The sequence below is a fragment of the Streptacidiphilus jiangxiensis genome, from assembly GCF_900109465.1.
GTDB lineage: Bacteria > Actinomycetota > Actinomycetes > Streptomycetales > Streptomycetaceae > Streptacidiphilus > Streptacidiphilus jiangxiensis.
On sequence record NZ_FOAZ01000010.1, the window covers coordinates 228,822 to 336,668 of the forward strand.

General features: G+C 72.0%; 87 protein-coding genes, 1 tRNA gene, 2 rRNA genes, 1 other RNA gene and 2 pseudogenes. 19 read left to right on the plus strand and 74 right to left on the minus strand.

Annotation, left to right across the window (positions count from 1 at the left end):
• The first annotated feature begins 106 nt into the window (after window positions 1-106).
• The gene (locus BMY61_RS20730) at window positions 107-1,357 is read left to right on the plus strand and encodes a PTS transporter subunit EIIC (protein ID WP_042459147.1); all 1,251 of its coding nucleotides are present in this window, start codon (window positions 107-109) and stop codon (window positions 1,355-1,357) included.
• A 226-nt stretch (window positions 1,358-1,583) separates the two neighbouring features.
• Window positions 1,584-2,837: a PTS transporter subunit EIIC gene (locus BMY61_RS20735; protein ID WP_042459149.1), complete on the plus strand. Its 1,254-nt coding sequence runs from the start codon at window positions 1,584-1,586 to the stop codon at window positions 2,835-2,837.
• Between the two features lie 5 nt (window positions 2,838-2,842).
• Here the strand turns inward: BMY61_RS20735 and BMY61_RS20740 are convergent, their stop codons facing one another.
• The 8 genes from BMY61_RS20740 to clpS all read right to left on the minus strand — a co-directional run bounded on the left by BMY61_RS20740 (window position 2,843) and on the right by clpS (window position 7,175).
• Window positions 2,843-3,589, minus strand: a complete 747-nt coding sequence (locus BMY61_RS20740) for an MBL fold metallo-hydrolase (RefSeq protein WP_042459152.1) — start codon at window positions 3,587-3,589, stop codon at window positions 2,843-2,845.
• Between the two features lie 151 nt (window positions 3,590-3,740).
• Complete coding sequence (locus BMY61_RS20745; RefSeq protein ID WP_042459155.1) at window positions 3,741-3,929, minus strand: MarR family transcriptional regulator; 189 nt, start codon at window positions 3,927-3,929, stop codon at window positions 3,741-3,743.
• 206 nt (window positions 3,930-4,135) lie between these two features.
• Window positions 4,136-5,104, minus strand: coding sequence for a PLP-dependent cysteine synthase family protein (locus BMY61_RS20750; RefSeq protein ID WP_042459158.1), 969 nt, complete (start codon window positions 5,102-5,104; stop codon window positions 4,136-4,138).
• A gap of 1 nt (window position 5,105) precedes the next feature.
• Complete coding sequence (locus BMY61_RS20755) at window positions 5,106-5,384, minus strand: MoaD/ThiS family protein (RefSeq protein ID WP_042459161.1); 279 nt, start codon at window positions 5,382-5,384, stop codon at window positions 5,106-5,108.
• A gap of 111 nt (window positions 5,385-5,495) precedes the next feature.
• Window positions 5,496-5,600: a putative leader peptide gene (locus BMY61_RS48625; protein ID WP_342342530.1), complete on the minus strand. Its 105-nt coding sequence runs from the start codon at window positions 5,598-5,600 to the stop codon at window positions 5,496-5,498.
• 128 nt (window positions 5,601-5,728) lie between these two features.
• Window positions 5,729-6,151 carry a M67 family metallopeptidase gene (locus BMY61_RS20760; RefSeq protein ID WP_042459164.1) on the minus strand — a complete coding sequence of 141 codons (423 nt, stop codon included), beginning with the start codon at window positions 6,149-6,151 and terminating at the stop codon, window positions 5,729-5,731.
• 96 nt (window positions 6,152-6,247) lie between these two features.
• The gene (locus tag BMY61_RS20765) at window positions 6,248-6,814 is read right to left on the minus strand and encodes a DUF2017 domain-containing protein (RefSeq protein ID WP_042459167.1); all 567 of its coding nucleotides are present in this window, start codon (window positions 6,812-6,814) and stop codon (window positions 6,248-6,250) included.
• A 10-nt stretch (window positions 6,815-6,824) separates the two neighbouring features.
• Window positions 6,825-7,175: an ATP-dependent Clp protease adapter ClpS gene (gene clpS / locus BMY61_RS20770; protein WP_042459202.1), complete on the minus strand. Its 351-nt coding sequence runs from the start codon at window positions 7,173-7,175 to the stop codon at window positions 6,825-6,827.
• 112 nt (window positions 7,176-7,287) lie between these two features.
• On the opposite strand from clpS, the gene BMY61_RS20775 reads away from it, so the two are divergent.
• From BMY61_RS20775 to BMY61_RS20785, 3 genes are all read left to right on the plus strand, one after another.
• On the plus strand, window positions 7,288-8,601 hold the full coding sequence (locus BMY61_RS20775) for a nicotinate phosphoribosyltransferase (RefSeq protein ID WP_174514577.1): 1,314 nt from the start codon (window positions 7,288-7,290) through the stop codon (window positions 8,599-8,601).
• A gap of 135 nt (window positions 8,602-8,736) precedes the next feature.
• Complete coding sequence (locus BMY61_RS20780) at window positions 8,737-9,330, plus strand: isochorismatase family protein (protein WP_042459174.1); 594 nt, start codon at window positions 8,737-8,739, stop codon at window positions 9,328-9,330.
• A 280-nt stretch (window positions 9,331-9,610) separates the two neighbouring features.
• Window positions 9,611-9,868 carry a hypothetical protein gene (locus tag BMY61_RS20785; RefSeq protein ID WP_052439468.1) on the plus strand — a complete coding sequence of 86 codons (258 nt, stop codon included), beginning with the start codon at window positions 9,611-9,613 and terminating at the stop codon, window positions 9,866-9,868.
• Between the two features lie 95 nt (window positions 9,869-9,963).
• Here BMY61_RS20785 and BMY61_RS20790 read toward each other — a convergent pair whose 3' ends face one another.
• Window positions 9,964-10,494: an RDD family protein gene (locus tag BMY61_RS20790; protein ID WP_052439469.1), complete on the minus strand. Its 531-nt coding sequence runs from the start codon at window positions 10,492-10,494 to the stop codon at window positions 9,964-9,966.
• A gap of 71 nt (window positions 10,495-10,565) precedes the next feature.
• Entirely contained in the window at window positions 10,566-12,260 is a 1,695-nt protein-coding gene (locus tag BMY61_RS20795; RefSeq protein ID WP_075004001.1) for an RDD family protein, read from the minus strand.
• A 253-nt stretch (window positions 12,261-12,513) separates the two neighbouring features.
• Between BMY61_RS20795 and BMY61_RS20800 the strand changes: the two genes are divergently transcribed.
• Complete coding sequence (locus BMY61_RS20800) at window positions 12,514-13,002, plus strand: SsgA family sporulation/cell division regulator (RefSeq protein ID WP_082015606.1); 489 nt, start codon at window positions 12,514-12,516, stop codon at window positions 13,000-13,002.
• Window positions 13,003-13,029: 27 nt separating this feature from the next.
• On the opposite strand, the gene BMY61_RS20805 is transcribed toward BMY61_RS20800, so the two are convergent.
• The 4 genes from BMY61_RS20805 to BMY61_RS20820 all read right to left on the minus strand — a co-directional run bounded on the left by BMY61_RS20805 (window position 13,030) and on the right by BMY61_RS20820 (window position 18,385).
• On the minus strand, window positions 13,030-14,349 hold the full coding sequence (locus BMY61_RS20805) for a glycosyltransferase 87 family protein (RefSeq protein ID WP_052439454.1): 1,320 nt from the start codon (window positions 14,347-14,349) through the stop codon (window positions 13,030-13,032).
• A 133-nt stretch (window positions 14,350-14,482) separates the two neighbouring features.
• Window positions 14,483-15,976: a glycoside hydrolase family 18 protein gene (locus BMY61_RS20810; RefSeq protein WP_042458824.1), complete on the minus strand. Its 1,494-nt coding sequence runs from the start codon at window positions 15,974-15,976 to the stop codon at window positions 14,483-14,485.
• Between the two features lie 353 nt (window positions 15,977-16,329).
• Window positions 16,330-17,697 carry a sensor histidine kinase gene (locus tag BMY61_RS20815; protein ID WP_042458827.1) on the minus strand — a complete coding sequence of 456 codons (1,368 nt, stop codon included), beginning with the start codon at window positions 17,695-17,697 and terminating at the stop codon, window positions 16,330-16,332.
• A gap of 1 nt (window position 17,698) precedes the next feature.
• The gene (locus tag BMY61_RS20820) at window positions 17,699-18,385 is read right to left on the minus strand and encodes a response regulator transcription factor (RefSeq protein ID WP_075004002.1); all 687 of its coding nucleotides are present in this window, start codon (window positions 18,383-18,385) and stop codon (window positions 17,699-17,701) included.
• Between the two features lie 74 nt (window positions 18,386-18,459).
• Here BMY61_RS20820 and BMY61_RS20825 point away from each other — a divergent pair, with 74 nt between their 5' ends.
• Window positions 18,460-18,981 (plus strand): hypothetical protein, encoded by a 522-nt coding sequence (locus tag BMY61_RS20825; protein WP_042458833.1) that lies wholly within the window; start codon window positions 18,460-18,462, stop codon window positions 18,979-18,981.
• 16 nt (window positions 18,982-18,997) lie between these two features.
• Here BMY61_RS20825 and BMY61_RS20830 read toward each other — a convergent pair whose 3' ends face one another.
• The 4 genes from BMY61_RS20830 to BMY61_RS20845 all read right to left on the minus strand — a co-directional run bounded on the left by BMY61_RS20830 (window position 18,998) and on the right by BMY61_RS20845 (window position 23,437).
• Window positions 18,998-20,362, minus strand: coding sequence for an FAD-binding oxidoreductase (locus tag BMY61_RS20830; protein ID WP_042458836.1), 1,365 nt, complete (start codon window positions 20,360-20,362; stop codon window positions 18,998-19,000).
• A gap of 30 nt (window positions 20,363-20,392) precedes the next feature.
• Entirely contained in the window at window positions 20,393-21,736 is a 1,344-nt protein-coding gene (locus BMY61_RS20835) for a M1 family metallopeptidase (RefSeq protein ID WP_082015612.1), read from the minus strand.
• 151 nt (window positions 21,737-21,887) lie between these two features.
• Window positions 21,888-22,784 (minus strand): hypothetical protein, encoded by an 897-nt coding sequence (locus BMY61_RS20840; RefSeq protein ID WP_042458839.1) that lies wholly within the window; start codon window positions 22,782-22,784, stop codon window positions 21,888-21,890.
• A 74-nt stretch (window positions 22,785-22,858) separates the two neighbouring features.
• Window positions 22,859-23,437: an RNA polymerase sigma factor gene (locus BMY61_RS20845; protein ID WP_042458842.1), complete on the minus strand. Its 579-nt coding sequence runs from the start codon at window positions 23,435-23,437 to the stop codon at window positions 22,859-22,861.
• A gap of 175 nt (window positions 23,438-23,612) precedes the next feature.
• Here BMY61_RS20845 and BMY61_RS20850 point away from each other — a divergent pair, with 175 nt between their 5' ends.
• Entirely contained in the window at window positions 23,613-24,758 is a 1,146-nt protein-coding gene (locus BMY61_RS20850) for a beta propeller repeat protein (protein WP_075004003.1), read from the plus strand.
• 132 nt (window positions 24,759-24,890) lie between these two features.
• Here BMY61_RS20850 and hppD read toward each other — a convergent pair whose 3' ends face one another.
• The 4 genes from hppD to BMY61_RS20870 form a co-directional block, all read right to left on the minus strand.
• Window positions 24,891-26,003 (minus strand): 4-hydroxyphenylpyruvate dioxygenase, encoded by a 1,113-nt coding sequence (hppD, locus tag BMY61_RS20855; RefSeq protein WP_042458847.1) that lies wholly within the window; start codon window positions 26,001-26,003, stop codon window positions 24,891-24,893.
• A 146-nt stretch (window positions 26,004-26,149) separates the two neighbouring features.
• A complete protein-coding gene (locus BMY61_RS20860) occupies window positions 26,150-26,968 on the minus strand; it encodes a S16 family serine protease (RefSeq protein ID WP_042458850.1) in 819 nt (272 codons plus the stop codon).
• Window positions 26,969-27,070: 102 nt separating this feature from the next.
• Complete coding sequence (locus tag BMY61_RS20865) at window positions 27,071-27,724, minus strand: IclR family transcriptional regulator (protein WP_042458854.1); 654 nt, start codon at window positions 27,722-27,724, stop codon at window positions 27,071-27,073.
• Window positions 27,725-27,935: 211 nt separating this feature from the next.
• Window positions 27,936-28,607, minus strand: a complete 672-nt coding sequence (locus BMY61_RS20870) for a response regulator transcription factor (protein ID WP_236656634.1) — start codon at window positions 28,605-28,607, stop codon at window positions 27,936-27,938.
• Window positions 28,608-28,940: 333 nt separating this feature from the next.
• On the opposite strand from BMY61_RS20870, the gene BMY61_RS20875 reads away from it, so the two are divergent.
• Complete coding sequence (locus tag BMY61_RS20875; RefSeq protein ID WP_052439457.1) at window positions 28,941-29,366, plus strand: SsgA family sporulation/cell division regulator; 426 nt, start codon at window positions 28,941-28,943, stop codon at window positions 29,364-29,366.
• 108 nt (window positions 29,367-29,474) lie between these two features.
• On the opposite strand, the gene BMY61_RS20880 is transcribed toward BMY61_RS20875, so the two are convergent.
• From BMY61_RS20880 to BMY61_RS20890, 3 genes are all read right to left on the minus strand, one after another.
• The gene (locus tag BMY61_RS20880) at window positions 29,475-30,800 is read right to left on the minus strand and encodes a sensor histidine kinase (protein ID WP_143094458.1); all 1,326 of its coding nucleotides are present in this window, start codon (window positions 30,798-30,800) and stop codon (window positions 29,475-29,477) included.
• A gap of 76 nt (window positions 30,801-30,876) precedes the next feature.
• Window positions 30,877-32,676, minus strand: a complete 1,800-nt coding sequence (locus BMY61_RS20885) for a DEAD/DEAH box helicase (RefSeq protein WP_042458862.1) — start codon at window positions 32,674-32,676, stop codon at window positions 30,877-30,879.
• 302 nt (window positions 32,677-32,978) lie between these two features.
• Complete coding sequence (locus tag BMY61_RS20890) at window positions 32,979-34,361, minus strand: MFS transporter (RefSeq protein WP_042458865.1); 1,383 nt, start codon at window positions 34,359-34,361, stop codon at window positions 32,979-32,981.
• 156 nt (window positions 34,362-34,517) lie between these two features.
• On the opposite strand from BMY61_RS20890, the gene BMY61_RS20895 reads away from it, so the two are divergent.
• A tRNA-Cys gene (locus BMY61_RS20895) sits at window positions 34,518-34,592 on the plus strand.
• Here BMY61_RS20895 and BMY61_RS20900 read toward each other — a convergent pair.
• From BMY61_RS20900 to BMY61_RS20930, 7 genes and pseudogenes are all read right to left on the minus strand, one after another.
• Window positions 34,561-35,457, minus strand: coding sequence for a hypothetical protein (locus BMY61_RS20900; protein ID WP_075004004.1), 897 nt, complete (start codon window positions 35,455-35,457; stop codon window positions 34,561-34,563). The two genes, BMY61_RS20895 and BMY61_RS20900, sit on opposite strands and share 32 nt — an antisense overlap.
• Before the next feature lie 228 nt (window positions 35,458-35,685).
• Window positions 35,686-37,980, minus strand: a complete 2,295-nt coding sequence (locus tag BMY61_RS20905; RefSeq protein WP_042458946.1) for a xanthine dehydrogenase family protein molybdopterin-binding subunit — start codon at window positions 37,978-37,980, stop codon at window positions 35,686-35,688.
• A 1,460-nt stretch (window positions 37,981-39,440) separates the two neighbouring features.
• Window positions 39,441-39,935, minus strand: a pseudogene (locus BMY61_RS45105) ((2Fe-2S)-binding protein); the annotation flags it as partial.
• A 35-nt stretch (window positions 39,936-39,970) separates the two neighbouring features.
• Window positions 39,971-40,807, minus strand: coding sequence for an FAD binding domain-containing protein (locus tag BMY61_RS20915; RefSeq protein WP_174514574.1), 837 nt, complete (start codon window positions 40,805-40,807; stop codon window positions 39,971-39,973).
• A gap of 176 nt (window positions 40,808-40,983) precedes the next feature.
• Window positions 40,984-42,582 carry a beta-N-acetylhexosaminidase gene (locus BMY61_RS20920; protein WP_042458871.1) on the minus strand — a complete coding sequence of 533 codons (1,599 nt, stop codon included), beginning with the start codon at window positions 42,580-42,582 and terminating at the stop codon, window positions 40,984-40,986.
• Between the two features lie 79 nt (window positions 42,583-42,661).
• Window positions 42,662-42,952, minus strand: a complete 291-nt coding sequence (locus tag BMY61_RS20925) for a DUF3039 domain-containing protein (protein ID WP_042458875.1) — start codon at window positions 42,950-42,952, stop codon at window positions 42,662-42,664.
• A gap of 94 nt (window positions 42,953-43,046) precedes the next feature.
• Window positions 43,047-43,625: a YqgE/AlgH family protein gene (locus tag BMY61_RS20930; protein WP_042458878.1), complete on the minus strand. Its 579-nt coding sequence runs from the start codon at window positions 43,623-43,625 to the stop codon at window positions 43,047-43,049.
• Between the two features lie 241 nt (window positions 43,626-43,866).
• Here BMY61_RS20930 and murA point away from each other — a divergent pair, with 241 nt between their 5' ends.
• Window positions 43,867-45,186, plus strand: a complete 1,320-nt coding sequence (gene murA / locus BMY61_RS20935; protein ID WP_042458882.1) for a UDP-N-acetylglucosamine 1-carboxyvinyltransferase — start codon at window positions 43,867-43,869, stop codon at window positions 45,184-45,186.
• A 123-nt stretch (window positions 45,187-45,309) separates the two neighbouring features.
• Here the strand turns inward: murA and BMY61_RS20940 are convergent, their stop codons facing one another.
• The 6 genes from BMY61_RS20940 to BMY61_RS20965 all read right to left on the minus strand — a co-directional run bounded on the left by BMY61_RS20940 (window position 45,310) and on the right by BMY61_RS20965 (window position 52,896).
• Window positions 45,310-46,068, minus strand: coding sequence for a GNAT family N-acetyltransferase (locus BMY61_RS20940; protein WP_042458885.1), 759 nt, complete (start codon window positions 46,066-46,068; stop codon window positions 45,310-45,312).
• A gap of 103 nt (window positions 46,069-46,171) precedes the next feature.
• Window positions 46,172-46,453 carry an HU family DNA-binding protein gene (locus BMY61_RS20945; protein WP_042458888.1) on the minus strand — a complete coding sequence of 94 codons (282 nt, stop codon included), beginning with the start codon at window positions 46,451-46,453 and terminating at the stop codon, window positions 46,172-46,174.
• Window positions 46,454-46,826: 373 nt separating this feature from the next.
• Window positions 46,827-48,278 (minus strand): NAD-dependent malic enzyme, encoded by a 1,452-nt coding sequence (locus tag BMY61_RS20950; protein WP_042458891.1) that lies wholly within the window; start codon window positions 48,276-48,278, stop codon window positions 46,827-46,829.
• Between the two features lie 352 nt (window positions 48,279-48,630).
• Window positions 48,631-50,892 (minus strand): HelD family protein, encoded by a 2,262-nt coding sequence (locus BMY61_RS20955; protein ID WP_042458956.1) that lies wholly within the window; start codon window positions 50,890-50,892, stop codon window positions 48,631-48,633.
• 149 nt (window positions 50,893-51,041) lie between these two features.
• Window positions 51,042-52,166, minus strand: coding sequence for a winged helix DNA-binding domain-containing protein (locus BMY61_RS20960; protein WP_042458893.1), 1,125 nt, complete (start codon window positions 52,164-52,166; stop codon window positions 51,042-51,044).
• A gap of 124 nt (window positions 52,167-52,290) precedes the next feature.
• On the minus strand, window positions 52,291-52,896 hold the full coding sequence (locus tag BMY61_RS20965) for a PadR family transcriptional regulator (RefSeq protein ID WP_042458899.1): 606 nt from the start codon (window positions 52,894-52,896) through the stop codon (window positions 52,291-52,293).
• A gap of 64 nt (window positions 52,897-52,960) precedes the next feature.
• Between BMY61_RS20965 and BMY61_RS20970 the strand changes: the two genes are divergently transcribed.
• On the plus strand, window positions 52,961-54,163 hold the full coding sequence (locus BMY61_RS20970; protein ID WP_042458902.1) for an FAD-dependent oxidoreductase: 1,203 nt from the start codon (window positions 52,961-52,963) through the stop codon (window positions 54,161-54,163).
• Window positions 54,164-54,233: 70 nt separating this feature from the next.
• Entirely contained in the window at window positions 54,234-54,782 is a 549-nt protein-coding gene (locus tag BMY61_RS20975; protein ID WP_042458907.1) for a flavoprotein, read from the plus strand.
• Window positions 54,783-54,831: 49 nt separating this feature from the next.
• Here the strand turns inward: BMY61_RS20975 and ssrA are convergent.
• From ssrA to ftsE, 5 genes are all read right to left on the minus strand, one after another.
• Window positions 54,832-55,200, minus strand: a transfer-messenger RNA (tmRNA) gene (gene ssrA, locus BMY61_RS20980).
• Window positions 55,201-55,313: 113 nt separating this feature from the next.
• Window positions 55,314-55,799 carry an SsrA-binding protein SmpB gene (gene smpB / locus BMY61_RS20985; RefSeq protein ID WP_042458911.1) on the minus strand — a complete coding sequence of 162 codons (486 nt, stop codon included), beginning with the start codon at window positions 55,797-55,799 and terminating at the stop codon, window positions 55,314-55,316.
• Between the two features lie 77 nt (window positions 55,800-55,876).
• A complete protein-coding gene (locus tag BMY61_RS20990) occupies window positions 55,877-56,995 on the minus strand; it encodes a S41 family peptidase (RefSeq protein WP_042458915.1) in 1,119 nt (372 codons plus the stop codon).
• A gap of 136 nt (window positions 56,996-57,131) precedes the next feature.
• On the minus strand, window positions 57,132-58,052 hold the full coding sequence (gene ftsX, locus BMY61_RS20995) for a permease-like cell division protein FtsX (protein WP_042458919.1): 921 nt from the start codon (window positions 58,050-58,052) through the stop codon (window positions 57,132-57,134).
• A gap of 14 nt (window positions 58,053-58,066) precedes the next feature.
• Window positions 58,067-58,756, minus strand: a complete 690-nt coding sequence (gene ftsE, locus BMY61_RS21000) for a cell division ATP-binding protein FtsE (protein ID WP_042458922.1) — start codon at window positions 58,754-58,756, stop codon at window positions 58,067-58,069.
• Window positions 58,757-58,975: 219 nt separating this feature from the next.
• On the opposite strand from ftsE, the gene BMY61_RS21005 reads away from it, so the two are divergent.
• Window positions 58,976-59,170, plus strand: coding sequence for a hypothetical protein (locus tag BMY61_RS21005; RefSeq protein ID WP_042458925.1), 195 nt, complete (start codon window positions 58,976-58,978; stop codon window positions 59,168-59,170).
• A gap of 66 nt (window positions 59,171-59,236) precedes the next feature.
• On the opposite strand, the gene BMY61_RS21010 is transcribed toward BMY61_RS21005, so the two are convergent.
• The 5 genes and pseudogenes from BMY61_RS21010 to BMY61_RS21025 form a co-directional block, all read right to left on the minus strand.
• Window positions 59,237-59,806 (minus strand): LPXTG cell wall anchor domain-containing protein, encoded by a 570-nt coding sequence (locus BMY61_RS21010; protein ID WP_042458928.1) that lies wholly within the window; start codon window positions 59,804-59,806, stop codon window positions 59,237-59,239.
• Between the two features lie 110 nt (window positions 59,807-59,916).
• Window positions 59,917-61,026: a peptide chain release factor 2 gene (gene prfB, locus BMY61_RS21015; protein ID WP_042458931.1), complete on the minus strand. Its 1,110-nt coding sequence runs from the start codon at window positions 61,024-61,026 to the stop codon at window positions 59,917-59,919.
• 66 nt (window positions 61,027-61,092) lie between these two features.
• Complete coding sequence (locus BMY61_RS48945) at window positions 61,093-62,079, minus strand: DUF8189 domain-containing protein (RefSeq protein ID WP_483316198.1); 987 nt, start codon at window positions 62,077-62,079, stop codon at window positions 61,093-61,095.
• A pseudogene (locus BMY61_RS48440) lies at window positions 62,053-63,315 on the minus strand (serine/threonine-protein kinase); the annotation flags it as partial. The gene BMY61_RS48945 and the pseudogene BMY61_RS48440, both read right to left, overlap by 27 nt.
• A gap of 160 nt (window positions 63,316-63,475) precedes the next feature.
• Window positions 63,476-65,485, minus strand: coding sequence for a serine/threonine-protein kinase (locus tag BMY61_RS21025; RefSeq protein ID WP_042461490.1), 2,010 nt, complete (start codon window positions 65,483-65,485; stop codon window positions 63,476-63,478).
• Window positions 65,486-65,701: 216 nt separating this feature from the next.
• Between BMY61_RS21025 and BMY61_RS21030 the strand changes: the two genes are divergently transcribed.
• Window positions 65,702-68,890, plus strand: coding sequence for an FHA domain-containing protein (locus tag BMY61_RS21030; RefSeq protein ID WP_244904217.1), 3,189 nt, complete (start codon window positions 65,702-65,704; stop codon window positions 68,888-68,890).
• Window positions 68,891-68,929: 39 nt separating this feature from the next.
• Here BMY61_RS21030 and BMY61_RS21035 read toward each other — a convergent pair whose 3' ends face one another.
• From BMY61_RS21035 to BMY61_RS21065, 7 genes are all read right to left on the minus strand, one after another.
• Window positions 68,930-69,787 (minus strand): hypothetical protein, encoded by an 858-nt coding sequence (locus BMY61_RS21035; RefSeq protein WP_042459857.1) that lies wholly within the window; start codon window positions 69,785-69,787, stop codon window positions 68,930-68,932.
• Between the two features lie 36 nt (window positions 69,788-69,823).
• The gene (locus tag BMY61_RS21040) at window positions 69,824-71,068 is read right to left on the minus strand and encodes a DUF2029 domain-containing protein (protein WP_052439505.1); all 1,245 of its coding nucleotides are present in this window, start codon (window positions 71,066-71,068) and stop codon (window positions 69,824-69,826) included.
• A gap of 191 nt (window positions 71,069-71,259) precedes the next feature.
• Window positions 71,260-72,351 carry an ABC transporter substrate-binding protein gene (locus BMY61_RS21045; protein ID WP_042459875.1) on the minus strand — a complete coding sequence of 364 codons (1,092 nt, stop codon included), beginning with the start codon at window positions 72,349-72,351 and terminating at the stop codon, window positions 71,260-71,262.
• Between the two features lie 48 nt (window positions 72,352-72,399).
• Complete coding sequence (locus BMY61_RS21050; protein WP_042459853.1) at window positions 72,400-73,293, minus strand: ABC transporter permease; 894 nt, start codon at window positions 73,291-73,293, stop codon at window positions 72,400-72,402.
• Window positions 73,290-74,126: an ABC transporter ATP-binding protein gene (locus tag BMY61_RS21055; RefSeq protein ID WP_042459850.1), complete on the minus strand. Its 837-nt coding sequence runs from the start codon at window positions 74,124-74,126 to the stop codon at window positions 73,290-73,292. The genes BMY61_RS21050 and BMY61_RS21055 overlap by 4 nt, the downstream gene beginning before the upstream one ends.
• 157 nt (window positions 74,127-74,283) lie before the next feature.
• The gene (locus BMY61_RS21060; protein ID WP_042459847.1) at window positions 74,284-74,961 is read right to left on the minus strand and encodes an ABC transporter ATP-binding protein; all 678 of its coding nucleotides are present in this window, start codon (window positions 74,959-74,961) and stop codon (window positions 74,284-74,286) included.
• The gene (locus BMY61_RS21065) at window positions 74,958-76,070 is read right to left on the minus strand and encodes an ABC transporter permease (RefSeq protein ID WP_042459844.1); all 1,113 of its coding nucleotides are present in this window, start codon (window positions 76,068-76,070) and stop codon (window positions 74,958-74,960) included. The genes BMY61_RS21060 and BMY61_RS21065 overlap by 4 nt, the downstream gene beginning before the upstream one ends.
• Before the next feature lie 104 nt (window positions 76,071-76,174).
• Here BMY61_RS21065 and BMY61_RS21070 point away from each other — a divergent pair, with 104 nt between their 5' ends.
• On the plus strand, window positions 76,175-76,762 hold the full coding sequence (locus tag BMY61_RS21070; protein WP_042459841.1) for a TetR/AcrR family transcriptional regulator: 588 nt from the start codon (window positions 76,175-76,177) through the stop codon (window positions 76,760-76,762).
• Here the strand turns inward: BMY61_RS21070 and BMY61_RS21075 are convergent, their stop codons facing one another.
• From BMY61_RS21075 to BMY61_RS21105, 7 genes are all read right to left on the minus strand, one after another.
• A complete protein-coding gene (locus BMY61_RS21075; RefSeq protein ID WP_042459838.1) occupies window positions 76,763-77,677 on the minus strand; it encodes a carbohydrate ABC transporter permease in 915 nt (304 codons plus the stop codon).
• On the minus strand, window positions 77,677-78,651 hold the full coding sequence (locus tag BMY61_RS21080) for a carbohydrate ABC transporter permease (RefSeq protein ID WP_042459834.1): 975 nt from the start codon (window positions 78,649-78,651) through the stop codon (window positions 77,677-77,679). Before BMY61_RS21080 ends, BMY61_RS21075 begins: the two co-directional genes overlap by 1 nt.
• Window positions 78,652-78,781: 130 nt before the next feature.
• Window positions 78,782-80,149, minus strand: a complete 1,368-nt coding sequence (locus BMY61_RS21085) for an ABC transporter substrate-binding protein (protein WP_042459831.1) — start codon at window positions 80,147-80,149, stop codon at window positions 78,782-78,784.
• Between the two features lie 205 nt (window positions 80,150-80,354).
• Window positions 80,355-85,241, minus strand: a complete 4,887-nt coding sequence (locus BMY61_RS21090; RefSeq protein WP_042459829.1) for an NAD-glutamate dehydrogenase — start codon at window positions 85,239-85,241, stop codon at window positions 80,355-80,357.
• A gap of 278 nt (window positions 85,242-85,519) precedes the next feature.
• Window positions 85,520-87,082, minus strand: a complete 1,563-nt coding sequence (locus BMY61_RS21095) for an aldehyde dehydrogenase family protein (protein WP_042459826.1) — start codon at window positions 87,080-87,082, stop codon at window positions 85,520-85,522.
• Window positions 87,083-87,089: 7 nt separating this feature from the next.
• A complete protein-coding gene (locus BMY61_RS21100) occupies window positions 87,090-87,743 on the minus strand; it encodes an HAD family hydrolase (protein WP_042459824.1) in 654 nt (217 codons plus the stop codon).
• Between the two features lie 30 nt (window positions 87,744-87,773).
• Window positions 87,774-88,289 (minus strand): DUF6912 family protein, encoded by a 516-nt coding sequence (locus tag BMY61_RS21105; RefSeq protein WP_042459821.1) that lies wholly within the window; start codon window positions 88,287-88,289, stop codon window positions 87,774-87,776.
• Between the two features lie 221 nt (window positions 88,290-88,510).
• Here BMY61_RS21105 and BMY61_RS21110 point away from each other — a divergent pair, with 221 nt between their 5' ends.
• Window positions 88,511-88,915, plus strand: a complete 405-nt coding sequence (locus BMY61_RS21110) for an Rv3235 family protein (protein WP_042459818.1) — start codon at window positions 88,511-88,513, stop codon at window positions 88,913-88,915.
• 141 nt (window positions 88,916-89,056) lie between these two features.
• Here the strand turns inward: BMY61_RS21110 and secA are convergent, their stop codons facing one another.
• The 5 genes from secA to BMY61_RS21135 all read right to left on the minus strand — a co-directional run bounded on the left by secA (window position 89,057) and on the right by BMY61_RS21135 (window position 98,636).
• Complete coding sequence (secA, locus tag BMY61_RS21115) at window positions 89,057-91,792, minus strand: preprotein translocase subunit SecA (RefSeq protein ID WP_042459816.1); 2,736 nt, start codon at window positions 91,790-91,792, stop codon at window positions 89,057-89,059.
• Window positions 91,793-92,017: 225 nt separating this feature from the next.
• Window positions 92,018-92,899: an endo alpha-1,4 polygalactosaminidase gene (locus tag BMY61_RS21120; protein WP_236656655.1), complete on the minus strand. Its 882-nt coding sequence runs from the start codon at window positions 92,897-92,899 to the stop codon at window positions 92,018-92,020.
• Between the two features lie 265 nt (window positions 92,900-93,164).
• Complete coding sequence (locus tag BMY61_RS21125) at window positions 93,165-94,613, minus strand: hypothetical protein (RefSeq protein WP_052439503.1); 1,449 nt, start codon at window positions 94,611-94,613, stop codon at window positions 93,165-93,167.
• On the minus strand, window positions 94,610-96,325 hold the full coding sequence (pelF, locus tag BMY61_RS21130) for a GT4 family glycosyltransferase PelF (protein ID WP_063773404.1): 1,716 nt from the start codon (window positions 96,323-96,325) through the stop codon (window positions 94,610-94,612). The genes BMY61_RS21125 and pelF overlap by 4 nt, the downstream gene beginning before the upstream one ends.
• A 91-nt stretch (window positions 96,326-96,416) precedes the next feature.
• A complete protein-coding gene (locus BMY61_RS21135) occupies window positions 96,417-98,636 on the minus strand; it encodes a hypothetical protein (RefSeq protein WP_042459813.1) in 2,220 nt (739 codons plus the stop codon).
• Between the two features lie 255 nt (window positions 98,637-98,891).
• On the opposite strand from BMY61_RS21135, the gene BMY61_RS21140 reads away from it, so the two are divergent.
• Window positions 98,892-100,115 (plus strand): winged helix-turn-helix domain-containing protein, encoded by a 1,224-nt coding sequence (locus BMY61_RS21140; RefSeq protein ID WP_042459810.1) that lies wholly within the window; start codon window positions 98,892-98,894, stop codon window positions 100,113-100,115.
• Between the two features lie 6 nt (window positions 100,116-100,121).
• Here BMY61_RS21140 and BMY61_RS21145 read toward each other — a convergent pair whose 3' ends face one another.
• The gene (locus BMY61_RS21145) at window positions 100,122-100,790 is read right to left on the minus strand and encodes a response regulator (protein ID WP_236656654.1); all 669 of its coding nucleotides are present in this window, start codon (window positions 100,788-100,790) and stop codon (window positions 100,122-100,124) included.
• A 145-nt stretch (window positions 100,791-100,935) separates the two neighbouring features.
• Window positions 100,936-101,559 (minus strand): ribosome hibernation-promoting factor, HPF/YfiA family, encoded by a 624-nt coding sequence (gene hpf / locus BMY61_RS21150; protein ID WP_370117263.1) that lies wholly within the window; start codon window positions 101,557-101,559, stop codon window positions 100,936-100,938.
• A gap of 386 nt (window positions 101,560-101,945) precedes the next feature.
• On the opposite strand from hpf, the gene BMY61_RS21155 reads away from it, so the two are divergent.
• Entirely contained in the window at window positions 101,946-102,647 is a 702-nt protein-coding gene (locus tag BMY61_RS21155) for a ComF family protein (protein WP_082015650.1), read from the plus strand.
• A gap of 70 nt (window positions 102,648-102,717) precedes the next feature.
• On the opposite strand, the gene BMY61_RS21160 is transcribed toward BMY61_RS21155, so the two are convergent.
• The 5 genes from BMY61_RS21160 to BMY61_RS21180 form a co-directional block, all read right to left on the minus strand.
• Window positions 102,718-104,586, minus strand: coding sequence for an LpqB family beta-propeller domain-containing protein (locus BMY61_RS21160; protein ID WP_042459802.1), 1,869 nt, complete (start codon window positions 104,584-104,586; stop codon window positions 102,718-102,720).
• Window positions 104,573-106,717, minus strand: a complete 2,145-nt coding sequence (gene mtrB, locus BMY61_RS21165) for an MtrAB system histidine kinase MtrB (protein ID WP_052439502.1) — start codon at window positions 106,715-106,717, stop codon at window positions 104,573-104,575. The genes BMY61_RS21160 and mtrB overlap by 14 nt, the downstream gene beginning before the upstream one ends.
• 1 nt (window position 106,718) lies before the next feature.
• Complete coding sequence (mtrA, locus tag BMY61_RS21170) at window positions 106,719-107,396, minus strand: MtrAB system response regulator MtrA (protein ID WP_042389953.1); 678 nt, start codon at window positions 107,394-107,396, stop codon at window positions 106,719-106,721.
• A 123-nt stretch (window positions 107,397-107,519) separates the two neighbouring features.
• Window positions 107,520-107,636: ribosomal RNA gene (gene rrf, locus BMY61_RS21175) — 5S ribosomal RNA — on the minus strand.
• 60 nt (window positions 107,637-107,696) lie between these two features.
• A 23S ribosomal RNA gene (locus BMY61_RS21180) occupies window positions 107,697-107,847 on the minus strand; the annotation flags it as partial.

The following is a 107,847-nucleotide window of genomic DNA, read 5'->3' on the forward strand; positions in this document are numbered from 1 at the left end:
GGGCACGCCTCACACCTAAATGGTCTACACCACTTGCCGGCACGGACCAAACGCGGGGGGAGGAGTCCCGACTCAGCGCCCATGAGGGAGAGGGAGAAGAGTCGAGATGAGTTCGGCGCAGGCTGTCGCAGGCCCCACCGCCTGGCAGACGTTCTACAGCGGTTTGCAGAAGATGGGCCGCAGCCTCCAGCTGCCGGTGGCAGTCCTCCCGGCGGCCGGACTCCTGAACGGCCTGGGGCAACCGGACGTCCTCGGCGCCACCGGGCTCGGCTGGGACAACGTCGCCAAGGTCTTCACCGCCGCCGGCGGTGCGCTGCTGGGTGCCTACATCGGTCTGCCACTGCTGTTCTGCATCGGCGTCTCGATCGGCATGGCCAAGAAGGCAGACGGCTCCACGGCCCTGGCGGCCGTCGCCGGCTTCCTGGTCTACCGCGGCGTGCTCGACGCCTTCCCAACCAAGGACGGCCTGGCCAACCATCTCCCCTATCCCGGCCAGAACCCGGGCGTCCTGGGCGGCATCCTGCTCGGGCTGCTCACCGGCTGGATCTGGCAGCGGTTCCACCGCACCAAGCTGCCGGACTGGCTCGGCTTCTTCAACGGCCGCCGCCTGGTCCCCATCATCATGTCCGGGGTGGGCCTGGTCCTGGCCATCATCTTCGTCAACCTCTGGCCGCCGATCGGCGACGCGCTCAACAGCTTCAGCAACTGGCTGACCCACCTGGGCTGGCTCGGCTCGGGCATCTTCGGCGTCGCCAACCGCCTGCTGCTGGTGATCGGAATGCACCAGCTGATCAACACCTACGTGTGGTTCCAGTACGGCACCTACCACGCGCCCGACGGCCGGACCGTGCAGGGCGACATCCCCCGCTTCCTGGCGGGCGATCCGCACGCGGGCATCTTCACCACCGGCTTCTTCCCGATCATGATGTTCGCCCTCCCCGCCGCCGCCCTGGCCATCGCGCACTGCGCGAAACCGAGTCGGCGCAAGGAGGTCACCGGCATGATGATCTCGCTCGGCCTCACCTCCCTGATTACCGGCGTCACCGAACCGATCGAGTTCTCCTTCGCCTACCTCGCGCCGGTGCTGTACGGCATCCACGCGCTGCTGACCGGCGTCTCGATGGCGGTGACCTGGGCGCTCGGGGTCCACGACGGCTTCAGTTTCTCGGCCGGACTCATCGACTACGCGCTCAACTGGAGTCTGGCCACCAAACCCTGGCTCATCCTGCCGGTGGGGGCCGTCTTCGCCGTCGTCTACTACGCGCTGTTCCGCTACGTGATCATCCGCTTCGACATCAAGACCCCGGGGCGCGAGGACGACGCGGACGAACTGGAGGCGGCGAACACCAAGGAGTGACCTGCACACTCCCCCGTTGACCACAAGGGCCCTTGGGACTGCCGTCCCGAGGGCCCTTTCCTCTTGCCCTGCGCCCGCACCGATGCCCCAGACCGGAATGATCAGTTCCGAAACATCACAACTCCGACACAGGGGCTGGCGCTCCGGTAAAGCCGTGCTAAGAATGGTCTACACCACGTGGTCTAAACCACTGTGATGTAGACCATTACTTCGTTTAGGGAACACCATGAGCGCAACCACCGCCGTCCCGGTGGCCCCCGCAAAGAAGCGGGGCTCGGGCTTCTTCGCCGGACTTCAGAAGGTGGGCCGCAGTCTCCAGCTGCCCGTGGCCGTGCTGCCGGCCGCCGGTCTGCTGATGAGCCTCGGCAACCTGATCGGCACCTACGGCCACGGTGCGTTCTGGACCAAGACCTCGGCCGTGCTGCTCGGCGCCGGCGGCGGCATCCTGGATGCGAAGATCGGCCTGCCGCTGCTGTTCTGCATCGGTGTCGCGATCGGCTTCGCCAAGAAGGCGGACGGTTCGACCGCGCTCGCCGCGGTGGCGGGCTTCCTGGTCTACCACAGCACCCTCGCCGCCTTCCCGGTCAGCGGCTCGGTCACCGCCGCCAACCCGGCGGGCACCCCGCAGAACCCGGGCGTGCTCGGCGGCATCCTGATCGGCCTGATCACCGCCGTCGTGTGGCAGCGCTACCACCGCACCAAGCTGGTGGACTGGCTCGGCTTCTTCAACGGCCGCCGCCTCGTCCCGATCCTGATGGCCTTCATCGGCACGGTGCTCGGCATCGTCTTCGGGCTCGCCTGGCAGCCGGTCGGCGACGCGCTCAACAGCTTCAGCAGCTGGCTGATCGGCCTCGGTGCGGTCGGCGCCGGAGTGTTCGGTGTGGCCAACCGCCTGCTGGTGCCGATCGGCATGCACCAGTTCGTGAACACCTTCGTCTGGTTCCAGGCCGGCTCCTACACCCACGACGGCTCGACCTACCAGGGCGACCTGACCCGGTTCATGCACGGCGACCCGACGGCCGGTCAGTTCATGAGTGGCTTCTTCCCGATCATGATGTTCGGTCTGCCCGCCGCTGCCCTCGCCATCGCCCACTGTGCCCGCCCCGAGCGTCGCAAGGCCGTGATGGGCATGATGATCTCCGTCGCGCTCACCTCGTTCGTGACCGGCGTGACGGAGCCCATCGAGTTCGCGTTCATGTTCCTCGCCCCGGTGCTCTACGTGATCCACGCACTGCTGACCGGTCTGTCGATGGCCATCACCTGGGCGCTCGGCGTCCACGCCGGCTTCAACTTCTCCGGCGGCCTGATCGACTACGTGGCCAACTACCACATGGGCCAGAAGCCCTGGCTCATCCTGCCGATCGGCCTCTGCTTCGCGGTCGTCTACTACGTGGTGTTCCGCTTCGCCATCACGAAGTTCAACATCAAGACCCCTGGTCGTGAGGACGACGACGAGCTCGAGGACCTGACGAAGGCGTAACGCCGTCAGATCTCGTACACCGCGCCCGGTCGAGCCAGCTCGACCGGGCCGTCGTACGTCTCGGCGGCGTCGGCGGCGTTGTGCTCCGGGTCCGTCCACGGAGGGATGTGGGTGAGCACGAGCCGGCGCACGCCGGCCGTCGTCGCCAGCTCGCCGGCCTGGCGGCCGTTGAGGTGGACGTCGACGAACTCCTCCTTGCCGTGCGTGTACGCGGCCTCGGCGAGCAGCAGGTCGGTGCCCCGGGCGAGGTCGACCAACTGCCCGCAGGGCCCGGTGTCGCCGGTGTAGACGAAGGAGCGGTCGCCGTGCGCGACCCGGAAGCCGTAGGCCTCGACCGGGTGGGCCACCTGCGCCGCGGTGATCGTGAACGGGCCGAGCTCGAAGGAGCCCTCGGTCAGGGTGCGGAAGTCGAAGACGCCCTTCATGCCCGGGTCCTCGTCCATGTCGTAGGCACGGGCGAGGCGGGCGGCGGTGCCGGTGGGGCCGAAGACCGGGATCGGGTCCGGGCAGCCCTCGACGCGGTAGTTGCGGGCGACGTAGTAGGCGCACAGGTCGATGCAGTGGTCCGGGTGCAGGTGGCTCAGCACCACCGCGTCCACGTCGTACAGGCCGGTGTACCGCTGGAGCGCGCCGAGGGCGCCGTTGCCCAGGTCGAACACGACCGTGAAGCCGTCCGCCTCGACCAGGTAGCAGGAGCAGGCCGACTCCGCCGAGGGAAAGCTTCCGGAGCTTCCGACCACCGTCAGTTTCATGCCGCGCCCTCCGCATGCTCACACCCACGGCTCCGTTGCCGTGAGGTCGTGAGGTCGTGAGCTACGAGGGTACGGCTGGGGCGGGCCGCTGCATCCGCCCGCCGGGCCGGTTGTGTTCGGAATCACCAGGAAGAGGGCTCCTGGTCCGCGCTCATTGGCGGTTGTGCGGGCGCCGTCGCACCCACGCTCGGATCGTGTCCGGGTACCAGCGCGGCTGTCCGAACGAGGTCACCACGTCCGGCGCCGGGAGGATCCCCTGTCGACGGTACGACTTGACCGTCTCCGGCTGCACACCGATGTGCGCGGCGATCTCCCGGTAGGACCACAGGTCGGAGCTCATGCGGGGCCTCCTCCGTAGGGCGCGGAACTACGGCTGGACTGCGTGGAATCCAGCGTTTTCCGGCCCAACGAGAGGAAGCTCCCGGCATTGGGGGCTGTGGGCGTTCTGTGACGGTTTCAGGGCAGGAAACGGATAAAGAATCCCGCCCCGTCACAGTCTTGGTAGAGGGACGCCTCTGCGCTCGTCTGCGCTCGGGCCCCGCCCTGTCAGGCCCAGAGCTGGCCCTGGAGGGCCTCGACGGCCTGCTCCGTCGTCTCCGCCGTGTAGATGCCGGTGGACAGGTACTTCCACCCGCCGTCCGCCACGACGAACACGATGTCCGCCCGCTCGCCCGCCTTGGCCGCCTTGCGGCCGATGCCGACCGCCGCGTGCACGCTGCAGCCGGTGGAGATGCCCGCGAAGATGCCCTCCAGCTGGAGCAGCTCACGCGTGCGGCGCACCGCGTCGGCACTGCCGACGCTGAAGCGGGTGGTCAGCACCTCGGCGTCGTACAGCTCGGGGACGAAGCCCTCGTCGAGGTTGCGCAGCCCGTAGATCAGGTCGTCGTAGCGCGGCTCGGCCGCGACGATCTGCACGCCGGGGACCTTCTCCCGCAGGAAGCGGCCGACGCCCATCAGGGTGCCCGTGGTGCCCAGCCCGGCGACGAAGTGCGTGACGCTCGGCAGGTCCGTGAGGATCTCCGGGCCGGTGCCGGCGTAGTGTGCGCCGGCGTTGTCGGGGTTGCCGTACTGGTAGAGCATCACCCAGTCGGGGTGCTCCGCCGCCAGCTCCTTGGCGACGCGGACGGCGGTGTTCGAGCCGCCGGCCGCCGGGGAGGAGATGACCTCCGCGCCCCACATGCGCAGCAGCTCGCGCCGCTCCTCGCTGGTGTTCTCGGGCATGACGCAGACCATGCGGTAGCCCTTGAGCTTCGCGGCCATGGCCAGCGAGATGCCGGTGTTGCCGCTGGTGGGCTCCAGGATGGTGCAGCCCGGGGTGAGCCGGCCGGCGGCCTCCGCCTGCTCGATCATGTGCAGGGCGGGGCGGTCCTTGACCGAGCCGGTGGGGTTGCGGTCCTCCAGCTTGGCCCACAGACGTACGAGACCCGCCTCGTTGCCCGGCACCGTCGCACTGAGGCGCGGCAGACCGACGAGGGGGGTGTTGCCGACGGCGTCGAGGGGGGTGTCGTACTTCATCTCAGCGCGCGCCGCCGGCGACGGCGGGCAGGATGGTGACGCTGTCGCCCGCGGCGACCTCGGTGTTGATGCCGGCGAGGAAGCGGACGTCCTCGTCGTTCAGGTAGACGTTGACGAAGCGGCGCAGCTCGCCGCTGTCGACGAGGCGCTCGCGCAGGCCCGGGTGGCGGGCGTCGAGGTCGCTGAAGAGGGCGTCCAGGGTGTCGCCGCTGCCCTCGACGGCCTTGGCGCCGTCGGTGTAGGTGCGGAGGATGGTCGGGATGCGGACCTCGATGGCCATGGCGGGGCTCCAGGGGTGGTCTCGGTGGGAGAGGACGCGCGCCGAGCGCGCGCATTCGTGCGGGCGTCGGGTTCGCTGCCGAACGGGACGGACGACGCTGCGGGGCAGGGCTCAGGCGGCGCGACAGATGGCGCTGGCGAGACGGCACAGGTCGACGTGCAGCCGGGCGACGAGGCGGATGCCGGGCGCGTGAGGGCTCATGTCGACGGAACGCATGCAGGCATCGTATAGATTCCCGACCCCGGAAAGGGATCCCCATCCCGCCAGGCGGACGTTTTCGTCCCACATCCCGATATGCCGGAGGGCCCGGCGGCCTGCGCCGGGCCCTCCGCGCCGCCCGCCGTTCAGCCGTCGACGACCTGGACGTCTTCCTCTGTGATCACGCCGTCCACAATGCGGAACGAACGGAACTGGAACGGGCCCTCGTCAGTGCCGCACTCCGCGGTGGAGACCAGCACGTAGTGCGCGTTCGGCTCGGACGCGTAGGAGACGTCCGTCCGGGAGGGGTACGCCTCGGTCGCGGTGTGCGAGTGGTAGACCACGACGGGCTCCTCGTCGCGGTCGTCCATCTCGCGGTAGAGCTTCAGCAGGTCACCCGAGTCGAACTCGTAGAACGTGGGCGAGCGCGCGGCGTTGAGCATGGGGATGAACCGCTCCGGCCGCCCGGTGCCGGCGGGCCCGGCGACGACCCCACAGGCCTCGTCGGGGTGATCGGCGCGGGCGTGGGCGACGATCGCGTCGTGCAGTGCGCGGGTGATGGTCAGCATGGCCTAAAGGATAGGCAGGCGGGCTGTTGCACCATCCAGGGGCGCGAGGAACTGCGCCGCGCCCCTGGACAGTGCAACCACGCCCGGGAGCCGGGGCTACATCATCGTCTCGATCAACGTCTCCTGCAGGCCCCCCAGCCACAGGTAGGCCATGACCAGCGGCTTGCGCTCGTCCTCGTCCGGCAGGGAGTACAGGTCCTCGTCGTCCTCGGACACCCCGAGGCGGGTGCCGAGCGTGAGACGGAGGTCGTTCAGTGCGCCGAGCGCGCGCCTGCAGCCCTCCTCGTCCAGGGTGAGCCGGAGGTCGCCGCGGCGGGTGTCCTCCGCCGCGTCGATCGCGCGGATCAGCGCGAACGCGTCCTCGCGCTTGCGGGCGCGCAGGTCGTTCTCGGTGAAGCGGCGGAACTCCGCCGAGTGCTCGGCGGCGTCGGGGCCCTCGGCGTACGCGTCGGGGAAGAGACGGGCCAGGGCCGGATCCGCCGGCGCCTTGCTGGGCCCCTCGGCGAAGAGCGCGGCGAGCGGGTCCTCGGGGGTGTCCCCGCCGGGCCCCGGGCCGATCAGTTCGAGCATCTGCACCATGAGGTTGCGCAGGATGGACGCCTCGACGGGGTCGAGGGTGAGCTGCGCGCCGCCACCGCGGGCGCGCTTGAACAGACCGGTCATCGATCGCCCGTCACTTGTCGTGCTGCAGCGTGGCCCACAGCCCGTAACCGTGCATCGCCTGGACGTCGCGCTCCATCTCCTCGCGGGTGCCGCTGGAGACCGTCGCGCGGCCCTTGTGGTGCACGTCGAGCATCAGTTGACGGGCCTTCTCCTTGGGGTAGCCGAAGTACGCCTGGAAGACGTAGACGACGTAGGACATCAAGTTAACAGGGTCGTTGTGGACGATCGTCACCCAGGGAATGTCGGGATCGGGCACCGCGAAGGGCGCCGACTCCGACTCGGTGCGCTCGATCTCCACCGGCGCGACACTCACGGCTGACACTCCTCGTCGACGACCACTGCTGCACTCCCATCCTTCCATCCGGGCGATCCACAAGCGATCCGGGGCCTTCCGGGTGATCCGCCCTGTCCTCCGAGTGATCTGCAGCACGAGAAATCGTCAAACTGACGAGATGGGGGCTACGATGCTGCGCATGGATGCTGCAACGGCGTCGACCGCCCTGCTCACCGACCGCTACGAGCTCACCATGCTGCAGGCCGCCCTGCGCAGCGGTGCGGCGCAGCGGCACTCCGTCTTCGAGGTGTTCACCCGCCGCCTGCCGGACGGCCGGCGCTACGGGGTGACCGCCGGGATCGGGCGGGTGCTGGACGCGGTCGAGAACTTCCGCTTCACCCCCGCACAGCTGTCCTGGCTGGCCGACCAGCAGGTCGTGGACGCCGAGACGCTGGCCTGGCTCGCCGACTACCGCTTCCGCGGTGACATCCGCGGCTACGGCGAGGGCGAGTGCTACTTCCCCGGTTCGCCGATCCTCGTCGTCGAGGGCAGCTTCGCCGAGGCGGTGATCCTGGAGACGGCGATCCTGTCGATCCTCAACCACGACTCCGCGATCGCCGCGGCGGCCTCCCGAATGGCCGCGGCCGCCGGGGACCGGCCGATGATCGAGATGGGCGCGCGGCGCACCCACGAGCGCGCCGCCGTCTCCGCGGCCCGCGCCGCCTACGTCGCGGGCTTCGGCGCCACCTCCGACCTGCAGGCCGGTTTCGAGTACGGCATCCCGACCACCGGGACGGCCGCGCACGCGTTCACCCTGCTGCACGACAGCGAGCGGGACGCGTTCACCGCGCAGATCGACTCGATGGGCCGCGGCACCACGCTGCTGGTGGACACCTACGACCTGACCGAGGCCGTCCGCACCGCCATCGAGGTGGCCGGGACGGATCTCGGGGCGGTCCGGATCGACTCCGGCGACCTGCTGATGCTGGCCCACCGGGTCCGCCGCCAGCTGGACGAGCTCGGCGCGGTGAAGACCCGGATCGTGGTCACCTCCGACCTGGACGAGTACGCGATCGCCGCGCTGGCCGCCGCGCCGGTCGACGCCTACGGCGTGGGCACCTCGCTGGTCACCGGCAGCGGGCAGCCGACCTGCTCGATGGTCTACAAGCTGGTCGCGCGCGCCGCCTCGGCGGACCCGGACGCGCCGCTGGTGCCGGTCGCCAAGCGCTCGGCCGGCGCCAAGGCCAGCCGCGGCGGTGCCAAGTGGGCCGCGCGCCGGCTCGACGGCGACGGCGTGGCCGAGGCGGAGGTCGTCGGCACCGGCCCGGTGCCTCCGGAGCTGCGGGAGAGCCTGCTCCACCGCGAGCTGGTCCGCGGCGGCGAGATCGTCGGCCGCGAGCCGCTGAGCGCCGCACGCGAGCGCCACCTCCGCTCGCGCAACCAACTTCCGCTTTCGGCAACGCAGTTGTCGAAGGGCGAGCCGGTCATCACAACCGAGTACACCGGCGGCTGAACCGGAGGCCGGGCGGGAAGAGGGGCGCGCGAGGGTTGACACGCGGAGATTGCGCCGCAACCACCCCTCGCGCAATCCCCCGCCCCTCCCTACGCTGCTGCCAACAGGACGCACCCGCCGAGGAGAATCACCGCCATGCGCCGCGCACTGATCATCGTGGATGTGCAGAACGACTTCTGCGAGGGCGGCAGCCTGCCGGTCGCCGGAGGCGCCGAGGTGGCCGCCGCGATCACCGACCTGGTCGCCGAGAGCACCGGCGGCTACGACCACGTCGTCGCCACCCGTGACCACCACATCGACCCGGGCGCGCACTTCTCCGAGCACCCCGACTTCCGCGCCAGCTGGCCGGCCCACTGCGTCGCCGGCACCGAGGGCGTCGGCTTCCACCCCAACTTCGCGCCCAGCGTCACCTCCGGCGCGGTCGAGGCCGTCTTCGACAAGGGCGCGCACGCCGCCGCGTACAGCGGCTTCGAGGGCTTCGACGAGAACGGCGTGGGTCTCGGCGACTGGCTGCGGGTCCACCAGGTGAGCGAGGTCGACGTGGTCGGCATCGCCACCGACCACTGCGTGCGCGCCACCGCGCTGGACGCGGCGCGCGAGGGCTTCACCACCCGGGTCCTGCTCGATCTGACGGCGGGCGTGGCCAAGGCCACGACGGAGACCGCCCTGCTCGAACTCAAGGCCGCGGGTGTGGCGTTGACCGGAACGCCGGTCGTCCTGCCGGGCTGAGCCCCAGTGGGGGGAGTTCGACGCAACCGGGCCGCAAGGCGGACCCATGAGGGTCCGTGTCAAGATGCGTGAGCCCGTGCGCCCCCCTGTGCTCCCTTACTCAGGTGAGGGTCGGCTTACCGGCACATGCACCGGGTATCTGCCGTACGAGAGCACGAACCGCCTTGCCGCATCACCCAGTTCGCCCCAGCAAGCGAGTCCCCCGCTCGAACTCTCCCCCGGCGGGCCCCGATCGATCCGTGGCTGGCCCGCAGTCCCGAAGCGAAGGACGGAAACAGCCATGCCACGTCTGACGGTCTCCCAGCTGGCTCTCGGCACGCTCGCCGTTGTCGGCGCCACGGTCGCCCTGCTCGCCCTCTCCGGCACGCAGAGCACTCCGGTCATCCTGCTGCTGGCCCTGCTGGCGCTCGGCGTCGGCGTGCTGGCCGCGGTCCGGCGGGCCAGGCCGCGGCGCGGCTCTGTGGCGTCCCGCGTGGTGGCCCAGGGGCAGGCCCCCGCGGCGGAGGCCATCCCCGAGCCGGAGCGCGTCCCGCGCTGAGCGGCGGCGCCGGCCTCGGACGAACGCCTGAAAGGTGCGGCGCCCCCTGCCCGGGGCGCCGCACCTTTCATGATCACATCCCTGCCCCGGCGACCTCAACGGGCCTCCACGACCACCGTCTTGGCCGCCTTGTCGTGCAGCGCCTGCCGGTAGGGCTGGTCCCAGGTGACCCAGACGCCGTCCACGACCCACCACAGGCACCCGCAGACGATCGCCCCGGGCAGGCCCCACACCGCCGCGCGGGTCCACCCCGGCGACGAGTCCGGGGCGGAGCCGTTCGCGAGCATCGCCACCCGCAGGCCCATCACCTTCTTGCCGAGGGTCTGCCCGTTGGACCGGGTCAGCATCAGGCCCTCGTAGACGAACGCGACCAGCATCGCCGCGAGCGAGCCGACGAAGCTGATCAGCCGGCTGTCGTGCCGGTCGGCGGCCCAGGCGATCAGTGTGATCGGGACGGTGATCAGGATCACGATGACGATGTCCATGGTCCGCGCCGTCAGCCGCCGCCCCAGCGGTGCGAGCGGCGGCATGCCGCCGATCACCTCGGTCGGCCCGCCACCGGGCTGGGTGCCGTAGGGCGGGTGATAGTACGGCCCGCCACCGTCCGGGGGTTCAGACGTCGTCATAGGCAGCAGTGAACCACCCAAGCCGGACATTTTGTCGGATCTTGGGGTGTTTCTTGCGGTGCGTCACCGAGTCAGCGTTTGACGACGTAGGTACCGCCCAGCCTGTCGTGCCAGCTCTGACGGAGCTTCCGATCCGCGGCGCAGGGCACCAGTTCGAGAATGCCCAGGAGCAGGAAGACCAGCGTCTGGCAGAGCGCGGTCCGCAGGAACGTGCGGCCGAGACGCGGGCGCGCCTTGGTGCGGGCGTCCAGGACGCTCAGTCCGAAGATCGCCTTGCCGAGGGTGCGGCCCCAGACCGCGACCGGGATCGTCTCGTACACCACTCCCACCACGAGCAGCGCGGCCAGCAGCAGGCCGGCGTCGGCCAGCACCGTCCCGTCGACCAGCCACACCGTCTGCGGCAGACCGCTGGCGCGGGCGGCGTCCACCTTCGCCTGCAGGTGCAACGTCACCCGCTGCACCAGCACCACGCCCAACACCCCGACGACGGCGTAGGTGACGAGCGTGTCCACGAGCCGCGCCCCGATCCGCGGACCCAACAACGCCGGCCGCACCGCCTTCGGCCGCCGCTGCCCCACCCCGGACGCAGCCCGCCCCGCCCGGGCGCTCCCCTGCCGCTCCGCGGCGGGCTGGGCCTTCTTCGCCTGCGACACCTCCCCCGCGGCCCCGGCCACCGGCGCGACGCGGGGCCGAAGCCCCGATCCAGTCCGCTCGCCGACCGGCTCGGCCGCCCTCGCCGCGGACGCGGCGGGCGCGGCGGGCGCGGCAGCGTGCGAGGCCGGCTCCTGCCTCGGCTCGGCAGCGCGTCGCGGCGGCCACTCCAGCGGCGGCCCCATCTCCGGGACGCCCGCCCGCGCAGCGGGGCCGGCACCGCCCTCGGGAGCCGGGGCCTCCGAACCGATGACGCGCTGCGACGCGTACGCGTCCGACCCCGCCGGCCCCGGGCGCGCGGGCGGCTGCGCAGCACCGTCCTCGCGCAGCGCCGACGCGGCATCACGCCGGGGCGGCCACTCCAGCGGCGGCCCCATCTCCGGCACACCGGCCCGCTCACCGGGCCCCTGCACATCCCCCGGAGGGGACGCCCAGGCCGGCGACGCCCCCGCGTACAGCTCCGGGACACCGGCCCGCGCAGCGGGGTCGGCCACGGGCACGGTCCCGCCCTCGGGAGCCGGGGCCACGGACCCGATGGCGCGCTGCGACGCGGACGGGTCCGGCGCCGGGGTGGGGGTCTCGGGCCGGGGTGCGGGGGTGGTCCAGTGGGCGGTCTCGTAGTGCGCCGGGGGCGGGAGTTGGGCGCGGCGGGTCTGGGAGAGGGCGAGGCGGAGGGCCGAGGCCAGTTCATCGTCCGGATCGGCCGCGACCGCAGGCGCGGCCGGCACGACAGGGGCGGGGTCCTGACCCGGGACGCCCCAGGTGACGTGCTGGGGGACGGCGCCGGTCTCCAGCAGGCCGGGTTGGGCCTGGGCGGACCAGACCGAAGGGGTCGGCTCCGGCGGGACGATCAGCCGGGCGGCGCCGGTCTCGTCCAGGAAGACGGGCCCCGTCTCCTCCACTGCCGCGGGCCGTGGCGGCGGGGGCGGGGCCACCCGGACACCGCCGCGCGCGCCGACGCGGGGCGGGGGCGGGAGCGGCGCCCCGTCCTGCGGCGCGGGCCGCGCACTGCCGGGGGTCCAGGCGTCCCCGTCCCAGTAGCGGACGAAGCCGGGGATGGAGGGGTCGGGGTAGTAGCCGGGCGCGGGGCGCTCCGCGGGGGGCTGAACCGTCATAGATAGCTTTCCCGCTTCATCGGTGCAGGTGCCTGGTCGGCGTCGGCCGGCGTCGGCCGCGCGTCGGTGGAGTGGAGGGGCTCCGAACACGACGCGTCCTCGCCGTGTCACAAAGAGTAGTACCGCGCTCACGGAACTCACGCGAAAAACCTCGCGAAACCGGTGTAAGAGCGGGAAGCGAACCCTGTCTCTCCTGGTGACCCCGCCCGAAGGGGCGCGCGCACGAACGAGAGCACGAGAGAGGGAGCACCCCATGGCCGCCGCCGACCGCAACGAGCGCCACGACGACTACGCCGCCGACTTCCGCGCCGAGCACACCGCGCTGGACGGCCACACCTGTGTGGAGGAGGAGCTGACGGTGCAGCTCGTGCTCTCCCCCGAGCGCAGCCTGCCGGTGCCCGCACTCCTGGCCTACTGCTCGGACGACCCCTTCGCCGTCCACGTCACCTTCCACCTGGGGCAGGACTCCCCGGTGACCTGGGTCTTCGCCCGCGAGCTGCTGGTCGAGGGCGTCTTTCGGGCCTGCGGCACGGGGGACGTGCGGATCTGGCCGACGCGCGCGGACGGGCGCAGCCTGATCTGCCTGGCGCTCAGCTCCCCCGCCGGTGAGGCCCTGTTGGAGGCGCCGGCCGCGCCGGTCGCCACCTGGCTGGAACGGACGCTGCGGGTGGTGCCGTCGGGGTCCGAGACCGACGCGCTGGACCTGGACGCGGAGCTGGCCGCGCTGCTGGGCAGCGCCTGATCGCTCTCGAGGGGAAGGGCGGGAAGGTCAGTGCCGCGCCGTGGCGCGGGGATGGTCCCCCAGGGCCGACGCCCCGCGCCCCTGCGGCGTCTGCGGCGCGTCCGGCACCGGAACGGACAGCCGTCGCCGCACCCGCACCGCGACCAGCGCCAGGAACGCCAGCCCGAACACCGGGTACACCGACGCGGAGGGCTCGAACCAGTACGACAGCCTCACCTGCCCCGACCAGGCCTTGTGCGGGACGAACCACATCGCGAAGGAGCAGAAGCACACCGCGGTCGCGGCCAGCACGATCCGCCAACGCCGGCCCGCCCACCCGGCGCGGCCGCGGCGGCGCTCGTCCCGTGCCTCGGCGCCGAGCAGCACCAGCAGCGGCACGCACCAGACCCAGTGGTGGGTCCAGCTGATCGGGGAGATCAGCACCATCGTGAACGCCACCGTCAGCCCGGACCAGGCCCGCGCGCGTCGCATGCCGGCGCATCGCCGGTCGATCAGCACGGCCAGGGCCAGGCCGACCACGGCGACGACCGCGACGAGCAGCAGCGTCGAGACACCCGTGTGGGTGCTGAGCAGGAGGCGGTCCATCATGCCGCGCAGCGACTGGTTGTCGACGATGTACTCCAGGCCGACCCGGGTGGTGTCGTAGAGCTCCTTGGTCCAGAAGTCCCAGCTCGCCCCGGGCAGGACGAGCAGGCCGACGAGCATCGTCGCGGCGCAGGACGCGGCGGCGGTGGCGGCGGCGCGGAAGCGGCGGGTCAGCAGCAGGTAGAGCACGAAGATGCCGGGTGTGATCTTCAGTCCGGCGGCCAGGCCGATCCCGACGCCCTTGAGGCGGCTGCTCTCGGGCAGGGTCAGGTCCCACAGCACCAGGGCGAGGATCAACAGGTTGATCTGGCCGTAGCGCAGCGTCGTCCAGACCGGCTCCAGCCAGACGCCGAACCCGGTGATCAGCAGGACGGCCGCCGGCCGCAGCGGACGGCTGGGCCAGCCGACCAGGCGGCACGACAACGCCGCGACGACGGCCAGCTCGACGAGGTTGACCAGGGTGACGATCACCCGTAGCGCCCCGAACGGCAGCAGCGCGGCGGGCGCGAAGAGCATCGCGGAGAACGGCGGGTAGGTCGCGGGCAGCGCGTAGGCGCCGACGCGCAGCTGGTAGAGGTCGTGGCCGTGCGCGACGGCGGCACCCTCGGCCTGGTAGACCATCGCGTCGACCATGGAGACGTGCGAGAGGTGCCGCAGCACCGCGTAGAGCAGCAGCGAGGCCAGCGCGGCGAGGCCCGCCCGCGTCGTGGCGCGGCGAGGCGCCGTGCGGACGGCCTCGATGACCCGATGGACGGTGGTCACGCAGAACTCCTTCTCGACTTGCTCGCGTGACACCAACCAAATCACACGCCGTACGAACGACGAGACCGGAGTGCCCCGAGTTCCCTCGGTTCACTCCGGCCCCGGCCTCGCGCTTCCCGGTTTCGGCCCTTGTTCAGCCCTTGTAGGCCCCGAAGGCCCGGGTGAAGTCCAGCGGCTGCTGGACGATGCTGCTGCAGGTGGCGTCGGCGTAGGACTTGGCCCCGCCCGAGCACGCCTGGTCACGTGTCGCGGACCACATCGCCAGCCAGGCGAGGTGCTTGCTGCTCGCGAACTGCGCGAGCTGGGTCGCGTCGGCGACGGTGACGACCTCGGTGTTGGTGTCGTTGACGCCGATCATCGGGGTGACCGCGACGTGCTGCCAGGCGGTCGCGTCGTCCCAGCCGAAGATCGACTTGAGCTGGGCCTCGGTCGCGGTCGCGGAGTCGATCGCGTACTGGCCCATCTTGCCGCTCGGGCTCGGCGCCGCGCCGTCGCCGTAGTCCATGGCCATCACGTTGACGGCGGAGACGGTGACGCCGGCGCTCTTCGCGTTCTGCAGCAGGTCCGTGCCGGACTGCACCAGGCCCGAGGGCAGGACGGGCAGGGTGAACGAGACGTCCAGCGCCTTGCCCTTGGCCTTGGCCGCCTGCTGGAGCTGGGCGATGGCCTGGTCGCGACGGGTGATCCCGGCGGTGTCGGACGTGGCCGCGCCCTCGACGTCGAAGTCGATCTTCGTCAGCCCGTAGGTGTCGATCACCTTCTGGTACGCGGCGGCGAGCGCGCTCACGCTCGTGCAGGAATCCGCGAGCTCGGTGCCGTTGGCCCCGCCGAAGGAGACCCGGACGTCCCCGCCGAGCGCGCGCAGCGCGCCGATCTGGCCCGGCACGCCGTCGTTGGTCAGCGCGGAGACGCCGCCCCACTCCGGGTTGCAGTTGCCGCCGTCGGTGATGAAGGCGAGGTTGAAGTTCTTCACCCCCGTCGCCTTGGCGGTGGCCACGATGTCGTAGGCCGGGTAGAGGGAGGTGTCCACGTACGGCGAGAAGCCGGCGCCGGTCGCGGTGCCCGTGCTGGACGCGGACGGCGTCGGCGTCGGCGTGGTGGTCTTCGTCGCGGTGGGCGTCGGGGTCGGGGTCGACACCGGCTTCGTCGGCGTCGGGCTGGCGGTGGTCGGCTGGCCCGACGGCGTCGGGGCGGAGCCGGTGGAGCAGTCGGCGCCGTTGATGGTGCAGTTCGTGGGCGCGCCGGAGCCGGTGACCACGAACCCGACGACGGCGTGCTGGTTCGACGCGAGGGTGCTGTCCCAGGACGCCGGGGTGACCGTGACGTGGCCGCCGCTGGCCGTGTAGCTGGCGTTCCACAGCGAGCTGATGGTGGCTCCGGCCGGCAGGTCGAAGGTCAGCTTCCAGTCGCTGATCGAGCCGGCGGTCGGGTTGCTGACGTCGTACTGACCGCTGTAGCCGCTCCCCCAGTCGCTGGTGGTCGAGTAGACGGCGCCCACGCCCGCGGCGTTCGCACCGACCGCGAGGGCGACACCACCACCGACGAGCAGCACGGTCGCGACGGCGGACGCTCCGAGGACCGCGCGGCGGCGCGGGGCTCGGCGGGAACGACGGGCGTGGTTCGACATGCGAGGGACCTCCACGATCGGGAACAGGCCGAGGGACCGCGCGCCGGTGCCTGGCCCCTGGTGGGGAAGGGGCAGCCGGGAAGCGCACGAGCGGGTTGGTTGACGCCCTGTCACCACCGACGCCGCGGTCCGTCGCCGAGGACGCTAGCCCGTCCGAGGGAGCGGAAGGCCACTACTCAGATGGAGGTAGAACCCACTTAGGGGCCTGTTAAGGAACGGGGCCCAGTTGCACTCCCCCAGGGGCGCGAGGAACTGCGCGACAGGCCCCCGACATGCAGAAGGTCCTCAACGCGCAGGGCCATCCGCACGCCGTCGGTTTCTCGCGCAGTTCCTCGCGCCCCTGGGCGGTGCAACTAGCGCCGGGCCCGACGCCTCGGCGCCGGCACCGCGGAGCGCTCGTGCAGGAGCCGCACGCGGATCTCCGTGCCGCCCAGCACGGACCTGCCCACCGCGACGTCGCCGCCCGTGCTCTCGGCGACCCTGCGGACGATGTCGAGGCCCAGGCCCGTCGAACCGTCGCGTTGCGCGCCCGCGCCGCGGCGGAGGGCGAGCTCGGGATCGGGGATGCCCGGGCCCGCGTCGGAGACGAGGACGATGACGCCGTCGCGGGTGCCGTGGACGTCGATCGAGAAGGCCGTGCCCTCCGGGGTGTGCCGGAAGACGTTGCCCAGCATCGCGTCGAGCGCCGCCGCGAGGTCCGCACCGGGGACGGGGACGGAGACCGGGCGTTCCGCGCCCGCGAGTTGCCAGGGACGGCCCTCGTCCTCGGCGAGCGCGGACCAGAACTCGGCGCGGTCGCGGATCACCTCCGCCGCGTCGCAGCCCACGGCGGCGGGCGCACCCTCCGCGCCGGGCGCGGACCCGCGTCCCCGCACGGCGCGGATGATCTGGTCGACCTCGCGTTCCAGTTGGGCGACCGCGTGGCGGGTCTGTTCGGCCGCGTCGCCCTGGCCGAGGGAGGCCGCGTTGAGGCGCAGCACGGTGAGGGGGGTGCGCAGGCGGTGGGAGAGATCCGCGGCGAGTTCGCGTTCGGCGGCGAGCAGCCGCACGACGCGGTCGGCCATGGCGTTGAACGCCGCCGCGGCCTCCCTCAGTTCGCGCGGACTGCCGTCCGCCTGGGGGACGCGGACGGCGAGATCGCCCTCCCCCAGCGCCTTCGACGCCGCCGCCAGGCGTCGGGCCGCGCCGACGATCCGGGTGCCGAGGCGGTCGGCGACGGCCACGGAGATCAGCACCAGCGTCAGCGCGACGCCGCTCAGCACCAGCCAGGCGGTGGTGACACCGCGCGTCAGCTCGGCGTCGGGGATGAAGACCTCGATCACCGCGACCCGGCCGTCGTTGACGGCGACGGGTTCGAGGTAGGCGTAGCCGCCGTCCACGCCGGTGGTGCCGCTGCGGCCGTTGGCCGCCGCCGCGGTGACGGCGTCGGCGCCGACGCGCTCGTGGCCGACGGTGTCGAAGCCGCTGCCGGTGCCGCCCCGGGGCACGTGGAGGGCGATCAGACCGGCCGCGCCGTCCTGCGTGCTGGCGAGGGCGCGGGTGAGCGCCTGCTCGTCGGTGGTGATGGCCAGGGCGGGGCCGAGGGTCGCGGCCTGCCGCTCCGCCGCGGTGAAGGCGCGCTCACGGGCGGTCTCGCGGACCATCAGGCCGAGCGGGATCAGGAAGGCCAGCGCCACCATCGTGGTGACGGCGACGCAGACCTTGAACAGGGCCCCTCTCATGTCAGACGTCCGCCGGGACGTCCAGCCGGACGCCGACGCCGCGCACGGTGTGCAGGTAGCGCGGCTGGGAGGCGGTCTCGCCGAGCTTGCGGCGCAACCAGGACAGGTGCACGTCGATGGTCTGGTCGGTGCCGTAGGGCTGGCGCCAGACCTCGGCGAGCAGCTCGCGGCGGGAGACGACCACGCCGGGGCGCCCGGCCAGATAGGCGAGCAGGTCGAACTCGCGCCGGGTCAGGTCGAGTTCGCGGCCGTCCAGGGTGGCCTCGCGGCGCTGCAGGTCGATCCGCAGGCCACCGGTCTGCAGCAGCTGGCCGGCGGGGCCGGCCGAGCCGGCGCGGCGCAGCACCGCGGCCATGCGGGCGGTGAGGTGCTCCACCGAGAAGGGCTTGACCAGGTAGTCGTCGGCGCCGTCGTTGAGCAGGCGGATGATCTCCGTCTCCTCGTCGCGGGCGGTGGAGATGATGACGGGGGTGTCGGTGAGGCCGCGGATCATCTTCAGCGCCTCGCCGCCGTCGAGGTCGGGCAGGCCGAGGTCGAGGATCACCAGGTCGCAGCCGACCTGGGCGACCTCGCGCAGCGCCTCCAGCGCCGTGCCGACGCTGCGCACGGCGTGACCGGCGTCGCTGAGGTGACGAATCAGAGCGGACCGGACAAAGGGATCGTCCTCGACCACGAGCACTGTTGCCATGGGCGTGACGGTAGTCCATTCGGGTGGGTGGTCTGTACCTCCTGAGCGCCCTTCGAGACGGGCATACTGACCCGGTGCGAAGAGTGCTGGTACAGACGGCGGCCTGGGCGGCGGCCACGGGCGCGGCGGTCTCGGTGTCCTGGTTCGGGGTGCATCGGGTGCTGGCCGACGACGGCTACCAGCAGCCCAGCGCGCTCGGACTGACCGTCGCCGGCTCCGTCTCGCTCTCCCCCGCCCCGCTGCCGACGACGATCGGCACCGCGACGCAGCTGCCGCAGTCCCCGACCGCGACGCCGACCCACCGCCCCACACCCGGCCACAGCCGCAGCACGACCCCGAGCCCGTCGTCCACCCCCTCGGCCGACGCGACCGGGAACGTGCGCAGTTACACGCCGCCCGGCGGACGCATCGTCGTCTCCATGGGCGCGACCTCCGCCGAACTGGTCTCGGCCACGCCGAACAGCGGCTGGGGCATGCACGTCTACACCGGTGACCAGTGGCTGCGGGTCGACTTCACCCAGGGCAGCACGGACTCGATCTTCTACGTCACCTGGAACGGTCACCCGCCCATGGTGCAGACCTGGCCGCCTCAGTAGCCGCGAGAGCGGTGTGTCAGAAGAGCTTGCCCGGGTTCATGATCCCGAGCGGGTCGAAGACCGCCTTGACCTGCCGCTGGACCTCCAGCCCGACCGGGCCGAGCTCACGGGCCAGCCACTCCTTCTTGAGCAGCCCCACCCCGTGCTCGCCGGTGATGGTGCCGCCCAGCTCGAGGCCGAGCGCCATGATCGCGTCGAAGGAGGCGCGGGCGCGCGCCGACTCGTCCGCGTCGTCGGCGTCGAAGACGACGACCGGGTGGGTGTTGCCGTCCCCGGCGTGCGCGCAGACGCCGATGGTGAGCCGGAACTCCTCGGCGATCCGCGCCACACCGGCCAGCATCTCCCCCAGCCGGGAGCGCGGCACCGCGACGTCGTCGATCATCGTGGTGCCGAGCCGGTCCAGGGCGGGCAGCGCCAGCCGCCGGGCCTCGAGCAGCAACTCGGACTCGCCGCTGTCGGCGGCCGGGACCACCTCGGTGGCGCCCGCCTCCCGGCACAGCTCGCCGACGGCCGCCAGGTCGGAGGTGGGGTCGAGGCTGTCGAAGCCGACCAGCAGCAGGGCCGCCGTCGAGTCCGGCAGGCCCATCTGCGCCATCGCGTTGACGGCGCGGACGGTCGTGGTGTCCATCAGCTCCATCAGCGAGGGCACGTGCCCGGCCGCCATCACCGCGCAGACCGCCGCACCGGCGGCGTCGGTGGAGGGGAACTCCGCCGCCAGCACCAGCTGCGGCGGCGGCGCGGGCCGCAGCGCCACGACCGCCGCGACGACGACACCCAAGGTGCCCTCCGCGCCGACGAACAACCGCGTCAGGTCGTAGCCCGCGACGCCCTTGGCGGTGCGACGGCCCGTCCGCAGCAGCCGCCCGTCGGGCAGCACCACGTCCAGGCCGAGCACGTACTCGGCCGTCACGCCGTACTTGACGCAGCACAGCCCGCCCGCGCCGGTGCCGATGTTGCCGCCGACCGTGCACGACTCCCAGCTGGACGGGTCCGGCGGGTAGCTGAGCCCGTGCCGGGCGGCGGCCCGGGACAGCTCCGCGTTGACCACACCGGGCTCGACGACCGCGATCCGGTCGACCGGATCCAGCTCCAGGATCCGGTCCATCCGCAGCAGCGACAGCGCGATGGCGCCCGCACTGGCGTTGGCCGCCCCGGACAGCCCCGTGCGCGCGCCCTGCGGCACGACCGGCACCCGCAGCCGCGTCGCGGTCCGCATGACGTGCTGGACCTCCTCCACCGTCCGCGGGAAGACCACGACGGCGGGCGGGGCGGAGTCGCAGAACCCCGCCATGTCCTGCTGGTAGGCGGCGGTGACGTCGGGATCGGCCACGACGGCCGCCTCCGGCAGCCCCTCGCGCAGCTGGTCGACCAGATCGCTCATCCGCCAGGCCCCCTCGGACAGATTCGTGGGTCACATCTTCGCCGGTTTCCCGGCGGAATACAGCCAGGTCGCGAAGAGCGCCTCGAGGTTCTTTCCGGACACGCCCGCCGCCAGCGCCTCGAACTCGGCGGTGGTGCCGTGGGCGTGGCGGTGGTCGGCGGCCCACTTCTTCAGGATGGTGAAGAACGCCTGGTCCCCGACGGCCTCGCGCAGCTCCTGCAGGGTCATCGCGCCGCGCGCGTAGCTCGGTACCCCGAACAGGTGCGACAGGTCGCCCGGATCGCCGGGCGGGTAGGACCACAGCTGGTCGGTGGCGGGCTTGGCGTACAGCTGGGCCAGCCGGTCGTGCGGACCGGCGCCGCCGTGGCCCGCGTCCCAGAGCCACTCCGCGTAGGTGGCGAAGCCCTCGTTGAGCCAGATGTCCTTCCACTGGGTGACCGTCACCGAGTCGCCGAACCACTGGTGGGCGGTCTCGTGCACGAGGGTGTCCAGGTCCGGCGCCTCGTCGTACACCGGCCGGGTCTGCGCCTCCAGGGCGTAGCCGATGTCCTTGTCGTGCATGACGATCGCCCCGGCGGAGTCGAACGGGTACGGCCCGAACAGGCTCTGCTCCCAGGTGATCACGTCCGGCAGCTGGTCCAGCACGTCCGCGGCGTCGTCGGCCTCGGCCGGATCGACGGCGGTGTAGACGGGCAGGCCGCTCGCCGTCCAGTACTGGTCCACGTCGAACCGTCCGACGCTGGCGGTGGCCAGGTAGGCGGCCATCGGCGCGCTCTCGTGCCAGCTGAACGTCGACCGACCGGCGGCGGTGTGCTGGGTGCGCAGCACGCCGTTGCCGACGGCGGTGTACCCCTGCGGGACGGTGACGGTGATGTCGTACGTCGACTTGTCGGCCGGGTGCCCGTTGCAGGGGAACCACGTCATCGCCCCCTGCGGCTCCCCGGCGACGAAGGCGCCCTGGTCGCCGGGCAGAGCGGTCCAGCCGTCGCTGGACCCGTCGGCGTCGGTGAGGGCGTGCGGCGTGCCGCCGTAGTCGACGGCGATCTTGAACTCGGCGCCGTCGGCGACGGAGTGGCCGAGGGAGATCTCCAGCTTCTGGCCGTTGCGGTCGTACCCGACCGCCTGGCCGTCGACCGTCACCCGCTTGACGTCGAGCCCGGCGAGGTCGAGGTCGAAGCCGGACAGGTCCTGGGTGGCGGTCGCGGACAGGACGGCGGTGCCGTCCAGGCGCTGGGTCTTCGGCTGGTAGGTCAGCGCCAACGCGTAGTGGCGCACATGCAACCCTCCGTCCCCGGAGAGCGGCAACAGTGGATCCCCGACCCCGGCCGAGCCCTTCGTCCCCACGGGCGCGGACGGGGCGGCAGCCCCGAGCATTCCACCGACCGCGAGCACGGTCGCGGTGGTGGCAAGAATCAGACGGTTCGTCACCTGACCAACCGTAAGTTCGACAAACCGTCACCAGCTCGCCGAAGTAGCCCGAAAGGAGACATCAGTCACTTTCCGGGCTACTCGGAAGGGGCGGCGGTCAGTCGATCGACAGGGCCGGCCCGGACTCCAGGTAGGTGGTCCGGGAGACGCCCCCGGCCTGCCAGAAGACGTCCTCCAGCACCGTGGCCGTCCTCGGGTCCACGATCAGGGCCTCGCTGCCGTTGACCCCGGCGAAGGCCAGCTCGGTCCCGCTGCGACCGGCGTGGTCCTTCACGGTGCCGACCAGCTTGACGCCGCTCAGCCGGCCCAGCGCCTTGAACAGCGCCGCCCGCAGCGCCGGACTCGCCGGGGAGTCACCGAGGATGTTCCCGGCCTGCCCGAAGACGTCGCGTCCGCCCTGCTGCCCGGCGGACATCATCGCGAGCAGCGTCGCCGGGTCGGTGGGCAGGCGGTCGAGGCCGTTCCAGTCGACGAGCTTCGCCCCCACGGCCCAGGAGGGGGCGCCCTTCTTGTACGTCCTGCCCTTGCTCCGAATGACGTAGCCCTCCCGCGAGACGTACTCGGTCACCGTGCTGGTGTGCCCACCCACCACGGACCTGAGCTGCACCTTCCAGTACGGGGCGGTGGACGCGGACTGGGCCTGGGCCACCTCGGAGACGCCGTCGAGGAAGGTCGTCGCACCGACCGCGGGCTGCGGCGGCTGCGCGGTCGCGCTCAGGCTGTTCGCCCTCGGCGCCTGCTCCCCGCCCGTCGCGACCACGACGCCCGCCGCGACGGCGGCAAGGGCGAACACCGCGGCCAGGCGACGGCCCGTCACCATCCGGCGCGGGCGCGCCGGGGCGACCGCCGAGGTGGCCTGCTCCGCCGAGGCCGCGGCAAGGACCGCCGCACGGGCGCGGTCGAGGACCTCGGCGGACGGCGGGGCGACCCGGCCGGCGGCCTGGAGCGTGTCGGCACCGGGGAAGTCGAGGTATTCGGTCGTCGTCTCGTTCATCGCAGGCCTTTCGAAAGCAAGGGGGGTCTTGCGAGGCAGAAAATGCAGAGGGGGGAGGTGCGGGCGGCGGCGCTTCACGCCGGTTCGCCGCTGACCGTCAGACGCGGGGCGCGCCACGAGGGCGTCAGCCGCTCGCGCATCCGACCCCGCGCCCGGTGCAGTCGGGAACGGGCCGTCCCGGCGGGAATGCCGACGACGGAGGCGGCCTCACTGGGCGTCAGCTGCTCCCAGGCCACCAGCAGCATCAACTCCCGCTCCTCGGCGGGCAGATCGGCAAGGGCACGGCGCAGCTGCGGGGCGAGTGCAGCGGCGTCGAGACGCTGGTCGACCGCCTGCCAGGGGTCGCTGGTCTCCGGCGTCGGCACGGCCGTGTCCCGGCCGGCGCGCCGCAGGTGCAGCAGCAGGACGTTGCGGGCCACTCCGAAGAGCCAGCCCCGCGCCGTCCCCAGGACGGGATCGAAGCCGCGCCGCGCGGCGAAGGCCTGGAGCCAGGTCTCGGCCAGCAGGTCGTCGGCGGCGTGCGGCACGCGACGGGCGAAGTAGCCGTGCAGGGCCGCGGAGTGCTGCTCCACCAGCGGCGTGAAGGCCGTGGCGTCCTCGGTCGACCGCCTCAGCAGTGCGTCGCCGGCCTCGTCACGGTGGTCCGGTTCCACGGATTCTCCGTCTCTGACCGCCCGGTGGCGGTCTCACCCCGTACTTGACGCCTGCGGCGAAAGCGTTCGCGGCAGGGCCGTCAGTCTCCCGCCCCGCGAACGCCCGGCGGGCGGACGGTCAAGTACCCAGTGAGCGCGGGCATCCGAATCCCGCGACGGACGAACGGATCTGACGATGAGGACTGCAGGACGCAAGCACCGCACGGCGCGGTCCGCCGCCGCCGTGGTGGCGGCTGTCGCCGCGGGGGTCTCCTGCCTGGCCGTGGGGCCTGCCGCCCAGGCCGTCAGCCCGCCCGGCTGGACGGTCCAGCGGACGCCCGCGCTCAGCGGCACGCTGCTGTCCGTCGCCCGGCTGGACGCGCACACGACGCTGGCGGTCGGCAACATCATGGTCGTCAAGGGTCCGGGCCGTCCGCTGCTGCTCAGCCGCGACGACCGCGACCACCGCGGCTGGCGGGTCGTGCCCACGCCGGAGGACGCCCGCACGGGCGACATCTACAGCTCCGTCTCCGCCTCGTCCACCAAGGACGCCTGGGTGACCGGGGTCTCCTTCACCGGCCTGACGGTTCCCGCGGAGCACTGGAACGGCCGCACCTGGCAGACCGCGGAGGTGCCGGTGCCGGCCCACTCGGGCGCGGGTGTACACGTGGCCGCCGTCTCACCGGGCGACGCCTGGGCGGCGGGCTGGTACTTCCCGACCGGGGCCTCCGAGACCCGTCCGCTGCTGCGCCACTGGACCGGCGCGGGGTGGCACGCGGTGGCGCTGCCGCACGGCTCGGACGTGGCGAACCTCGTCTCGGTGACGGCCACGTCCGCGCACGACGTCTGGGCGGTGGGCTACTCGACCCGTGACCAGCCGAGGGTGCTGCACTACGACGGTCGCACCTGGACGCAGGTCGCGAAGCTCGGCTTCCACGGCCTCTACGGCGAGGTGGGCGGCGTCGCCGCGCACGGCCCGAACGACGTCTGGGCGGTCGGCCGGGTGCTGACCGGTGAGCACGACCGCGGGCACGCGCTGGTGCTGCACTGGGACGGTCACGCCTGGCACCAGGTCACCGCGCCGCGGGACGCCGGCCCGCTCGCGTCGGTGACGCTCACCCCGCAGGGCATCCTCGCGGTGGGCGAGAACGCGGCCCAGACCGCCGGTATCGCCCTGCGCTCGACCGCGACGGGCCTGGCCGAGCAGGCGCTCCCGCGGGTCGCGGGCACCTCCCCGGACCCCGTCGCGGTCACGTCGGAGGGCAACCGGATCACCGTGGTCGGCGAACTCATGCCCCCGACAGCGGCGTTGCCCTCCCCGCTCATCCTGGCAGAGCCCTAGAGGGGCGCGAGGAACTGCGCGAGCAACCGCCCTGTGCGGATGGCCCTGTCACTGGGGGACCATCCGCTCAGGTGGCTTGTCGCGCAGTTCCCCACGCCCCTGAACAGTGCGACTACCTGCGGGAGCGAATCCCTACAGGTTGCCGCGGCGCTCCTGCTCGCGCTCGATGGCCTCGAACAGCGCCTTGAAGTTGCCCTTGCCGAAGCCCATCGAGCCGTGCCGCTCGATCATCTCGAAGAAGACCGTCGGACGGTCCTGCACCGGCTTGGTGAAGATCTGCAGCAGGTAGCCGTCCTCGTCGCGGTCCGCCAGGATCTTCAGCTCGCGCAGCTCCTCCAGCGGGACGCGGGTCTCGCCGACCCACTCGCCGAGGGTGTCGTAGTAGGAGTCCGGGGTGTCCAGGAACTCCACGCCCGCCGCGCGCATCGCGCGGACCGTGGCGACGATGTCGTTGGTCGCCAGGGCGATGTGCTGCACGCCGGGGCCGTTGTAGAACTCCAGGTACTCGTCGATCTGCGACTTCTTCTTCGCGATCGCCGGCTCGTTCAGCGGGAACTTGACCTTGCGGGTGCCGTCCGCGACGACCTTGGACATCAGCGCCGAGTACTCGGTCGCGATGTCGTCGCCCACGAACTCCTTCATGTTCGTGAAGCCCATGACCCGGTTGTAGAAGCCGACCCACTCGTCCATCTTGCCGAGCTCGACGTTGCCCACGCAGTGGTCGACGGCCTGGAAGAAGCGGTTGCCGGGGGCGACCATGGGCGCCTTGGCGACGTAGCCGGGGAGGTAGGGGCCGTCGTAGCCGCTGCGGTCGACGAGGGTGTGGCGGGTCTCGCCGTAGGTGGCGATGGAGGCCAGGACGACGGTGCCGTGCTCGTCCTTCAGCTCGTAGGGCTCGACGAGCCCCGTCGCGCCGTGCTCGATCGCGTAGTCGTAGGCGTGGCGGACGTCCGGGACCTCGATGGCCAGGTCGATGACGCCGTCGCCGTGGGCGGCGACGTGGCGGTCGAGGAACTCGCCGCGCTCGGTCGTCGCCTTGATCACCGAGGTGAAGACGAAGCGGGCACCGCCCGAGGTCAGCACATAGCTCGCCGTCTCACGCTCACCCGTCTCGGGACCGGAGTAGGCGACCAGGCGCATGCCGAACGCGGTGGAGTAGTAGTGGGCGGCCTGCTTCGCGTTGCCGACGGCGAAGACGATGGCGTCCATGCCCTTGACCGGGAAGACGTCGGTCTGACTGCTCATGGTGGAACACCTCCGAGGGTGAGGCCCCGTCGAGGCCCGCTCCGCGTACCGTCTCCCCGATCAATGAGCTGCGCAACCATGCCCCCTCGCCCTGCGCATGCTGTACAGCTCGCCCCCTTGGGGAGGGTCACAGCTGCACAGATTGCTCAGCAGGCGGGAACCGTCCCGGAGCCGGACTGCAACGCCTCCAGCGCCTTCACCGCCTGGTCCAGCGTGGTGACCGGGACGAGGCGCAGGCCGTTGGGGGTGTCCACCTTCGCGTCCGAGCACTCGCCCTGCGGGACCAGGAACACCGTGGCGCCGTCCCGGGCGGCCGCCTTGGTCTTCAGGGAGACGCCGCCGACCGCGCCCACGTTGCCGCTGTCGTCGATCTCGCCGGTGCCCGCCACGACCGAGCCGCCGGTGAGGTCGCCGGCGGCGCCCTGCTTGCCGCTGCCGTTGCCCTCCAGCTCGTCGATGATGCCGAGGGTGAACATCAGGCCGGCGCTGGGACCGCCCACGTCGGCCAGCTTGAGGTCGACGTGGACCTGGGAGGGGGAGAGCCCCACGAAGCTCAGCGCGGCCGTGGTCGCGGACTCCTGCGACTGCTGCATGGCCTGCTGGTTGACCTGGTTGGCCTCGCTCACCGACTGCCCGGAGGGGTAGACCGAGTCGCGCGGGACGACGGCCCGGTTCGGGTCGTTCCAGGCGCTGACGATCTCCGGCAGGCGCGGGCTGTAGTCCGGCAGGGTGGCGGCGATGGTGGTCATCCGCAGCTGGCCGTCGGTCTGCCGGGTCGGGTGGCCGGTGATGGTGATCACCTCGGTCCCCTGGTAGCTGCCGAGCGTGTTCACCGAGATGCCCGGCTGGAGCACGGTGAACGGCAGCGGCACGCCCACCGCCGTCGCGATCGGGGCGGCGACCAGCACGGCGCACAGGATCAACCGGTTTCGGCGCGGGGCGAGCCAGGAGAGGTAGGAGGACACGCCCGAATTCTAGGCAGAGGCCCGGGGCAACCTCACAGAGGCACAGTGCTCGGCGCAGCCGGTCCGCCCGGCCCGGGCGGACCCGGGCACAGGCGGTCCGTCTCAGCGCAGCGCCTCGGAGACCTCCAGCGCCGCCTCGACGACGCGCGGGCCGACGCGCTGGGAGGTGGTGTCGGCCAGCATCAGCACGCCGACGCTGCCCTCGATGCCGACCAGGCCGCGCAGCGGCGCGGCCGCCGTGTGGGCGCCGGAGCGCTCGTCCGCGGTACCGGTGACCCACTCCTGCTCGGGGTGCGGCTGTCCGTACGCTCCGGCGCGGGCCGCCAGGATGGCGCGTCCGGCCGCGTTCTCGGCCAGCGCGTGGCGCACGCCCGTCCGGTAGGCGACGTGGAAGTCGGTCCAGCTCGGCTCGACGACCGCGACGACCAGCGCCTCGTTGCCGTCCACCAGGGTCAGGTGGGCGGTGGCGCCGAGGTCCTCGGCGAGGCTGCGCAGGGCCGGCAGGGCGGCCTCCCGCAGCAGCGGGTGCACCCGGTGGGAGAGGCGCAGCACCCCGAGCCCGACGCGGGCCCGCCCGCCGACGTCGCGCCGCACCAGCCCGTGCTGCTCCAGCGTGGCCAGCAGCCGGTAGACGACCGTGCGGTTGACCTCCAGCCGGGCCGCCAGCTCCGTGACGGTCAGGCCGCGTTCGGCATCGGCGAGCAGCTTGAGCACGCGCACGCCGCGGTCCAGCGTCTGTGAGGTCTCAGCGGTCACGCGCGTCTCCTTCCAAGAGGACGCCGAGGTCTTCCGTGAGGCTTCCTTGACGCACGGTCCAGCTCGGGTGGGTGCGAGGACCGTAATGAGACTGCACCGCTGTGCGGAAGTACTCGTCCAGATTTCGGTCACCATTCGTTATCCAAGGCGCCGCAGGAATTGGACGAATCAGCCTGTTCGGGGCATCGGCCCAGGCCAGCACCGGGCAGGGCTAGCCCAGTCGCAGCAGGCCCTCGCGGACGGCGGTCGCCACCGCCGCGCCACGCGTGTCGACACCGAGCTTGGTGTAGATGCTGGCAAGATGCCCCTTGGCCGTCGCCTCGCTGATGTACAGGCGGGCGGCGATCTGCCGGTTCGGCAGCCCCTCGCCGAGGAGCTGGAGGACCTCCACCTCGCGGGCGGAGAGCGTCGGGACGTTGCCGCGGACGCGGCGCAGGACCCGACGGACCGCGGTGGCGCCGAGGACGGTCTCGCCGCGGGCAGCGGCCCGGATGCCGGCGAGCAGGGCACCGGGGTCGGTCTCCTTGCCGAGGAAGCCGACGGCGCCGGCGTCGATCGCGGCGAAGATGTCCGTGTCACTGCTGTGCGCGCTGAACACCAGCACCGCCGGAGGCGTGTGCAGGGCGTCGAGGCGGCGGAGCAGGTCGAGGCCGGAGGCGGTGCCCTGGCCGAGGTCGAGGTCGAGCAGCACGACGTCGGGGCCCTCGCCGGGCGCGGCCTGCTGGATCAGGGCCATGGCCTCGCGGGCGCCGGAGGCCTCGCCGATCAGCTCGAGGTCGATCTGGTCCTCGATCAGCACCCGGAGGCCGAGCCGGATCGCGGGGTGGTCGTCGACGACCAGGATCCGAGCACTGGCCTCGGAAACCGGTCCACGCACTGCCACGTCCGCATCTCTCCTTGGGCTGTTTCGAGGGATCAGTCTAGAGGGCAGGCTTCTCGCGCCGCAGGGCAATGGTTGGTTTCAGCCACTTACCAGTCGCCCCGCGGGTCTGTCCAGGTTCGATTGGTTGGTTTTTCTGCACCCTTTCAGTCCGGTTTGATCCCTGCGAAGGGGGGATGAACCATCGTGACCGATCAGTAATGATCAGTAGAGCCGGTCGGCGAGGAGGCTGCCCGGCGCTTCGCACACAACGGGCTGCACGACGGGGGGATACCGTCCGGCACCCTCCCCCGGCCGCAGACCGGGGGGCACCATTGAAAGGTTCGGACAGGCACGATGAACAGCACGCTGCGTGGCCAGATCACGATGGAATTGGCGACCACGGCCGGACTGAGTTACCAGATCCCCGTGCGGCTCGCTTTCCACCAGGCCACATCCTGGGCGATCGAGCTCACCTTCTTCCTTCCCGGCGACGAACCGGTCCAGTGGACCGTCTCGCGGGAACTGCTGCTCGACGGACTCAGCACGGTCGCCGGCGAGGGCGACGTGCGGGTACGGCCCCTGGAGTGGGAGGACGACGACCTCGTCGCCATCACCCTGCGCTCGCCGGAGGGGGAGGCGGAGCTGATCGCGCCGCTGACCGCCCTGCACGCCTACCTGCTGCGCACCGACATGATGACGCCGTTCGGCGAGGAGTTCAGCGACGAATGGCTCGACCGCGGCATCACGCGCCTGCTGACCGGCGCGGAACTGCACAACTGACCCGATCCCGCTGAAGGAGTCGGGGCCGGACGGATCGGCGGTCGCGGTGGGGCGACCGCCGGCTCGCGCGAGGCGGGCCGATCGCCCACCGTTCGGGCCCTGAGCCGGTCAGGCCGTCAGCCGGGCCGGGCCCGCCGGCGGCGGCAGTTCGACGGCGATGATCGTGCCGCGACCGACCCGCGAGATCAGCTCGAAGGCACCCCCGACCCGCTCGACCCGCTCCCGCATGGCGTCCAGGCCCACCCCGCGCTCAGCGGACTCCGGCCGGTCCGCGCCCGCGACGATCCCGGGCGGCAGCCCGACGCCGTTGTCCCGGACCTCGACGTTCAGCCGCTCGGCGCCGTAGCTCAGCACCACCTCGACCTGGGTCGCCCAACCGTGCCGCAGCGCGTTGTTCACGGCCTCCTGGATGACCCGCAGCATCGCGCTCTCGGTCGCTATCGGCAGCCGGAACGGCTCGCCCCGCAGCGTGTAGACCAGCCGCTGCCCGACCTCCTGCATCGCCTCGCGCACCAGCAGGGTGCGCTGGACAAGCGTGACGTAGCGGTCCACCGCGCTCGGCAGCCCGCCCTCGCCGAGCTCCGAGAAGGCGATCCCGTGGACCATGTCCCTGGCCTGCCCCAGCGCCACCGAGTTGATCTCGGCGGCGGCCCGCAGCCGGGTCCGCGCCCTGTCCAGATCGGCAACGGGCGGCATCGCCTCGTCGGCGGCCTTCAGCAGCATCGCCATCGCCGACAGGCCCTGCGCCACCGTGTCGTGCACGTCCTGCGCCAGCCGCCCACGCTCCTCCGCCCGGCCGGCCTCGCGCTCCTCCTGCCGTTGCTCCTCGCAGACCCGGCGCAGCTCCGCGATGAGGATCCGGTCACGGGTGCGCAGCATCCGGATCTGCGACAGGCAGCGCGCCAGCCACAGGGCCAGACTCGCCCCCACGACCAGCCCGAGGGTCGCCAGCGGATAGGGGGGTTGGTGCACGACCAGGCGCATCACCAGCGCCCCCGTGGTCAGCCCGCCGACGGCGAGCCACGGCGGCGCGGGCAGCATCAGCAGGTAGACGAAGTAGAGCGGGACGACCAGGAGGTCGAACTCCATCCGCAGGGCCGTCAGCGACAGCCACAGTGCGGTGAGCGCCACCAGCCACAGCCCCGCCTCGGCGACGACCCGCGGGGCCGGGTTCCAGGCCCGCACGTCGGCGTCCACCCGTCGCGCGACCTCCGGCGCCAGCCCGTACACCGCGGCGAAGGCGAGGCTGAGCCCGATCGTCGCGGCGCGCGCCCGACCCGGGTCGAGGATCGTCCCGTGCAACAGGATCAGGGCCAGCAGCCCGAGCGTGCCCAGGTGCAGTGGTGCCCCCAGCTCCCGGACGGTCCGCGCCACCAGCGCGCGGACCCGTGCCGAGGTGCCGCCCCCTGCGGCGCTCACTTCACGGAGCCTCATGTCACCGCTCATCCTGCCGTGGTTCGTCCCAGTCGGTCTGGGCGCTCGGTCTGTGCAGCCGGTCCGTGCGGCCAGCTCAGTCGATCTTGGTCGCCCACTCGCGGATCTTGCCGATCCGGGCCTGGAGCTGATGCGCCGTCGCCTGCGCGGTCAACGGACCGCCGCAGACCCGCCGCAGCTCGTTGTGGATCGTCCCATGGGGCTGGCCGGTGCGGTGGTGCCACGCGCCGACCAGACCGTTCAGCTCCTTGCGCAGCTCCTGGAGCTGCTGGTGGGTGACGACCGGCCGCTTCTCGGCCTCCATCTCCAGCAGGTCCGCCTCCTCGGCGGGCTTGGTCTTGCTCCGCTGGATCTGCCGGCTCTGCCGACGGTGCAGCAGCAGCCGCACCTGGTCCGGCTCCAGCAGACCGGGGATGCCGAGGTAGTCCGACTCCTCCTCGGAGCCGGCATGCGCCTGCATGCCGAACTCCTTGCCCTCGTAGAGCACCCGGTCGAAGATCGCGTCCGACTCCAGCGCCTCCCAGGGCGTGTCGTCGAGCCCCCCGTCAGCCTCGTCCTTGGTCTTCTCGGCCTCCGCCAGCAGCGCGTCCTCCTCACCGAAGAGGTCGTCCTCCTGGGCCTTCTTCGGCTTGTCGAGGACGTGGTCGCGCTGCAGCTCCATCTCGTTGGCGAAGCCCAGCAGCGTCGGGATGGTGGGCAGGAACACCGAGGCGGTCTCGCCGCGGCGGCGCGTGCGCACGAAGCGGCCGACGGCCTGGGCGAAGAACAGCGGCGTGGAGATCGAGGTGGCGTAGACGCCGACGGCGAGCCGCGGCACGTCGACGCCCTCCGACACCATGCGGACCGCGACCATCCAGCGGTCCGTGGAGTCGGTGAAGTCGGTGATCCGCTGGGAGGCCTCCGCCTCGTCGGACAGCACCAGCGTCGCGCCCTGGCCGGTGATCTCCCGAATCATCTTCGCGTAGGCGCGGGCGGACTCCTGGTCCGAGGCGATCACCAGCGCGCCGGCGTCCGGGATCGACTTGCGCACCTCGCTCAGCCGCTGGTCCGCGGCGCGCAGCACGTTCGGCATCCACTCGCCGTGCGGCGACAGCGCGGTGCGCCACGCCTGGGCGATGACGTCCTTCGTCATCGGCTCGCCGAGCGTGGCGGCGAGCTCGTCCCCCGCCTTGGTGCGCCAGCGCATGTTGCCGCTGTAGGAGAGGAACATCACCGGCCGGACGACGTGGTCGGCGAGTGCGTTGCCGTAGCCGTAGGTGTAGTCGGCGACGCTGCGCCGGATGCCGTCGCCGTTGTCGCCGTAGCTGACGAACGGGATCGGGTTGGTGTCGGAGCGGAACGGCGTCCCCGTGAGCGCGAGGCGGCGGGTGGCCGGCTCGAACGCCTCAAGACAGGCCTCGCCCCAGGACTTCGAGTCACCGGCGTGGTGGATCTCGTCGAGGATGACCAGCGTCTTGCGGTTCTCGACGCGGTTGCGGTGCAGCATCGGGTTGACGCCGATACCCGCGTAGGTGATGACCACGCCGTGGTAGTCCCGCGAGAGCGGCCCGCTGCTGTACGCCGGATCGAGCCGGATCCCTATCCGGGCGGCGGCCTCGGCCCACTGCTTCTTCAGGTGCTCGGTCGGCGCGACGACGGTGACCTGCTGCACGACGTGGTTGTGCAGCAGGTACGACGCCAGGGTCAGCGCGAAGGTGGTCTTCCCGGCGCCCGGGGTCGCGACTGCGAGGAAGTCGCGCGGCTGCGTCTCGACGTACTTCTCCATCGCGGCCTGCTGCCAGGCACGCAGCTTTCCTGCCGTACCCCACGGGGCACGGCCGGGGAAGGCGGGCGACAGGTGGTGCGGGGCGTGGGAGGTGCTGCTGGCGGTACTCACGGTCTCCGGCGGGGTCGACGTCAGGGGCGGTGAGCCGCAGGGCTCGATCGGACAACCCGGCAAGCTTACCGGCGCGCACACCGGTTCCCCGGGACGCTTGACAGCAAGTTGCACCCTCCAGGGCGCGACGCTCCACCACGTGGGCTCGACCGGCTCGGATCGCTCCCGCAGGTACCTGCCACCTCCAGGGGCGCGGGGAACTGCGCGACAAGTCACCCACGCAGGTGGAAGGCCGAACGAGCGGGGCCGTCCGCCCGCCGGTGGTTGCTCGCGCAGTTCCCCGCGCCCCTGAGGTGTCGCCGCTAAGGACGTGCCCGAAGACACACCGCGACGCCGGCGAGCATCACGACGACCATCGCCCCGAAGACCGCCACGAAGCCCGTCGTCGACCCCGTGCCGAGTGAGGTGAACAACAACCCGCCCAGCGCCGTACAGACAATGTTCCCGAGCGCGTCACTCACCTGGAGCGACGCGGAGTTCGCTCCCGCCTCCTCCGGCTCGGAGAGGTTGAACAGCAGGACGCTGACGCTGGCGATCGCCAGCCCCATGCCGCAGCCGCCCAGGGTCCACGCGGCGAAGACGAGGAACGCCGGCGCCGCCGGCAGGGAGGCCAGGGCCACCAGGGCGATCGCGACGGCGCCCGCGGCCAGCCCGGCCTGGACGAGGCGGAGACGGTGCCTCTCGGCGAACGGGCGGCCCTGGAGCCAGGAGCCCACCGCCCAGAAGATGCCGCCGCCGGCGAGGGAGAGGCCCGCCAGTGTCGGGGAGTAACCGTGCTGGGTGACCAGCATCAGCGGGATGAAGGCCTCGGCGGAGATGAACGCGCCCGCGGCGATGCCGCGCAGCAGGATCACCGTCGGCAGGCCGCGCTCCGCGCGGAACGTGCCGCGCGGGAGGAGACGGGTGGCGGCCGGCCCCAGCAGTGCGGCACCCACCACGGCCGGCAGCAGCGACCACAGGTCCAGCCGCTGCGTGGCGTACTGCAGCAGCCCCGCTCCCGCCGCCAGCGCCAGCGCCAACCGCAGGCGCCGCCGGTCCAGCGGCTGCCCGGCCGCGTCGCCCGCGCCGATGCCGCGCAACTGCGGCAGCATCAGCACCAGCGGCGCGATGATCAGGACGGGGATGGAGAGGAAGACCCAGCGCCACCCGAGGTGCTGGGTGACGGTCCCCGACACCAGCGGCCCGATCACCGAGGGCAGCACCCAGGAGGCGGCGAAGGCCGCGAAGACCTTGGGTCGCAGCCGCTCCGGGTAGCGCAGGCCGACGACGACGTAGAGCGCCACGATGACCAGCCCGCCGCCCAGCCCCTGGGTGACCCGCCCGGCGACGAAGGTCCACATCGTGGTGGCGGTTCCGGCCAGTACCAGCCCCACCCCGAAGACGCCGATGCCCGCGCCCAGCGGCACCAGGGGCCCGCGTTTGTCGCACCACTCCCCCGAGACCACCATGGCCAGCAGGCTGGCGGTGAAGTACCCGGTGAACGCGAAGGCGTAGAGCCCGAGGCCGTTCAGCGAGCGTGCGGCGACCGGCATCGCGGTGTTGACCGCGGTCGCCTCGAAGGCGATCAGCAGCACGCAGGCCACGATGCCGATCGTGAGCATGCGATAGGGCCGGTTCAGGATGCCGGCCGTCCGGTCGGCGTCGTCGATTCCGGTCGGGTGGGCGAGGGTCGTCACCGGCCCCATGGTAAGGGGTGGGAGCTCTGTTCGCTCCTGTCATTCATGACGCCGGATGTCGCCTTCGTTGCGTCCCGTGAAGTCTCCCCCGCCGTCGTTGACGGCCCCTGGGGGCCGCCCCGTAACGTCGTTCCCGAAGCAAGGAGCAGCACCAAGCAGTACCCCGCCCGTGTGCCCGAGTGGTTGAGGGAGCCGCCTGCAAAGCGGTTTACGCCGGTTCGATTCCGGTCATGGGCTCCACCGCACAGCGTCCGCCCGCGTGTGCCTCGAACTCCTCGGGGAACGCGGCCAACGCACTCAGCAGCAGCCGCGACGCGGCGTGCGTGGGGGGATCGTCCACGCGCTCCGCCGCCTGCGTGGACCAGCGCACCACCGCGTCGAACGCGCCCGGCTCGGCCAGGTCGTCCAGCGCGGCCACCATCCTGACCACGTCCCCGCGGCAGCGCGGGGCCGCCAGCGTCAGCACCCGGGCCGTCTCCGCGACCGCGCAGCGGTCGCGCGGCAGCATGCTGATCACCCGTGCGCTCCCGTCCCGCGGCTCCCACCGCGTGTCGAGCGCCCGCGGGGCGGGCAGCCACACGCCCGTCACACCGCCGAGCAGCACCGCCCGCGCGGCGCGGGCACCGCTCCCGCCGAGGAGCGTGCGCACGGGCGTCCCGGCCGCGGTCTCCACGACCTGCGGCAGCCCCGCGCCGGTGTGCACGGTGCAGAGCACACTGCCCGGCACCTCCGGCGTCCCAATGGCCCGGAACCACGCCGGGCCGTAACGCGCGATCAGCGCGATCTGCGCGAGCGTCTCCGCGGCCACGGCGAGGGGCCGGGCCTGCCCGGAACGGCGCAGCACCCCGTCCACCTGCCGCAGTCCCTCCTCGACGAGGCGCGGCGCGCGGCGCAGCACGGTCTCGTTGTTGTGACAGGTCGGATCCCCGTCCCCGCTGATCACGAGCACGCGGCTCGCGGGCTCGTCCAGCCGAGCGGCGAGCGCGGGCAGACCCGCGTCGGCGAGAAGGGGAACGAGGTCGACGCCGAGGGGCGGCGGTCCCTCGATCGCGTCCTGGGCGAGGAGACGCGGCAGCGTCAGCCGGTGGGTCGCGGTGGCGGACACGGGTGGGCTACCTCTTCCGCGCGACCACGACGGTGCCGGACTTCGGGGAGAGCCGCCGCAGAGGGGCTTCGCCCGGACGCTTGCTGGCCGCGGTGAGGATCATTTGGGGACTCCCGTCGTCGTTGGTGTTCTTCCGACTACGGGTTCCACGTTGCGCCCCCGGCATGAGAGCACCATGAGCGAACCGTCGCTTTTGCACTAAAGAGGCAGTTCCTCGCGCCCCTGAGGTCACACCGAAGCGTCCTCGGGTTGGATCGGGAGGCGGGTGATGGGCATGCCCGTGGCCGCGCGGACCGCTGCGGCGATCGCGGCCGGGGCGACGACCGCAGGCGCCGCGCCGACGGCCTTCGCGCCGAAGGGGGCGACGACGTCGCGGTCCTCGATCATCGCCGCGACGCGGATGTCGGGGGCGTCCAACGCAGTTGGCAAGCGGTAGCCGACCAGCGACGGGGCGAGGACACGCCCTTCGCCGACCGCCAGGTCCTCCATCAGGGCCAGGCCCAGCCCCTGCGTCACACCCGCCTCGATCCGCGCCTCGATCTGGCGCGGGTTGAGCGCGCGGCCCACGTCCTGCGCCGCGGTGACCTCGACGACGCGCACGGTGCCGAGGTCGATGTCCACGTCCACCACGGCCCGCATCGCGCAGAAGCCGAGGCCGACGAAGGCGTCGCCCTGGCCGGTCTCCGGGTCCAGCGGCTCGGTCGGGTGCGGACGGCACTGGGCGGTGGCCCACAGGTCCTTGCCCTCCAGCGCCTCGACCACGGGCACGCCGAGCACCCCGTCGTAGGAGGTGATCCGGCCGTCCTTGATGCTGAGCAGCTCCGGCGACATGGCGAAGCGCGCCGCCAGCGGCTGCAGCAGTTGCTGGCGCACCATCAGCGCCGCGCGCTCGATCGCCCCGCCCGCGACCCACGTCTGCCGGCCCCGCGCGGACGGCCCGGCCGCCGGCTGGTCGGTGTCGACGGGGGCGATGTAGACGTCCTCCACGCCCAGGATCTCCTGGACGATCTGCTTGGCCAGCGTGGCGAAGCCGGAGCCGGGGTCGACGGCGGCACAGATCACCGACGCCTGCGAGCCGGTGACCCGGACCGACGCGGTGGCGACCTCGTCCTCGCCCTCGATGCCGAGCATCGGGACCATGCCGATCGCGTAGCCGATGCCACGCCGCACCGCGGCGGGGTCGCCCGCGCCGGCGGGGCCCTCCGGCAGCAGCCACTCCGCATCCGGACGGTCGACCGGCAGCGGCGGCAGCGGCTCGTCGGCGACGGCGTCCAGCAGCTCGCGCACCGGAGCGGGGCAGGTGACGGCCTGTCCGGTGGGCAGCAGGTCGCCGGTGGCCATGATGTTGCGGCGGCGGATCTCCAGCGGGCTGAGGTCCAGCGCGGCGGCGAGCCGGTCCAACTGGGACTCGTACGCGAAGCAGGACTGCAGCGCGCCCTCGCCGCGCATCCGTCCGGACGGCGGGTTGTTGGTGCGCACCGCCCAGGCGTCGACGAACACGTGCGGGACCACGTAGGGCCCGGCCGCCAGCGCCGCGGCGGACGCCAGCACCTCGCTGGAGACGTCGGCGTAGGCGCCGCCGTCCAGCAGGATCTGCGCCTCGACCTTGACCAGACGGCCCTCGGCGTCGGCGTGGTGCCGGTAGCGCAGCAGCGCGGGGTGGCGGTGCGGGTGGGAGAGGAAGGACTCCTCGCGGGTCAGCACCATCTTGACCGGGTGGCCGGTGCGGGCGGCGAGCAGCGCAAGAGTGGCCTGGAAACCGAGGTCGTCACGGTCGGCGGTGGCACCGGGGATGCCGCTGACGACGAGCCGGACCCGGTCCGGCTCGATGCCCAGGCACAGGGCGATCCGGTCCCGGTCGCCGTGCGGGTCGGTCGTGGCGACGTGCAGCTCGACGCCGCCGTCCGGACGCGGCACGGCCAGTCCGGCCTCGGCGCCGATCGGCGCCGGGTCCTGACGGCCCACCTGGTACATGCCCTCGACGACCACCTCGCCGACGACCTCCGGGTCGCCGAAGCGCAGCGGCAGCTGGCGGAAGAGGTTGCCGTCCGGGTGCAGCGGCGGTGCGTGGAAGGCCTGGTCGGGGTCGGTGAGCGCGGCCAGCGGCTCCCACTCGACCAGGATCGAGGCGGCGGCCAGCCGGGCGGTGTCGGGGTGGTCGGCGGCGACCGCGGCGAAGGGCTCGCCGTGGTGGCGCACCACCTCAGCGGCCAGGATCGGCCGGTCGGCGACGTAGGGGCCGGTCGGGGCGCCGTTCGGCAGGCCGTCCGGGCCGGGCGGCAGGTCGTCGGCGGTCAGCACCGCGTAGACGCCCGGCATCGCGAGGGCGGGCCGGGTGTCGATGGAGACCATCCGCGCGTGCGCGAACGGCGAGCGGGCAAGCGCGCCCCAGAGCAGGCCCTCGGCCCACAGGTCGGCGGCGTAGGGGTAGACACCCATCGCCTTCGCGACCCCGTCCTCGCGCAGCGCGGACACGCCGATGCCGACGCGCTGCGCCCGGATCGCGTCGTCGATGTCCGTCACGGGCGTGGCGGCGGACGAGGGCGGGCTCGCACTGGCCGTCAGCAGCCCGCCCAGGGCGGCACCGGTGGCGCTGCCGGGGGCGCCCTCGCGCACGGTGGCGAGGTTGGTCAGCGTGGTCTCGCCATTGCCGCCCGCGGCGCCGGTGGCCCCGGCCGCGTCGGACGGGCTGGAGGGGGTGCTCACGAACCGGACTCCTGGCCGTGCTGGTGGGGCAGGACGTAAACACCGGTCGCCGGGTCGAGCCCACCGGGCACCCCGGACGCGCGGCCGTACTCGTAGGGCTGGTCCGCGACCTGACCGGCGTCGAAGCCGTCGGCCTCGGGCCCGGACACCACCGGCATCGAGATCGTGCCGACGTGGAACGAGCCGGTGACGTCGGACGGCAGGCCCGCCGCGCTGGTCGCCGCGCCCGCGAAGGACCCTCCGGAGGTCGCGGCGGAGGGCACCGGGGCCGGCGAGGGCGTCGGGTCGGCCTGGTCGACGGCGCCCCGTCGCCGCGCGGCCGCCTGGGCCCTCATGCCCGCACCGAGACCGGCACCGAGGCCCGAGCCGAGGCGCAGCTCCCCGGTCTGCCCGGACACCCTCCCGGCCGACGCGGCCCCAGCGGCGCCGGCGGGCTCGGCCACCGCCTGCTCGGGCACGGTCGCCCCGGAGTACGCGCCGGCGGGATAGTCCTGCTGGCCATGGTCCGTACCGGAATGGTCCGCGACGGCGTAGCCGGTCGCGAACTCCCCCGCGGGGAACTGACCGGTGGCGAACTCACCCGTCGGGAACTCACCGGTGGCGAACTCACCCGTCGCGAACTGGCCGGTCGCGAACTGGCCCGTGGCGAACTGGCCGGTGGCGAACTGGCCGGTCGCGAACTCACCCGTCGCGTGGTCCGGCGTCAGGTGGAACTCCCCCGTCGCCGGGCCGGCGGCGGCCCCGCCGACGACCGGCATCTCCTGCGTGCCGCCCGGCGCCGTCATCAGCAGCGTTCCGCCGGCCTCACCCGCGGCCGAGCGGACGTCGGAGCCGTCGGCCTGGCTCGGGAACCGGCCGCCGAACGGGCCACCCGGGTAGGGGCCCTGGCCGCCGCCGTACGGCTGCTCGTGAGGCTGGTCGTGGGGCTGGTCGTAGGTGCCGGTGGCGTAGCCCTGCTGCGGATAGGCCTCCGGCTGCGGGTAGCCGTCCTGCTGCGGGTAGCCGGGAGCCGGGTAGCCGCCGTCGTATCCGCCGTGCTGCGGCGGGACGTCGACGTAGACCGGCAGTTCCGCCTCCACGTCGTACCCGTCGTCCTCACCCTGCGGCGACTGCTCGTACGACTCGTACGACTCGTAGGGCTCGTACGGGTCCAGCTCCGCCTCGTCGTGACCGGCGGCGGCGGGGAGCGGGATCAGCTCCTCGACCGGGGAGGTGGCCTCGATCAGGGCGTCGGCGGGGCCGTCGCCGAAGAACGGAGTGGCGGTCGACTCCTCCTCCGGCGCGTCCTCGTCGTCCGCGCGGGAGGCGGCGACCGCCTGGACCGCGGCGAGCGCGCCCCGGTAGCCGGTGCAGCGGCAGAGGTTGCCGCAGAGCGCCTGACGGGCCTCCAGCTCGCTGGGGTGGTGGTTGCGTTCCAGCAGGTCGTGCACGGCCATGGCCAGGCCCGGCGCGCAGTAACCGCACTGCACGGCACCGCTGTCGGCCAGCGCCTGCTGCACGTCGGAGGGCACGCCCTCCTCGGCCAGGCCCTCGACCGTGCGGATCTCGACACCGGCGGCGAGCGCGGCGGGCACCAGGCAGGCGGCGGTCAGCTGGCCGTCGACCTGCACCGAGCAGGCCCCGCACTCGCCCTGCTCGCAGCCGCCCTTGGCACCGGCCAGCCCCAGCCGCTCGCGCAGCACGTACAGCAGGCTCTCGCCGATCCACGCGTCCGCGACCGGGCGCTCCACGCCGTTGACGTGCAGCGTGTAGGAGCTGCGCGGCGAGTCGTCCGCGCCGAACCCCAGCGGGGAAGTCAGAAAGTCCGTCACTTGAGCGCCCTCCCGAGTGCGCGGCGGGCCAGTACGGACACGGTACGCCGAAGCCGCGCCGTCGTGGGGACAGGGCTCTCGCTCCCTGTGTCCGGTACGCACGCGGAGGCGACGTACTCGCCGAACGCCTGCGCCACGCCCGGGTCGACGGTACGCTCCCCGTCCCAGTCGATGCAGCCGGCGACCCACTGCTCGGCCTCCAGCGGCCGCAGCGGCACGGGCGCGACAGCGCCGACCGCACAGCGCACGGCCCGGCGGGCCGGGTCCAGCACCAGCGAGACCGAGGCGACGGCGCGGGCCGGCCCGGTGCGGCCGCCCGACTTCAGGAACACCTGCGGGGCGTGCAGCAGCGGAACTCGGACAAATGCCAGCAACTCGCCCGATCGCAGCGGGTCCAAACCGGTCAGAAGGTGACTGACCGCCACTTCTCGGGCGCCGTCCGCACCGACGAGCGTCACGGTCGCCTCCAGCGCGGCGAGCACCGGCAGGGTGTCACCGGACGGGTGGGCGCTGACGATGTTGCCGCCGAGCGTTCCGACGTTGCGGACCTGCGGCGGACCGACGGTCGCGGCGGCCTCGGCGAGGGCGGGGATCAGCGCGGCGAAGTCCGGCCGGGCCATGCGGGAGTGGGTGAGACCGGCGCCGAGCAGGGCCGCGCCGTCCTGGTACTGCCAGCCTCTGAGCTCGGTGACCCGCCCCAGCCCCAGCAGCGCCATCGGGCGCAGCAGGCCCGCGTTGACCGCACCCATCAGGTCGGTCCCGCCCGCGACCGGTACCGCCCCCGGCGACTCCGCCATGGCGCGGACGGCCTCGTCCAACGAGGCCGGGAGCATGATCGTCTGGTTCACTCGTGTCCCACCGTGCTCGGGCCGCTCACGCCGCCACCCTCCTGGCCGTACGGTACGTGGAAACGCACCCGTCGCGCACCCTCCTGTTGCGGCGTGGAGGGACAACCATGGCACACGGTTCCGAAGGGGCGACTCGCGCCCCTGGGGGTGGCCACCCGAGGTCAGCCTTCGAGCGGGCGGCCCACGACGCCGGGACGGGTCTGCCACGGACGGGGTCCGGCGGGATGGCGGTACTCGACGCCGAGCGCGTCCAGACGCGCGTAGTGCTCGGTCATCCGCTCCGCGAAGTCCGCGAAGTCGCGAGCCTCCGGCTCGCGGGGCAGCTCCGACCACGCCACCTCCGCGAACGCGGCAAGGCGCGGGAACGCGTGGTAGTCCACGGAGCGGGCGTCGTCCATGAACTCCGTCCAGACGTTCGCCTGAGTGCCGATCACGTGCCCGGCCGCCGCGGCGTCCTGACGCAGCTCCGGCGGAACGGGCTCGTAGCGGTAGACGTCCTCGAGGGTGCGCACGAAGCCGACGGGGATCGGCTCGTCCGGCCGCGCCGACTCCCGGTGGTCGAGATAGACGTGCTGCTCGGGGCACATCACCACGTCGTGCCCGGCCCGCGCCGCGGCGATCCCGCCCTCGTACCCGCGCCACGAGGACACCGCCGCTCCAGGCGCGAGCCCACCTTCCAGAATCTCGTCCCACCCGATCAGGCGCCGTCCGCGCGCCGCCAGCCAGCGGTCGAAGTGGCGCAGGAACCAGCTCTGCAGCTCGTCCTCGTCGGCGAGCCCCAGCTCCTTGATCCGGGCCTGGGCCGCCGCGCTCGCGCGCCACTGCTCCTTGGGGCACTCGTCGCCGCCGAGGTGGACGAAGGTGGAGGGGAAGAGCTCCAGCACCTCCTCCAGCACGTGCTCGTAGAACCGCAGCGTGGCGTCCTCGACGTTGAGCACGTTCGGGTTGACGCCCCAGTCGGTGAACGTCGCCAGCGCCGCCGTGTCGACCACGTCCACGTTGCCCAGCTCGGGGTGGGCCGCGATCGCGGCCTGCGAGTGACCGGGGATGTCGATCTCGGGGACGACGGTGATGTGGCGGGCCGCCGCGTAGGCGACGATCTCGCGCAGGTCGTCCTGGGTGTAGAAGCCACCGTGGGGGCGGTCGTCGCGGCGGTTGCCGTCGCGGTAGCCGACCATCGAGCGCTCGCGCCAGGAGCCGACCTCGGCGAGGCGGGGGTAACGCTTGATCTCGACCCGCCAGCCCTGGTCGTCGGTCAGGTGCAGGTGCAGCACGTTGAGCTTGTGCGCGGCGGCGAGGTCGACATAGCGGAGCACGTCCGCCTTGGGGAGGAAGTGGCGGGCCACGTCCAGCAGCAGGCCCCGCCAGCCGAAGCGCGGCGCGTCCTCGATCGTGAGGTGCGGCAGGGACCAGGCGTCCGCCGCGATCGCCGCACGGCGGTACGCCTGCGGGCCCAGCAACTGGCGCAGCGTCTGCGCGCCCCAGAACAGGCCGGCGGGGCTGCCGCCGTCCAGCCGCACGCCGTCGGCGTCGACGACGAGGCGGTAGCCCTCCGCGGCGAGGCCAGGGTCCAGGGTCAACCGGAGTCCGCCAGGACCGGGCAGCAGCGGCAGGCCCGTGGCCGCGCCGAGCTCCGCCCGGAGCCAGGCCGCGACCGGCTCCGCGCCGGGCGCGCTGCCGAGCGCGGTGTCGGCGGTCAGGTCATAGCGGCCCGCCCCGGCGGGCCGGGTGAGGGACAACGGCGCGGGGATGAGGTTCATGCGCCCCATCCTGCCGCGCCGCCCCGCCCAAGGACTAGACCAATAGTGCCGACTCGCCGGGCACCGCGGACCCGCCCGGCTACTTGTCCTTGCCCTTGCCGCCCTTGCCCTTGTCGTCGCCGGCCTCCATGCCCTCCCAGATCTCCTTGCACAGGGGGCAGACCGGGTACTTCTTCGGGTCGCGGCTGGGCACCCAGACCTTGCCGCAGAGCGCGACCACGGGCGTGCCACTCAGCGCGCTCTCCATGATCTTGTTCTTGTCGGCGTAGTGCGCGAACCGCTCGTGATCGCCGTCGCCATGGGAGGTCTGCGGGACCTCCTCGATCAGGGTGCCGGTACCGGTCGCGCGCTCGGGCTCAAGGGTGCTCATGGTGCGCAAGTCTAGTTCGGCGCGGTACGGAACGGTCCAGACCCGGGCGAGGGCTTCGCCACGTACCGCCCTCGGCCGCGCTCGGTCCAGCGGCTCAGTTCAGAGTGGGATCGTCCGCGTACGTCGCCACCAGAGCCAGCTCGCCGCGCTGGCGGCGCAGCACCGCGCGCCACAGCCGTTCCGGGGCGGTGACCGAGACGTCGCCCGGCTCGGAGTCCACCACGAACCAGGCCCCCTCCAGCAGCTCGTCCTCCAACTGCCCGGGAGCCCAGCCCGCGTAGCCGGCGAAGACACGCAACGCACCGAGCTCCCCGACCAGGACCTCCGGCGGCGCCTCCAGGTCCACCAGGCCGATCGCGCCGTGCACCCGGCGCCAGCCCAGCACCTCGCCCTCGCCCTGCTCGCCGGGGACGACGGCCAACGCGAGCGCGGAGTCCAGCCCGACCGGGCCACCCTGGAAGATCACCGGCGGCTCTCCCGCGAAGTCCGCCCACGGCTCCAGCACCGCGCCGACCTCCACCGGCGTGGGCCGGTTCAGCACGACGCCGAGCGAGCCCTCGGCGTCATGGTCCAGCAGGAGGACCACGGCACGGTCGAAGTTGGGGTCCGTCATGGCCGGCGTGGCCACGAGCAGACGCCCGGTGAGCGAGACGGACTCCGTCATGCCAGACATGATCCCGCACCCGGCGCCGCTACGGCACGCGAACGCGCGGTCCTGCCGCCCGGTCCTCCCATGTCCTGCCGTGACCTTGCCCACAGGCCCGCACCCCCGATCTCCGCCCCCGCCAGGCACGGAGCGCATCTGCGGCGGACGGGAACCGTGGACACGACCATTACCATCTCTCAGGGCGCGTGCACCCTTGCGCACCTTCTTGACCATCCGACTCCCCCGACCTCCCCAGGATCGCGAGAACATGACCGACGATGTCCTGATCGTCCACGGCGGAACGCCGCTGGAGGGTGAGATCCGTGTCCGCGGCGCGAAGAACCTCGTGCCCAAGGCCATGGTGGCGGCCCTGCTGGGTCACGAGCCGAGCCGGCTGCGCAACGTTCCGGACATCCGTGACGTCAAGGTCGTGCGCGGCCTGCTGCAGCTGCACGGGGTGACCGTGCGCGCCGGCGAGGAAGAGGGCGAGCTGGTGCTCGACCCGACCTATGTCGAGAGCGCGAACGTCGCCGACATCGACGCGCACGCCGGCAGCTCGCGGATCCCGATCCTTTTCTGCGGCCCGCTGCTGCACCGCCTCGGCCACGCGTTCATCCCGGGCCTCGGCGGCTGCGACATCGGCGGCCGCCCGGTCGACTTCCACTTCGACGTGCTGCGGCAGTTCGGCGCGGTCATCGAGAAGCACCCGCAGGGCACCGTGCTCAACGCCCCGCAGCGGCTGCGCGGCTGCAAGATCGAGCTGCCCTACCCGTCGGTGGGGGCGACGGAGCAGGTGCTGCTGACCGCGGTGCTGGCCGAGGGCGTCACCGAGCTGCGCAACGCGGCCATCGAGCCGGAGATCGTCGACCTGATCTGCGTGCTGCAGAAGATGGGCGCGATCATCTCGATGGGCACCGACCGCACCATCCTCATCACCGGCGTGGACCGTCTGGGCGGCTACAACCACCGCGCCATCCCGGACCGCCTGGAGGCGGCCTCCTGGGCGTGCGCGGCGCTGGCGACGCAGGGCGACATCTACGTCCACGGCGCCCGCCAGCTGGAGATGATGACCTTCCTGAACACCTTCCGGAAGGTCGGCGGCGCGTTCTCGGTCGACGACGACGGCATCCGCTTCTGGCACCCGGGCGGCGAGCTGAAGGCCATCGCCCTGGAGACGGACGTGCACCCGGGCTTCCAGACGGACTGGCAGCAGCCGCTGGTCGTGGCCCTGACGCAGGCCTCCGGCCTGTCGATCGTCCACGAGACCGTCTACGAGTCCCGTCTCGGCTTCACCTCCGCGCTGAACCAGATGGGCGCGCACATCCAGCTCTACCGCGAGTGCCTCGGCGGCACGCCGTGCCGCTTCGGTCAGCGCAACTTCCTGCACTCGGCGGTCGTCTCCGGCCCGTCCAAGCTGCAGGGCGCCGAGCTGGTCATCCCCGACCTGCGCGGCGGCTTCTCCTACCTGATCGCGGCGCTGGCCGCGCAGGGCACCTCGCGCGTCCACGGCATCGACCTGATCAACCGCGGCTACGAGAACTTCATGGACAAGCTGCGCGCGCTGGGCGCGCAGATCGAAGCGCCGTAAAGGCGCTTGGGGGGCGCGAGGAACTGCGCGAGAAACCACCCGATGCGGATGGCCCTGCTCGTTGAGGACCATCTGCACGCCGGTGGCTTGTCGCGCAGTTCCTCGCGCCCCTGAGTAGTGCAACTACCGCCTGGTGAAGACGTGCACCGTGCCCGCCGGCTCGAAGCCCCCGCGGGCATACCACTCCTTCGGCCAGTCGTCCGCGTCGGCCAGGAGGAAGAGGAGCTGCGCGTCCGCCGCCCGGTGCAGGGCCGTGGCCAGCACCGTCGCGGCGTGGCCGCGGCCGCGGTGGGGTTCGGCGGTCACCAGGTCCTCGACCTGTGCGACGCCGGCCGCCCGGTCCTGGTAGAGGTCGGCCCAGGCCGCGACGGAGCCGTCCGCGTCCCGCACGGCCAGGAACCGGACCTCGTCGGCGCCCCGCAGACGGGTCGCGCGCCGCTCGACGAGGTGACGGACCGTCTCCTCGTCGGACTCCGGCCAGAACGCCCGCTCCTGGAGCGTCAACGCCGGTCGCAGCGTGTCCAGGTCCACCTCCTCGGCGGCCGGTGTCGCAGCGGGGCGGGCTCCCCGATGGATCATCACCAGGGCTGCTCCCTGCTGGTATCCGACGGCCTTCAGGAACGGCGCGCAGGCGTCTCCCAGGGGTCCTGGCAGGACGGTGACCATCCGGTGCCCCAGACCGTCCAGCAGCGCGTCCACGCGGCCGGCGAGCAGCTCCGGGTCGGTGTCACCGTCCACGACGACCTGGTTGTGCTCCCAGGATCGCGCGTATGCGGGGTCGCGCACCGCGAAGCCGCCGGGGAAGTCCGTCGTCAGCGCCGCCTGGCGGCGGGCGAAGGAGGCGAGGAAGGAGGCGACCCGGTCCAGTTCGCTTGAGATCATCCGCTCAGTCAAGCAGGCGCCCGGCCCGTCACGCCTCCGGATAAACGCCACGAGCCGGCCACCCCGCGGCTGCGGGGTGACCGGCTCGTGGGGACGCCAGGGCTCACTTGCCCTTGGCGGCCTCCTTCAGCTTCGAACCCGCGGAGACCTTGACGCTGTAGCCGGCCGGGATCTGGATCGGGTCGCCGGTCTGCGGGTTGCGGGCGGTACGAGCGGCACGGTGGGTGCGCTCGAAGGTCAGGAAGCCGGGGATGGTGACCTTCTCGTCGCCCTTGGCGACGACGTCGCCGACGATGTCGGCGAAGGCCGAAAGGACGGCGTCGGCGTCCTTGCGGGTCACCTCGGCGCGCTCGGAGAGCGCGGCCACCAGCTCGCTGCGGTTCATGTGTACTCCATAGTGGTCTGTCGCATTGCGGTCCTCGGCTGCCCCGGAGGACCGCCGCCTCGGCTGCCGAGCCGAGCCATCGAGCAGCCGTGCTCTGGCTGCGATGACGTCCCGACAGGCGATGGGGCTGTGCCTGAGCACGAATCCTGCCCCCATAGCCGCCGGGAAAGCGAATCCGGCACCCGCGGGAGTCACACGAACAGCGCCACGCTCCCGCGCGCGCCGATGGGACTCCCGCCGGTCACTCTAGGCGGACGTTTCCGGAACTGTCGTAAACGACGCGCCGGGGCCACCGTATCGGTTGCGGTCCGATGGCCCCAAACGCAGGTCAGCCTGTGGTCCGAACGGGCACCGGGCGGGTGCGGCCCGGGTGTCAGCCGCCGATCACCGGGAAGGACCCGGTGTCACCCGGGGAGGTGGTCGGCGCCTGGGCCGTGCCCGCGGCGACGGCCGCCTCACGGACGGCGGCGGCGACGGTCTTGGCCACGTCGGCGTGGAAGACGGACGGGATGATGTAGTTGGCGTTGCGCTCCTCCGCGCCCACCGTCGCGGCCAGCGCGCGGGACGCGGCCAGCATCATCTCGGTGTTGACGGTGCGGCTCTGCGCGTCCAGCAGGCCGCGGAAGACACCCGGGAAGACCAGCACGTTGTTGATCTGGTTCGGGAAGTCGCTGCGGCCGGTGGCGACGACCGCGGCGGTCTGCCGGGCGACGGCCGGGTCGACCTCCGGGTCGGGGTTGGCCAGCGCGAAGACGATGGCGTCCTCGGCCATCGCCGCGATGTCCTCGCCGTCCAGGACGTTCGGCGCGGAGACGCCGATGAAGACGTCGGCGCCGCGCACGGCCTCCTTGAGCGAACCGGTGCGGTTGCTGCGGTTGGTGTTCTCCGCGATCCAGCGCAGCGACTCGTTCAGGTCGTCGCGGCCGAGGTGGACGACGCCCTTCACGTCCGCGACGGTGGCGTGCTGCACGCCCGCCGCCATCAGCAGCTTGAGGATCGCGGTGCCGGCCGCGCCCGCGCCGGACATGACGACGCGGACGTCGCCGATGTGCTTGCCGACCACCTGCAGCGCGTTCATCAGCGCGGCGAGCACGACGATCGCGGTGCCGTGCTGGTCGTCGTGGAAGACGGGGATGTCGAGGGCCTCGCGCAGCCGGGCCTCGATCTCGAAGCAGCGCGGCGCGGAGATGTCCTCCAGGTTGATGCCGGCGAAGCCGGGGGCGATCGCCTTGACGATGGCGACGATCTCGTCGGTGTCCTGGGTGTCCAGGCAGATCGGCCAGGCGTCGATGCCCGCGAAGCGCTTGAACAGGGCCGCCTTGCCCTCCATGACCGGCAGCGCGGCCTTGGGGCCGATGTTGCCGAGACCGAGCACGGCGGAGCCGTCGGTGACCACGGCGACGCTGTTGCGCTTGATGGTGAGGCGGCGGGCGTCGTCGGGGTTCTCGGCGATCGCCATGCAGACCCGGGCGACGCCGGGGGTGTAGATCATCGAGAGGTCGTCACGGTTGCGGATCGGGAGCTTGCTGGACATCTCGATCTTGCCGCCGAGGTGCATCAGGAAGGTCCGGTCGGAGACCTTGCCGATGGAGATGCCCTCGATGGTGCGCAGCTTCTCGACGATCTCCTCGGCGTGCGCGACCGAGGCGGCGGCGATGGTCACGTCGATCCGCAGCGCCTCGAGCCCGGAGGACGTGACGTCGAGCCCGGTCACCGTGCCGCCGGAGGACTCCACCGAGGTGGTGATCTGGCTCACCGCGTTGCCCCTGGCCGGGACCTCCAGGCGCACCGTGATCGAGTTGGAGACACTGGGGACCGCCGTCATCGACGTTGCCTTCTTCCTGTACCGCGCAACTGTGGAGTTCGACCTCGATGGTCGCACCTACTTGTCGGTAGGCGGAAATATTGTTCCACGAGCGGCTCCTCCGGCCCTTCTCCGGCGCCTCCCCTGCTCCTCTCTTCGGCTCTTCTTCGGCTGAGGGGAATGCGTTCCGGGAGGCGTTTGTTACTCTGGCTGTGCGACACCGGCTCGATCCAAGCCCCCGGGCCCAACCTTCGTCCCTCAGAGGGACCACTTGCCGCGAGGCGAGCATGGCGGGTCGGTGTCGTACTAAGACGGAAAGTCAGAAGGGGCTCCCCACCGCACCGGTGGGGAGCCCCTTCTCGTTGACCTCGCGTCAGCCGTGCAGCAGCGCGGGAACGCCCGCCGAGTCCGGCAGGTCCAGCGGACCGCTCAGCACCGTCAGCCGCTGCGTGGCGCGCGTCAGCGCCACGTAGAGGACCCGCAGGCCCGCCTCCGACTCCCCCGCGATCCCGGACGGGTCCGCGACGACCGTGGCGTCGTACTCCAGGCCCTTGGCCTCCAGGCTGCCCAGCGCCACCGCGCGCTCGCCCAGACCCGCGATCCAGGAGCGCGCCTCCTCGCGGCGGTCCATCGGCACCACGATGCCGACGGTGCCCTCGACCTCCGCCAGCAGCCGCGCGACCTCCGCACGGGCGGCCCCGCCGAGCGCGTCCTCGTCCGCGACCGCCGCGAAACGCGGTTCGACACCGGTGGAGCGCACCGCCACCGGCGGCTCCGTGCCCGGCGCGGCCTGGGCCAGGATGCGCGAGGCCACGTCGGCGATCTCGGCCGGGTTGCGGTAGTTGGTGGTCAGCGTGAAGCGCCGACGCGGCTTCCCCGCCAGCGTCTCGTCCATCGCCGCCTGCGCCTCGGCCGGGTCGATCCAGGACGACTGCGCCGGGTCGCCGACGATGGTCCAGGTGGCGTTGCGGGCGCGGCGGCCCACCATCCGCCACTGCATCGGGGTCAGGTCCTGCGCCTCGTCCACGATCACGTGGGCGTAGTCGCGGCGCTCGGCCGCCGAGGCGGCACGCTGGTCCTGGTCACGGCGCTGCCGGTCACCGTAGGTGGTGACCTCGTCCAGGCCGGTCAGCAGGTCCATCGGGTCGACCTCGCGCACCCGCGGCCGATACGGCTCGCCCAGCTGCGTGTTCAGCTCGTCCAGGAGCGCCACGTCGGCCACCGACACGCCGCCGCGGCCCTGCCGGTCCAGGTGCTTCCACGAGTCGGTCAGCCCCCGCAGCTCGGCGCGGCTGAAGGAGCCGCGGGCCAGCCCGCCGAGGCGGCGCTGGTCGGCGAGGACGGCCAGGGCCCGGCGCGGGGTGAGCGCCGGCCACCAGGCCTCCAGGAAGTCCAGGAACACGTCCTCGTCGGCCACGTACTCGTCGAAGGCCTCCCGCTGGCGCTGCTGCTCCTCGCGCTCGTAGCGGTCCACCGGAGTCGGGCGGCCGCGCAGCAGTCGCGTCCACAGCGCGTCGAGCAGCATCCGGCGGGCCCGCGGGCGCAGCAGGTTGACGGGGGTGTTGCCGCCGAGCACGCTGCGGCGCAGGTCGCGCAGGGCATGGGTGTCCAGCTTCAGCACCTCGCCCTGGGCGACGACGCGGAGCTCGGCGGGCGTGTCCGGGCCGTCCAGGGCGGCACGGGCGACCCGGCGCAGCAGCGGCAGCATCCGCGAGGAGCCCTTGACCCGGGCCGTCTCGGGGGTGTCGTAGCGGTCCGCCTCCTCGCCGTCGAGCAGGCCGCCGATGGCGCGGATCGCCACCTGGCCCTCCTCGCCCAGCGCCGGGAGCACGCCCTCGGTGTAGGAGACCAGCAGCGGGGTGGGGCTGACCACCAGGATGCCGCCCGCGTAACGGCGGCGGTCGTGGTAGAGCAGGTAGGCGGCGCGGTGCAGGGCCACGGCGGTCTTGCCGGTGCCCGGCCCGCCGGTGACCAGGGTCGCGCCGGCGGCCTGCGCGCGGATCACCTCGTCCTGCTCCTGCTGGATCGAGGAGACGATGTCGCGCATCGAGTGGCTGCGCGCCCGGCCGAGGGTGGCCATCAGCGCGCCGTCGCCGACGACGGCCAGCGGCTCGCCGGAAAGGCGCGCCTCCAGGTCGGGGCGGAGCAGGTCGTCCTCGACGCCCAGCACCTTGCGGCCGCGCGAGCGGATCACCCGGCGGCGCACCACGCGTCCCGGCTGGCGCGGGGTGGCCCGGTAGAACGGCGCGGCGGCGGGCGCGCGCCAGTCGATGACCAGCGGGCCGTACTCGGCGTCGAGCACGCCGAGGCGGCCGACGTGCAGCGTCTCGGCGATGTTCGGGTCGGCTGGGTCGAGCGGGGTCTGCGAGGGGAAGCCGTCCTCCTCCGGACGGTCCGGCTGCTGCAGGTCGATCCGGCCGAAGAGGAAGTCCTCGAACTCGTTCGTCAACCGCTGCAGGTGACGTCCGGCCTGGTAGGCCTGCGCGTCACGCTCGGCCAGCGCGCCGGGGGTGCCGGCGTGGGATTTGCGGATGGCGTCGTCGAGCAGGAACTCCGCCTCGGCGAGCTTCTCGCCGAGACGGCGGTAGACCGTGTCGAGATGCGCCTGTTCGACCGCGATCTCGCGGTCTATCAGGGTCTGGTCGGCTCTGTGGTCGCTCGACCGAGCGGACTCCGCGGACGGGCGGGTGGGCGAGGCCAAGGGTTCCCCTCTGGTCCGTCGTGGGCTGGTGCGGCTCCCCTCACGAAAAAGGGAACTGTTGATCCTACGCCCTCGGGACCCTCTCAGTGGAGGCGGAGGTCACGCTCCGCGGACTTCGGCGCCAGGAAATCCAGCAGGTCGGCGGCCTCAGCCTCGATCTCGCGCCGGGCGGCGGCCCGCTGGGGGCCGAACAGCTCGACCTCCAGCACGGCCGGCGCGCCCTTCCGCTTGGGCTTCCCGAACGACCAGACCCCCGCGACCCTGCCGTCGACCAGGAGGGCCGGCCGGTAGCCGTTGTTGTTCGCCCCCAGCCACCCGCGCGCCTGTTCGTCCAGCACCCGGGCGCGGTTGTCGTGGCCGATGAGCACGTTGTCGTAGTCCGGCAGGAAGCGCGGCGGAGCGGGCGTCCCGGGGTCGGGACGCGGGGCCTCGGGCAGATCGAAGAGCTCGCGGCCGGTCGTGGCATCGGCGAAGACCGCGAGGCGCGGCCGCAGCCGCTCGAACACCTCCCCCAACCGGGTCACCCCGCACCAGCTCTGCATGTCCTGCACGCTCGCCGGCCCGAAGGCGGCCAGGTAGCGCAACGTGAGCGCCTCGACGGCGGCCGCGTCCGGCCGCCGCTGCGGGCGGCCCAACCACGCCTCCACGGTGGTCAGCGTTGCCGCCTGGCTGCGTCCCCACTCCCCGCGCGGAGTCACCTGCACCAGCGACAGCTTGTAGCGCACGGCGGTGGCGAGCGCCGTCGGCTCGTACCCCGGGAACGCCTCGGCGAGCGCCTTCCCGAGCGCGGCGGGCGTCATCGGCGCGGCGGCGAGGAGATCCCGCCCGGCCTCGTAGAGCGCCTCCGGCTCGATCCCGGCGAGCTGCTTGCGGAAGACGACCCGCTCCCCGAAGGCGGTGGCCTCGTGCACGCCCTGGCAGAAGGCCCGCAGCAGCAGGGCGTCCTCGACGTCGTGCAGGTGGATCGTGCCCCGCAGAGTGGAGAGCCGGACGGTCTCGCGCTCGGCGAGCAGGGCGGAGGCCTCGGCGGGGTCGAATCCCGTGATCCGGGACCAGAGCGCGGTGTAGGGGTTCTGCGGGATCTGCGACTGCAGCCCGACGAGGTGGTTCACCACCGACAGCGGCGCGGCGTCCTCCCGCGCGAGCAGGAACTGACGCGCCATCAACGCTCGGTTGAGACGCCGGTCGTCGAGCTTGGAAGCGGCCATGCGTTGCACTATCCCAGGGGCGCGAGGAACTGCGCGAGCAACCCACCCCAGGCGGATGGCGCTGCCCGCTCGGGATCTCAAGGCCCACGGTGGGCTTGTCGCGCAGTTCCTCGCGCCCCTGGGGTTACTCGCCGTCGTTCGCCAGCGCGAGCAGCTCCTCCGGGGACCAGGCCAGCCGTCCCGCGTCGAGATCGGCCAGCACCCCGTGGAGCCACCCCAGCTCCGCCGCCGTCATCGTCCGCACGTACTCGCCCTCCAGCGAGGCGATCCTCGGCAGCCCGCCCTCGGACTCGCGCGCCAGGTCCGCGGCCTGCGCGGCGAGCGTCCGCTCCAGGGTGGCCGCGCGGCGGGACAGCGCGTCGCGCATCGCCGCAGGAGTCAGCAGCATCAGCAGCGAGAGCGCAGCAGGAAACTCCGGGAACTCCTGCTTGGGCGTGGACAGCATCTCGTCCAGCCACCGGTGCGCGACCTCGCTGCCCGCGTCGGTCACCTCGTAGACCGTGCGCTCGGGGTACTGCGCGTCCCGGCCCGTCTCCCGGACGGCGATCAGGCCCGCCTCCAGCAGCCGGTCCATGGTCCGGTACAGGCCGGCCCGCTGCCCGACGTTGACGACCTGGTCCTTGCCCCACTCCTTGAGCAGGCGCTGCACGCCGTAGGGGTGCAGCGGCCTGTAGTGCAGCAGGGCCAGCACGGTCAGGGCCAGCGGGGAACTCCGGGGCGCAGCGCTCATGCTCTGATGCTACCCACTGCAGAACTAGTTGACTCGCGACTAGTTGCAGTGCAACTATCGAGCCATGGACATCACGACTGGCAAGGTTCGCTCCGCACTGGTCGTCGGCGGCGGTGTCGCCGGCCCCGTCACCGCGATGGCGCTGCAGCAGGCCGGCATCGCGGCGACGATCTACGAGGCCTACGACGGCCCGGCCGACGAGGTCGGCGGCGGCATGGGCCTGGCCCCGAACGGCTTCGAGGCGTTCGACGCGATCGGCGTCGGTGACGCGATCCGCGCGGTCAGCACGCCGATGAACGGCATCGTGCTGCAGAGCTGGAACGGCCGGCGGCTCGCCACCTTCGGCACCCTGCCCGGCCTGGACCCGACGCGCTTCGTGATGCGCAGCGAGCTCTTCCGCACCCTGCGCCAGGCCGCCGAGGCCCGCGGCATCACCACCGTCCACGGCAAGCGCATCGTCGACGCGACGGAGGACGCCGACGGCGTCACCGCCCGCTTCGCGGACGGCACCACCGCCACGGCCGACGTGCTGATCGGCGCGGACGGCCTGCGCTCCACGGTCCGCCGCCTGATCGACCCGAGCTCCCCCGCCCCGCAGTTCGCCGGCACCGCCGGCTTCGGCGCCATGGTCCGCGACGCGGGCGTCGCGCCCACGGACGGAATGATGATCATGGCGTTCGGCAAGCGCTGCTTCTTCGCCTGGCAGGTGCTGGACGACGGCACGGGCATCTGGTTCGTCAACCTGCCGGTGCCGCAGCCGCTCTCGGTCAACGAGCAGCGCGAGAAGGGCGGCGCCCACTGGCTGGCGCACCTCAAGCAGGTCTGCGAGGGCGACGCCACCCCGGCCGCGCAGATGCTGGACGCCACCGACCCCGAGGCGATGCTCTTCACCGGCAGCACGGAGAACATGCCGACCAACGTGGTCTGGAGCCGGGGCCGGCTCGTCCTCACCGGGGACGCCGCCCACGCTCCGTCCTCCAGCTCCGGCCAGGGCGCCTCGCTCGCCGCCGAGAGCTCCGTCGAGCTCGCCCGCTGCCTGCGCGACCTGCCGCTGCCGCAGGCGCTGGCCCGCTACGAGGAGCTGCGCCGTCCGCGGGTCGAGCGGATCATCAAGGAGACGGCCCGCACCAACGCCCGCAAGGCGGCCGGGCCGGTGGCCCGCGTGGTCCGCGACGCGCTGCTGCCGGTGATGTTCAAGATGACGAAGCCGGAGAAGAACGCCTGGCAGTTCCGCTACCCGATCGACTTCGAGGCCCCCGTGGGCTGAACGCCCCGCCCAACGCCCCGATCCGGGGTGCACTTGCAAGATCCACCCAATTCGGGGTTGGGTTGTCGCCATGACAGGCGATCAACCCGTCCTCTACCTGCTCGGCACCGGCGCGCAACCCGTGCTCACCATCGCCGCAGCCGTGGAGCAGGCGCAGGCCGACGGGTGGCGGGTGTGCCTCGGGCTCACCCCCACCGCGGCGCGCTGGCTGCACCCGTACCTCGCCGGCCTGGAGGCCCTGACCGGGGCTCCCGTCCGCTCGCACTACAAGCTGCCCGGCGAGGAGGACGTCTGGCCCACGGCCGACGTGGTCCTGCTGGCCCCGGCCACCTTCAACACGATCAACCGCTGGGCCCTCGGCCTGACCGACTCCTTCGTCGTCGGCTACGCGGCCGAGGCGCTCGGCCGAGGCATCCCGACCGTGGCGCTGCCCTGCGTCAACGCGGCGCTCGCCGCGCACCCCCAGTACGCCCGCTCGGTCGAGACGCTCCGCCTGGCCGGGGCCCGCGTCGTGCTCCCCGAGACGAACACCGCCCCCGGACAGGACGACACCCCCGACTTCGGCTGGGCCCTCGCCCTGCACGAGGCCCGCAACGCGCTGCAGCACCCGGCGCCGTAACGCGAAAAAGCCGCCCGGCAAGGCCGGGCGGCTCTTCGTTACATGGGGTCGGTGGAGGTGGCGGGAATCGAACCCGCGTCCTGTGGTGCGGAACCAGAGCTTCTCCGAGCGCAGTCTGCTGTGATTTTCTCGGCCCCGGGAGTCACGCAGACAAGCTCCCGACGGGCCCAGCCACTGTTAGGTTTTCCGCACTACCCCGTGACCGGGTCGAGCGGTGGAGTCTCCTAGATTAAGCCAGGCTCCGGGACGGAGACGCGCCCGGTCTGACTCCTTCGGATACTCGCTCAGGCGGCGAGGGCGAAGGTGGATCGCGTGTTATTGGCGATTATTTTTTGCGGCCCGTGGTTAACGAGATCATTGCCGCTTCCTCGGCTCGCTTCCTCTGCCTCGACATCCCCAGTCGAAACCGATCACCCCCATGTGGGTGCTGCTCTTCAGTTGTCAAGGTCTCTTCGAGACCGCCCGCGGCTGGTGGGGACCACCCGGGGCGTTGTCCATGCTACGGCCACGCGGAGTGCATGGTCCAGTTGATTACCGCTGGCGGCGGCGCGCCGCGGCCACCGCGCGGTCGGTCTCGCGCCGGTCCTGCTTCTCGCGCAGGGTCTGCCGCTTGTCGTGGAGCTTCTTGCCCTGGGCCAGCGCGATGCTGACCTTGGCCCGGCCGTCCTTGAAGTAGAGGGAGAGCGGGACCAGCGTGAAGCCCGTCTCCTTCAGCTTCTGCTCCAGCTTCTGGATCTCCCACTTGTGCAGCAGCAGCTTGCGCTTGCGCCGCGCCGCGTGGTTGGTCCAGGTGCCCTGGGCGTACTCCATGATGTGCACGTTCTGCAGCCAGGCCTCGCCGCCGGTCACGTCGGCGAAGCCGTCGACGAGGGACGCCCGGCCCTGGCGCAGGGACTTCACCTCGGTGCCGGTGAGCACCATCCCGCACTCGTACTCGTCGATGATGTTGTAGTCGTGCCGCGCCTTCTTGTTGGAGGCGATGAGCTTGTTGCGCGGGTCGTCTTTCTTCTTCGCCATAGTGCCGGACATTCTCGCACTTCGGCCGCCGCTTCGGCACGGGCTTAAACACCGGGACGGCGCGACAGCGGGCCCCGCTACTGCCCGTCGCCGCCGCTGAGGTCGTCGAGCACGGTCAGCGCCGTGTCCTCGGCGGTCTGCGCGCTCGCGTCCGGCGGGACGGCGATGTCGGGCTGGATGCCCTGCCCGTCCGGCGAGGTGCCGGACGGGGTGAGGTAGTGGCCGACGGTGTGCTCCTGCACGACCCCGTCGGACAGCGCCTGCGGCGCCTGCACGGCGCCCTTGCCGAACGTCGGCCCGCCGACGACCACCGCCCGGCCGCGGTCCCGCAGCGCGCCGGTGACCAGCTCCGCCGCGCTCATCGTGCCTCCGTCGACGAGGACCACCAGCGGTGTCGCGGTGTCCCCGCCCGGCGCGGCCGTCAGCGTCTGCTCCGGGCCGCCGTCCACCGGTCGGTAGCGGGCCACCGGCCCGCCGTCGAGGAAGACCGACGCGGTGGCCACCGCCTCGGCCACCAGGCCGCCGGAGTTGCCACGCAGGTCCAGCAGGATGCCGCGGCCGCCGCGGTCGGGATGCAGCCGCGCCTGCCGGACGGCGGCCTGCACCTGCTCGGAGACGCCGACCGTGAACGCGTCCATGCTGATCCGCGTCACCCCCGCCTCAGGATGGTCGACGCGCACGTCGTCCTCGTCCAGCACGGCCCGGCGCAACGCCACCGCCCACTGCTGCGTGCCGCGTTGCAGCAGCAGCGTCACCTCCGAGCCGACCTTGCCGGCCGCGCCGCCGCGCAACAGCGCGACGACCTGGGTGACCGGCCGGCCGTCGACGCGGGTGCCGTCGATCTCCAGCAGGCGGTCCCCGGCGGCGAGTCGGGCGTGTGCCGCGGGCGAGCCGGGAAGGGTGCGCGTCACCGTGACCGCGCCCTGGGGCGAACGGGCCAGCCACAGCCCGACGCCGACGTAGTGGCCGTCCAACGCCTCGCTGTAGGCGGCGAACTGCTCGGGCGTGTAGTCGGCCGTCCAGCGGTCGCCGACCGCCTGCGAGGCCGCGTCGCCGACATGGCCGGAGCGCGGCGCTGCCGGCGCCGGGCCGCCCTCGCTGCCCCAGGCTCCCGTTCCCGCGCCGATCGCGCAGACCGCCGCGAACACCAGCGCCAGCGTGAACTGGAGCCGAAGGGCGCGCCGCGTGGGTGACATGGCAGAAGAGTCTAGGGGCGAGCGCCCGTTCCGAGGGTGCTCACCCGACGAAAAGCCCCGGAAGCAGTATCGCTTCCGGGGCTCTTGGGTTCGTCAGGTCTTCAGATCGTCACAGCGTCACAGCGTCAGAGGAGCGTCAGACCTTGAGGTACTTCTGCAGTGTCAGGAAGGCCGCCAGCGAGGACATGAGCACACCGATGACCAGCAGCAGCGGCATGACCGACACCACCGGCCCCCAGCCGATGAAGCTGATCAGGGTGATCTGCTTCTTCAGCATCATGTCGACCAGCACCAACTTGCCGAGCGCGATCATGCCGGAGGCGAGGAGCGCGCCGACACCGGCGGCGAAGGCCGCCTCGGCGATGAACGGCATCTGCACGTAGAAGTTGGACGCACCGACCAGTCGCATGATGCCGGTCTCGCGCTTACGGCTGAACGCCGCGACACGCACGGTGTTGACGATCAGCAGCAGCGTCACGACCGACATGAAGCCCATGATGATCCAGGCCACCATCTGCAGCGTGTTCATGAGGTTGAACAGCGGCTTCAGCACGGCGCTCTGGTCGTCGACCTTGGCCACACCGGGCTGCCCCAGCACCTGGCTGGCGACCTCCTGGTACAGCTGCGGGTTGGTCAGCTTCACGCGCAGCGAGTTGTTGAAGTAGTCCGGGGTGACGTACGGGGCCAGCGGCGAGTCCGGGAACTGCGCCTTGAAGTTCTGGACCGCCTGCTCCGGCGTCTCCGTGTAGACCTTCTGCACCAGCGGGTTGTGGTCCAGCTGGGTGTGGACCGCGTCTATCTGGGCCTGGGTGGCGACACCCGAGGCGCAGTTGGGCGTGTCCTTGACGTTCTTCTGGTTGTCCTTGTTGCAGAAGTAGATCGACACCTCGACCTTGTCGCCCCAGTAGCCCTTCATCTGGCTGACCTGGGAGCTGAGCAACATGGCCGCACCGACCAGGGAGAGCGACAGGGCCACACTCACGATCACGGCGATGGTCATCGTCAGATTGCGTCGGAGACCGATCCAGATCTCCGACATGACGAATTGGGCTCGCATTGATGTGTCCTAACTCAGTGCTGGTAGCCGTAGACGCCGCGGGACTGGTCGCGGACCAGGTGCCCCTGGTCCAGCTCGATGACGCGCTTGCGCATCTGGTCGACGATGGCCTGGTCGTGGGTGGCCATCAGCACCGTGGTGCCGGTCCGGTTGATCCGGTCCAGCAGCTTCATGATGCCGACGGAGTTCTGCGGGTCGAGGTTACCGGTGGGCTCGTCCGCAATCAGGAGCATCGGGCGGTTCACGAACGCGCGGGCGATGGCCACACGCTGCTGCTCACCACCGGAGAGCTCTCCTGGCATGCGGTCCTGCTTGCCGGCGAGACCGACCAGCTCCAGCACCTCGGGCACGACCTTGTTGATCGTGGCGCGGGGCTTGCCGATCACCTCGAGCGCGAAGGCCACGTTCTGGCCGACGGTCTTGTTGGGCAGCAGGCGGAAGTCCTGGAAGACCGTCCCCAGCTGGCGCCGCATGTGCGGAACCTTCCAGTTGGAGAGCTTGGCCAGGTCCTTGCCGAGCACGTGCACTTCGCCGACCGACGGGCGCTCCTCGCGGAGGATCAGGCGCAGGAAGGTCGACTTTCCGGAGCCGGAGGACCCGACCAGGAAGACGAACTCACCCTTTTCGATCTCCAGCGAGACGTTGTCCAGCGCCGGACGGTTCTGCTTGGGATAGGTCTTGGTTACGTTGTCGAATCTGATCACGGCTGCATCACGGTGGGCCAGTGTAGGCGGACAGGGCGGGGCCGACCTTACGCGAAGCGGACGCGAGCCCGCAGGTTCGTCCCGGGAAAGGTGGGGGAGTTCACGGACAGTAGCGGACAAACCAGGACAAGGAGCAGCCGGATCGCGCGTGACGTGGCACAGTGGAGGGAACCCACTCGGTGGGGTTCTGCGTTGTGCACATCAGAGGAGGAGATCGCGATGACGCTCGACCGTCTGGTGTGCGCCAACTGCTCGGGTCCGGTGAGCGAGGGGCGCTGCCCCACCTGCAGGGCCAGCCGTGCGCGCATGATGGAGCAGCAGGGGCTCTTCGCCTCCCTGTCCCCCGCGACGCTGATCGCGCTGCTGGCGGCGCTGATCGCTTGCGTGGTGATAGCGCGGCACGCCTTCGCGTGATTCACGCAGCGGGCCGGGTCCGATCGGATGATCGGACCCGGCCCGCTGCGTTGCCTTCGTCGTCACTCAGTGCTTACGACTGCTCGCTGCCCGCGGTCCGAAGCGGAAGACCAGTCCGCCCAGTACGAAGGTGAGACCACCCGCGAGGATCATCGGGGTGTTCTCCGAGCTCCCGGTCTCGGCGAGCTGCGTCCGGGCCGGGGCCTGCGTCATGGCGACGCCACCCGCGCCCCCGCCGGTCCCGCCGGTCCCGCCCGTGCTCGGCGCGGCCGAGGCGGTCGCGCCACCGGTCGGGCCGGCCGAGGCCGTCGCGGACGCCGTACTGCTCTGCGTCGGCGCCGTGCCCTGGGTCGGCGCCGTGCTCTGGGTCGGCGTCGCACTGTCACTGGGAGCACCGGAGCTCCCGCTGTCCCCGCCGTTCCCGCTGTCCCCGCCGCTCCCGCTGTCGCCGCCCACCAGGCCGACGCTCACGCTCACGCCCGGGGTATCGCTCGGCAGGACGTTCTGGTTGTCGTTCGGACCGTCCACGACCTTGGCGCTTGCCACGCCCGCGACCGAGAGGCCGGCTCCCGCCAACGCGAGCGCGATGCCCGCGATGCGTATGCCGTTGGCCTTCCTGCGGTGTCCGCGTGCCACACCCGCCCCTTCCGTTATGCCCCCGAGATCTGTTCGGGCGTCAGCATGGTGTGGCAAGGGCCCGGCGGTCAACTTTCGACCACCGGGCCCTTACTGAGCACGGATCGTGCTTACTCGGCCTTTTCCAGCGACTTGCGCCACCGGATGCCGGCCTCGATGAAGCCGTCCAGATCCCCGTCCAGCACGGCCTGAGGGTTGCTCACCTCGTGCTCGGTGCGCAGGTCCTTGACCATCTGGTACGGGTGCAGCACGTAGGAGCGCATCTGGTTGCCCCAGGAGCTGCCGCCGTCCTTGAGCGCGTCCATCGCGGCGCGCTCCTCCTGGCGGCGGCGCTCCAGCAGCTTGGCCTGGAGGACGTTCATCGCCGAGGCCTTGTTCTGGATCTGCGAGCGCTCGTTCTGGCAGGAGACGACGATGCCGCTCGGCAGGTGGGTGATGCGCACCGCCGAGTCGGTCGTGTTGACGCCCTGGCCGCCCGGACCGGAGGAGCGGTACACGTCGATGCGCAGCTCCTTCTCGTCGATCTCCACGTGGTCGCTGGACTCGACGACCGGCAGCACCTCGACGCCGGCGAAGGACGTCTGGCGGCGGCCCTGGTTGTCGAACGGCGAGATGCGGACCAGGCGGTGGGTGCCCTGCTCGACCGAGAGGGTGCCGTAGGCGTAGGGGGCCTTCACCGCGAAGGTCGCGGACTTGATGCCGGCCTCCTCCGCGTAGGAGGTGTCGTAGACCTCGGTCGGGTAGCCGTGGCGCTCGGCCCAGCGCAGGTACATGCGCATCAGCTGCTCGGCGAAGTCGGCGGCGTCGATGCCGCCCGCCTCGGCACGGATGTTGACCAGCGCCTCACGCGCGTCGTACTCGCCGGAGAGGAGGGTGCGGACCTCCATCTCCTGGACGGACTTGCGCACCGACTCCAGCTCGGACTCGGCCTCGCCGCGCGCGTCGGCGTCGCCCTCGGCCTCGGCGAGCTCGAAGAGGACCCCGAGGTCCTCGATCCGGCTGCGCAGGGTCTCGATCTTGCGCAGCTCGCCCTGGAGGTAGGAGAGCTTGGAGGTGACCTTCTGGGCGCTTTCGACGTCGTCCCAGAGGTCCGGCGCGGCGGCCTGCTCCTCGAAGACCGCGATGTCGGACCGGAGCCTGTCCAGGTCGACGACTGCCTCGATCGACGACATGGTCGACTCGAGCGACTTGAGCTCTTCGGAAGGATCAATGGCTGCCACGCCCCAAGCCTAATGCAGGCGGGAACGTTCCCACGGCCCGGGCAAGCCGAACGAGCCGGAGCCCTGCTATCGGCCGTGGGTGTACTGGAGGCCACCGGCCGGGGTGACCCGGAACAGCGTGATGCCGCCGCCGTCCGCGTACGCGCCCTGCGCGTACGTCGAGGCCGGGGCGGCCGGAAGCGCTGCGGGGGTCCACGTCGCGCCGGAGGCGGTGCTCGCCGCGTATCCGCCGTCCGTCGAGAAGACGTAGACCTCGCCCGAGACCGCCTGTACGGCCTCCGGCCGGGTCTGGCCGCTCACGCCGGTCACGGTGCGCGGCGGGACGTGCCACAGGCCGCCCGCGAACTGGATGTGCTGGACCGTTCCTGCCGCGACCGCGACGAAGGCGTCGATCCTGCCGCCGCTCTCCGCCGCCAGCGCGGGATCGCCCGAGACCTGGCCCACCAGCGGCACCGCCGCCCACGCCGTCCACGCGCCGTTGACGAAGGAGGTTGTTCCCAGCGCCCCGCCGATCCGGGCGACGAGGTCGACCCGGTCACCGGTGGCGACCGCCGCCGGCGGGGAGTCGACCCGGGTGTGGCCGTCCAGCTGGCTCCACGGGGACCACGAGCCGCCGGTGAGGTCGCGCTGGTAGATCAGGCCGTCGGTGCCGGTGGCGAAGAGCCTCAGCACGCCGCCCGGCAGGGCGACGGGCGCCGGCTCGCCGCTGACGTGTATGCCGGTGAGCTTGCCCCAGGACCCGAACGAGCCGCCGCTGCGGGTCACGTACCGCACCGCACCGCTCGCGTCGGTGCCGAAGACGTACGCGGTGCCGCCGACCCGGATCGCGCGCGCGCCGCTGACCAGCTGCGCCGGGACGGCGGGCACGTCGGCCCAGGCGGTCCAGGCGGGCAGATGGGGGGCGCCCGCGGCGGGCAGCGAGTCGCTGGCACCCGCGACGGGCGCCGTCGGCAGTCCGGCCGCGTGCGTGCGGTGGGCGTGGGGCGTCGCCGCGTCGCCGGGGTTGCCGTGGCGGGGGGCCGGGCCGCCGGAGAAGGCGGCGTACCCGCCCACGCCGACCAGCGTCAGGACGACGGCCGCGGCGCCGGCCAGGACAAGGCGTCGGCGGCGGGCCACCGCACCGCCCACGCCGCTGCGCCGGGCGCCGCCGAACCCGCCGAACCCGCCGACCGGGCCGGAGCCGGCCGGCCCGCCGGAGCGACGTGCGGCGGCCCGCTGGGCCCGGGAGGCCTCAGCGAGTCCGCTGAGCTCCTCGGGGCGGGGGCGGCGCAGGTTGGTGTGGGTCTCCCGGCTGGAGTCCGGCGCGCTGCCGGGGACCAGCGGGACGGCCGAGCCGCGCCGTCGGCGGGGCGTCTGCGTCCGGGCGTCGTCGTCCGCGGCCTCGTCGTCGGCGTCGTAGCCGTCGTAGCCGGGCAGCGGGGTGACCGCCGGGGCGTCGGGGTGGGCGATGCGCAGCGCCGGCAGCCCCGCCAGGGCCGGCAGCAGCTCGCGCAGGCCGGTGGCCAGCTCGGCGGCACGCAGCCGGGAGGCGGGGGCCTTGGCCAGGCACTGGGCGAGCACCTTCCACAGCGGCTCGGGCAGGCCGGGCAGCGGCGGGACGGATTCGGTGACGTGGCGGCGCAGCACCGCGCCGGTGTGGCCGCCGCCGAAGGGGGTGAACCCGGCCAGCAGCTCGTAGAGCACCGTGGCGAGGGCGTAGATGTCGACGGCGGCGCGCGGCTCCAGGCCTTCGATGATCTCCGGCGCGAGGTAGTCGGGCGTGCCGATGATGCGGGTGGCGCGGGTGCGGCGGGGGGCGTCGACCAGGCGGGCGATGCCGAAGTCGGAGAGCTTGGCGCGCGGCGCCCCGCCGGGGCCGGGGCCGGACGCCTGGTCGAGCAGGATGTTCTCGGGCTTCACGTCGCGGTGGATGACGCCCTGGGCGTGCGCGGCGGCGAGCCCCTCGGCGACGTCCGCGACGACGGAGACCGCCGCCTGCGGCGTGAACGGGCCCTCGCGGTCCAGCCGGGACCTCAGGTCGGAGCCGTGGACGAGCTCCATCACCAGGGCGAGGTCGTCACCGTCGACGACGAGGTCGCGGACACCGACCACGCGGGGGTGGTCGAGGCTGGTGAGGACCGTGCGCTCCTGGACGAACCGGCCGACCAGGACCTGGTCGGAGGCGAGGTCCTCGCGCAGGATCTTGATCGCGACCGGGCCCTCCGGGCCCTCCCCGAGCCACACGGTCCCGGCCGAACCGCGGCCGATCACCGAGTGCGCGGTGTAGCGGCTACCGATCTTGCGTGCCAAGGCTGCTCCGTGCGCGAGGTGGGGCTGGTTGACAGGCGCGCTGAGTCGGCGCCAGCGACCAAAGTACGCGGCCTGGAGCCGTTTGGGGGACAGCAGGGGTCGGACGGGGCGCTGGGAGTCGACAAATCGTCAATCCAGCGACCCGTTCCGCCGCTTTGCGTCAGTTTCCACCCGACGGCACGTTCGGGATCGACTTTCGGACCTTGTTCACCTGGTTCGCCGCGCCGGTGAGGTCGTGCCACCACGTCACGAGCTGGGCCCACCAGCCGTGGACGATGTTCAGCCCGTGGTCGATCCAGCCGTGCAGCGGCGAGAACCGCCAGACCAGGAAACCCACCACGACCAGGAAGATCAGCACCTTCAGGCAGCCCATGCCCGGGATCCGCGGCATCCGACGGCGCGGCGGGCGGGGCGCCCGCTCGCGGGCTCGCTCCGGCGCGCGGTCGTAGTCGGGCTCGCGCTCCCGCTCCGGTGCGCGGCGCGCGGGCTCGGGACGGCGCGCAGGCTCCGGCCGGCGCTCCTCGTACCCGCGCTCCTCGTACCCGCGCTCCCGCTGCGGCCGCTCCTGGTAGGGCCGCGGCGCGACGGGCGGCGGCGCCTGACGCCGCGTCTGCGGCGCCTGCCGTGCCTGGCCCGCCTGCTGCCCCTGCTGGGACGGCTGGCCCTGGTAACCCTGCTGACGCTGCGGCTGCGGCCGGTACGGCGGCGGGGCGACCTGCGGCCCGGCCGCGAACGGGTCGTCGACCGCGAACTCGCCCAGCGCGGCGATCTGCGTCTGCTCGTTGCGCTCCCGCGCCTGGCGCAGCTGCGACTCCCACGGGTGCGGGCTGTCCTGCCCGGCCCCGCCCTGCGGCGCGGCGCTTGTCGGCATCATCCGCGTCCGCTCCGGCCCGCCCGCACCGGTACCGCTCTGCGGCAGCACCGCCGTCGGGTCGGCGGCGCCGTACGGTTGCCCGCCGATGCCGCCCTGCCCGGCGCCCTGCGGGAGCACCGCCGTCGCATCAGCCGCACCGGGCACGTAGCCGTTCTGCGGCAGCACCGTGGTCGCGTCACCCGCGCCCGCGACAAAGCCCTGCGAGGCCAGCACCTGCGTCGGATCCGCCGCGCCGACGGGACCGGCGGTCGCCCCGCGGCCGCCCAGCAGCATCGTGCGGGCGTCCTCCGGCTGCCCCGGCAGCACCGGGGAGCCGTCGATGCCGGTGGTCTCGACGCCGCGCGGCAGCGTCGCGTCCTCGGAGCCGGGCAGGTTCGGCAGGTAGGCGGGCGGGGAGAGGAGCACGCCGACCGCGTTCGCGGCCTCGATCTGGGCCGGGGTCGCGTGCACGCCGACGCCCGCGGCGACCGTGCGCAGCGCCGTGGCCAGCGCGACCGCGGTCGGGCGGCGGGCCGGGTCCTTCTCCAGGCAGCGCTCCAGCACCGTCCACAGCGGATCGGGCACCGCGGCCGGACGCTCCGGCCGCTGCGACAGGTGCGCCTGCAGGATCTGGATCGGCCCGTCCCCGTGGAACGGCGGTCGCCCGGTGAGCAGCTCGTAGAGCATGATCCCGGCGCCGTAGACGTCGACGGCCGCCGTCTGCTCACGGCCCTCGGCGGACTCGGGCGCGACGTAGGCGGGCGTGCCGACGAACTCGGCGGTGCGGGTCAGGCCCGGGGAATCGGCCAGACGGGCGATGCCGAAGTCCGTCAGCAGCGGGTGCATGACCGGACCGGCCGGGCCCTGGACCGTCGCCAGCAGCACGTTCGCGGGCTTCAGGTCCCGGTGGACGACGCCGTCGCCGTGGCTGGCGGCGAGCGCGTCGGCGATCTGCGCCGTCAGCAGGGCGCCGGCCACCGGCGAGAGCGGACCGTGCTCGCGCAGGTAGCGGTACAGGTCGGGACCGTCGACGAGGTCCATGACCAGGGCGAGCAGCTCGCCCTCGACGACGAGGTCCCGCACCCGGACGATGTTCGGGTGCACCAGGCGCAGCAGCACCGCGCGCTCGCGCAGGAAGCGCATCACCACGTCGGGGTCGGTGGCCAGCTCCTCCTTGAGGACCTTGATCGCCACCACCGCGCCGGGCGCGACCGGGGCGTTCTCGGCGTCGTCCCGCACCCGGGCACGCCAGACCGTCCCGGTGGCGCCGCGTCCGAGCGGCTCCTCCAGCAGGTACTTACTGCCAACCGGCCGCACCCGTGCTCCTCGTCCTGCCGCGACGCTTGTTCCGCGCGCGGGGGGCTCGCGTTTTCGGCAACTCTAACGGCGTTCGAAGGACACGTCGTGCGCTGAGCTCCGCGTCGGGCCCTCCACTGATGCAGACGTGCCGTGGCCGCGATACGTTCCGAAGATCATCCGATCGGGTGCCGTGCGCGAACTGTCGGTGGCGGATGGGAGGATGCATACGACACCGTGGCGACCACCATCGCGTGCGGGCTGGAAGGGGCAGGGCGCATGCAGATCCGGCTGACCGTGCTTGGGCCGCGCGAGAGCGCGCCGACGTCCGTGGCGTCGTCGCCGCATGCCGCCGCGCCCGCGGCCGACGTGCTGGTCAGCGCGCCGGTCGGCACCACGCTGGGCTCCGTCGCGGCCGCCCTGGCCGGCGCGGTGGGCGCTCGCCCCGGCGCCCGCGCCGGCCGCGCCGCGACCCACGTGCACCTCTACGCCCAGGGCCGCCGCCTCGACGAGCGGGCGGTGCTCGGCCACCCGCCGCTGATCGACGGCGCGGTGCTGCGCCTGGACACCCCCGATCCGGACGACGCCGCCGAGCCGGCCGGGTCCTCCGCCGCCCTGCACGTCGTGGCCGGGCCCGACGCCGGCGGCATCCACCTGCTGCACCCCGGCCGCGTGGTGGTCGGCCGCTCCGCCGAGGCGGACGTGCCGGTCGACGACCCGGACGTCTCCCGGTTCCACCTCACCCTCGAGGTCGGCCCCGAGGGCCGGGTCACCGTCACCGACTCCGGCTCGACCAACGGCACGGTCCTCGACGGCGCCCGCGTCGGCACGGAGCCGCGCACGGTCGTGCCGGGCGCGTTGATCGAGCTCGGCGAGAGCGCGTTGCGCGTCGTCCCCGGACGGCTCGGCCGGGCCGAGGTGGTGCCCGACGGCCAGGGCGCCGTCCACGTGTCCACCCGCACCACCGGCTCCACGCCCCGGCCGGCCGGCTGGAACGAGCCGGGTCCGCTCGTCGGCCACACCGCCTCGGGCACGGGCGCCGCGGCGGAGGCGGCCGCGTCCCACGCCCACGCCACCCACGGACGGGGCTTCCGCGTCGGCGCCCCGCCCGGCGACGCCCAGCCGACCGCCGAGGCCGCCGCCCGGCGCGCAGACGGGCGTTCCGGCCTGCTCAAGCAGGCGCTCGGCCGCCGCAGGGCCGCACCACCCGCCTCCGCGGCCGCGGTCCCACCGCAGAGCCCCCCACGCGATCCGGGCCGCTGGCCCGACCCGGCCGAGCTGCTGCTCACCGCGCTCGGGCCCGGCCCGCGCCTGTGGGAGCGCGGCCAGACGCACGACGACGCCCTGGTGCTGCGCCTCGGCACCCGGGCCCACACGCCCGTCACCCTGGACCTGCGCACCGCCGGCAGTGTCGGCCTCACCGGCCCCCGCCCACGCCTGCTGGGCCTGGTGCGCGGCCTGCTCGCCCAGCTCGCCGTCCTGCACGCGCCCTCCGGGCTGGAGCTGGTCCTCGTCGCCGCCGACCAGTCGCTCCCGCTCGACGAACGCACCGACGCCTGGTCCTGGCTCCCCTGGCTGCCCCACCTGCGCCCCTCGCACGGCCAGCCCTGCCGCGCCCTCACCGCCTTCGACCCGACTCAGGCCCTCGCCCGCCTCCAGGAGCTCGCCCCGGACTGGGGCCTCGCGGTGACTCCCCCGGGCCCGGGCCCCCAGCTCAGCGGCGGCCCGGTCGGCGCGAGCGCCTTGACCGGCGGCGCGGGCACCCACGGTGCCTCAGGCGGAGCAGGCCTCGCCAGGGCCGGCGGCCCGTCGGGCGCGAGCGCCCTCACGGGCAGCTCGGGCGGCCGCGACGGCGGCCCGTCGGGCGCGAGCGCTCTCACCGGCGCCCCGGCAGGCTCGCACGGTATCCCCGGCCCGACGGGCGCGAGCCCCGCCGCAGGGCCGGGCGCGCGTGGCGCGCACGCCGCCGCGCCGCGGGGGCGGGCCACCGTCGTGGTCGTCGACGGCGACCCCGGCAGCGACGCGGCTCGCGCGGCCGTCGCGGAGCTGGTCGCGCACGGTGCCGCCCGGGACATCCACGTGCTGCAGCTCGCCGACTACCCCGAGGATCTGCCGCACAGCTGCGGCGCCGTCGTCTCCGTCACCGGCGAGGTCGGCACGCTGCTCGACATGGAGCGTCCGCTGCCGGGCAGCGCCCCGCGCGCGGCGGGCCAGCACCGGGCCGCGCCGGAGCGGGAGTTGGTCACCGCCATCGCCCTGGACGCCGTCGGTGCCGCCTGGGCGGGGCGTCTGGCGCGCGCGCTCGCGCCCCTGCGCGAGCCCGACACGGCCCGCCGCGGCGGCGGCCGCACCGCGTTGCCGGAGGCTGCCCGCCTGCTCGACCTGCTCGGCCTGGACCTGGTCACCCCGGCCAAGATCTCCGCCCGCTGGGCGGAACTGCGGATCGGCTCGGGCGAGATCGCCACCGCCACCGTCGGCGTCACCCGGGACGGCAGCTGCGCCTTCGACCTGACGGACCATCTGCTCGTGGGCGGCGCCCCGCAGTCCGGCCGTACCGAGCTGCTGCGTTCGCTGCTGGCCGGGCTCGCCGTCGCCGAACGCCCGGACCGCCTCGGCCTGCTGCTGATCGAGGGCCGCCCGCCGGCCGATCCGGCCAGGGGCCTGACCCCGGCCGTCGAGCTCCCGCACGTCGTCGGGCACCTGGCCACCACCGACGGCCCCGCACTGCGCGAGGCCGCGCGGGCGCTCAGCGTGGAGCTGGACCGCCGCGCGGCCCTGCTGGAGGGCCGCAGTTTCGCCGCCTGGCACGCGGAGCGCGCCCTCGCCCGGCTCGCACCGCCGCGGCGTCCCGCCGACGACTACCCGGCCGCCACGTCCGGCAGCCACACGGTCGCCGTCGAGGCGGAGCCGCTCCCCCACCTCGTCGTCGTGGTCGACGACTGGGACGCCCTGGTCGGCACGCCGCTGGCCCACGTCCTGGAGGACGCCGCACTGCGCGGCCCACGCCTCGGCGTCCGACTGGCCGTCACCACCGCCCAGCCCGAACGGACGGCGGGCACGGCGGTGGACGAGGCGGCACAGCTGCGTGTCGCGCTCCGGGTCGACTCCCCCACCGCCTCGGCGATGCTGATCCACGTCGACGACGCGGCGAGCCTCACCGAGGACGCCCCGGGCCGCGGCCTGCTCCGCCACCCCGACGGCGGCGTCACCCCGCTGCAGACGGCCCGCGTCACGGGCCGCATCCCGCGGACCGCGACGCTCCGTCCCACGGTGACCCCGCTGGACTGGGCGGCCCTGGGCGAACCCCCGGCCGCCCGCACCGTCCGCGAGCTGGGCAACGGCCCGACGGACCTGGCGCTGCTGGCCAGCGCCCTCCAGCGGGCCGCGGAGTCACTGGGGACGGCCCCGGTGCCCGACATCCTCTAGTGCTGTGGCCGGTCGGGTCCACACCACTCGCCGGTCGGCTCAGCTGCAGGAGGGCGCCCACAGGTGCTGCGGGAAGGTGCGGCCGTCGGTGGTCCGGGAGCTGATCATCAGGTCCCACTCGGTGCCCGCCGTCGGCGTGACGGTGAACGAGAGGGTCGCGTTGCCGTTGCCGTCGAACGTGCCGGTCTGGCCCTGGGTGTAGCCGGTGGTGCCGCCATCGGTCCAGTAGTCCGCCCACACCGGCGCGCCCGCGAACCAGGCACCGGTGAGGTTCTTGCCGTCGGGGCCCACCTGCACGGTGATCGTCTCCCACGGGAGGCGACGGAACCCGCCCAACGGGAGGCGGACGTAGCGGGCCCCGCAGGTGGCGGTCGCGGACGCGGTCGTGAACGGGAAGCCGGCCGAGGCGAAGACGGCCGTGCCGGGCGAGCCGCTCAGGGCGCAGTTCGCGACGGGCACGGTGAAGGTGTCGGCGCTCTGCGGGGTGGTCGACGAGGACCAGAACCCGGTCACCTGCAGCTTGAGCGTGTCGGCGGCGCTCGGGTTCGCGACCGCGAAGGTCGCGGTGGCGTTGTGGCGGGCGGCGTCGAAGCCCAGCCAGGAGTTGTCGGTGTGGTCGACGACGTTGCCGGGCGTGACGGTGCTGTAGGCGACGATCAACCCGGTGGAGGTGAGCCCCGACTGCGGGCCCAGGTTCTCGACGTTGACGGTGATCTCGTCGGTCGGGACGCCGTTCAGCGTGACGCAGTGCTGGTCGAACTGCGTCGACAGGGGTACGTCCTCCCCGGCGTGCGCGGCGGGCGCGAACGCGGCCGACGCCGCCAGCAGGGTGCCGGAGACGGCAAGGACCGCCGACGCCGAGCGTCTACGGTCCTTGCGCTGCTTGAACTGGAACATGCTTCCCCCTCGATGGCCGGTCGGATGAGCGGCTGCTCATCCGACCTGACGCCGCAGGCCCCACCACGGTTGCGACCCGTCGCAGCGAACCGCGAGACGGGTCCACAGGACCAGGACCGCCGGGAGGGCGAAGTAGCCGAAGCGGCTGGCCGGCGCGAGGGCGAAGGCGATGGCCAGGCCCAGCGCGAGGCGGTCCGCGCAGGCGACGAAGTCGACCGGCGGGCGCTTGACCAGCGAGACCGTGAGCGCCACCGCGCCGACCAGCAGCAGCACCCCCGCGACCGCCAGACCCGGCGTGCCCAACTCCGAGAGCAGCACGCCCGGCAGGGGGCTCTTCGCGGGCGTCGCGACCGCGCCGTGGCCGGTCGGGAAGAGGAAGACCTGCTCCAGCATCGTCTTCGGCGTCCGCAGCGCGAACGGCAGGATGACCGCCCCCGCGCCGCCGAGCGTCACCGCCGCGCAGCGCAGCGCCGCGCCCAGGCCGTAGAGGGCGAACACCGCCGCGAGGACCACCGGGACCACCGGCCAGGCCGTCCACTTCAGGGTGCAGGCGAAGGCCAGGACCAGGCCTGCCGCCATCGGACGGTTGCGCAACGCCAGCGCCGGGGCGACGCAGCAGACGCCGATCAGCGGGATGTCGATCCCGCTGACGCACAGCGGCAGGGCCAGGAACGGCGAGGCCACCAGCGCGCCCACCGCGGTGCCGTACGAGATCCCGTACGAGCTCGCACCCGCAGCCGGTGCGGGAGCGGACCTCAGCACGGCCCGCCCGGCGGACAGGCACAGCGCCAGGAAGCCCGCGCACCACAGCCTGGCGTCACCCAGCGGTCCCAGCAGGCCCAGCGCGTGCGGCAGACCGAACAGCGCCTGGCCCGGGAGGTAGGGGTTGTAGTCGGCGAGCCCGTGCGGGTGGGCGGCGTACGGGCTGCCGGTGTGCAGCATCAGCTCCATCGAGCGTTCCATCACCGCGACCTCGGGCTGTGCCCGGCCGGTGAGGACCAGCCACCCGAGGGGCAGCGCCACCGCGCCGATCAGGGCCACCGCCACCGACGCCCGGCGCCGACCCGTCCCGGCGACGAGGGCCGCCGCCAGGTAGGCGACCGCCGCCATCGTGCCCCAGGTGCGGTGCGTGGTCAGGTTGGAGATGACCAGGAACGAGCCCGCCCACCCGGCGGCGACGAGCCACCCCAGCACCCAGGTGCGCCGCTGCTCGAACCACGCCGCCCGCCGCGTCGCCCCCGCGACGACCTGCGGTGTGCTGACTGCGATGCTGCTGCTCACCGTGACCCGCCCTCCCCGTCCTTGTTGACGGGTCAGACGCTACGGGTACGCGGCGGGCCCCCGCGTCGCTCTCCGAAGGTAATTCGCGTGCATCCCTGGGATGACACCGACCCCGCGTCATCCTTCTGATGTAGCCGAACAACCGGGCGCCCGTCGTAAGGACGGGCGCCCGGTGTGAGGGGGAGGGAAGGTCAGCCGTTGGCGCCCGCAGGCGTCGTGGTCGTGGTGAAGCCCTCCAGCTTGTTCGCCGCGACGACGAAGTCGTTGGTGAAGGTGGTGGAGAGGTCGACCGAGGAGGTCGCGTTGCCCGCCAGGATCTCGGTCGCCAGCGAGGTCTTCGGGCCGCCGGCCGGCATGATGCCGTCGGGCAGGAACTGGCCCTTGTCCTGCGTCAGCGCGGTGATGTAGTCGGCCTTGGTGACCAGGGCGTTGTTGGTGTACGAGGCCGGCAGGTTGTTGGCGATGTCGGCCGCGGAGTGGGTGTTGATCCAGTGCATGGTCGCGACGAGAGCGTCGACGACCTTCTGCGCGGCGTCCTTGTGGGAGTTGACCCAGTCGGTGCGGGACAGCACGGAGGCAGCCGGCCACATGCCGCCGAGGGCGCTGCTGGCACCGCTCGTGGTGGCGAGGTCGATCGCGGAGTAGGCGATGTTCTTCTTCTCCAGCGCGGCGACCGTCGGCTGCGTGGTGATCGCACAGTCGACCTTGTGGTTCTGCAGGCCGGCCACGACGGTGGCGCCCGCGCCGACGCCGACGCGGTTGAAGTCGCTGGTCTTCAGGCCCTTCTGGGCGGCCAGGAACTTGATCAGCGTGTCGGTGCCGGAGCCCAGGTCGGTGACGCCGATCGTCTTGCCCTTGAAGTCCGCGGCGGAGTGCACGTTCTCGCCGGTGGCGCACATCACGCGCTCGCCCGGGGCGCCGGAGAGCTGGATGATGTCCTCGACCGCCTTGCCCTTCACCTGGAAGTCGATCGTGTGGTTGTACCAGGCGCCGGCCATGTCGACCTGGCCGGAGGCCATCGCGTCCTCGGCGCCGACGCCGCCGTCGAGCTCGGTGGAGAGGACGACGTTGACGCCGTACTTCTTGTAGAAGCCCAGCTGCTGCGCCAGCTCGTACGGCAGGTAGATCTGCTTGTCGATGCCGCCGACCATCAGTCTGACGGTGGGGGTTCCGGAGTCGCTGGAGCCGGAACCGCCCGAGGAGCCCGAGGAGGAGCAGGCGGTGGCGGTGCCGAGGGTGGCCAGGGCGAGGGAGGCGGCGATCACCGCGGAGCGCTTGAACATGGGGAGCCACATACCTTTCGAGGGTGGGGGTGCGTATGTGTCGGTACGTCAGATGGCGTTGGACGCCTCGGAGGGGGCGGCCGGACGCCAGGACAGCAGCCAGTGCTCGAACTTCCCGATCACCCACTCGGCCATGAGGACCAGGGCGGCGATCAGGAACATGGCCGCGAAGACCGTGTTGGGGTCGAACTGGTTCTGCGCCTGCTTGATGATCAGACCGAGGCCCTGCTGCGAGCCCAGCACCTCGCCGACCAGCGCGCCGACGATGGCGAAGCCGAAGGCGCTGTGCAGGCTGGCGATGATCCAGGTCAGCGCCGAGGGGACGATGACGTGGCGAGTGACCTGGAGGCGCGAGGCGCCGAGCACCTTCGCGTTGGCGAGGATGTTGCGGTCGACCTCGCGCACACCCTGGAAGGCGTTGAAGAAGACCACGAAGAAGACCAGGACCGCAGCCAGCAGGATCTTGGGCAGGGTGCCGAGACCGAAGGCGACGATGAAGATCGAGCCGAGCACAATGCGCGGGATCGCGTTCACGATCTTGATGTAGGGGCCGAGCACGTCCGCGAGGTAGCGGCTCTGGCCGAGCGCGACGCCGACGATGACACCGGCCACCGCGCCGATCGCGAAGCCGATCAGGGCCTCCTGCATGGTGACCCAGATGTTGGCGTAGATCGAGCCGAACTCGGTGCCGTTCGTGAAAAGGTTCTGCAGGCTCTTCCAGATGCCCGAGGGCTGACCGTAGAAGAACGGGTCGATCGTGTTGGTGCGGGCGGCGAGCTCCCAGCCACCCAGGAAGAGGACGGCGAAGCCGATCCGACCGGCCCAGACCGAGGCCTTGCGGCGCTGGACCGCTCGCTTGGCGGCCTTGGCTGCATCGGACTGCGCGGCGCGGGCGACGGCGTCGACCGGGGCGCCGGTCGCGGAGGTGGATGCGGTGCTCATGCTGCCTTGCCTTCCTTGGTGGGGGCACCGGAGGTGCGGGCGTAGGCGCGCTCGACCTCTTCGCGGAGGGTGTCCCAGATCTGGTGCTGGAGTTCGAGGAAGCGCGGCTCGAAGCGGATGTCCTGGACGGACCCGCGGGGGCGCGGCAGGTCGATGTCGTAGACCGCCTTGACCGTGCCGGGGCTGGAGGTCATCACGACGACCTTGTCGGCGAGGGCGACGGCCTCGTCCAGGTCGTGGGTGATGAACAGGACAGCCGGACGGCTCTGCTCCCACAGGCCCAGCAGCTCGTTCGACATGATCGCCTTGGTCTGCACGTCAAGGGCGCCGAACGGCTCGTCCATCATCAGGATCTTCGGCTCGTTGATCAGCGCGGCGGCCATGGCCACGCGCTTGCGCATACCGCCGGAGAGCTGGTGCGGGTAACGGTCCTCGAAGCCGGCCAGGCCCACCCGGCGCAACCAGTCCCGCGCGCGGGTCTGCGCCTCGGCCTTGCCGACGCCGCGGAAGATCGGTCCGAGTGCGACGTTCGCCAGCACCGTCTTCCAGGGCAGCAGCGCGTCCGCCTGGAACATGAAGCTGACGCCGTCGGTGATCCCGTCGACCACCTTGCCGCCGACCTTGACGGTGCCCTCGCTCGGCTTGTCCAGTCCGGACACCATGCCGAGGGTCGTCGACTTGCCGCAGCCGGTCGGTCCGACGACCGCGCAGAACTGGCCCGGCTCGACGGTGAAGGACACGTCCTTGATGGCCGTGAAGATCTCACCGCTGGGCGTCAGAAACCGCTTGGTGACGCCTTCGATCTCGATGCGGCCATTGTGCGTATCGGCCATGAGTCCCGCTCCTTCCACACCCCCGGTTCGAGGTATTGAGAAGGTAGGAGCGGGACCCGTGTTACGTCGCTGTTTCCGTGGTTGTCAGCTGTTAGTCGCGTAAGAGCCCATTCTGCTCGTTGTGCTCAGCTACTCAGCCACTCAGGCGCTCAGGCGCTCAGGCGCTCAGGCGCTCGGGCGGGGACGGCGCCATGTCGAAGGCGGAGTCGGCCACGGCGAGAACCGCCGGGTCGTGCGTCGCGATCACGGTGACGCAACCGCGCCCGGCGGTGGTTCCCACGATCAGCTCGGTCAGGGCCCGGGCCTGAGTGCGGTCGACGGCGGCGGTGGGCTCGTCGACGAGCAGCAACGCGGGTTCCAGGAGCAGCGCGCGTCCGAGCGCCACGCGTTGCCGTTCCCCGCCGGAGAGCTGGTCGGCCCGGTGTCGCAGCCGGTGGCCGAGGCCGAGCTCGGTCAGCAACTCCTCAGCCCTGGGCCGGAGTTGCCGGTGGCTGCGGCCAGCGATGGAGGCTGCGGCAAGGAGTTGGTCGACGACGACGAGGCCGCCGAGCAGGTTCCCGCTCTGGAACATGTAGCCGATCCGTTCGCGCCGGGCGCGGGCGCGATCGCGCTCGCTCAGGGCGGCGAGGTCGGCGCCGTCGAGCAGTACCTGTCCGGCGTCCGGGCGCAGCAACGCGCCGGCGACCGCGAGCAGCGTCGACTTGCCGGAGCCGGACGGCCCCACCAGGGCGGTGGCGGTGCCTGCGGCAAAGGTGGCATCGAGCCCGTCCAGCACCGTGACCCGGGCGTCACCGTGGCCCAACGTCACGCTGATTCCACGCAGTTCGAGGCTCATCGGCCGGCTCCCAGCATCGTCGTCGGATCGGCGGTGGCGACCCGCCGCAGGGTCAGGGCGGCACCCGCGAGCCCGGCGAGGGCGACGGTCGCCATGGTGGCCGCCAGGGTGGGCGCCGGCAGGCTGAACGGGACCTGCGCACCGAGCAGCAGCCCCACCGCGCCGGCCAGGGCGGCACCGACCAGCGTCCCGCCGACGACGACGGCCGAGGCCTGAGCGAGGGTGTGCCCGAGCAGCCGCCGCCGGGAGGCACCGAGGGCGCGCAGCAGGGCCAGCTCGGGCTGCCGCTGGACAGTCCAGATGCCGAAGAAGGCGCCGACGACGAGCGGGGCGATCAGATAGAGGAAGGTCTGGATCGAGGTCATGGTGACCTTCTCTCCGCTGTATCCGGGCGCGGCGGCGAAGGCGTCGGCCAGCGGCACGGTGCGCGTGCCCAGCCGCCGGTCCACGGCGGCGAGGTCGGTGCCGGGCACCGCCTGGATCGCCACCGCACTGTACTGGTAGGGCAGCTCGGCGGTGGCCTGCTGCGCTCCGGGGACGGCGAACCGGATCCGCTGCCAGGTCGCGGGGGTGACGTAGGCGACAGGCACGTGCCCGTAGGCGCTGCTCCCGGTGACACCGACGACGGTGAGGCGGACGCCGATCCGGTCGACGGTGAGGGTGTCACCGATCCTGACGCCCTGGTCGGCGAGCTTGCCGGAGACGACGACCTGGCCGTCCTCGGCGAGGCGGGCGCCCCTCTCGACACCGGGACTGAGGAACACGGCGGGGTCGACACCGAACGCGGCGAGGTCGACCTCGACGCCGCGTTCGGTGGTGCCGCGGGTAAGGGCGACGCCAAGGCCGGTCGCCCGCACACCGGGCTGCCGCTGCCAGGCGGCGAGGGTGTCGGCGCCGACGAGGCTGCGGGCGAACTGGTCGGTCTTCACGTCGGGCGAGAAGGCGAGATCGGTGGCGGACAACCGACGCAGCGCGGATACGGTGTCGTCGCCGAGGCCGGTGGTGAAGCCGGAGACGATCCCGACCAGGGCGGCGACGAGGACCACGACGGCGCCCATGAGCAGGAAGCGTCCGCGCGCGGCCTTGAGTTCGAGCAGGGCGAGATGCACCGTGCTCCTTCCAACATAGGGACAAGGTGTCCCCAAGATAGAACATGGGGACGCCGCGTCCCCAAACCGGGGTCGTCGCCGGGTCCGCCTCCTACACTGGGCGGATGCCCAGGATCAGCGCCGCCTCCGTGGCCGACCACCGCGCGCAGCAACGGCAGGCGCTCCTCGTCGCGGCCCGCGAGCTGCTGGAGGAGGGCGACGCGTCCGCGGTGACCTTCGCGGCGGTCGCCGCGCGGGCGGGTCTGGCCCGCAACAGCCTCTACAAGTACTTCGCCGACCGCGGCGCGCTGCTGGCCGAGGTTGTCCGCGAGGTCACCCCGCGCTGGACGGCCCGGATCGACGCGGAGCTCGCCCAGGCCCCCGACGCGCGCGGTCGCGTCGCCGCCTACGTCCGCGCCCAGTGCGCGCTGGCCCACGAGGGCGAGCACCGCGTCGCCCGCGCGCTGGCCGAGGACGGCGACGCGGTGGTGCTGCGCGCGGGCGCGGCCGAGGCGCACCGCGCGATCCTCGAACCGCTCGTCGCGACGCTGCGCGACCTCGGCGACGACACGCCGCTGCGCACGGCGCTGCTGCTCCAGGGTCTGGTCAACGCGGCCGTCACCGCGCTGGACGCGGGCGAGCCCTACCCGGACGTCACCGAGCGCGCCGTGGCCATGGCCCTTGGCGCGCTCGACGCGGCGGTCAGCGGCTGATCAGCCCTTCACCGAGCCCGCCAGCAGCCCGCGGACGAAGTAACGCTGCAACGAGAAGAAGACGATCAGCGGGACGACGACGGAGACGAACGCACCCGCCGTCAGGATCTCCCAGTGGTCGCCGAAGGAGCCGGACAGCTGCGCCAACCGGGAGGGCATCGGCGCGGACTCCGGTGCGCCGCCGGTGAAGGTGAGCCCGACCAGCAGGTCGTTCCAGACCCACAGGAACTGGAAGATGGCGAACGAGGCCAGCGCCGGAGTCGCCAGCGGCAGCACGATCGAGCGGAACACCCGGAAGTGGCTGGCGCCGTCGACGCGCGCGGCCTCGATCAGGTCGCGGGGCAGCTGGGCGATGAAGTTGTGCAGCAGGAAGACCGCGAGCGGCAGCGCGAACATGGTGTGCGCGATCCACACCGGCGCGTAGGTGCCGCCCATGCCGAGCGCCGGAAAGATCGTCACGCCGCCGATGTGCGCGCCGCCGGAGAACAGCTGGAGCAGCGGCACCAGCGCCATCTGCAGCGGCACCACCTGCAGCGCGAAGATCACGAAGAAGATCGCGTCGCTCCCCCGGAACGGGATCCAGGCCAGCACGTAGGCGGCCATCGACGCGATCACGATCGGGAAGATCGTGGCCGGAACGGTGATCGCGATCGAGTTCACCAGGTAGGGCATCAGCCCGTCCTGGACCCCGAACCCGCCGTTGAACAGCACGTCGTGGTAGTTCGCCAGGGTCAGGTGCGGGTGTGCGAAGAAGTCCCACCACCCGGTGTTCGCCACGTCCTGCTGCGGCCGCAGCGAGGTGACCAGCAGCCCGAGCGTCGGCACCGTCCACACGACGGTGACCAGCAGCACCGCGAAGGACGCGAGGGGGCTGCTGATCGCCCGCCGCACACCGGTACGAGTCGGCGTCGCCATCAGCGGATCCCCCGTTCCTTGCGCAGCATCGCGACGTTGTAGGCGACCAGCGGCACCACGGCCAGGAAGAGCAGCACGGCCAGGGCGCCGGCCCTTCCGTTGTTGAACTCGGTGAAGGCCTGGTTGTACATCTCGTTGGCCAGCACCTGGGTGCCGAAGTTGCCGCCGGTCATGGTCCGGATGATGTCGAAGAGCTTCAGCGTCGTGATCATCACCGTGGTCAGCACGACGATGATCGTGCTGCGGATCATCGGGATGGTGACGTTGCGGAACAGCCGCCACCCCTGCGCGCCGTCGAGCACGGCCGCCTCGGTGATGTCCTCCGGAATGGCCTTGATGGCGGCGGAGAGCACGACCATGGCGAACCCGGTCTGCACCCAGATCATGATGATCATCAGCAGGAAGTTGTTGAGCGGGTGCGACAGGATCCAGTTCGGCGGATGGTGCCAGCCGAGCCAGAGGCAGATCTGCGAGAGCAGGCCGATCTGCGGCTGGGAGGGGTCGCGGTAGGCGTAGACGAACTTCCAGATGATGCTGGCGCCGACGAAGGAGATCGCCATCGGCATGAAGATCAGCGACTTGTAGATCGCCTGCCCCCGCAGCCGGTCCACGAGCAGCGCGAGCACGAGCCCGAGACCGGTGGTCAGCAGCGGCGCGACGACGATCCAGAGCAGGGTGTTCAGCAGCACCTGGTGGATGTCGGAGTTCCCGAACGCCCAGGTGTAGTTGCCGGCGCCGAGGAACTTCGTGGAGTCCTCGTTGAACAGGCTCAGGTAGATCGTCCTGATCGCCGGGATCACGATCCCGACGAGCAGCAGCAGGATCGCCGGCCCGAGCAGCAGCAGGATCGCCAGCCTGCGCGACAGCCGCCCGCGCGCCGCTCCGGCCAGGTAGAACAGCAGGAGCAGCACACCGAGGAAGCCGGCGACGGCACCGAACATGTTCCCGAACTTGACGGACGTATCAGCCCACATGAGAAGTCGCTCCTACCCAGGGGCGCGGGGAACTGCGCGCTGAGCCACCGACATGCGGATGGTCCTCAACGTTCAGGGCCGTCCGCAGGCCGGTGGTTGCTCGCGCAGTTCCCCGCGCCCCTACATGTGCCTACTGCGGCCAGGCGGCGTCGATGTCCGCTGCGGTCTTCTGGACGGACTGGTTCTGCGCGAACCACGCCGTGAACGACTTCCACTCCTGCCCCGAACCGATCGCCGCGACCATCAGGTCGGACGCGTCGAAACGGAACGTCGCCGACGGGTCCGTCAGGTACTTCGCCGAGAGCTGGTCGATCGGGTCGGTGTAGATCGACGGGTCCACACCCTGGTTCGCCGAGACCCAGCCCGGTGCCTGCTTGATGCGGCTCGTCGCCCACTCCGACGTGGAGAGGTAGTTCTGCACGGCCTGCACCTCGGGCCGGCTGCTGAACGCCGCCACGAACTCGCCGCCGCCCTCGACCGGGGTCGGGATGGACGGGTTCACCGCAGGGAGCTTGAACGCCCAGATGTCGCCGTTCGGGCCCACGGTCGTGCCCTTGGGCCACTGCGCCTCGTAGAACGAGGCCTGCTGCAGCATCGAGCACTTGCCGGTCAGGATCGGCGTCCCGGCGTCCTGGAAGGTCGTGGAGGCGATGGACGAGACGTCGCCGAAGCCGCCGTTGACCCAGGCGGGGTTGTGCATCCAGTTCTGGACCACGTTCATCGAGTCGATGATCTGGGGGTCGGAGAACTTGACCTGGTGGCTGATCCACTGGTCGTAGACGTCGCCGCCGTACTTGCCGAGGACGACCTCCTCGACCCAGTCGGTCGCGGGCCAGCCCGTCGCCGTGCCGGAGCCGATACCACCGCACCACGGCTTGTTCTTGCCCGACTTGGCGATCTTGTCGCTGAGTGCCATCAGGTCCGCCCAGGTGGTCGGCACCTGGTAGCCCGCGGCCGCGAAGGCCTTGGGCGAGTACCAGACGAGCGACTTCATGTTCGCGCTCATCGGCGCGGCGTAGAAGGTGCCGTCGACCGAGCCGTAGCTCTTCCAGATGGGGGCCCACTTGCTCTCGTTCGCGACGGTCTGCGCCGGCGGCTTGACCACCTTGCCCGTCTTCACCATCTGCGCCAGCAGGCCGGGCTGCGGGATGATCGCCAGGTCCGGCGCGTTGCCGCCGGTGACCCGGACCGGGAGCTGGGACTCGAAGTCGTTGGAGCCGACGTAGGAGATCTTGATCCCGGTGCAGGAGCTGAACTTCGCCCAGGACCGCTCCAGGGCGTCCGACTCGGGGCTGAGGATCGAGGCGAACATCGTGACGGTCGTGCCCGAGTGGCCCGCGTAGGCCTGGAAGGGGGCGCAGTCACCGGTCAGGGTGGGCGTCGCGGAGGCGGTGCCGCCGTTGCCGCCGGAGGAGTTGGAACAGCCGGCGAGGAGAGTGAGCGCGGCGGCCGCCCCTACGGCGACGGCGCGGCGTCCGGACAGAGTGGGCCTGTGCATTGCGTGCCTCCAAGAGGGTGGACCGGGTGCGCGCCGTGCAGAGAGAGCCGTGCAGAGAGCCGTGCGGTCGTGAAAGTTCTTGCAGCAGATACAGGACCATAACCTGACGCCAACACCTGGCCAAGGGGTCGCGCCGCGTTCAGATCTTGAAGCACGCAAGGGGCCCACGGCTCGTGTGCCGTGGGCCCCTTGCGTTACACGGTGCTCAGCGCATCGACCCGGTCCGCAGCAGCGTGCGGATGACCCGCATCGCGACGCTGAGGTTGGCCAGGTCGTACGACTCCGACGTCCTTATGTCGTCGAGCGTGGTCTTGGCGCGGTTGACCAGCGTCGCGTTCGCCTCGACCCAGGCCTGGAACCGCTCCTCCGGCGTCGCGCCGGGCTCGCCGTAGCCGAGCAGGTCCGCGGTGAGCGTCGCGTGGGCCGCGAAGAGGTCCTCGCGGATGGCCGCGCGGGCCATCGACTGCCAACGGTCGGTGCGGGGCAGCTCGATGATCCGGTCGAGCAGCTCGGCGATCTGCAGGCGCGAGCCGAGGTCGTAGTAGACCTCCGCCACGTCCAGCACCTCGGCGCCGTGGCGGTCGGCGGTCTCGATGATGTCCAGCGAGGGGAAGACCGAGGAGAGACCGGCGATCTTGACTGCCAGCTCCTCCTGCACACCCGCCTCGAGCAGCTCGTCGCGCACGGACGCGAACCACTCCAGGTCCGAGCCGCGGACCAGCTCAGGCACCTTGCTCCAGACCAGGTTGACCCGCTCGCGGAAGACCTCGATGGTCTCCGCGATGTCGAGCGGCTGGCGCCGGTTGTTGAGCAGCCAGCGGGTGGCGCGCTCGACCAGGCGACGGCTGTGCAGCCGCATCTTGGTCTGGATCTCCGCCGGGACCTTGTTGTCCAGGTCCTCGATCTCCTGCCAGATGCCCTTGAGGTCGAAGATCGCGCGGGCCGCGGTGTGCGAGCGCACGACCTCCTCGTAGGTGGCACCCGTCTCCTCGCGCAGACGGAAGGCGAAGGTCATGCCGCCGCGGTTGATGGTCTCGTTGACCACGACCGTGGTGATGATCTCCCGGCGCAGCGCGTGGCCGTCGATCTGCTCCTCGAACCGCTGCTGGAGCTGCGGCGGGAAGTAGCGGTGCAGCTTGCCACGCAGGTACGGGTCGTCCGGCAGGTCCGAGGCGAGGATCTCGTCGGCCAGGGTGATCTTCGTGTAGGCGAGCAGCACGGCCAGCTCGGGCTGGGTCAGGCCGCGCCCGGCCGCCGCCCGCTCGCGCATCTGCGCGCCGGTCGGCAGGAACTCCAGCGCCCGGTTGAGGTGGCCGTCGGCGACCAGACGGCGCATCAGCCGCTGGTGCACGTTGACCATGCTCGGCGCCTGCGACGAGGCGTTGGCCAGCGCCACGTTCTGGGCGTAGTTGTTCACCAGGACGTGCTCGCCGACCTGGTCGGTCATCTCGGCCAGCAGCGCGTTGCGCTGCTTGACCGTCATGTCGCCGTCGGTGACGACCTGGTTGAGCAGGATCTTGATGTTCACCTCGTGGTCCGAGGTGTCGACGCCGGCCGAGTTGTCGATGGCGTCGGTGTTGACCTTGCCGCCCTCGCCGCCGTGGCCCAGCGTCGCGAACTCGATGCGGCCGAGCTGGGTCGCGCCCAGGTTGCCGCCCTCGCCGAACACCTTGACCCGCAGCTCGCCGCCGTTGACGCGGATCGCGTCGTTGGCCTTGTCGCCGACCTCGAGGTTGTTCTCGCTCGCGGCCTTGACGTAGGTGCCGATGCCGCCGTTCCACAGCAGGTCGACCGGGGAGAGCAGGATCGCCTTCATCAGCTCGGCCGGGGTGAGCCGGGAGACGCCCGCCTCGATGCCCAGCGCCTCGCGCATCTGCGCGGTGATGGTGATCGACTTGGCGCTGCGCGGGAAGATGCCGCCGCCGGCCGAGATCAGCTCGGTGTTGTAGTCCTCCCAGGAGCTGCGCGGCAGGTCGAACATCCGCTTGCGCTCGGCGAAGGAGCTCGCCGCCTCCGGGTTCGGGTCCACGAAGATGTGGCGGTGGTCGAACGCGGCGACCAGGCGGATGTGCTCGCTGAGCAGCATGCCGTTGCCGAACACGTCACCGGACATGTCGCCGATGCCGACGACGGTGAAGTCCTCGGACTGGGTGTCGTGGCCCAGCTCGCGGAAGTGGCGCTTGACCGACTCCCAGGCGCCGCGGGCGGTGATGCCCATGCCCTTGTGGTCGTAACCGGCCGAGCCACCGGAGGCGAAGGCGTCGCCCAGCCAGAAGCCGTACTCGTTCGCGACACCGTTGGCGATGTCGGAGAAGGTCGCGGTGCCCTTGTCGGCGGCGACGACGAGGTAGGTGTCGTCACCGTCGTGGCGCACGACGTCCTTCGGCGGCACGACCTCGCCGGCGACCAGGTTGTCGGTGATGTCGAGCAGACCGGAGATGAAGGTCTTGTAGGAGGAGATGCCCTCGTCCATCCAGGCCTGGCGGTCCAGCGACGGGTCGGGCAGCTGCTTGGCGAAGAATCCGCCCTTGGAGCCGACCGGCACGATGACGGTGTTCTTCACCATCTGGGCCTTGACCAGGCCGAGGATCTCGGTGCGGAAGTCCTCACGACGGTCGGACCAGCGCAGACCACCGCGGGCGACCTTGCCGAAGCGCAGGTGCACGCCCTCGACCTGCGGCGAGTAGACCCAGATCTCGTAGGCCGGGCGCGGGGCCGGCAGGTCCGGGATGGCCTGAGGGTCGAACTTCATCGACACGTAGGCGTGCGGCTCGCCCGCCTCGGTGCGCTGGAAGAAGTTGGTGCGCAGGGTGGCCTTGATCAGCGTCAGGAAGGAACGCAGGATGCGGTCCTCGTCGAGGCTGACGACCTGGTCGAGCGCGCCGTCCAGCTCCTCCAGCAGACCCTCCGTCAGCTCGGCGGCGCTGTGCGTGTGCGCGGGCGACAGACGGGCCTCGAAGAGGTTCACCAGCAGGCGGGTGACGTGGACGTTGTTGAGGAGCGCGTCCTCCATGTAGTCCTGCGAGAAGGCCACACCGGCCTGGCGCAGGTACTTGGCGTAGGCGCGCAGCACCATCGCCTGACGCCAGCCCAGACCGGCGCGCAGGACGAGGGAGTTGAAGCCGTCGTTCTCGGCCTTGCCGGTCCAGACGGCGGCGAAGGCCTTCTGGAACCGCTCGCGGCTCTCGTCGGTGATGGTGTCGGCGACATCGGGACGCAGCTTCAGGCCGAAGTCGTAGACCCAGGCGACCGTGCCGTCGGCGCGGCGCAGCTCGTAGGGGTGCTCGTCGAGCACCTCGACGCCGAGGCGGGACAGGACCGGCAGCACCTCGGTCAGCGAGACCGAGCCGCCCTCCCAGTAGATCTTGAAGCGGCGCTCGTCGCCCTCGGCGTCGACCGGCTGGTACAGGTTGAGCCGGAAGTCGCCGGCGCCCGCGAGGGACTCCAGCTGGCGCAGGTCGGCGACGCCGGTGGCCGGGGTGAAGTCGGCGCGGTAGCCGTCGGGGAAGGCGTTGGCGTAGCGGCGCGAGGCCTCTGCCGCGCGCTCCTCGCCGCACTCACGGACCAGCACCTCGTTGAAGCCGTCCGCCCAGGAGCGGGCGGTCTCGGCGAGCTTGGCCTCCAGCCGGTCGATGTCCTGCTCGCTCAGGTGCGGCAGCTCGGTGCCGGCCGGCACCCGGATGACGAAGTGCAGACGGGCCAGGACCGACTCGGTGTTCCACGCGGTGTAGTCGATCGCCGAGCCGCCCAGCTCCTGCATCAGCAGGTCCATCAGACGCAGGCGCACGCGGGTGGTGTAGCGGTCACGCGGCAGGTAGACCAGCGCGGAGAAGTAGCGGCCGTACTCGTCCTGGCGCAGGAACAGGCGCAGCTTGCGGCGCTCCTGCAGGTACAGCACGGAGTGCGCGATGGAGAGCAGCTCGGCGACCGGCGTCTGGAAGAGCTCGTCGCGCGGGTAGGTCTCCAGGATCTGCAGCAGGTCGCGACCGTCGTGGCTCTCGGCGCTGAAGCCGGCCTCCGCGAGCACCTCCTGCACCTTGCGGCGGGCCACCGGCACGCGGTTGACCGACTCGGTGTAGGCGGCGGCGGAGAACAGGCCGAGGAAGCGGCGCTCGCCGATGACGTTGCCCTGGGCGTCGAACTTCTTGACGCCCACGTAGTCGAGGTAGGACGGGCGGTGCACGGTGGCGCGGCTGTTGGCCTTGGTCAGCACCAGCAGCTTCTGCTCGCGGGCCTTCGCGCGGGCCGGGGCGGTCAGGCGGCCGAAGGCGGAGGAGTCGCCCGACTTCGGGTCCGAACGCAGGATGCCGAGACCGGTGCCGGCGACGGCGTGCAGCGCGTCCTCGCCGTCCGGGGTCTCCACCAGGTCGTACTCGCGGTAGCCGAGGAAGGTGAAGTGGTCGTCGGCGAGCCAGCGCAGCAGGTCCCAGGTCTCCGCAACCTCCTGCTCGGCCAGGCCGGCCGGCGGGGTCTCACGGAGCTCGTCGGCGAGGCGCAGCGCGGACTCGCGCATCTTGCCCCAGTCCTCGACGACCTCGCGGACGTCGCCGAGAACGCGGCGCAGGTCGCTCTCGATGGCGCGCAGGTCCTCGCGGTCGGTCTCGCGGTCGATCTCGATGTGCATCCACGACTCGACCAGCGCGTCGGCCGGGCGCTTCTTGTCGCAGGCGTCCAGGTCGAGGATCTCGATCAGCTTGCCGGTGATGTCACGGCGGACGACCATCTGCGGGTGGATCACGACGTGGATGCCGCGGTCCTGGCGGGTCAGCTCCTGGGTGACCGAGTCGACCAGGAACGGCATGTCGTCGGTGACGATCTCGACCACGGTGTGGCCGCACTGCCACCCGTTCTCCTCGACGGTCGGGGTGTGGACCCGGACCTCCACTGCGCCCTGCGGGCGCTTGGCCGCGAGCCGGTGGTGGGAGGCTGCCGCTCCGTAGACGTCGACCGGATCCCGGTCGAGCAGGTCCTCGGGTGCCGTGTGCAGGTAGTAGTGCTTCAGGTAGGAGGCAAGGGCGCCGTTGCCCAGCGCCTCTCCCTGAGCCGCCTTGCTGAGCAGTTCGGCCTTGGCTGCGTCCAGCTGGGTCTGCATGACTTCTTGGCTCCTGTCGCGCGCCGTTGCGTGACTCGGTGGGTGCGGTTGCTTGCGTGGTTCTGCGTGGGATGCGCAAGATCCACCGGGTCTGTCCCTATCCTCCCCCATTGCGAGGGATGATCGGTCCGGCCCCTGTGGTTCCGGTCGAGCCTAACTTGGGTAGGAGACCGTGTCCCGGGCCACTTAGGTGCAGTGCGTCAGGATCTTTGGTACCGGCTGTACGACTTGTCCAAGGGTTCTCCGCCGTTTCTTCATCGGATCGAGGCTGCGTTTCATCACATCGAGGCAAGGGCCTCGCTGATCGAACGCGCGTCGGTCCATCGGGCGAGGTCCCGCTCGGGGTTCCCGGCCGCGGTCGGCGGGGTGTCGTTGATCAACAGCTGCTCGGCGGCGTGGCGCAGCCCGCCCAGGGCCGCGGCGATCGCGAGCCGGTCCTCGGCGACGACACGACCGGTCCGGACACCCGGGACGGTGGCTCCGACCAGGTCGAGTGTCTGAGCCCAGCGGGCGTCGTCGTAGACGTGCACCGCCAGCACCGGACCGAACAGGTCGGTCTGGAAGAGCTTCTGGCGCGGATCGGTGCCGGTGATCACGGTGGGCTCGACGAACCAACCGATCGCGTCGTCGGTATGGCCGCCGACGACGAGGTCGAGGCTGTGCACCTCGCGGGCGCGGGCGATCGCCCCGGCGATCCGGTCATGGGCGGGCGCGTCGATCACCGCCCCCATGAAGTTGGACACATCGGACACATCTCCCACCGGCAGCGAGCGGACCTCGTCGAGGAAGTCGCCCTTCATCGCCTGCCACACGCTCCGCGGCAGATACGCGCGGGCGACCGCCGAGCAGTCCTGGCCCTGGTACGCGAACGCGCCCCGCACCAGCGCGGCCTTCAGCAGCGCCGGGTCGGCGCTGGGGTGCGCCAGCAGGAAGCCCCGCTCGGCGGTCTCGCCCACCAGGCGTGGACAGGCCGCGTAGCGATCCAGATGCCGGCCCACCTGCAGCCACAGCGCCTGGAACGTCGCCGCCGAGCCGGAGAAGTGGACGCCGGCCAGAGCCGGATGCGCGAGCGCGGCCTCAGCGACGGCCTGCCCGTCCCCGGTCACCATGGTGATCACCCCGGGTGGCAGTCCGGCCGCCTCCAGCACCCGCAGCAGGTGCCAGGCCGACAGCGTCTGCGTCGGCGCCGGCTTCCACACCACCGTGTTGCCCATCAACGCCGGCGCGGTCGGCAGGCGGCCCGCGACAGCAGTGGAGCCGAACGGCGAGATCGCACAGACGAAGCCGGGCAGCGGCCGGTGGTCGGTCCGGCTCCAGACGCCGGGCGCGGACGGCGTCTGCTCGGCCAGGACCCGACGGGCTGCGCGCACGTCCCGACGCCAGGCGTCGACCAGCCCGCCGACCACGTCGGCCTCGGCCTGCTGCGCGGCCTTCGACTGCCCGAGCATCGTCGCCGCCACGACCGTCTCCCGCCACGGCCCGGTCAGCAGCTCCGCCGCCCGCAGGAACACGGCAGCCCGGTCGTCGAAGGAGAGCGACTGCCAGACCGGGGCGGCCTTCAGCGCACCCGCGACCACTGCGTCCACATCCTCGACGGTGGCGTTGCCCAGCACGCCGAGCCGGGCGCTGTGGTGGTGGGGCTGGACGACGGCGATCCGCTCACCGCGACCCAGGCGCCGCACGCCCCCGACGCTCATCGTCAACGGGGTGTCGGCGGCTGCCAGCTCTCTCAGCCGCGCCTCGAGCCGAGCCCGCTCCGGGCTGCCGGGGTGGTGGCGGAGGACCGGTCCGCCCGGTCCGTCCCATCCGTCAATGCGGGCAAAACCGTCGATTTCTGACATACGGTCATCATGCGACCAGCTCCTCCGCCAGGGAGACAGCCTCGGCCAGAGTGTCGGCCACCGGCACCCCTACGCGGGACAGCTCACGCCGCGAACCGGCCCCGCCGGTGTACAGCACCGACCGGACGCCCGCCTCGGCGGCGGCCGCCGCGTCGTCCGGCACATCACCGATCAGCACCGTGCGCGTCGGATCCACCGCCCCGCCCAGCGCGGCGAGATGGCGCACCAGGTACTGCCCCTTGCCCGACGTGCCCGAGGCGCCGTCGCGCCCGTCGACCCGACGGAAGTGCTCGTGGATCCCGAAGCTGCGCACGAGCGGCACCAGCTCCTCGTGCCCGTACATCGACAGCAGCGACTGCGACCGGCCGACCACCGTGAGCAGCTCCAGCGCGCCCGCCGTCAGCCCGCAGGAATCCCGCATCGTCGTGTAGTGGCGGTGGAAGACCGCGTCCATGCGCTCCCACTCCTCGGGCGAGGGCATCCGCCCGAGCCGGTCGGCGTAGCAGTCGATCACGGGTATCCGGTACCACTCGCGGTACTCCTCCACCGTCATCGGCGGCAGGCCGAGCTCGCCGAAGGCGGCGTTGCTCGCGTCGACGACGGCACCGATGTCGTCGAAGAGGGTGCCGTTCCAGTCCCAGACGATGTGAGGTGTACGCATGATGGGGACGCTATCGCGAGGGCCTGACACTCAGGCCAACAGGCCCGGGATCTCCTGCGTCGCGAACCAGAGCAGCTCGTGGTCCTCGGCACCGTCCACGGTGAAGCGGGCGTCCTCGTCCCCCTCGTCCGCCGCGGCCAGCGCGAGCGCGGCGGCGGCGACGTCCTCCAGCACCTCCGCGTCGTCCGCGTCGGCGTGGACGGAGGCGGCCTTCGCCAACTGCAGCGGCTCGTTCAGACGGACGGCCCCGAGGGCGTGCGCCTCCTCGTGCTCCACCTGCACGTTCAGCGTGATCGCGGCGTCCGGCACATCGGCGGCCACGACCACCCGCCGCCGCGGCGCGTCCGTCTCCTCGGCGAGCATCCGCAGGGACGCCTGCGCGGCGCGGACCAGCGCGGCGTACTCCAGCTCCTCGATGTCGTCGCTGAGATACCACTCGCGCAGCGCCGGCGTCACCGCGTACGCCTTGAGCGGCGGCGGCGCGACGGCGCCTTCGGCGTGAGCCTTGGCAAGACCGGTCAAGGTGAGGGGCACGTAGACGCGCATGCGCTCAGGATAAGCGGTCAGCGGCACGCGGCGACGCCGATTGCACAACGTCACCGATTGAGCGACTTCTCGTCGCGCTGTGTGATTGACGCCTGGTCGGGGCTGCCTCTTTCGCGGCAGCTCAGCGGGCCCTTTTCACTCGGATAAGTGATTCTCCTCGAGCCCCGACCGCGGCCGGGGCCTTCCTTGTCCCGGCGGCGCCCTGTCGATAGACGTCTGCCATGACGACGACGCACACCGGCCATGTCCGCATCGGCCGCCTCCACGGTGTCGGCGCCAGGCGCCGGCCGACGCCGTGCACCACGCCCCAGAACCCGCTGGCCCGCGCCTACGCGCAGCGACTGCTGGAGGTCCTCACCGGCAAGCGCCCCCAGGAACAGCTTCTCGCCTTCGCGACGGAGGACGTCTACGACCGCGTCCGGACCCTCCGCGCCCTCGGCTGCCTGCGCTCGGGGGCGCTGCAGCGGGTCTTCGACTCGGCGCCGCGCGAGGACGCCCTGGAGGTCACCGCGCTCTACCAGGTCTCGGGCCGCACCGAGACCCTTGCCTTCCGCCTGGAGTGCCGCGCCCTGCGCCGCAGCCAGAACGCGACATGGCGGTTCACGGCTCTGGAGTCACGCTGGTGACGAGCGCCAGTCACAACACCTCAGGGGCGCGGGGAACTGCGCGACGAGCCACCCTGTGCGGTGGCTCGCCGAACGAGCAGGGCCATCCGCAGGCCGGTGGTTGCTCGCGCAGTTCCTCGCGCCCCTGAGGGCGGAGTGCGACTACTTCTTGCGGCGACGGCCGCCCTTCGCGGCCTTGCGGCGCTCGGCGCGGGTGAGACCGTCGCCGTCCTCGACGTCGTCCTCGAGGTCCGTGGTGATGTCCGTCTCCACGATGCCGTCGGCGGTGTCGATCGTCGGCGCCTTGTAGTGCAGGCGGTCCGGGCGCTGCGGAGCGTCCAGGCCCTTCGCACGGATCTCCGGGGTCGGGACGGCGTCCGCGACCGGAACCTCCTCGACCTGCTGCTCGACCTGGACCTCCAGGTTGAACAGGTAGGAGATCGACTCCTCCTTGATCCCGTCCATCATCGCGCCGAACATGTCGAAGCCCTCACGCTGGTACTCCACCAGCGGGTCGCGCTGCGCGAGCGCGCGCATGCCGATGCCCTCCTGGAGGTAGTCCATCTCGTAGAGGTGCTCACGCCAGCGACGGTCCAGGACCGACAGCACGACCCGGCGCTCCAGCTCGCGCATGACCGTCTCGCCGAGCTGCTCCTCGCGCTCGACGTAGCGGGTGTGCACGTCCTCCTTGACCGCCTCGGACAGGGAGTCCGCGGTCGCGTTGCTGCGGTCGCCGTTCTCGTCCTCGAAGTCCTCGGTCTTGAGGGCGATCGGGTAGAGCTGGCCCAGCGCCTGCCAGAGCTTCTCCCAGTCCCACTCCTCCGCGAAGCCGTCCTCCGTCGCGTCCTTGACGTACGCGTCGACGGTGTCGTCGATGAAGTGGTCGATCTGCTCGTGCAGGTCCTCGCCCTCGAGCACGCGGCGGCGCTCGCCGTAGATGACCTCGCGCTGCCGGTTGAGGACCTCGTCGTACTTGAGGACGTTCTTGCGGATCTCGAAGTTCTGCTGCTCGACCTGGGTCTGCGCGGAGGCGATCGCGCGCGTCACCATCTTCGACTCGATCGGCACGTCCTCCGGCACGTTGGCCATGGACAGGACGCGCTCGACCATGCCGGCCTTGAACAGGCGCATCAGGTCGTCGCCCAGCGACAGGTAGAAGCGGGACTCGCCCGGGTCGCCCTGACGGCCGGAACGACCGCGCAGCTGGTTGTCGATGCGGCGGGACTCGTGGCGCTCGGTGCCCAGCACGTAGAGGCCGCCCAGGTCCTGGACCTCCTCCTGCTCGGCCTTGACGGCCTCCTTGGCCTTGTCCAGGGCGGAGCCCCACGCGGCCTCGTACTCCTCCGGGGTGTCCACCGGGGAGAGCCCGCGCTGCGCCAGCTCGGCCGCGGCCAGGTGCTCGGGGTTGCCGCCGAGCATGATGTCGGTACCACGACCGGCCATGTTGGTGGCCACGGTCACGGAGCCCTTGCGGCCGGCCTGCGCGACGACGAGCGCCTCGCGCTCGTGGTTCTTGGCGTTGAGCACCTCGTGCGGGACGCCGCGCTTGCGCAGCTCCTGCGAGAGGTACTCGGACTTCTCGACCGAGGTGGTGCCGACCAGGACCGGCTGGCCCTTCTCGTGGCGCACCACGATGTCCTCGACCACGGCGGCGAACTTGGCCGGCTCGGACTTGTAGATCAGGTCCGGCTGGTCGATGCGCAGCGGCGTCTTGTTGGTCGGGATCGGGACCACACCGAGCTTGTAGATCTGGTGGAACTCCGCGGCCTCGGTGGTCGCGGTACCGGTCATGCCGGAGAGCTTGGTGTAGAGGCGGAAGAAGTTCTGCAGGGTGATGGTGGCCAGGGTCTGGTTCTCGTTCTGGACCTCCACCCCCTCCTTGGCCTCGATCGCCTGGTGCATGCCCTCGTTGTAGCGACGACCGGCGAGGATACGGCCGGTGTGCTCGTCGACGATCATGACTTCGCCGTTCATGACGACGTAGTCCTTGTCCGCCTTGTAGAGCTCCTTCGCCTTGATGGCGTTGTTCAGGAACCCGACCAGCGGGGTGTTGGTGACGTCGTAGAGGTTCTCGATGCCGAGATAGTCCTCGACCCGGGTGACACCGGCCTCCAGGATGCCGACGGTGCGCTTCTTCTCGTCGACCTCGTAGTCGCGGTCGATCTTGAGACGCTGCACCATCTTGGCGAAGTCGCCGTACCACTTGGTGGCGGCGTCGGCCGGGCCGGAGATGATCAGCGGGGTACGGGCCTCGTCGATGAGGATCGAGTCGACCTCGTCCACGACGGCGAAGTTGTGACCGCGCTGCACCAGCTCGTCCTTCGACCACGCCATGTTGTCGCGCAGGTAGTCGAAGCCGAACTCGTTGTTGGTGCCGTAGGTGATGTCGCACGCGTACTGCGCGCGGCGCTCGGCCGGCGACATGTTCGCCAGGATGCAGCCGACCTCCAGGCCGAGGAAGCGGTGCACCCGGCCCATCCACTCCGAGTCACGCTCGGCGAGGTAGTCGTTGGTCGTGATCAGGTGCACGCCCTTGCCGGCCAGCGCGTTCAGGTACGTGGGGAGCGTGCCGACGAGGGTCTTGCCCTCACCGGTGCGCATCTCGGCGACGTACCCGAGGTGGAGCGCGGCGCCACCCATGATCTGCACGTCGTAGTGACGCTGGCCCAGGGTGCGCTTGGCGGCCTCGCGCACGGTGGCGAAGGCCTCGGGGAGGATGTCGTCCAGCGTCTCGCCGTCGGCCAGGCGCTCCCGGAACTCGTCGGTCAGCGCGCGGAGCTCGGCGTCGGTGAGGTTGACGAAGTCCTCTTCGATCGAGTTGACCTGGTCTGCGATCTTGGAGAGCTTGCGAAGGATCTTCCCCTCGCCTGCACGCAGGATCTTGTCGAAGACGGACACGTGGGCTGGCTCCTTGCCTGGATGGACCGGGCGACTGTATCGGGCACCTTGCTCGCGGTGGTAACGAATAGGCCACCGCGAGCCCATCGTATGCGAGGAGCCCGTGCTGTCGGGAGGTCCGTCAGCACGGGGCATGGTGTCGTCCACGCGAGTGGCATTCTTTTTCCGCCGACAGTATCCGAAAACGGACAGTGGGAATTTCCTTCGAGCGGAGTCGGACTGCCCTCAGCACGTCTCCCGCCACGCGTCCAGTTCCAGATGCTTGCGGATCGCGCTGATTCCCAGGCGCCTCGTCCGTTCGCAGAAGCCGGCGGTCGACACCGCGTATTCCGCGTCGAAGACCGGTTTGCCCGCCGCGACGAACGCGCTCAGCACCGCGCAGGTGTTCTGCTCGGCGCACTGCTCGTCGACGCCGAAGTCGAACTCCGGCTGGAGTTCCGCGACCTGGTCGAAGTCGTTCTTCAACCCCACGGCCAGGCCCCGCCGGTGCGCGAGCCGCGCGACCGTGCGGTCGAAGGCGAGCTGGTCGGCGGAGGTGAGCGGGAAACCGGTGTCGTTCGTGTAGCCGTCCACGTTGTCCGGCTCCACCCCGTCGAAGCCCTTCGCCTTGCAGGTATCGAGCCGGTGCGCGAGCAGCGGAGTCAGCAGGTCCAGCCGCCGGATGTCCAACCACCTCTCGTCCGGCCACCCGTCGAGGGCCTTGCCGAGCAACACCTTCGGGTAGTTTCCGGCGTCCGCCCGATACGGCTCCCAGGATCCGGCGTTGACATAGCAGATGGCCCGCCGTCCCGCCCGGTGCAACGCGGCGACCACGGCCGCCGGGTTGTCCTCGGAGTCGACGTCGTAGACGTCGGCGACGACGGAGGTGTCGACGGGCGTCGTCAGCTGCCACTGCCAGCTGAGCCCTGCTCTCGGCCGCCACCATCCGCCGGCGGAGGCGGAGTCGCCGGCCCGCGTCGTGGGGGTGGCACCGGCCGAGGGCGCGACCGATGCCGCGACGGACGACACCGACGACACCGGGGAGGCGACGGACGACGCCGGGGCGACGGCACTGTGCCCGCCCCCCGCGCTGCCGCAGGCGGCGAGAACCAGGACGGTCCCCACCACCGCGCCCACCCTCCACCACGCGCCCGCGCGCGGCTCGGCCGCACGGCCCCGACGCGCCATGGTCGGCGCCCAGGCCCTGGCCGCCCCGGCGCCCGCCCCCGCGGCCGGAGCTCCATTCGCAGCCGGGCCTCCGCTCGCGGCCGGCGGGCCTCCACTCGCGGACACCGGCTCCGGGCTCGGGCATGCCGTCCTTGTGGTCCCGTCAGCCATGCCCTGCCCCCGACTCCTCTTCCTCACCGGTGAACCCCGTTCCCCCGACGCCCCGTCACCGGTGGCGCGTCGCCGTCGTGACGGCGAGGGCCGCGAGCGCACACAGCGCCGCCGCCGCGGCGACGCTGACTCCGACCTGGGCCGTTCCCGGGGCGACGCCCGCCACGCGGGCGGCGACCAGGGCGACGGCGGCGACGCAGACGCCCAGCGTGGCACGGGGGAGGAGGCCGAGGGACTGGAGCAGCTGCGCGCTCCAGATCGCGGCCGCCAGGGCCGCCAGGCCGGGGACGCCCGGCCCGGTCGACCCCGGCCAGACCTGCTCGGCGAGCCAGGCGAGACCGGCGACCAGCAGCACGTAGCCGCCGAGACAGCGCGCGAGCGCCCCCAGGACCAGGCCGCGGAACTCCCCGGCCGCGCCTGCCCGGCCGAGCGCCAGTTCCGTCGTCGCGCGGCAGCGGGCGAGGAACCACTCGGCGCCGCCCATGCTCAGCGTCAGCGCGACCGTGGCGGGACCGATCCGGGCCAGCGTCAGCACCGCCACCGCAAGGCCGAACGCGCCGGCCTGCGCAGCCCCGCTCCACTCCCTCGGCCGGACCGTGACCTCCGCGCCGACCGCCGGGCGGTCGCGCTCGCCCGCCCACGACGCCGGGCCGCCGGTCCCGCGCCAGCCGGCCCGTACCGCCAGCGCCAGCGAGAGCAGCACCAGCACCGGACCGAGCGCGCCGGGCGGCCCGGGAAGGCCGGTCGGTCGGGCGACCAGAAGCCAAGCCGCACCGAGGGCGACCGGGGCCAACGCAGCCGCGAGGGCGCGTTCGCCGCCGAGCACCAGTAACGCCGTGGCGGACGCGAAGTACAGCGCCTGACCGACAGCGAACCCGACAGCGGCTGCCGTGGCGCCCGTCAGCGGCGCCACGACCCCGGCCACGACGAGGCACAGCACGACGCCCGCCACTCCGCCGCGCGCCATCGAAGCGGCCGCACCCTCGCGGTCGCCCCGACCGAGCCGGACATAGCCGAGATGGGCGACGGCCTGGCTCCAACTCCAGCTGAACAACAGGGCGGAACCGGCGCACCACAGCCCACCGCTGGGGGGCGCGGCCAGCACGAACGCCAGGCCCGGTAACGCGAAGAGGACCCCGCGCAACGCGCTGCGCGACACCGGCACGCCCCACGCCGAGGCGCGCGAGCCGCGGCGCAGCCGAGCCCGCACCCGCCTGGGCAGGCCCTCCGCACGCGGTCGGGCCGCCTCCGGGTGCGCACGGCGGAACAACTCCTCACCCAACTCGAAGGCGTCCCTGCGGCCGTAGCGCTGCTGTATCTGCCGGTCGGTCAGGCCCTCGGCCTCGATCGCGGCGACGAGCTCCCACGCGTGGACCGCTCCGGCCGCGACGGGCGCGAAGCGCGCCGCGATCTCCTCGGCCGGGTCGTCGGCGACGACCGCCGGCAGTGGAGCCGGTACGGGATCCCAGCGCAGACCCCGCACCAGCTCGACGAACCCGCTCACGCGGCCACCCCGTCGACGTCGAGCCCGGCCTCCGCCATGACCGCGTCGGTGTCGTGCGCGGTGCCGTGAGCGGTGTCGTGTGCGGTGCCGTGAGCGGTGGCCGAGGGCGCCGCCGGCTCCGAGGCCGAGCCCGGACCGGCCGCCGAGGACCCGCCGGTACCGGCCGAGGTGCACTGCTCCGGCCCGCGCTGGCGCGGCAGGACCGCCCTCGGCCCGGTCACGACTGCTTCGGCACCCGCAGCCGCACCCTTGCCCGTACCCGCAGCCGTGCCCGCACCCGCCAACTCCGTGTACAGCCCGTGGAACTCGGCGACCGTCCGCTCGACCGTGAAATGCTCGACCACCCGCCGTCGTGCCGCCGCGCCCAGGCGAGCGCGCTGCCAGGGATCGCGCAGCAGGGTGAGCGCCGCCGCCGCCAGGGCCTCGGGCTCGCGCGGGGGGACGACCAGGCCGGTGTCCGCAACCGCCTCCCGCACGCCGCCCACGTCCGTGGAGACCGTGGCGCGCCCGCAGGCCATCGCCTCGATGAGGCTGAACGGGAAGCCCTCGGAGATGCTGGACAGCAGCACCACCGACCCCGCGGCGTAGGCGTCCTTGACCGCGTCGATGCGGCCCTCGAAGGCGACGGCCCCGGTGACGTCGAGCTCCGCCGCGAGAGCGTCGAGGCGGGCGCGGTACTCCTCGCCCCCGGCGGGGACACCACCGAAGAGCCGTAGCCGCACCTGCGGCAGCTCGGCCCGGACCAGCGCGAACGCGCGCAGCAGCGTCTCCAGGTCCTTGATCGGATCGATCCGCCCGGCCCAGCTGAGGGTCAGCTCCTCGGGTTCCGGGCCGGCGAGCGGGAACTGCCGGAGGTCCACGCCGTTGTAGACGGTGCGGATGCGCTCCGGGTCGCAGCCGCCCCGCTCCTCCCAGCGCCGGTTGTAGCGGTTGCAGGGCGCGACCACGTCCGCGCTGCGGTAGCTCTCCGTCGCGAGCATTCGGTAGAAGCCGAGCAACAGCGTCTTCACCGGACGGGAGAACGGCGCGCTGCGGAAGCTCAGGAAGCGTTCGCGCAGGTAGATGCCGTGCTCGGAGAGGAGCAGCGGCACCCCGTGGAAGCGCCGGGCGGCCAGCGCCGGCAGGGCGGCCAGCCCGCCGGTCGCGACGTGCGCGACGCCGCGCGCGGGAGGCTGCACCGCGAGCGGGCGCAGTGCGTGCTCCAGCAGGTCCGTGCCCTCCAGCGCGTCGCGCAGGGTGGGCTGGTCCGCGCTGGTGGGGAGGAACGGCAGTCGCCACACGCCCTGGAGCGAGCGCAGCGCTCCCTCGGTGCGCAGGGCCGCTGTCAACGAGCCACCGGTCAGCGCGAATTCTGAGAGCTCGTAGAGCTCGTCGGCGAAGTGGTGCTCGAAGTCGGGGTCGAGCAGCGAGAGCAGGAAGCGCTCGTAGCCGGCGAGGAAGCGGCGCAACGCTCGCCCGCGCGGGGCCCGGCCCTCCGGGGCCGGGCCCCACATGGGCACCGAGCTGACCGAGGCGATCTGCCGCGGTAACGGCCAGACGACCGGCTCCTCCCCGGTGCCGGTGATCCCCAGGACATGGAAGCGGACATCGGGCATCCCTTGGACCAGTTGGTCGCACCAGGTGCTGACGCCGCCGTGGATGTACGGATAGGTGCCCTCCGTCAGCAAGGTGACCTCCAGCGGCCCCGGGCTGGTCCTGTGGGCGCTGTTCATACGGGCTCGGCCCCCCTCGGGCGGTTCGCGGCAGGCAGGGCCCGGGAGATCGCCCCCCGGACCCTGATCTGCGATTCTGCGATGTGGGACGTTACTTCCCGCTGTGCGGCAGGTGTGCCACACCGGACGGCGTGAGCGGGACCTGCCGCGCGACCGAGGCCGGCTGGTAGGGCTTGACCGTGGACGGGGCGACCGCCGTGGCCGTCTTCGTGGTCGTGGCGGTGGTCTGCGCGGCGGCCGGCGTGCCGGCGGCGTTGAGGGTCAACGTGACCGCGCTCTGCAGCAGCTTGGGCGTGAGCCAGCCGGAGAGCTCGCCGGCGTAGGCCGTGCCGGCGGGGGTGGAGACGAGGCCGAGCAGGCCCGGCTGCACCGTGCCGGTCGGCATGGTCACCGGCACCTGGACGCCGGCGGGCGCCTGGACGGTGACCGTGCTGCCCACGCGGTAGGCGGTGACGTTCCCGGCCGCCACGGCGGACTGCCAGGTGGAACGCTGCTGGAGCTCCGCGCCGATGGCGGACTCGCGCAGGTTCACCATCGGGGTGTTGCTCGCCATCAACTGCCCGTACGTCGCGAACAGGCTGTTCAGCACCGGGTAGAGGATGCGGTCCTCGGAGAGGTTGGACTGGTGGGCGTAGTGCGGATCCGGGTTGTCGCCGAGGATGTGGCCCAGGTCGATCCGGGACTCCAGCGGGACGACGTAGCTGCTGTAGCCGGTGGACGCGTCCAGCGGTGCGGGCAGGCAGGTGGTCGTCGCCGGGTTGGCGGTGCAGATGCCGCTGCCGCCCTGGGCGCCGGCGGTGTAGAGCCAGTTGTACTCGTCCACCTCGTCGGCGACCTTGCCGGCGTTGTAGTAGACGTTCATCGGGAAGCGCGGCACGGTCAGCGTGCTGCCGCCGACGGCCCGCTGGTCGGGCTCGCGCGAGTGGTCGCTGCCCGTCCACTTCACGCCCTCGGCGGCCAGCGCCGGAGCGAGGTTGGGGTTGTCGACGGGCTGCTGCGGCAGGGTCTTCAGGCCGGAGTGCTCACCGGTGACCAGCTCGCTGGAGTCGATGGAGAGCCCGTGCCGGGCGGCCCAGGCGACGTTGTTGCCGATCGCGTCCTCGATGGTCTGCTGGTCGACCCACTGGGTGGCGCCGCTCGCGTCCGTGGTGCAGGACCACGGGACGGTGGTGGTGTTCTGCACGCAGCCCAGGAACGGGTGGTCGTAGGTGTGGTCGACCCAGCGGAACGAGGACTTGTTCTGCAGCAGGGAGTCGGTCAGCGGGTCGTCGACGGTGCCGTTCTGGGTGGCGTCGTCGCTGCCGCCGCCATTGAAGAGGAAGTCGAACGTGAAGTTGTTCGCCTTCTCCCACTGCTGGGCGTAGGTGACGTCGGCCGGCGTCATCCGGATCTCGGAGGCGGCCGGGGTGCCCTGACAGGCGGAGGCCGCGTCGCCCGGCGTGCACTTGGCCGTGGAGCTCCACCGGTCGTCGGGGAGGAACACGTCGTCGATGTGCATGGCGAAGTAGTTGCGGTCGTAGCCGAGGTGGATGCCCTGGGTCATCCAGTCGACGATGCCGCGGGCCAGCAGCCGGTACTGCTGCTGGTACTGGTTGTAGGCGAAGGTGAGCACCAGCTCGGAGACGCCGCTGTGGTCGTACTCCCCGGCCAGCACGCCCTGCGCGCCGCCGCCGTTCGGGATCGGCATGGTGACCAGCGGGGTGAACGAGGCGCCCGCCGCCTGGGTGGCCAGCGGGGTGGCCAGGTAGCCGTAGCTCTCGACCACGTTCGGGTCGTTGTCCTCGAAGGGGACGCTGCCCTTGAGATAGCGGAAGGAGCCGCCGAGGCCGGCCGAGGTGACGGTGCCCTGCATGCCGTCCAGGGCGCCGATGTAGCCCGGGTTGGCCGCCCAGTTGAGGCCGACGGCGGGCTGCGCGTAGGTGTAGGCGTCGACCTGGCGGACACCGAACTGCGCCTCGTAGCTCTGCAGCGCCGTCATCTCGGCCGAACCCGCGGGGAACGGCGCGTTGTTGGGCAGCACCACGGCCTGGTACCGGGCCTCCGCGCGGCCGGCCGAGTCGGTGCCGCTGAGGAAGGCGGCGTTGATCACCGGGCGGCTCGCGTCGCTCAGACTCACCCGCGTGTAGGGCGTGCCGGTAAGGTCCAGCTCGTTGACGATGGCGGCCACGGACGGCCCGCCGTCGTCGACCACGAGCACCTTGAGGTCGATCCGCTGCGCGCTGCTCGCGGCCTGCGCCCCGACTGCCGGCGCGGCACACGCCAGCAGTCCCGCCGCGACGAACGCGGCGGCCCATCGGGTCCTGCGACCCATGTCGTCCCCTCCCGAGCGCGGGCAGCACTGACCGCACGCGCCAAGAAATAGAAAGAAATCACCGAAGAATGAGGAATCCCCGTAAGCCCCCACAGGGCAGCTCCATCAGCTGCGTGACCAGGCTAGGAGCGGGGTCCGTCGGGAACGGCGCTCATCGAATTTATCCACTCCTGGGCGTGAGATTCGGGACGCTCGTTTGATTCGACTCACTCGATCAGGCGAGCGGTGTCAGTGGGGCCGCCTAGGCTTCGAAGCGTGACGACTGAGCTCTCGAACGACGAGGCCCGCCGGATCGCGCTGCGGGCCCAGGGGTTTCTCGGCGCGCCCGACCGCCGGGGCGGTGTGCGCGGGATGCTGCGCCGGCTCGGCTCCGTGCAGCTGGACACGATCTCGGTGCTGGCCCGCTCGCACGAGCTGATCCCCTACGCCCGTCTCGGCGCGGTCGGTCGGGAGGCGGTGGAGACGGCGTACTGGAGCGGCAACCGCTCCTTCGAGTACTGGTCCCACGCCGCCTGCGTGCTGCCGGTCGAGGAGTGGCCGCTGTTCGCCTTCCGCCGCCGCGCCTTCGAGCAGCGCGGCCACCGCTGGCACCGGATGGAGGACGCCGAGCGTTCCTGTGCCGAGGTCGTCGCCAAGCTGCGCGGGGAGGGCCCGCTCACCACCAAGGAGCTGGGCGGCGCCAAGAAGGGCGGCGAGTGGTGGGACTGGTCCGAGTCCAAGATCGCCGTCGAGTGGCTGCTCGACACCGGTGTCGTGGTCTGCATGGAGCGCCGCGGCTGGCGCCGCGTCTACGCGCTGGCCGAGCAGGCCGTGCCGGCCGAGCTGCTGGCCGCCGAGCCGGACGACGAGGCCTGCCTGCGGCAGTTGGTCCTCCAGTCCGGCCGGGCCCTGGGCGTGGCTACGGCGAGGGATCTGGCGGACTACCACCGGCTCAAGGCGGAGCAGGTCAGCGCGGCCCTGCCGGGCTCGGGCCTGGTGCCGGTCCGGGTGGCCGGCTGGGGACGCAACGGCTCGGGCGCCACGGACGCCTCGGGCACAAGGAACGGCTCGAACGGTGAGCCGGTGCAGGCCTGGGCCGACCCGGCCGCCCTCGCCGCCTTCGAGGCGCAGCCGCGCGGGCGGCACCGCACCACCCTGCTCTCCCCGTTCGACTCCCTGATCTGGGACCGTGCCCGCACCGAGCGCGTCTTCGGGTTCACCCACCGCCTGGAGGCCTACACCCCCAAGCACAAGCGGGTGCACGGCTACTTCACCATGCCGCTGCTGGCGGGCGGGCAGCTGGTCGGCCGGGTGGATCCGGCGCGCGAGGGCACCACACTGGTGGCGCGTCAGGTCTCCCTCACCACGCCCAAGGCCGTTCCGGCGCTCGCCGAGGCGCTGCTCGAGGCGGCCACCTGGGTCGGCTGCTCCTCGGTCCGCGTCGAGCAGCTCCACGACGAGGCGCTGCGCGCCCCGCTGGAGAAGCTGCTCGCCGGTTGAGCCGGATCAGCCTATTTCGAGGATCTTCTCCCGCATCGCGTAGACCACGGCCTCCATGCGGGAGTGGAGCTGGAGCTTCTCCAGGATGTTGCGGACGTGGTTCTTCACGGTGTTCTCGCTGATGAAGAGCTGCTTGGCGATGTCCCGGTTGTTGAGCCCGGTGGCCACCAGCTTCAGCACCTCCATCTCACGGTCCGTCAGCCGGGGCGCGGGCAGCAGATCCTGCTGGTCCGTCCGCTTCTGGATCATCGATTTGAACTCCGTGAGCAGCTTGGCCGCCATGGAGGGGCTGATCTGCGACTGACCGTCCGCGACGGCGCGGATCGCGGTGGCCACCTCGTCCGTGGAGATCTCCTTCAGCAGGTAGCCGGTGGCGCCCGCCTTGATCGCCTCGTAGAGGTCGGCCTCCTCGTCGCTGATGGTCAGCATGATGATCTTCGTGCTGGGTGCGACCTCCTTGATGGCCGTGCACGCCTCGATGCCGCCACGACGCGGCATCCGCACGTCCATCAGGATGATGTCGGGCAGCAGGTCGGCGGCCTTCTCCACGGCCTCGGCGCCGTCTCCGGCCTCGCCGACGACGGCGATGTCCTCCTCCTGGGCAAGGACGATCTCCAGTCCGCGCCGGAACAGCGCGTGGTCGTCCACGACCAGTACCCGGATCGGCTCCACCATCCGGTCCCTCCCCCTCGGTGGGCGGCTGTCAGCGACATGATTCCACGCTTCGCGCGGGTCGCGATCACGCACCCGAAGAGGGTTCCCCCGGAAGTGTGCCGGAGGAACCCTCGTCGCTGTGACGTTCAGGCCGTCAGGCCGGCCGTCACTCCTCGACCTTCAGGTGGATCACACCGTAGTCGTAGGCGTGGCGCCGGTAGACCACGCTCGGCTGGAGCGTGTCGGAGTCCACGAACAGGTAGAAGTCGTGGCCGACCAGCTCCATCTCGTAGAGCGCCTGGTCCAACGCCATCGGGGCGGCGGGGTGGGTCTTCTCGCGGACCACCAGCGGCCCGTCACCCTCCACTGCCACGGATCCCTGCATCGTCCTCTTGGGCGGGCTCAGCTCCTCGGGCGTTGCCTGCCCCGGCGTGTCCGACAGCGCGGCGGTCGCCTCGGCGACGCTCATCGGCGACCGCGGCCCCTTGCTGACCCGCCGCCGGTCCGCGGCCTTGCGCAGCTGGGCGTCCAGCTTCGCCGAGGCGAGGTCCAGGGCGGAGTACGGGTCGGAGGAGCTGGCCTCCGCCCGGATGATCGGGCCACGGCTGCGGAGGGTGATCTCCACCTGGTCGGCGTGGTCGGACTGGCGCGGGTTGTGTTCCTTCGACAGCTCCACGTCGACACTGATCACCTTGCCGTCGAGCTTGTTGATCCGCTCGAGCTTCTCGGCGACGTGCCTGCGGAACCGCTCAGGAACCTCGGTCTTGCGACCCTTGACGACGATGTCCACGCAGAACTCCGATCCTTCGCGCTTCATGCCCACGGACCGTTAAGTCCGCAAGGCCCGTCGAGTACGCAGCCCCACCCGCTCGGGGTCGGGCGGAACCGCCGCTCTGTCCCCTTCATCCCCAGTGGGAACGGTGGGAACCCCATGGAACAACGGTTCCCTGGGTTTCGCCTGTCCGACACGGGGCCGAAGTCCCGGGGTCGGAGGGCCATAGGTCCTGACGTCCAAATTCGCCGGGCAGGCGGTGCTTGTACAGCCCCCGCGCGGCCACGGCCCCCGTTCGGATGAACGTCACGTGAACGGCCCTCGTCATCGGGGCGGTCGGGGCACTCTTGGCACTCCTTCCGTGTGTATCTCCGACCGTAACTCCATCTCCGTGGGGAGGCGCCGTGGAGCGGTCACCGATTCGCGCGCTCGACGCCGTACTGGACCTGCTGCTGCCCACCGTCTGCGTCGGCTGTGGCAGCCCGAACGCGCAGCTCTGCCCGCCCTGCCGGGCCCTTCTCGAGGACGCCGACCCCAGCCTGGCCAGGCCCGGCCACCCACCGCCGGGCCTGCCGGAGATCTACGCCGCGCTGCCCTACGGCGGCGCCGTGCGGCAGGCTCTGCTCGCCCACAAGGAGCGTGGAGCACTGCGGCTCGCGCCGCCGCTGGGGCGCGCCCTCGCGCGCGCCGTTCACGCCGCCGTGCCGCTGGCTTCCGCACCGCGTCGGCGCGACACGCCACCGCTGCTGCTCGTCCCCATGCCCTCGACGGCGTCCGCGACCCGCGCCCGGGGCCACGACCCGACGGTCCGCCTCGCCCGTGCAGCCACGGCCGCCCTGCGCGCCCGGGGCGTCCCCGCACGCGTCGTCCCCGCGTTGCGCCACGCCCGCGCGGTCGCCGACCAGGCCGGCCTCGACGCGGCTGCGCGCCGACGCAACCTCGCCGGCGCGCTCCGCGTCACCCGTGGCAGCGCCGTCCTGCGCACCGGCCATGTCGTGGTGGTCGACGACCTCGTGACCACTGGCGCGAGCCTGGCGGAGGCCACCCGCGCCCTGTCCGAATCCGGCGTCGACGTCCTCGCCGCCGCGGTCGTCGCGGCGGCGTGAGCCACCCGGGCCGACCGGCAGGCTGAGCAGCGACCGATCAGGCGCTGCTCAGCCACTGCTCATCCGCGGCTCAACCCGGGAATCGCACACCGCTCCCCTTGCTGGAGGCGTCGCGTGTGATCGCGTCCCAGCGGAAGAACTGGAGCTGGGAGGCGAAGATCTCCTGGTCCGGGCTGTTGGCCGTCGCGAACAGCCAGTCGCCAGGATCGCCCGGCAGTGCCGTCACGTCGATCACACCGTTCAGCGCCTGGATCGCGCCCAGTGAGGACGGTGAGTCGTCGATCTCGACGGGGATCACACTCGTGGTGCCCGACTGCTGGCCCACGACCACCAGGGCATCGCCGTCCTGCCACGAGAGCGACGAGATCGAGCTGATCCCGACCGCCGTCGTGCGCAGATCCTGCACCGAGAACGCGACCGCGGGGTGGTTCAGGTCGTCCCCGCCCCCGATGCGCGCCACTCGCCCGATCTGCACCGCCGTCTGCCCGTCGGCCGTCCGCTCCAGCAGCGCGATCCGCGCACCGTCCGGTGCCACCCGCACCTGCTCGATCGTGGCCCCGCCCGGCAGGTCCGGGATGTCCACCGACACCACCTGTCCGTCGGTCACCGCACGCAGCGGCTTGCCCCCGGGCTCGGAGTCGACGAACCAGAGCGTGCCAGTCCCGTCGAAGCTCGGCGAGGACAGCGCTCGGGCGACTGAACTGCGCAGGACCGCCGCCGTCGGCTCACTGGTCTGCCGCAGTCCGCTCAGGTAGAGGGAACGGCCGTCCTGGGAGACGGAGGCCACCGCGCCGTCACCGCGCGGCGAGACGGCGAACTCCCCGATCGCGACACCGGCCGGGACCAGCCTGCCCGGGACCCCGTCCACCGTGGAGCCCCCCGGAGTGGCACCCGACGCAGTCGGCGTCACGCTCTTGAGCTGGTGGTCCGGGCTCAGGAAGTAGGCGGTCGCGGGGACCCGTACCGGGTTGTACTGACCCTCGGACTCGGCGGTGCACACGGCCGAGCCGCCCTTGTCCTGGTAGAGCGCCACCGACGTCGGCGACTGGCCCTGCACCTGCACGCCGCCGCCCTGCACCTGGCTCAGCGTGGTGTAGAGCTGCGCCGCCATGGTCAGGCAGGCCTTGTGGCTCCAGTCGCCGCCCGAGCCCAGCGACAGGTACACCTTGGCCTGCGCGTTGGTGCTGTCGACCACGACCTTGGCCCCCGGCGTGAACCCCGGGTTCACCGCCGGCTGGAGCCACGTGCTCGGCCCGTTCAACAGCTGCTGCGCCGCCGTCTGCAAGGGGTTGTCCACCCGGGCGCGGATGAAGACGGGATCCGCCACGAGCGGGCTCACACCGCCGCCGGTCTGCCCGGCCACCGCGGGGTAGTACAGGTTGACCGAGGCGTATATGCGCTGGAAGTCCCGCACGCTGGTGAGCACGGTGGACGGCGGGTCCACGATGCGCCACTGGCCCTTGTCGTTCTTCCTGAAGTGGAAGTCCACGCTGAAGAACGGGGTCAGCGGGGTGGCCGTGTACGAGCCGTGCGGGTCCAGCGCGGCGACCTGGTTCCCGGTGACCGTGATCGAGCAGGTCTTCTGCTGGGCGCAGCTCGCCGGGACCGGCGGGACGTTCGGTGTGTTCTGCAGCACCGTCACCGCTCCGGACGGCTTCCAGCTGGGGTCGCTCAGGTACTGCCGGGCGGTCCGGTAGTCGGCCTGGTCACTGCCGAGGGCGTCGAGATAGCCGTGCAGCAGCTGGTCGGGGGACTCCCCCTCGGCCGGCGGGACCGGGATCAGCTCCACGCGGGTGTTCTGGGTGCTGCCCGCGTCGGTCGGGCCGAGAGCCACCGGCCCGTTGCCGGGCATCGTGGCGCACCCCGCCAGGCCCAGGACGGCACCGGTGAGCGCGACAGCGCGCAGCCCGCGGCGCCGCGTCAGCTCAGAGCTCTTCACGCGTTCCCTCACCGTCGTCGTCCACGTCCTGCGGATCTGCGGGCCGCTCGTCCGTGCGGGTCGTCGCCGTGCCGGGCACGACCACCTGGGCGCCACCGGTACCGAAGCCGCCCCCGAGCCCGGAGACGGAGCCCAGGTCCGCGGGGTTGCTGCCGGGAGTGCCGTGGACGGGGCCTGGCAGGGCCGGGATGACCGAACCGTAGCCGAGCACCCCGCCGAGCCCCGGGCCGAGGCTCGGCTGCGCGGCCGCCTGCTCCGCCTCCATGGCCGGCAGCGCCGTCGCTCCGGCGGGCCGGGCCCGCCGATACGGGCTGCCGGAGACGTCCAGGCCGAGGTTGCCGCGCGAGTCCTCCGGCTCCAACGGGATCGGCGAACGGCTGATCTCCGTGCCCGCATTGCGCGGCACGGTCAGCCGGAACTGCGAACCGCCACCCGGCTCGCCCCAGGCGTGCAGCCAGCCGCCGTGCAAGGCGGCGTCCTCCAGGGCGATCGACAGGCCGAGACCGGTCCCGCCCGTCGTCCGCGCACGGGCCGGGTCGGCCCGCCAGAACCGGTTGAAGACACGCGCCGCCTCGCCGGGCTTGAGCCCGATGCCGTGGTCGCGCACCGCGACCGCGACGGCGCCGTCACCGGCCGCCATCAGGACCTCGATGTCACGGCCCTCGCCGTGCTCCAGCGCGTTGACGACCAGGTTGCGCAGGATGCGCTCGATCCGGCGCGGATCGCACTCGGCCACGACCGGCTCGTCGGCGCCGATGACCCGCACCGCGCTGCCCTTCCGCTCGGCCAGCGGGCCGGCCCCGTCGATGACCCTGCCGACGACCTCGCGCAGGTCCGTCGGCTCGGAGTCCAGGATCGCGGCGCCCGCGTCGAAGCGGCTGATCTCCAGCAGGTCCGCGAGCAGCGACTCGAAGCGGTCCAGCTGGTTCTGCAGCAGCTCCGCAGAACGCACCGCCATCGGGTCGTCGAAGTCCTCCCGCGCCTCGTAGAGCAGGTCGGCGGCCATCCGGACCGTGGTGAGCGGCGTACGCAGCTCGTGCGAGACGTCCGACACGAAGCGACGCTGGACCCGGGAAAGCTCCTCCAGCTGGCGGATCTGCGCCTGCAGCGCACCGGCCATCCGGTTGAACGATTCTCCGAGGCGGGTGATGTCGTCCGTCCCGGAGACCTTCATCCGCTCCTCGAGCCGGCCGGAGGCCAGCTGCTCGGAGATCTCGGCAGCCATCCGCAGCGGCGTGACCACCTGGCGCACCACCAGCCACGAGATCGCGCCGAGCAGGATCACCACGAACACCCCGGCCGTGGCCAGCGTGCCGGTGACCAGGTTCAGCGTGCTGGTCTCCTGCGCGAACGGGAACACGTAGTAGAGCTGGTAGGCGCCTCCGGTCGAGGCACCTCCGCCCGTCGCGTCGGTGCCGACGCTGCTGGGCAGGGTGATCTGCTCGCCGATCACCACGCCGGACTGGCTCTGCGTCCCGTTGAGGTAGGTGACCGTGGTGAACGCGCCCTCGGGGCTGCCCACGTTCGCCGCGACGCGCAGCTGCAGATCCGCCGGGATCGTGGCCGTGGGGTCGACCCCGCCCGTGGTCGGCATGGCCCGGGAGGACGTGTTGGTGGTGCTGCTGCTGGGCGGGAGCATCCCGACGACGGAATAGGACCCCGCGCCGCTCTGAGCCAGCGTCTTGACCTGGTCGATCATGACCGCGCCGACGTCAGGGGCGGTGTCCGCTCCGGACGCCGCGCCACCGCCTGCCTGCGGGGACGTCGCGGTTCCGGTCTTGTGTGTCAGCGTGCCGAGGTCGCCCGCCGCCGTCTTGGCGGCCGCGAAGCCGCTCTCGGCCTGGGTCTGCGCCGACTGCATCTTGGTCTGCAGCAGCCCGTTGCGGACCTGGTTCATCACGACGACGCCGAGCAGCAGCACCACGCCGAGCGAGAGCACGAGCGTCATCGCCACGACACGGAGCTGGATCGAACGCCGGTACAGCCCGACGGCACGCCGGAAGGGCCGGCGCAGTTGCCGTCCCAGAGCGCTCAGGAACGGCTGCTGGCTCGCCTTGGTGGACCGCGTGTCCTGCACGGTCGACCGCCCGCCGTCCGGGTCGGGCAGGGCGGCGGGGGTCTGACCGCTCATCTCAGTTCGGACCCGCCTTGTAGCCCACGCCGCGGACCGTCACCACGATCTCCGGACGCTCCGGGTCCCGCTCGATCTTCGACCGCAGGCGCTGCACGTGGACGTTGACCAGGCGGGTGTCGGCGGCGTGGCGGTAGCCCCACACCTGCTCCAGCAGCACCTCACGGGTGAACACCTGCCACGGCTTCCGGGCCAGCGCGACGAGGAGGTCGAACTCCAGCGGCGTCAGCGGAATGCTGCGCCCGTCCCGCTTCACGGAGTGGCCGGCCACGTCGATGACCAGGTCACCGATGGTCAGCTGCTCCGGGCTCGGCTCCTCCGCGCGGCGCAGACGCGCACGCACGCGAGCAACGAGCTCCTTCGGCTTGAACGGCTTGGTCATGTAGTCGTCGGCGCCGGACTCCAGCCCGACGACGACATCCACGGTGTCGGTCTTCGCGGTCAGCATGACGATCGGCACGCCGGACTCGGCACGGATCTGACGGCAGACGTCGATCCCGTCCCTGCCGGGCAGCATCAGGTCCAGGAGGACGAGATCGGGCTTGACCTCACGGAAGACAGCGAGAGCCTTGTCGCCGTCCGCGACGAAGCTCGGCTCGAACCCCTCTCCACGCAGCACGATGCCAAGCATCTCGGCCAGAGCAGTGTCGTCATCGACGATCAGGACGCGTCCCTTCATGGTGTCCATGGTCGCAGATCCGAAACGTGACCCGGGCCACAGTCGGCGAGACTTCCGCCACAACCTGCCGGAACGCAGCAAGGCCCCCCTGACGTGACGTCAGGGGGGCCTTGATCAAAATTTGTTCGGCGGCGTCCTACTCTCCCACAGGGTCCCCCCTGCAGTACCATCGGCGCTGTGAGGCTTAGCTTCCGGGTTCGGAATGTAACCGGGCGTTTCCCTCACGCTATGACCACCGAAACACGATGAGATCATGCGATAGTCGCTGTCTCAGAACAGCACAGTGGACGCGTAGCAGCTATGGACAAGCCCTCGGCCTATTAGTACCGGTCAGCTCCACCCCTCACAGGGCTTCCACATCCGGCCTATCAACCCAGTCGTCTACTGGGAGCCTTACCCCATCAAGTGGGTGGGAGTACTCATCTCGAAGCAGGCTTCCCGCTTAGATGCT

Coding starts and splice junctions, on each gene's coding strand:
- BMY61_RS20810 (WP_042458824.1), bottom strand. CDS start 15,976: ATGTCGAACCACGCCCGTCGTTCCCGCCGAGCCCCGCGCCGCCGCGCG.
- clpS (WP_042459202.1), bottom strand. CDS start 7,175: ATGGAAGGATGGGAGTGCAGCAGTGGTCGTCGACGAGGAGTGTCAGCC.
- BMY61_RS20890 (WP_042458865.1), bottom strand. CDS start 34,361: ATGGGGCCGGTGACGACCCTCGCCCACCCGACCGGAATCGACGACGCC.
- BMY61_RS20990 (WP_042458915.1), bottom strand. CDS start 56,995: ATGTCACCCACGCGGCGCGCCCTTCGGCTCCAGTTCACGCTGGCGCTG.
- BMY61_RS20795 (WP_075004001.1), bottom strand. CDS start 12,260: ATGACGGTTCAGCCCCCCGCGGAGCGCCCCGCGCCCGGCTACTACCCC.
- BMY61_RS20950 (WP_042458891.1), bottom strand. CDS start 48,278: ATGACGGCGGTCCCCAGTGTCTCCAACTCGATCACGGTGCGCCTGGAG.
- BMY61_RS20970 (WP_042458902.1), top strand. CDS start 52,961: ATGGACATCACGACTGGCAAGGTTCGCTCCGCACTGGTCGTCGGCGGC.
- BMY61_RS20875 (WP_052439457.1), top strand. CDS start 28,941: ATGAACAGCACGCTGCGTGGCCAGATCACGATGGAATTGGCGACCACG.
- BMY61_RS20835 (WP_082015612.1), bottom strand. CDS start 21,736: ATGCTCGGGGCTGCCGCCCCGTCCGCGCCCGTGGGGACGAAGGGCTCG.
- mtrB (WP_052439502.1), bottom strand. CDS start 106,717: ATGAGCGGTCAGACCCCCGCCGCCCTGCCCGACCCGGACGGCGGGCGG.
- BMY61_RS20925 (WP_042458875.1), bottom strand. CDS start 42,952: ATGAGCACCCTTGAGCCCGAGCGCGCGACCGGTACCGGCACCCTGATC.
- pelF (WP_063773404.1), bottom strand. CDS start 96,325: ATGAACAGCGCCCACAGGACCAGCCCGGGGCCGCTGGAGGTCACCTTG.
- BMY61_RS20820 (WP_075004002.1), bottom strand. CDS start 18,385: ATGGCAACAGTGCTCGTGGTCGAGGACGATCCCTTTGTCCGGTCCGCT.
- BMY61_RS20940 (WP_042458885.1), bottom strand. CDS start 46,068: ATGATCTCAAGCGAACTGGACCGGGTCGCCTCCTTCCTCGCCTCCTTC.
- BMY61_RS20745 (WP_042459155.1), bottom strand. CDS start 3,929: ATGAGCTCCGACCTGTGGTCCTACCGGGAGATCGCCGCGCACATCGGT.
- BMY61_RS21070 (WP_042459841.1), top strand. CDS start 76,175: ATGCCCAGGATCAGCGCCGCCTCCGTGGCCGACCACCGCGCGCAGCAA.
- BMY61_RS21045 (WP_042459875.1), bottom strand. CDS start 72,351: ATGTTCAAGCGCTCCGCGGTGATCGCCGCCTCCCTCGCCCTGGCCACC.
- BMY61_RS20755 (WP_042459161.1), bottom strand. CDS start 5,384: ATGGCCATCGAGGTCCGCATCCCGACCATCCTCCGCACCTACACCGAC.
- BMY61_RS20775 (WP_174514577.1), top strand. CDS start 7,288: ATGGATGCTGCAACGGCGTCGACCGCCCTGCTCACCGACCGCTACGAG.
- BMY61_RS20740 (WP_042459152.1), bottom strand. CDS start 3,589: ATGAAACTGACGGTGGTCGGAAGCTCCGGAAGCTTTCCCTCGGCGGAG.
- BMY61_RS21035 (WP_042459857.1), bottom strand. CDS start 69,787: ATGTTCCAGTTCAAGCAGCGCAAGGACCGTAGACGCTCGGCGTCGGCG.
- mtrA (WP_042389953.1), bottom strand. CDS start 107,396: ATGAAGGGACGCGTCCTGATCGTCGATGACGACACTGCTCTGGCCGAG.
- hppD (WP_042458847.1), bottom strand. CDS start 26,003: ATGAGCAGTCAGACCGACGTCTTCCCGGTCAAGGGCATGGACGCCATC.
- BMY61_RS20880 (WP_143094458.1), bottom strand. CDS start 30,800: ATGAGGCTCCGTGAAGTGAGCGCCGCAGGGGGCGGCACCTCGGCACGG.
- BMY61_RS21145 (WP_236656654.1), bottom strand. CDS start 100,790: ATGGTGGAGCCGATCCGGGTACTGGTCGTGGACGACCACGCGCTGTTC.
- BMY61_RS20850 (WP_075004003.1), top strand. CDS start 23,613: ATGAGGACTGCAGGACGCAAGCACCGCACGGCGCGGTCCGCCGCCGCC.
- BMY61_RS21110 (WP_042459818.1), top strand. CDS start 88,511: ATGACGACGACGCACACCGGCCATGTCCGCATCGGCCGCCTCCACGGT.
- BMY61_RS21055 (WP_042459850.1), bottom strand. CDS start 74,126: ATGGCCGATACGCACAATGGCCGCATCGAGATCGAAGGCGTCACCAAG.
- BMY61_RS20780 (WP_042459174.1), top strand. CDS start 8,737: ATGCGCCGCGCACTGATCATCGTGGATGTGCAGAACGACTTCTGCGAG.
- BMY61_RS20815 (WP_042458827.1), bottom strand. CDS start 17,697: ATGAGAGGGGCCCTGTTCAAGGTCTGCGTCGCCGTCACCACGATGGTG.
- BMY61_RS21060 (WP_042459847.1), bottom strand. CDS start 74,961: ATGAGCCTCGAACTGCGTGGAATCAGCGTGACGTTGGGCCACGGTGAC.
- BMY61_RS21135 (WP_042459813.1), bottom strand. CDS start 98,636: ATGGGTCGCAGGACCCGATGGGCCGCCGCGTTCGTCGCGGCGGGACTG.
- BMY61_RS20930 (WP_042458878.1), bottom strand. CDS start 43,625: ATGTCTGGCATGACGGAGTCCGTCTCGCTCACCGGGCGTCTGCTCGTG.
- BMY61_RS20915 (WP_174514574.1), bottom strand. CDS start 40,807: ATGCTCCCGGCCTCGTTGGACGAGGCCGTCCGCGCCATGGCGGAGTCG.
- BMY61_RS21080 (WP_042459834.1), bottom strand. CDS start 78,651: ATGTGGGCTGATACGTCCGTCAAGTTCGGGAACATGTTCGGTGCCGTC.
- BMY61_RS21085 (WP_042459831.1), bottom strand. CDS start 80,149: ATGCACAGGCCCACTCTGTCCGGACGCCGCGCCGTCGCCGTAGGGGCG.
- BMY61_RS20945 (WP_042458888.1), bottom strand. CDS start 46,453: ATGAACCGCAGCGAGCTGGTGGCCGCGCTCTCCGAGCGCGCCGAGGTG.
- BMY61_RS20730 (WP_042459147.1), top strand. CDS start 107: ATGAGTTCGGCGCAGGCTGTCGCAGGCCCCACCGCCTGGCAGACGTTC.
- BMY61_RS20965 (WP_042458899.1), bottom strand. CDS start 52,896: ATGAGCGCTGCGCCCCGGAGTTCCCCGCTGGCCCTGACCGTGCTGGCC.
- BMY61_RS20735 (WP_042459149.1), top strand. CDS start 1,584: ATGAGCGCAACCACCGCCGTCCCGGTGGCCCCCGCAAAGAAGCGGGGC.
- BMY61_RS21095 (WP_042459826.1), bottom strand. CDS start 87,082: ATGTCAGAAATCGACGGTTTTGCCCGCATTGACGGATGGGACGGACCG.
- BMY61_RS21090 (WP_042459829.1), bottom strand. CDS start 85,241: ATGCAGACCCAGCTGGACGCAGCCAAGGCCGAACTGCTCAGCAAGGCG.
- BMY61_RS20840 (WP_042458839.1), bottom strand. CDS start 22,784: ATGAACGAGACGACGACCGAATACCTCGACTTCCCCGGTGCCGACACG.
- BMY61_RS20975 (WP_042458907.1), top strand. CDS start 54,234: ATGACAGGCGATCAACCCGTCCTCTACCTGCTCGGCACCGGCGCGCAA.
- BMY61_RS20760 (WP_042459164.1), bottom strand. CDS start 6,151: ATGCTGACCATCACCCGCGCACTGCACGACGCGATCGTCGCCCACGCC.
- BMY61_RS20765 (WP_042459167.1), bottom strand. CDS start 6,814: ATGACCGGTCTGTTCAAGCGCGCCCGCGGTGGCGGCGCGCAGCTCACC.
- BMY61_RS20800 (WP_082015606.1), top strand. CDS start 12,514: ATGGCCGCCGCCGACCGCAACGAGCGCCACGACGACTACGCCGCCGAC.
- BMY61_RS21050 (WP_042459853.1), bottom strand. CDS start 73,293: ATGAGCACCGCATCCACCTCCGCGACCGGCGCCCCGGTCGACGCCGTC.
- BMY61_RS21005 (WP_042458925.1), top strand. CDS start 58,976: ATGACGCTCGACCGTCTGGTGTGCGCCAACTGCTCGGGTCCGGTGAGC.
- ftsX (WP_042458919.1), bottom strand. CDS start 58,052: ATGCGAGCCCAATTCGTCATGTCGGAGATCTGGATCGGTCTCCGACGC.
- BMY61_RS20785 (WP_052439468.1), top strand. CDS start 9,611: ATGCCACGTCTGACGGTCTCCCAGCTGGCTCTCGGCACGCTCGCCGTT.
- BMY61_RS20830 (WP_042458836.1), bottom strand. CDS start 20,362: ATGAGCGATCTGGTCGACCAGCTGCGCGAGGGGCTGCCGGAGGCGGCC.
- BMY61_RS48625 (WP_342342530.1), bottom strand. CDS start 5,600: ATGCGTTCCGTCGACATGAGCCCTCACGCGCCCGGCATCCGCCTCGTC.
- BMY61_RS21100 (WP_042459824.1), bottom strand. CDS start 87,743: ATGCGTACACCTCACATCGTCTGGGACTGGAACGGCACCCTCTTCGAC.
- BMY61_RS21075 (WP_042459838.1), bottom strand. CDS start 77,677: ATGGCGACGCCGACTCGTACCGGTGTGCGGCGGGCGATCAGCAGCCCC.
- smpB (WP_042458911.1), bottom strand. CDS start 55,799: ATGGCGAAGAAGAAAGACGACCCGCGCAACAAGCTCATCGCCTCCAAC.
- BMY61_RS21105 (WP_042459821.1), bottom strand. CDS start 88,289: ATGCGCGTCTACGTGCCCCTCACCTTGACCGGTCTTGCCAAGGCTCAC.
- BMY61_RS20960 (WP_042458893.1), bottom strand. CDS start 52,166: ATGGCCGCTTCCAAGCTCGACGACCGGCGTCTCAACCGAGCGTTGATG.
- BMY61_RS20750 (WP_042459158.1), bottom strand. CDS start 5,104: ATGAAGTACGACACCCCCCTCGACGCCGTCGGCAACACCCCCCTCGTC.
- murA (WP_042458882.1), top strand. CDS start 43,867: ATGACCGACGATGTCCTGATCGTCCACGGCGGAACGCCGCTGGAGGGT.
- BMY61_RS20920 (WP_042458871.1), bottom strand. CDS start 42,582: ATGAACCTCATCCCCGCGCCGTTGTCCCTCACCCGGCCCGCCGGGGCG.
- BMY61_RS20790 (WP_052439469.1), bottom strand. CDS start 10,494: ATGACGACGTCTGAACCCCCGGACGGTGGCGGGCCGTACTATCACCCG.